Source organism: Streptomyces yerevanensis, assembly GCF_000716805.1.
In the GTDB taxonomy this organism is placed as follows: domain Bacteria; phylum Actinomycetota; class Actinomycetes; order Streptomycetales; family Streptomycetaceae; genus Streptomyces; species Streptomyces flaveus.
In genome coordinates this window covers 1-113,326 of record NZ_JNWJ01000039.1, presented here as the reverse complement: position 1 = coordinate 113,326, position 113,326 = coordinate 1, and the positions used below count along the sequence as shown (strand labels likewise).

General features: G+C 69.9%; 107 protein-coding genes, 2 pseudogenes and 1 riboswitch (1 of these 110 cut by a window edge). Of the genes and pseudogenes, 63 read left to right on the top strand and 46 right to left on the bottom strand.

Annotation, left to right across the window (positions count from 1 at the left end):
- A protein-coding gene (gene purH / locus OP79_RS32945; RefSeq protein WP_425428635.1) for a bifunctional phosphoribosylaminoimidazolecarboxamide formyltransferase/IMP cyclohydrolase crosses the window boundary here: on the top strand, nt 1-1,037 show its 3' portion. It extends 535 nt beyond the left edge of the window; 1,037 of the gene's 1,572 nt are visible here — the last part of the coding sequence; its start codon lies beyond the left edge, outside the window; its stop codon occupies nt 1,035-1,037.
- A gap of 81 nt (nt 1,038-1,118) precedes the next feature.
- Here the strand turns inward: purH and OP79_RS32940 are convergent, their stop codons facing one another.
- The 4 genes from OP79_RS32940 to OP79_RS32925 all read right to left on the bottom strand — a co-directional run bounded on the left by OP79_RS32940 (nt 1,119) and on the right by OP79_RS32925 (nt 6,080).
- Nucleotides 1,119-3,041: a serine/threonine-protein kinase gene (locus OP79_RS32940; protein WP_033325378.1), complete on the bottom strand. Its 1,923-nt coding sequence runs from the start codon at nt 3,039-3,041 to the stop codon at nt 1,119-1,121.
- A gap of 292 nt (nt 3,042-3,333) precedes the next feature.
- Nucleotides 3,334-3,771 carry a hypothetical protein gene (locus OP79_RS32935; protein ID WP_157857393.1) on the bottom strand — a complete coding sequence of 146 codons (438 nt, stop codon included), beginning with the start codon at nt 3,769-3,771 and terminating at the stop codon, nt 3,334-3,336.
- Nucleotides 3,772-3,891: 120 nt separating this feature from the next.
- Nucleotides 3,892-5,343 (bottom strand): serine/threonine-protein kinase, encoded by a 1,452-nt coding sequence (locus OP79_RS32930; protein WP_033325374.1) that lies wholly within the window; start codon nt 5,341-5,343, stop codon nt 3,892-3,894.
- On the bottom strand, nt 5,340-6,080 hold the full coding sequence (locus OP79_RS32925) for a hypothetical protein (protein WP_033325372.1): 741 nt from the start codon (nt 6,078-6,080) through the stop codon (nt 5,340-5,342). Before OP79_RS32925 ends, OP79_RS32930 begins: the two co-directional genes overlap by 4 nt.
- Before the next feature lie 304 nt (nt 6,081-6,384).
- Here OP79_RS32925 and OP79_RS52375 point away from each other — a divergent pair, with 304 nt between their 5' ends.
- The gene (locus OP79_RS52375) at nt 6,385-6,549 is read left to right on the top strand and encodes a DUF397 domain-containing protein (RefSeq protein WP_078492152.1); all 165 of its coding nucleotides are present in this window, start codon (nt 6,385-6,387) and stop codon (nt 6,547-6,549) included.
- Between the two features lie 101 nt (nt 6,550-6,650).
- Here the strand turns inward: OP79_RS52375 and OP79_RS32915 are convergent, their stop codons facing one another.
- Nucleotides 6,651-7,259, bottom strand: coding sequence for a hypothetical protein (locus tag OP79_RS32915; protein ID WP_033325368.1), 609 nt, complete (start codon nt 7,257-7,259; stop codon nt 6,651-6,653).
- A gap of 295 nt (nt 7,260-7,554) precedes the next feature.
- Nucleotides 7,555-8,160 (bottom strand): RDD family protein, encoded by a 606-nt coding sequence (locus OP79_RS32910; protein WP_033325366.1) that lies wholly within the window; start codon nt 8,158-8,160, stop codon nt 7,555-7,557.
- Nucleotides 8,161-8,454: 294 nt separating this feature from the next.
- Between OP79_RS32910 and OP79_RS32905 the strand changes: the two genes are divergently transcribed.
- The 7 genes from OP79_RS32905 to OP79_RS32875 all read left to right on the top strand — a co-directional run bounded on the left by OP79_RS32905 (nt 8,455) and on the right by OP79_RS32875 (nt 16,938).
- Complete coding sequence (locus OP79_RS32905; RefSeq protein WP_033325364.1) at nt 8,455-9,309, top strand: bifunctional methylenetetrahydrofolate dehydrogenase/methenyltetrahydrofolate cyclohydrolase; 855 nt, start codon at nt 8,455-8,457, stop codon at nt 9,307-9,309.
- A complete protein-coding gene (locus OP79_RS56500; RefSeq protein WP_211270910.1) occupies nt 9,299-9,976 on the top strand; it encodes a DUF3017 domain-containing protein in 678 nt (225 codons plus the stop codon). Before OP79_RS32905 ends, OP79_RS56500 begins: the two co-directional genes overlap by 11 nt.
- Before the next feature lie 614 nt (nt 9,977-10,590).
- Complete coding sequence (locus OP79_RS32895; RefSeq protein ID WP_033325362.1) at nt 10,591-11,853, top strand: XRE family transcriptional regulator; 1,263 nt, start codon at nt 10,591-10,593, stop codon at nt 11,851-11,853.
- 794 nt (nt 11,854-12,647) lie between these two features.
- Nucleotides 12,648-13,637, top strand: coding sequence for a malate dehydrogenase (locus tag OP79_RS32890; RefSeq protein ID WP_033325360.1), 990 nt, complete (start codon nt 12,648-12,650; stop codon nt 13,635-13,637).
- 292 nt (nt 13,638-13,929) lie between these two features.
- Nucleotides 13,930-15,696 (top strand): hypothetical protein, encoded by a 1,767-nt coding sequence (locus tag OP79_RS32885; RefSeq protein ID WP_051745102.1) that lies wholly within the window; start codon nt 13,930-13,932, stop codon nt 15,694-15,696.
- Complete coding sequence (locus OP79_RS32880) at nt 15,693-16,085, top strand: hypothetical protein (protein ID WP_033325358.1); 393 nt, start codon at nt 15,693-15,695, stop codon at nt 16,083-16,085. The genes OP79_RS32885 and OP79_RS32880 overlap by 4 nt, the downstream gene beginning before the upstream one ends.
- 49 nt (nt 16,086-16,134) lie before the next feature.
- Nucleotides 16,135-16,938, top strand: a complete 804-nt coding sequence (locus tag OP79_RS32875; protein WP_051745101.1) for a hypothetical protein — start codon at nt 16,135-16,137, stop codon at nt 16,936-16,938.
- 15 nt (nt 16,939-16,953) lie between these two features.
- Here OP79_RS32875 and OP79_RS32870 read toward each other — a convergent pair whose 3' ends face one another.
- A complete protein-coding gene (locus tag OP79_RS32870) occupies nt 16,954-17,889 on the bottom strand; it encodes a GNAT family N-acetyltransferase (RefSeq protein ID WP_051745100.1) in 936 nt (311 codons plus the stop codon).
- 103 nt (nt 17,890-17,992) lie between these two features.
- On the opposite strand from OP79_RS32870, the gene OP79_RS32865 reads away from it, so the two are divergent.
- The gene (locus OP79_RS32865; protein WP_033325354.1) at nt 17,993-19,066 is read left to right on the top strand and encodes a DUF5954 family protein; all 1,074 of its coding nucleotides are present in this window, start codon (nt 17,993-17,995) and stop codon (nt 19,064-19,066) included.
- A 524-nt stretch (nt 19,067-19,590) separates the two neighbouring features.
- Here OP79_RS32865 and OP79_RS32860 read toward each other — a convergent pair.
- Nucleotides 19,591-20,481 (bottom strand): RNA polymerase sigma factor SigF, encoded by an 891-nt coding sequence (locus tag OP79_RS32860; RefSeq protein ID WP_033325352.1) that lies wholly within the window; start codon nt 20,479-20,481, stop codon nt 19,591-19,593.
- A gap of 249 nt (nt 20,482-20,730) precedes the next feature.
- Here OP79_RS32860 and OP79_RS32855 point away from each other — a divergent pair, with 249 nt between their 5' ends.
- Nucleotides 20,731-20,967 (top strand): hypothetical protein, encoded by a 237-nt coding sequence (locus OP79_RS32855; protein WP_033325350.1) that lies wholly within the window; start codon nt 20,731-20,733, stop codon nt 20,965-20,967.
- Between the two features lie 200 nt (nt 20,968-21,167).
- Here the strand turns inward: OP79_RS32855 and OP79_RS32850 are convergent, their stop codons facing one another.
- Nucleotides 21,168-21,569, bottom strand: coding sequence for an ATP-binding protein (locus OP79_RS32850; protein ID WP_245685535.1), 402 nt, complete (start codon nt 21,567-21,569; stop codon nt 21,168-21,170).
- 218 nt (nt 21,570-21,787) lie between these two features.
- Here OP79_RS32850 and OP79_RS32845 point away from each other — a divergent pair, with 218 nt between their 5' ends.
- From OP79_RS32845 to OP79_RS32815, 7 genes are all read left to right on the top strand, one after another.
- Nucleotides 21,788-22,252 (top strand): FhaA domain-containing protein, encoded by a 465-nt coding sequence (locus OP79_RS32845; protein WP_051745098.1) that lies wholly within the window; start codon nt 21,788-21,790, stop codon nt 22,250-22,252.
- A 261-nt stretch (nt 22,253-22,513) separates the two neighbouring features.
- The gene (locus OP79_RS32840; RefSeq protein ID WP_245685534.1) at nt 22,514-22,933 is read left to right on the top strand and encodes an ATP-binding protein; all 420 of its coding nucleotides are present in this window, start codon (nt 22,514-22,516) and stop codon (nt 22,931-22,933) included.
- Nucleotides 22,934-23,275: 342 nt separating this feature from the next.
- Nucleotides 23,276-24,796: an aldehyde dehydrogenase family protein gene (locus OP79_RS32835; protein ID WP_033325348.1), complete on the top strand. Its 1,521-nt coding sequence runs from the start codon at nt 23,276-23,278 to the stop codon at nt 24,794-24,796.
- Nucleotides 24,797-24,860: 64 nt separating this feature from the next.
- Entirely contained in the window at nt 24,861-26,402 is a 1,542-nt protein-coding gene (locus tag OP79_RS32830; protein WP_033325346.1) for a GMC family oxidoreductase, read from the top strand.
- Complete coding sequence (locus OP79_RS32825) at nt 26,402-27,568, top strand: quaternary amine ABC transporter ATP-binding protein (protein ID WP_033325344.1); 1,167 nt, start codon at nt 26,402-26,404, stop codon at nt 27,566-27,568. The genes OP79_RS32830 and OP79_RS32825 overlap by 1 nt, the downstream gene beginning before the upstream one ends.
- The gene (locus OP79_RS32820) at nt 27,568-29,526 is read left to right on the top strand and encodes an ABC transporter permease (protein WP_033325342.1); all 1,959 of its coding nucleotides are present in this window, start codon (nt 27,568-27,570) and stop codon (nt 29,524-29,526) included. Before OP79_RS32825 ends, OP79_RS32820 begins: the two co-directional genes overlap by 1 nt.
- A 40-nt stretch (nt 29,527-29,566) precedes the next feature.
- A complete protein-coding gene (locus OP79_RS32815) occupies nt 29,567-30,529 on the top strand; it encodes an ABC transporter substrate-binding protein (protein ID WP_033325404.1) in 963 nt (320 codons plus the stop codon).
- Nucleotides 30,530-30,552: 23 nt separating this feature from the next.
- On the opposite strand, the gene OP79_RS32810 is transcribed toward OP79_RS32815, so the two are convergent.
- Together OP79_RS32810 and OP79_RS32805 are read right to left on the bottom strand one after the other, a co-directional pair.
- Complete coding sequence (locus OP79_RS32810) at nt 30,553-31,347, bottom strand: isocitrate lyase/PEP mutase family protein (RefSeq protein ID WP_211270908.1); 795 nt, start codon at nt 31,345-31,347, stop codon at nt 30,553-30,555.
- A 61-nt stretch (nt 31,348-31,408) separates the two neighbouring features.
- Nucleotides 31,409-31,927, bottom strand: a complete 519-nt coding sequence (locus OP79_RS32805) for a carboxymuconolactone decarboxylase family protein (protein ID WP_033325340.1) — start codon at nt 31,925-31,927, stop codon at nt 31,409-31,411.
- A 47-nt stretch (nt 31,928-31,974) separates the two neighbouring features.
- Here OP79_RS32805 and pdxR point away from each other — a divergent pair, with 47 nt between their 5' ends.
- The 4 genes from pdxR (at nt 31,975) to OP79_RS32785 (ending at nt 36,783) form a co-directional block, all read left to right on the top strand.
- Nucleotides 31,975-33,432 (top strand): MocR-like pyridoxine biosynthesis transcription factor PdxR, encoded by a 1,458-nt coding sequence (gene pdxR / locus OP79_RS32800; protein WP_051745097.1) that lies wholly within the window; start codon nt 31,975-31,977, stop codon nt 33,430-33,432.
- Nucleotides 33,433-33,497: 65 nt separating this feature from the next.
- Nucleotides 33,498-33,824 (top strand): hypothetical protein, encoded by a 327-nt coding sequence (locus OP79_RS32795; RefSeq protein ID WP_033325338.1) that lies wholly within the window; start codon nt 33,498-33,500, stop codon nt 33,822-33,824.
- A gap of 80 nt (nt 33,825-33,904) precedes the next feature.
- Nucleotides 33,905-35,098, top strand: coding sequence for a glutathionylspermidine synthase family protein (locus OP79_RS32790; protein WP_033325337.1), 1,194 nt, complete (start codon nt 33,905-33,907; stop codon nt 35,096-35,098).
- Nucleotides 35,099-35,207: 109 nt separating this feature from the next.
- Nucleotides 35,208-35,296, top strand: a riboswitch (ZMP/ZTP riboswitch).
- Nucleotides 35,297-35,328: 32 nt separating this feature from the next.
- Entirely contained in the window at nt 35,329-36,783 is a 1,455-nt protein-coding gene (locus tag OP79_RS32785) for a glycine hydroxymethyltransferase (protein ID WP_033325335.1), read from the top strand.
- Nucleotides 36,784-36,877: 94 nt separating this feature from the next.
- Here the strand turns inward: OP79_RS32785 and OP79_RS32780 are convergent, their stop codons facing one another.
- From OP79_RS32780 to OP79_RS32770, 3 genes are all read right to left on the bottom strand, one after another.
- Complete coding sequence (locus OP79_RS32780) at nt 36,878-37,624, bottom strand: hypothetical protein (protein WP_245685533.1); 747 nt, start codon at nt 37,622-37,624, stop codon at nt 36,878-36,880.
- A 165-nt stretch (nt 37,625-37,789) separates the two neighbouring features.
- A complete protein-coding gene (locus OP79_RS32775; RefSeq protein ID WP_033325329.1) occupies nt 37,790-38,647 on the bottom strand; it encodes a hypothetical protein in 858 nt (285 codons plus the stop codon).
- A complete protein-coding gene (locus OP79_RS32770; protein WP_033325328.1) occupies nt 38,640-39,200 on the bottom strand; it encodes an RNA polymerase sigma factor in 561 nt (186 codons plus the stop codon). Before OP79_RS32770 ends, OP79_RS32775 begins: the two co-directional genes overlap by 8 nt.
- 130 nt (nt 39,201-39,330) lie before the next feature.
- Between OP79_RS32770 and trpS the strand changes: the two genes are divergently transcribed.
- The 3 genes from trpS to OP79_RS32755 all read left to right on the top strand — a co-directional run bounded on the left by trpS (nt 39,331) and on the right by OP79_RS32755 (nt 42,148).
- On the top strand, nt 39,331-40,344 hold the full coding sequence (gene trpS, locus OP79_RS32765) for a tryptophan--tRNA ligase (RefSeq protein WP_033325326.1): 1,014 nt from the start codon (nt 39,331-39,333) through the stop codon (nt 40,342-40,344).
- Nucleotides 40,345-40,527: 183 nt separating this feature from the next.
- Nucleotides 40,528-41,112, top strand: a complete 585-nt coding sequence (locus tag OP79_RS32760; RefSeq protein ID WP_033325325.1) for a 2'-5' RNA ligase family protein — start codon at nt 40,528-40,530, stop codon at nt 41,110-41,112.
- A 58-nt stretch (nt 41,113-41,170) separates the two neighbouring features.
- Entirely contained in the window at nt 41,171-42,148 is a 978-nt protein-coding gene (locus OP79_RS32755) for a YihY/virulence factor BrkB family protein (RefSeq protein ID WP_033325324.1), read from the top strand.
- On the opposite strand, the gene OP79_RS32750 is transcribed toward OP79_RS32755, so the two are convergent.
- On the bottom strand, nt 42,096-43,406 hold the full coding sequence (locus OP79_RS32750; protein WP_033325323.1) for a D-alanyl-D-alanine carboxypeptidase family protein: 1,311 nt from the start codon (nt 43,404-43,406) through the stop codon (nt 42,096-42,098). The genes OP79_RS32755 and OP79_RS32750 overlap by 53 nt on opposite strands.
- A gap of 136 nt (nt 43,407-43,542) precedes the next feature.
- Here OP79_RS32750 and OP79_RS57295 point away from each other — a divergent pair, with 136 nt between their 5' ends.
- Nucleotides 43,543-43,785 carry an SCO4848 family membrane protein gene (locus OP79_RS57295; RefSeq protein ID WP_033325322.1) on the top strand — a complete coding sequence of 81 codons (243 nt, stop codon included), beginning with the start codon at nt 43,543-43,545 and terminating at the stop codon, nt 43,783-43,785.
- Nucleotides 43,786-43,798: 13 nt separating this feature from the next.
- On the top strand, nt 43,799-45,160 hold the full coding sequence (locus OP79_RS32740; RefSeq protein ID WP_033325321.1) for a metallophosphoesterase: 1,362 nt from the start codon (nt 43,799-43,801) through the stop codon (nt 45,158-45,160).
- A 60-nt stretch (nt 45,161-45,220) separates the two neighbouring features.
- Here OP79_RS32740 and OP79_RS32735 read toward each other — a convergent pair whose 3' ends face one another.
- Together OP79_RS32735 and OP79_RS32730 are read right to left on the bottom strand one after the other, a co-directional pair.
- On the bottom strand, nt 45,221-46,681 hold the full coding sequence (locus OP79_RS32735; RefSeq protein ID WP_033325320.1) for a sensor histidine kinase: 1,461 nt from the start codon (nt 46,679-46,681) through the stop codon (nt 45,221-45,223).
- Nucleotides 46,678-47,367 (bottom strand): response regulator transcription factor, encoded by a 690-nt coding sequence (locus OP79_RS32730; RefSeq protein WP_033325399.1) that lies wholly within the window; start codon nt 47,365-47,367, stop codon nt 46,678-46,680. Before OP79_RS32730 ends, OP79_RS32735 begins: the two co-directional genes overlap by 4 nt.
- Nucleotides 47,368-47,574: 207 nt before the next feature.
- On the opposite strand from OP79_RS32730, the gene OP79_RS32725 reads away from it, so the two are divergent.
- Nucleotides 47,575-50,016 (top strand): MMPL family transporter, encoded by a 2,442-nt coding sequence (locus OP79_RS32725; protein WP_033325318.1) that lies wholly within the window; start codon nt 47,575-47,577, stop codon nt 50,014-50,016.
- Nucleotides 50,017-50,069: 53 nt separating this feature from the next.
- On the opposite strand, the gene OP79_RS32720 is transcribed toward OP79_RS32725, so the two are convergent.
- The 4 genes from OP79_RS32720 to OP79_RS32705 form a co-directional block, all read right to left on the bottom strand.
- Nucleotides 50,070-50,840 carry a TetR/AcrR family transcriptional regulator gene (locus OP79_RS32720; RefSeq protein WP_051745095.1) on the bottom strand — a complete coding sequence of 257 codons (771 nt, stop codon included), beginning with the start codon at nt 50,838-50,840 and terminating at the stop codon, nt 50,070-50,072.
- A gap of 182 nt (nt 50,841-51,022) precedes the next feature.
- Entirely contained in the window at nt 51,023-51,340 is a 318-nt protein-coding gene (locus OP79_RS32715; RefSeq protein ID WP_033325316.1) for a helix-turn-helix domain-containing protein, read from the bottom strand.
- A complete protein-coding gene (locus OP79_RS32710) occupies nt 51,337-51,705 on the bottom strand; it encodes a type II toxin-antitoxin system RelE/ParE family toxin (RefSeq protein WP_033325398.1) in 369 nt (122 codons plus the stop codon). Before OP79_RS32710 ends, OP79_RS32715 begins: the two co-directional genes overlap by 4 nt.
- Nucleotides 51,706-51,888: 183 nt before the next feature.
- On the bottom strand, nt 51,889-52,677 hold the full coding sequence (locus tag OP79_RS32705) for a LamG domain-containing protein (RefSeq protein ID WP_033325315.1): 789 nt from the start codon (nt 52,675-52,677) through the stop codon (nt 51,889-51,891).
- A gap of 227 nt (nt 52,678-52,904) precedes the next feature.
- Between OP79_RS32705 and OP79_RS32700 the strand changes: the two genes are divergently transcribed.
- The 3 genes from OP79_RS32700 to OP79_RS32690 all read left to right on the top strand — a co-directional run bounded on the left by OP79_RS32700 (nt 52,905) and on the right by OP79_RS32690 (nt 54,367).
- Complete coding sequence (locus OP79_RS32700) at nt 52,905-53,384, top strand: TM2 domain-containing protein (protein ID WP_033325314.1); 480 nt, start codon at nt 52,905-52,907, stop codon at nt 53,382-53,384.
- 10 nt (nt 53,385-53,394) lie between these two features.
- Nucleotides 53,395-53,784: a DUF2752 domain-containing protein gene (locus OP79_RS32695; RefSeq protein ID WP_033325397.1), complete on the top strand. Its 390-nt coding sequence runs from the start codon at nt 53,395-53,397 to the stop codon at nt 53,782-53,784.
- A 316-nt stretch (nt 53,785-54,100) separates the two neighbouring features.
- A complete protein-coding gene (locus OP79_RS32690; protein WP_033325313.1) occupies nt 54,101-54,367 on the top strand; it encodes a TM2 domain-containing protein in 267 nt (88 codons plus the stop codon).
- Nucleotides 54,368-54,420: 53 nt separating this feature from the next.
- On the opposite strand, the gene OP79_RS32685 is transcribed toward OP79_RS32690, so the two are convergent.
- The 5 genes from OP79_RS32685 to OP79_RS32665 all read right to left on the bottom strand — a co-directional run bounded on the left by OP79_RS32685 (nt 54,421) and on the right by OP79_RS32665 (nt 58,597).
- Entirely contained in the window at nt 54,421-55,194 is a 774-nt protein-coding gene (locus OP79_RS32685; protein ID WP_033325312.1) for a succinate dehydrogenase iron-sulfur subunit, read from the bottom strand.
- Nucleotides 55,194-56,948, bottom strand: coding sequence for a succinate dehydrogenase flavoprotein subunit (gene sdhA / locus OP79_RS32680; protein ID WP_033325311.1), 1,755 nt, complete (start codon nt 56,946-56,948; stop codon nt 55,194-55,196). The genes OP79_RS32685 and sdhA overlap by 1 nt, the downstream gene beginning before the upstream one ends.
- Before the next feature lie 19 nt (nt 56,949-56,967).
- The gene (locus OP79_RS32675) at nt 56,968-57,459 is read right to left on the bottom strand and encodes a succinate dehydrogenase hydrophobic membrane anchor subunit (protein WP_033325310.1); all 492 of its coding nucleotides are present in this window, start codon (nt 57,457-57,459) and stop codon (nt 56,968-56,970) included.
- Nucleotides 57,460-57,464: 5 nt separating this feature from the next.
- Entirely contained in the window at nt 57,465-57,845 is a 381-nt protein-coding gene (sdhC, locus tag OP79_RS32670; RefSeq protein ID WP_078492145.1) for a succinate dehydrogenase, cytochrome b556 subunit, read from the bottom strand.
- Nucleotides 57,846-58,096: 251 nt separating this feature from the next.
- Complete coding sequence (locus tag OP79_RS32665) at nt 58,097-58,597, bottom strand: 2-oxo-4-hydroxy-4-carboxy-5-ureidoimidazoline decarboxylase (RefSeq protein ID WP_033325308.1); 501 nt, start codon at nt 58,595-58,597, stop codon at nt 58,097-58,099.
- A 408-nt stretch (nt 58,598-59,005) separates the two neighbouring features.
- Here OP79_RS32665 and OP79_RS32660 point away from each other — a divergent pair, with 408 nt between their 5' ends.
- The 7 genes from OP79_RS32660 to OP79_RS32630 all read left to right on the top strand — a co-directional run bounded on the left by OP79_RS32660 (nt 59,006) and on the right by OP79_RS32630 (nt 65,404).
- Nucleotides 59,006-60,511, top strand: coding sequence for a family 20 glycosylhydrolase (locus tag OP79_RS32660; protein WP_425428637.1), 1,506 nt, complete (start codon nt 59,006-59,008; stop codon nt 60,509-60,511).
- 107 nt (nt 60,512-60,618) lie between these two features.
- On the top strand, nt 60,619-61,128 hold the full coding sequence (locus OP79_RS32655; protein WP_033325395.1) for a hypothetical protein: 510 nt from the start codon (nt 60,619-60,621) through the stop codon (nt 61,126-61,128).
- Nucleotides 61,129-61,238: 110 nt separating this feature from the next.
- Nucleotides 61,239-61,814, top strand: coding sequence for a hypothetical protein (locus tag OP79_RS32650; RefSeq protein ID WP_033325307.1), 576 nt, complete (start codon nt 61,239-61,241; stop codon nt 61,812-61,814).
- 158 nt (nt 61,815-61,972) lie between these two features.
- Nucleotides 61,973-62,590, top strand: a complete 618-nt coding sequence (locus tag OP79_RS32645) for an RNA polymerase sigma factor (RefSeq protein WP_033325394.1) — start codon at nt 61,973-61,975, stop codon at nt 62,588-62,590.
- A 36-nt stretch (nt 62,591-62,626) separates the two neighbouring features.
- Nucleotides 62,627-63,202 carry a hypothetical protein gene (locus OP79_RS50650; protein WP_051745094.1) on the top strand — a complete coding sequence of 192 codons (576 nt, stop codon included), beginning with the start codon at nt 62,627-62,629 and terminating at the stop codon, nt 63,200-63,202.
- Between the two features lie 394 nt (nt 63,203-63,596).
- Entirely contained in the window at nt 63,597-64,259 is a 663-nt protein-coding gene (locus OP79_RS32635) for an RNA polymerase sigma factor (RefSeq protein WP_033325306.1), read from the top strand.
- Nucleotides 64,259-65,404: a hypothetical protein gene (locus OP79_RS32630; RefSeq protein ID WP_051745093.1), complete on the top strand. Its 1,146-nt coding sequence runs from the start codon at nt 64,259-64,261 to the stop codon at nt 65,402-65,404. Before OP79_RS32635 ends, OP79_RS32630 begins: the two co-directional genes overlap by 1 nt.
- 211 nt (nt 65,405-65,615) lie before the next feature.
- Here the strand turns inward: OP79_RS32630 and OP79_RS32625 are convergent, their stop codons facing one another.
- Nucleotides 65,616-66,488, bottom strand: a complete 873-nt coding sequence (locus OP79_RS32625) for a L,D-transpeptidase family protein (RefSeq protein WP_033325305.1) — start codon at nt 66,486-66,488, stop codon at nt 65,616-65,618.
- A gap of 254 nt (nt 66,489-66,742) precedes the next feature.
- Here OP79_RS32625 and OP79_RS32620 point away from each other — a divergent pair, with 254 nt between their 5' ends.
- Nucleotides 66,743-68,323, top strand: a complete 1,581-nt coding sequence (locus tag OP79_RS32620) for an acyl-CoA mutase large subunit family protein (protein ID WP_033325304.1) — start codon at nt 66,743-66,745, stop codon at nt 68,321-68,323.
- On the opposite strand, the gene OP79_RS32615 is transcribed toward OP79_RS32620, so the two are convergent.
- Nucleotides 68,299-69,783 (bottom strand): FAD-dependent oxidoreductase, encoded by a 1,485-nt coding sequence (locus tag OP79_RS32615; RefSeq protein WP_051745091.1) that lies wholly within the window; start codon nt 69,781-69,783, stop codon nt 68,299-68,301. The genes OP79_RS32620 and OP79_RS32615 overlap by 25 nt on opposite strands.
- Before the next feature lie 69 nt (nt 69,784-69,852).
- Here OP79_RS32615 and OP79_RS32610 point away from each other — a divergent pair, with 69 nt between their 5' ends.
- The gene (locus OP79_RS32610; protein WP_425428636.1) at nt 69,853-70,488 is read left to right on the top strand and encodes a TetR/AcrR family transcriptional regulator C-terminal domain-containing protein; all 636 of its coding nucleotides are present in this window, start codon (nt 69,853-69,855) and stop codon (nt 70,486-70,488) included.
- A 26-nt stretch (nt 70,489-70,514) separates the two neighbouring features.
- Here OP79_RS32610 and OP79_RS32605 read toward each other — a convergent pair whose 3' ends face one another.
- The 3 genes from OP79_RS32605 to OP79_RS32595 are packed head-to-tail and all read right to left on the bottom strand — an operon-like array spanning nt 70,515 to nt 73,998.
- On the bottom strand, nt 70,515-71,693 hold the full coding sequence (locus OP79_RS32605; RefSeq protein WP_033325302.1) for an acyltransferase family protein: 1,179 nt from the start codon (nt 71,691-71,693) through the stop codon (nt 70,515-70,517).
- On the bottom strand, nt 71,690-73,024 hold the full coding sequence (locus OP79_RS32600) for an alpha-2,8-polysialyltransferase family protein (protein WP_033325301.1): 1,335 nt from the start codon (nt 73,022-73,024) through the stop codon (nt 71,690-71,692). Before OP79_RS32600 ends, OP79_RS32605 begins: the two co-directional genes overlap by 4 nt.
- Complete coding sequence (locus OP79_RS32595; protein ID WP_033325300.1) at nt 73,021-73,998, bottom strand: glycosyltransferase family 2 protein; 978 nt, start codon at nt 73,996-73,998, stop codon at nt 73,021-73,023. The genes OP79_RS32600 and OP79_RS32595 overlap by 4 nt, the downstream gene beginning before the upstream one ends.
- 198 nt (nt 73,999-74,196) lie before the next feature.
- On the opposite strand from OP79_RS32595, the gene OP79_RS32590 reads away from it, so the two are divergent.
- The 5 genes from OP79_RS32590 (at nt 74,197) to OP79_RS32570 (ending at nt 79,844) form a co-directional block, all read left to right on the top strand.
- Nucleotides 74,197-75,522, top strand: a complete 1,326-nt coding sequence (locus OP79_RS32590) for a DUF6716 putative glycosyltransferase (protein WP_033325390.1) — start codon at nt 74,197-74,199, stop codon at nt 75,520-75,522.
- A 56-nt stretch (nt 75,523-75,578) separates the two neighbouring features.
- Nucleotides 75,579-76,877 carry an N-acylneuraminate cytidylyltransferase gene (locus tag OP79_RS32585; protein ID WP_033325299.1) on the top strand — a complete coding sequence of 433 codons (1,299 nt, stop codon included), beginning with the start codon at nt 75,579-75,581 and terminating at the stop codon, nt 76,875-76,877.
- Nucleotides 76,878-76,891: 14 nt separating this feature from the next.
- On the top strand, nt 76,892-77,830 hold the full coding sequence (locus OP79_RS32580) for an N-acetylneuraminate synthase family protein (RefSeq protein WP_033325298.1): 939 nt from the start codon (nt 76,892-76,894) through the stop codon (nt 77,828-77,830).
- Between the two features lie 70 nt (nt 77,831-77,900).
- Nucleotides 77,901-79,214 (top strand): hypothetical protein, encoded by a 1,314-nt coding sequence (locus OP79_RS32575; RefSeq protein WP_033325297.1) that lies wholly within the window; start codon nt 77,901-77,903, stop codon nt 79,212-79,214.
- A 72-nt stretch (nt 79,215-79,286) separates the two neighbouring features.
- The gene (locus OP79_RS32570; protein ID WP_033325296.1) at nt 79,287-79,844 is read left to right on the top strand and encodes a hypothetical protein; all 558 of its coding nucleotides are present in this window, start codon (nt 79,287-79,289) and stop codon (nt 79,842-79,844) included.
- Nucleotides 79,845-79,853: 9 nt separating this feature from the next.
- Here the strand turns inward: OP79_RS32570 and OP79_RS32565 are convergent, their stop codons facing one another.
- A complete protein-coding gene (locus OP79_RS32565; RefSeq protein WP_033325294.1) occupies nt 79,854-80,057 on the bottom strand; it encodes a DUF6183 family protein in 204 nt (67 codons plus the stop codon).
- 59 nt (nt 80,058-80,116) lie between these two features.
- On the opposite strand from OP79_RS32565, the gene OP79_RS32560 reads away from it, so the two are divergent.
- The 3 genes and pseudogenes from OP79_RS32560 to OP79_RS32550 form a co-directional block, all read left to right on the top strand.
- Entirely contained in the window at nt 80,117-80,632 is a 516-nt protein-coding gene (locus OP79_RS32560) for a hypothetical protein (protein WP_033325293.1), read from the top strand.
- A gap of 95 nt (nt 80,633-80,727) precedes the next feature.
- Complete coding sequence (locus OP79_RS32555; RefSeq protein ID WP_033325291.1) at nt 80,728-81,492, top strand: alpha/beta fold hydrolase; 765 nt, start codon at nt 80,728-80,730, stop codon at nt 81,490-81,492.
- Between the two features lie 36 nt (nt 81,493-81,528).
- Nucleotides 81,529-81,855, top strand: a pseudogene (locus tag OP79_RS32550) (contact-dependent growth inhibition system immunity protein); the annotation flags it as partial.
- A gap of 75 nt (nt 81,856-81,930) precedes the next feature.
- Here the strand turns inward: OP79_RS32550 and OP79_RS32545 are convergent.
- On the bottom strand, nt 81,931-82,578 hold the full coding sequence (locus tag OP79_RS32545) for a class I SAM-dependent DNA methyltransferase (protein WP_033325289.1): 648 nt from the start codon (nt 82,576-82,578) through the stop codon (nt 81,931-81,933).
- Between the two features lie 380 nt (nt 82,579-82,958).
- On the opposite strand from OP79_RS32545, the gene OP79_RS32540 reads away from it, so the two are divergent.
- The 9 genes and pseudogenes from OP79_RS32540 to OP79_RS52365 all read left to right on the top strand — a co-directional run bounded on the left by OP79_RS32540 (nt 82,959) and on the right by OP79_RS52365 (nt 92,925).
- A complete protein-coding gene (locus OP79_RS32540; protein ID WP_033325287.1) occupies nt 82,959-84,179 on the top strand; it encodes a M20 family metallopeptidase in 1,221 nt (406 codons plus the stop codon).
- Nucleotides 84,180-84,490: 311 nt separating this feature from the next.
- Nucleotides 84,491-85,366 carry a BMP family lipoprotein gene (locus OP79_RS32535; RefSeq protein WP_106972535.1) on the top strand — a complete coding sequence of 292 codons (876 nt, stop codon included), beginning with the start codon at nt 84,491-84,493 and terminating at the stop codon, nt 85,364-85,366.
- Nucleotides 85,367-85,710: 344 nt separating this feature from the next.
- Nucleotides 85,711-86,569: pseudogene (locus tag OP79_RS49935) on the top strand (BMP family lipoprotein).
- 225 nt (nt 86,570-86,794) lie between these two features.
- The gene (locus tag OP79_RS32525) at nt 86,795-88,363 is read left to right on the top strand and encodes an ABC transporter ATP-binding protein (protein WP_033325283.1); all 1,569 of its coding nucleotides are present in this window, start codon (nt 86,795-86,797) and stop codon (nt 88,361-88,363) included.
- Nucleotides 88,363-89,493, top strand: coding sequence for an ABC transporter permease (locus OP79_RS32520; RefSeq protein ID WP_033325281.1), 1,131 nt, complete (start codon nt 88,363-88,365; stop codon nt 89,491-89,493). The genes OP79_RS32525 and OP79_RS32520 overlap by 1 nt, the downstream gene beginning before the upstream one ends.
- A complete protein-coding gene (locus OP79_RS32515; protein WP_033325279.1) occupies nt 89,490-90,755 on the top strand; it encodes an ABC transporter permease in 1,266 nt (421 codons plus the stop codon). The genes OP79_RS32520 and OP79_RS32515 overlap by 4 nt, the downstream gene beginning before the upstream one ends.
- Nucleotides 90,752-91,147, top strand: a complete 396-nt coding sequence (locus OP79_RS32510; RefSeq protein WP_033325277.1) for a cytidine deaminase — start codon at nt 90,752-90,754, stop codon at nt 91,145-91,147. The genes OP79_RS32515 and OP79_RS32510 overlap by 4 nt, the downstream gene beginning before the upstream one ends.
- Before the next feature lie 44 nt (nt 91,148-91,191).
- Nucleotides 91,192-92,469, top strand: coding sequence for a thymidine phosphorylase (locus OP79_RS32505; RefSeq protein ID WP_211270905.1), 1,278 nt, complete (start codon nt 91,192-91,194; stop codon nt 92,467-92,469).
- Between the two features lie 69 nt (nt 92,470-92,538).
- Entirely contained in the window at nt 92,539-92,925 is a 387-nt protein-coding gene (locus OP79_RS52365; RefSeq protein ID WP_078492144.1) for an STAS domain-containing protein, read from the top strand.
- On the opposite strand, the gene OP79_RS32495 is transcribed toward OP79_RS52365, so the two are convergent.
- Nucleotides 92,818-93,825: a sigma-70 family RNA polymerase sigma factor gene (locus OP79_RS32495; protein WP_033325270.1), complete on the bottom strand. Its 1,008-nt coding sequence runs from the start codon at nt 93,823-93,825 to the stop codon at nt 92,818-92,820. The two genes, OP79_RS52365 and OP79_RS32495, sit on opposite strands and share 108 nt — an antisense overlap.
- A gap of 389 nt (nt 93,826-94,214) precedes the next feature.
- Entirely contained in the window at nt 94,215-95,510 is a 1,296-nt protein-coding gene (locus tag OP79_RS32490; protein ID WP_033325268.1) for an MFS transporter, read from the bottom strand.
- A gap of 62 nt (nt 95,511-95,572) precedes the next feature.
- Here OP79_RS32490 and OP79_RS32485 point away from each other — a divergent pair, with 62 nt between their 5' ends.
- Entirely contained in the window at nt 95,573-96,526 is a 954-nt protein-coding gene (locus OP79_RS32485; RefSeq protein ID WP_033325266.1) for a LysR family transcriptional regulator, read from the top strand.
- A 29-nt stretch (nt 96,527-96,555) separates the two neighbouring features.
- On the opposite strand, the gene OP79_RS32480 is transcribed toward OP79_RS32485, so the two are convergent.
- Nucleotides 96,556-97,317, bottom strand: coding sequence for an alpha/beta hydrolase (locus tag OP79_RS32480; RefSeq protein ID WP_033325264.1), 762 nt, complete (start codon nt 97,315-97,317; stop codon nt 96,556-96,558).
- Nucleotides 97,318-97,430: 113 nt separating this feature from the next.
- Between OP79_RS32480 and OP79_RS32475 the strand changes: the two genes are divergently transcribed.
- Together OP79_RS32475 and OP79_RS32470 are read left to right on the top strand one after the other, a co-directional pair.
- Entirely contained in the window at nt 97,431-98,585 is a 1,155-nt protein-coding gene (locus OP79_RS32475) for an adenosine deaminase (protein WP_033325262.1), read from the top strand.
- A gap of 129 nt (nt 98,586-98,714) precedes the next feature.
- On the top strand, nt 98,715-99,044 hold the full coding sequence (locus OP79_RS32470) for a hypothetical protein (RefSeq protein ID WP_033325260.1): 330 nt from the start codon (nt 98,715-98,717) through the stop codon (nt 99,042-99,044).
- A gap of 83 nt (nt 99,045-99,127) precedes the next feature.
- On the opposite strand, the gene OP79_RS32465 is transcribed toward OP79_RS32470, so the two are convergent.
- From OP79_RS32465 to afsQ1, 5 genes are all read right to left on the bottom strand, one after another.
- Complete coding sequence (locus OP79_RS32465; RefSeq protein WP_033325258.1) at nt 99,128-99,331, bottom strand: PspC domain-containing protein; 204 nt, start codon at nt 99,329-99,331, stop codon at nt 99,128-99,130.
- Nucleotides 99,332-99,421: 90 nt separating this feature from the next.
- The gene (locus OP79_RS32460; protein WP_033325256.1) at nt 99,422-99,970 is read right to left on the bottom strand and encodes a VanZ family protein; all 549 of its coding nucleotides are present in this window, start codon (nt 99,968-99,970) and stop codon (nt 99,422-99,424) included.
- Nucleotides 99,971-100,061: 91 nt separating this feature from the next.
- A complete protein-coding gene (locus tag OP79_RS32455) occupies nt 100,062-100,709 on the bottom strand; it encodes a hypothetical protein (protein ID WP_051745089.1) in 648 nt (215 codons plus the stop codon).
- The gene (locus OP79_RS32450; RefSeq protein ID WP_033325252.1) at nt 100,706-102,319 is read right to left on the bottom strand and encodes a sensor histidine kinase; all 1,614 of its coding nucleotides are present in this window, start codon (nt 102,317-102,319) and stop codon (nt 100,706-100,708) included. Before OP79_RS32450 ends, OP79_RS32455 begins: the two co-directional genes overlap by 4 nt.
- Nucleotides 102,316-102,993 (bottom strand): two-component system response regulator AfsQ1, encoded by a 678-nt coding sequence (gene afsQ1 / locus OP79_RS32445; RefSeq protein WP_128380879.1) that lies wholly within the window; start codon nt 102,991-102,993, stop codon nt 102,316-102,318. The genes OP79_RS32450 and afsQ1 overlap by 4 nt, the downstream gene beginning before the upstream one ends.
- A gap of 276 nt (nt 102,994-103,269) precedes the next feature.
- Here afsQ1 and OP79_RS32440 point away from each other — a divergent pair, with 276 nt between their 5' ends.
- Entirely contained in the window at nt 103,270-104,028 is a 759-nt protein-coding gene (locus tag OP79_RS32440) for a SigE family RNA polymerase sigma factor (protein ID WP_078492143.1), read from the top strand.
- 240 nt (nt 104,029-104,268) lie between these two features.
- On the opposite strand, the gene OP79_RS32435 is transcribed toward OP79_RS32440, so the two are convergent.
- The 4 genes from OP79_RS32435 to deoC form a co-directional block, all read right to left on the bottom strand.
- Nucleotides 104,269-104,904, bottom strand: a complete 636-nt coding sequence (locus OP79_RS32435) for a uridine kinase family protein (protein WP_033325248.1) — start codon at nt 104,902-104,904, stop codon at nt 104,269-104,271.
- Between the two features lie 153 nt (nt 104,905-105,057).
- The gene (locus OP79_RS32430) at nt 105,058-105,945 is read right to left on the bottom strand and encodes an aldehyde dehydrogenase family protein (protein WP_033325247.1); all 888 of its coding nucleotides are present in this window, start codon (nt 105,943-105,945) and stop codon (nt 105,058-105,060) included.
- Nucleotides 105,938-107,401 carry an aldehyde dehydrogenase family protein gene (locus OP79_RS32425; protein WP_033325386.1) on the bottom strand — a complete coding sequence of 488 codons (1,464 nt, stop codon included), beginning with the start codon at nt 107,399-107,401 and terminating at the stop codon, nt 105,938-105,940. The genes OP79_RS32430 and OP79_RS32425 overlap by 8 nt, the downstream gene beginning before the upstream one ends.
- A 5-nt stretch (nt 107,402-107,406) precedes the next feature.
- On the bottom strand, nt 107,407-108,366 hold the full coding sequence (deoC, locus tag OP79_RS32420) for a deoxyribose-phosphate aldolase (protein WP_033325384.1): 960 nt from the start codon (nt 108,364-108,366) through the stop codon (nt 107,407-107,409).
- 169 nt (nt 108,367-108,535) lie between these two features.
- Here deoC and OP79_RS32415 point away from each other — a divergent pair, with 169 nt between their 5' ends.
- Both OP79_RS32415 and OP79_RS32410 read left to right on the top strand, forming a co-directional pair.
- Nucleotides 108,536-109,291 carry a PH domain-containing protein gene (locus OP79_RS32415; protein WP_078492142.1) on the top strand — a complete coding sequence of 252 codons (756 nt, stop codon included), beginning with the start codon at nt 108,536-108,538 and terminating at the stop codon, nt 109,289-109,291.
- Between the two features lie 271 nt (nt 109,292-109,562).
- Nucleotides 109,563-111,230 (top strand): hypothetical protein, encoded by a 1,668-nt coding sequence (locus tag OP79_RS32410; RefSeq protein WP_033325246.1) that lies wholly within the window; start codon nt 109,563-109,565, stop codon nt 111,228-111,230.
- Nucleotides 111,231-111,293: 63 nt separating this feature from the next.
- Here the strand turns inward: OP79_RS32410 and OP79_RS32405 are convergent, their stop codons facing one another.
- Nucleotides 111,294-112,937 (bottom strand): phospho-sugar mutase, encoded by a 1,644-nt coding sequence (locus OP79_RS32405; RefSeq protein WP_033325245.1) that lies wholly within the window; start codon nt 112,935-112,937, stop codon nt 111,294-111,296.
- Nucleotides 112,938-113,326: the final 389 nt, after the last annotated feature.

The window sequence follows — 113,326 nt, the reverse complement described above, 5'->3', positions numbered from 1 at the left end:
AGCGGCTCGCGGCGGAGGCGTTCCGGCACACCGCCGAGTACGACGTGGCGGTCGCGGGCTGGTTCGCAGGTGACTACGCGGGTGACGGCGGGGAGTTCCCGGGCTTCATCGGCGTCACGTACGAGCGCAAGAACGTGCTGCGCTACGGCGAGAACCCCCACCAGCCCGCCGCCCTCTACACGGGCGGCTGCGGCGGTCTCGCCGAGGCTGAGCAGTTGCACGGCAAGGAGATGTCGTACAACAACTTCACCGACACCGACGCCGCGCGCCGGGCCGCGTACGACCACACCGAGCCCTGCGTCGCGATCATCAAGCACGCCAACCCGTGCGGCATCGCGATCGGCGCGGACGTCGCCGAGGCGCACCGCAAGGCGCACGCCTGTGACCCGGCCTCCGCGTACGGCGGTGTCATCGCCGTCAACCGTCCGGTGTCCGTGGCGATGGCCGAGCAGGTCGCCGAGATCTTCACCGAGGTCATCGTCGCCCCGGACTACGAGGACGGCGCGGTCGAGATCCTCGCCCGCAAGAAGAACATCCGCGTCCTTCGCTGCCCCGAAGTCCCGCAGCCCCCGGCCGAGTTCAAGCCGATCGACGGTGGCGGTCTCGCCCAGGTCAAGGACGTACTCCAGGCCGAGGGCGACGACCCGGCGAACTGGACCCTGGCCACCGGCGAGGCCCTGCCCGCCGACGAGCTGGCGGACCTGGCCTTCGCCTGGCGGGCCTGCCGGGCCGTGAAGTCCAACGCCATCCTGCTCGCGAAGGACGGGGCTTCGGTGGGTGTCGGCATGGGGCAGGTGAACCGGGTCGACTCCTGCAAGCTGGCCGTTGAGCGCGCCGGGGCCGAGCGGGCCCGTGGTTCGTTCGTCGCGTCGGACGCGTTCTTCCCGTTCCCCGACAACATCGATGTCCTGGGCGCCGCCGGCGTCAAGGCGATCGTCCAGCCCGGCGGTTCGATCCGTGACGAGCAGGTCGTGGAGGCCGCACAGAAGGCGGGCATCACGATGTACTTCACGGGGACGCGGCACTTCTTCCACTGACACCGACGCTGATACCGACTGGAAGCGCGAACGGCCCGCCGGTCACCACCGGCGGGCCGTCGTCATCTGCCGTTACGTCTTCTACGTCCTACTGCGCAGCGCCGCCCAGGTGTTGGGCCCCACGTCGCCGTCGACGTCCAGCCCCTTGTCGCCCTGGAACTGCTTGACCGCGGTCAAGGTGTCCTGGCCGAACTGGCCGTCCACCCCCGCGTTCCCGACGCTGTATCCGCGTTTGGTGAGCATGCACTGCACCTGCGTCACCCGCTGGTTCTTGTCGCCGAACTGCGTGAGCTGGGTGCCGGAGTAGTGCGTGCACTGGGAGATCCACGGCGGTGTGGGCGGCGGCTGGGCCGTGCTCTTCGTCGGAGAGGGGCGCGGGCTGGTGCCACCACCGTCCCCGCCGCCGCTCCCACCGCTTCCGCCGGGCGTGGCCGTCGGCGTCACCGTGGGCGTGGTGTCCTCAGCACCGCCCGTGCCGCCTCCGGCTTCGGCGTCGCCTGCGGAGGAATCGTCCTCCTTGCGCTTCTCCTTCTCCTCACCACTCCCGTCATCCTTCTCCTTGCCGGGAGACGGAGAAGCGGAGGAACTGGGCAGCGGCGCCCTCGCCTTGTCATCGGGAGTGCCGGTCTCGGAGGCCGTCGGCCTCGAAGAGGCCGCCGTGTCCTCGGTGTTCGGCCGGGTGAGCAGGAAGGTGCTCACGAGGACGGCACACACCGCGAGCCCCGCGACGACGGCGAAGTACACCTTCTTGCGACCGCGCCCGGCAGCCGGAGGATGACCGGGCGTGGGTCCGGGGTGCGGTACGCCGACCGAGGGCGGACCGAACTGCCCCGGCGGTGTCGGCGCACCGTATGCACCCGGTGGCGTCTGCGATCCCGGCCCGTACGCACCAGGCGGTGTCTGCGGCCCCGGCCCGTACGCCCCCGGCGGTGTGGGTGTAGCCGGCCCGAAACCCGGCCCCGGAGCAGGGGCGGCCACCCGCTGCGTGGGCGTGCGTAAATGACCGGTCTGCTGGACGGAGGCGTGCCGCAGCACCTCGCAGGCCTGGCGGCGTTCGAGGAGCCGTGAGTCGAGTGGCGCCTGCCAAGGGGGCGCCACGGAGCTGCTGTCGCCGTACGCCTCGGCCGCTTCGATCAGCTCCTGCGGGCTCGGCCGTCCGGCGGGATCCTTGGTCAGGCAGGTGTCGAGCAGGTCGGCCAACGAGGCGTCCATGGCCTCGAGTTCACGCATGACCTCCGCGTCGGGCTCCTCGTACGCCACGCGGTGCAGTACGTCCACACCGGTGCCGTCACCGAACGGGGCGTGCCCGGTGGTGGCGTACACGAGTGTGCCCGCGAGCGAGAACACGTCCGAGGCGGTGTCGCAGCGGCCCTCCCTGAGGTACTCGGGCGACATGAAGGAGGGGGTGCCGACCCTGTTGCCGGTGCCGGTGATCGCGCTGGCGTCCACGGCCTGCGAGATGCCGAAGTCGATGACGTGCGCGCCCTGTTCGGACAGGATCACGTTGGACGGCTTGAGGTCCCGGTGTACGACCCCTTCGGCGGACAGTGCCGACAGGGCCCGGCCGAGTTCCGCCACGAGGCGCCAGGCGCCGGCCGGTTCCAGTACGCCGCATTCCTTGACGGCGTCCGAGAGGCTGAGGCCGGGCACATACCGCGTGGCCATCCACAGCAGCTCGTTCTGGAATCCGGTACCCAGCAACTCCGGCGCGTGCGGCGGCCCGACCCGGGCGTGCACGGCCGCCTCACGCTCGAACCGCCGCCGGAAGTCGGCGTCCTCGGCGTACTCGGGCCTGATCACCTTGACCGCGGCGAGCCCCGGCCCGTCGTCGACGGGCCGCGCCAGATAGACCCGGCCCATCCCACCGCTGCCGAGCCGCCCCAGTGGTACGTACGGGCCGATCTGCCCCGGATCCGAAGGCTGCAGCGGGGTCGCGCCGGCCTGCTCCAGCGTGGCGTTCCCGGTCGCCGGAGAGTACGGCGACTCGGGCCGCTGGTCTGACATGGGTCCCCCCCCGTGCGCTGTTCATCCGCAGTGTGCTGGTGCTGTTCGTCCGTGATGGGCCGGTCTGCTGCCACCCCGGGTCGTGAGAGGCTATCGCGGCCCCATGCGCCCTCGTACCACAATCACCGCCAATCACTGGCGACACACGGGGAGTTGGATCGGGCTCAGTAGCTATCCGGGTTCTGGGGCGGCGCGGCCGGGGCCACGCCGGGAGGCGCGGGGTGCCTGTTCCACACCCCAGCGCGCCACGACCGCGTCGCAGCGCCCGCGAGGGCGTTGCCGCGTCTGTGAGTCATTCGTAGGCGGCGACGCAGCCCGCGGTGACGAGGAAGTAGCCGGACACTATCGCCAGCACGATGACGTCACCGTGGCCGTACGAGAGCTTGCTCAGGACGTCCAGGTTCTCCGCCCGGCGGGGCTCTTCGGGGTCGTAGACAACCCTGAGTTCCTCGCCGACCTGGGGAATACGCTCGCGTGTCTGCACGATGGCGCGGACCTCTCCCTTCTCCGGGTCCGGCCGGTAGCCGCAGCGGACACGGATCGGGCCGTCTTCCCTGTCGGCGTTGAGGTGCTCCCGGCAGACCGCCTTGATGACGCGCCCGTGTTTGCGCAGTCGGCGTTGACGGCGGCTCTCGGGATAGGAGACGAGTACCGCGATGCCGCCGACCACGACCCAGAAGATGGCCACAACCCCCAAAGCCCCCACGGTGCCCCCGTCCTGATGTGTCATGCGTATGGAACGGATGTGTCCCGATTCATCCCTAGCGGTTCCCGGAGACAAGGGGAAGGGCCGGGCCCGATCGGCCCTCCACGCAGCCGCTCAGCTCTTGGTGCGCAGCGCGCGACGGTGTCAGTCCGAGGCCCCGTCCCCGCAGTGCTCGATCCACTTGTGGGACAGCGGAGCGTAGGTGCCCGCCAGGTTCCCTTGGGTACGTTGGGCGGTGCAGCCGGTCCGGTTGCGTGAGTTCTTGCGGGTGATGTCCACGCCGACGGGTGTGAAGTCGCGGCCCCGGTAGTAGGCCACGCCCCCGAGTCCCGTCGACTCGTCACCATTGTTGAAGATCGACTTCACCGGGCGGTCACGGGTCCACATGCACGTCTCCTCGCCCGACAGCCAGTCGGCGTCGTCGCCCTTCCAGCTGCACATCTCGCCCATGCCGAACTCCTCGCTGAAGAAGCAGACGGACCCGAAGGAGCAGCGGTGATAGCCGTACGTCGGCCCGTCGTCCCGCATCGCGTACGTCACCGTCGCGGCCAACGCCAGCACAGCCGCCGCGAGGCCGGTCGCCAGGGCCGGGCGGAGCCACCTGCGGGGACGGAGCCGGGGCAGGCGGGGCGAGCGGACGGTACCCGCCGCCTGTTCCACCCGGCGCAGCAGCGAGGCGGTGTCGGCGTAGCGGGCGGCGCGCTCCTCGTGCGTAGGGGCCAGGCAGTCCGTGATGATCTCCCGCCAGTTCGGGGGGAGTTCGGAGGACAGACGTAGCTCCTCGGCGCCGCGCGCGTAGCGCACGGCCGCGTCGCTGCGGGCTTCCGTGGTGCCGCCGGGCAGGGGGAAGGCGCCGGTCAGGACCAGGTGAGCCAGTACGCCGAAGGCCCAGATGTCGGCGGTCGGGCGGATCTGCTGGCCGCGTTCGCTGATCTCGGACCAGAGAAGTTCGGGTGGGGTGTAGTCGGGGGTGGCGAAGGCGGGCGCGTACGCGTGGGTGCCCTCCATCTCCGCGGCCAGGTTGAAGTCGGCGAGCCGGGCGGAACCGTCCTTCATCAGCAGGACGTTGGCGGGCTTGAGATCGCCGTGTACCCAGCCCGCGTGGTGCAGCTGGTGCAGGCCTTCGCAGACCTGGGCGAGAAGGGCGGGCCCGGATTCCGGGGTCGCGGACCGGTCCAGCAGCGCGGCCAGAGAGCCCTCGGCCCGTTCCAGTACGAGGACGGTGGCGCCGTCGAGTTCGGGGTGCTGAGGGTCGTCGACCGTCAGCGCCTCGTACATCCGGATCAGCCGTGGTGAGCGCAGCCGCTTCAACAACTCCTGTTCGCGGTGGGCCAGTTCGCGCAGGTGGTGGAGTTGGCGCGGGGTACGGGTGCCGGTCGGCAGGAACTTCAGCGCCGCGTGCCGGGGCAGCGGACCGGCTCCCTGGCCGGCGACGGTCTCCCCGGCGGCGGCCCCATCCTCGGCCTCGCCCCCGTCACCGGTGCGCCGGGCCGCGTACACGCTGCCGAACGCGCCGGACGCGAGGGGCTCGCGCACCTCCCACTGCCCCACCCGGTAGCCCTTCGGAACGGGGACGGCGTAGGAGCGTCCGTTCACCGCGCCACCCCGCTCGGGACCGCCGCGAGCACGACGAGATCATCCTCCCGTACGAGGTCGAAACGGAGCGCGAGCGAGACCAGCGATTCCTTCTTGCCGTAGAGGCGCGGGCCGGGTTCCGCCGTCTCCGGGGCGGGTCTCAGGCGGAGCTTGACCGCCAGGTAGTCGATGTTCCAGTAGACGGAGGAGCGGTTGGCCGCGGGCCAGGTGTGCCGCAGGCGCTCCACGAGCTGGTCGACGGTGGGCAGCGGGGCGTGCGGTGCGCCGCGCAGCCGGGGCTCGCACAGGGCGGCCAGCACCGCGAAGTACCGCTTGGTGCGGTCGAGGGAGAACGCCTGGGCCGTGGTGGCGCCGGAGAGCCCGGGGCGGGTTGCGCTGCGGTAGGTGTGGCGCGGCGCCCACACGTCGAAGCTGAGCAGCTCGCCCGCCGCGGGCAGTACCACGCGCGAGAACTCGAACGACACGGGCGCGTCCAGACGGCCTGGCGCGACCTTGATGTGCTCGCCCGCGCCCTCCGGATTCTCCACCACGTACGTCTGGCCCTGACTGAGGTTGCTCAGGATCCAGAAGGCACGGTGCGCGGTGATCTCACCGGCGATCCGGGAGACCCCTTCGTGTGCGATCGCAAGCCCGTTGCCGGTCTCGGACCGGCCGAAGGCGAGCCGTTCGCCCGCCGAGAGCCTGATCTGGTCGTCTGATCCTGTGCCGCGCGGCGGCACCACGATGACGCTGTACATGGAGTCGTCCCCCTCCTCCTAGCCCAACGGAGGTCAGGTTAAGGGGTGTTACTGGGGACATGTCACCGCGGCGCGACGAGGACACGTCCGTTGAGCGAGCAACATCGCGAAGCCACCCTCCCTGCTCCACGCCCCAGCACAGCGCGACCGCGTCGAGCAGCAGGAGTCCGCGGCCCGTCTCGTCGTCCGGGCCCGGACGACGTTGGATGAGCCAGGCATACGCCTCCGGGTCGCTGACCTCCAGGCGCGTACGGCCACCGTCCGTACGGGTCAGACGGACGGTCACGGGCGTGCCCTCGCCCAGGTGGTTGATCATGTTCGTCGGCAAGTCGAGGTTCGCGACGACCTCCCCGGCGTCGTCCCCGTCCCTGACTCCAAGAACACCCAGGGCCCCGCCCTCCTGTTCCCCGCGAACGCCTGGGCTCCCTTCATCACCGCACTCAAGGGCAGCGACGTACCGACGAGTTGATCGCCGACGCGTAACGAGCCAAGGGCCGTGTCCCACCCTTACGGGGTGGGACACGGCCCTTGGCATGGAACGGCGCGAACTGTTCGGTTGCGACCGCGTATTCAGTAACGCGGGCGGTTGAACCAGGCGGCGCCGTCCGACCTGCCCACGAAGACCGCGATGAGGATCGCGAGCACGGTGTGTGCCAGGCCGATGATGATGAACGGGTAGATGCCGAGGACCGCGGTGATGATGCCGAACACCAGGGCGGCGATCCGGATGCCGTTGCCGCCACTGCCCATCTTCGCGCCGAGGAAGATCGCGAAGACACCCCAGGCCAGGACCGCGACGGTCGCGAACCACAGGACGCCGGACGAGTAGTCGGCGAGCTGCTGGAATTCGACCTCGTTCTCGAGCGACGGGTCGTCCTTGGCTGCCTGGACTGCCACGGCGGAGATCGCCATCAGGATGGCGCCGATCACCTGGAGACCGGCGATGACGAACAGCATCACGCGCGCGGACTTCACGCCGCCCGGCATCTGCATCGGACCGCCGGGGTAGCCGCCGTACTGCTGCTGTACCGGCGGCGCCTGCGGGTAGCCGTAACCGGGCTGCCCCTGGGGGGCCTGCGGGGCGCCGTAGCCAGGCTGAGCCGGGGGCTGCTGAGGCGGGTAGCCGGGCTGCTGTCCCTGCGGCGGACCGTAGGGGTTGTTCGGGTCGCCGAAGCTCATGGCGTACTTCCTCCGTTGTGGCGTGAGTGCGGGGACGACGCGGCACATTTCGGAGGAAGGTTCAACAGTTGCGGTTCGTCCCCCCGGTACTGCCCGCGGCACTGTGCCGTTCATCGTCCTTAACGGGCCGCTTATTTGTCCAGCCGGATTCCGTATGCGTTGTGCAAGTGCAACATCACCGATCTTGGATGGAGGTAACGCCGCTTCCTCAAAGGCGAGCCGTGTGCCGCGACGCGCCAAGGGCCGTGTCCCACCCTTGCGGGGTGGGACACGGCCCTTGGCGTGAGCGCGCCCGTCAGGCCTTGACGACCACCGTGCTGCAGACCTTGTCGGCGAAGGTCTGCTTCTTGTCGTCCCACAGCGGCCACAGATAGCCGATGTAGCAGGCGGCGCCGTCGAGGAAGTGGGCGAGGCGGCGGACGAACGCCATGCCGACGCCGAGCGGCTGGCCGTCGCTCTCCCGCAGCAGTCGGATGCCCATGGTCCTCTTGCCGATGGTCTGGCCGGTCTTGCCCTCCTGGACCACCAGCCAGACCGCCGCGCCGATTATGGCAACGAAGGTGATGAGGCTGCCGATAACCGCCGCTGTTTCACCCATGAATGCCGTGATCAGCAAGGGGAGGTAGGCGACGAGGAGGATGAGCGAGTCCACCAGTGTCGCGAGCACCCGCGAACCCCAGGCGGCATAGGGGGGCGTACCGCCGTACATCTGCTGCTGTGGGTACTGCCCGCCGGGCTGCTGGGGGTAGCCGTAGCCCTGCTGGGGCGGGACCCCCTGCGGGGCCTGCTGCGGGTAGCCGTAACCGGGCTGGCCCTGCGGCTGCTGGGGGTAGCCGTACGGCTGCTGTCCGCCCTGCGGGGGCTGCTGTCCGTAGGGGTTGTTCGGGTCGCCAAAGCTCATGGCGGTTATTCCTCCGTTGAAGAGTGCGGGGACTGCGTGGCTTGTACGGAGGAAAGGCTTGAGCTGATCGCGGTCTGTCCCCCCGTGTACTGCCCGCGGCACTGCGCCGCTCATCGTCCTTAACGGGCCGCTTATTTGTCCAGCCAGATCCCGCAGGAGTTGTGCAAGTGCAACATTGCTGATCATGGACGGATACGGGGGGGACAGGGCGCCGAGCGGCTCCGGGGATGCCTTGGGGGGGCCTTGGGGCGCCCTGATTGGAACCGGGGCCCGGTCATCCGCGAGGATGGGTGCATGACCGCCCAGATTCTCGATGGCAAGGCCACCGCAGCCGCGATCAAGTCCGACCTGACCGTCCGCGTGGCGGCCCTGAAGGAGAAGGGCGTCACGCCCGGCCTCGGAACCGTCCTGGTGGGCGACGACCCCGGCAGCCAGAAGTACGTCGCAGGGAAGCATCGCGACTGCGCACAGGTCGGTATCGCCTCCATCCAGCGGGAGCTGCCCGCGACCGCCACGCAGGAGGAGATCGAGGCGGTCGTCCGCGAACTCAACGAGGACCCGGCCTGCACGGGTTACATCGTCCAACTGCCGCTTCCCAGAGGCATCGACGAGAACCGTGTCCTGGAGCTGATGGACCCGGACAAGGACGCGGACGGTCTGCACCCGATGAACCTCGGCCGTCTCGTACTGAACGAGCCGGCGCCCCTGCCCTGCACGCCGAACGGCATCCTCACCCTCCTGCGCCGGCACGGCGTGGAGATCAAGGGCGCCGAGGTCGTGGTGGTCGGCCGGGGCGTGACGATCGGCCGCCCGATGCCGCTGCTGCTCACCCGGCGCAGCGAGAACGCGACGGTGACGCAGTGCCACACCGGTACGCGCGATCTGTCCTCCCACCTGAAGCGGGCGGACATCATCATCGCCGCGGCCGGTTCCGCCCACCTGGTCCGGCCCGAGGACGTCAAGCCGGGCGTCGCGGTTCTCGACGTCGGGGTCTCCCGCAGCGCCGAGGGCAAGATCGTCGGCGACGTCCACCCGGGAGTCGCCGAGGTCGCCGCCTGGATCTCCCCGAACCCCGGCGGAGTCGGCCCCATGACCCGGGCCCAGCTCCTCGTCAACGTGGTCGAGGCGGCGGAACGCAGTGTCGGCTGAGGACACGACCGAGAACCGGGCCGCGACCGGGTCGCCGGAGGCGACGCGGGCAGGTGACGGCGAGGCGGGTTCCGGGTCCGTAGAGGCTGCGAAGGCGTCTGCCGACCGGCCGCAGGGCGAAGAGCCGGATGTCGAGCCCTCGCAGGCTGCGGAACCGGACGCCGAACCCTCGCAGCCCGGTGCGCCGGGTTCCGCCGAGGCACCCGGCGCTGTGCCGAGGGAGGGCGAGATCGTGACCCGGGACGCCGTCAGCACCGTAGGCCCGGACGGGCAGCCGCAGCGGACCACCCGGCGGTTTCCGCGGGTCACACGGGACACCGCCCGGCCCGAGGGCGGGGGACGGGCCGCGCCCGTCGACGCGCCCGCGCCCGCGCGGCAGTGGCCGATGCTCACCGTCGCGGGGACCGTCGGGCTCGGGCTGCTGCTCACCGCGTTCGACGTCTTCCGTTACGGCACGTTGCTGATCGGAGTGGCACTGCTCGCGGCCGGCGTACTGCGCTGGGCGCTGCCCGGCGTGGGCATGCTCGCCGTCCGCTCCCGCTTCACGGACCTCGTCACGTACGGCGTCCTGGGCGTGACCATCGTGCTGCTCGCGCTGATGATCCAGCCCAAACCGAAGCTGGAGATCCCGTTCCTGGAAGACATCCTGCACTTCACGGTCCGTTGAGCCCGCGCCGAGGGTGACCGTCTGTATCGGTTCCGGGCCCGGTGGGTTACGGCGGCGCCCGTCCACTCCCCCGAGCGAGGACGGGCGCCGCCTGTGCTCAAGAGTCATGGACGTGCCAACAGGCCTTCAATACCTGTCAGTTCCCTGTGGCACGGAGGTGACGGTTCCGGTACCTCGTGTCGGTCGTGCCACGCGTCCCGTAACGATCTGTACTTCACCCGTCAGTAGGTATGCGATTCAACTGATGCTTCGGGTGACACTAGTGACAGACGATGTCGTGTATGTGTTCCGGTTGTGTCGATGTATTGACAAGTTCGGGGATTTGATCTGATCACGTCCAACGTCAGAGATAACGTGGGCAATCAGGACGGTCCGGGACTTCCGGTGCACTGACCAGGGGGTCCGGCAGGTCGTACGGAATCTCGATGGGACACTGGACCCCATACCAGCGGGCGTGCAACGGTGCATGCCCACGGCTCAAAATGCTCCTGTGCGCCCGCGCCCGGGGAACTGAGATCCTGGCTCCACGCATCCCTGTGGGTAGCCGGTACGGGGACTCGGCAGAGGGCGTCACGCACGAGGAAAGCACGCACACGGGGGGAAGAGGGGGAGCAATGCCTCGTTGGAGGGCCTTGCCGGATGAACTCGATCCGCAGGTCAGGGAGTTCGCCAGCCAGCTGCGTCGACTTGTCGACCGCAGTGGGCTGAGCGTCGCTGCCGTGGCCGACCGCACCGGTTACAGCAAGACGTCCTGGGAGCGGTATCTCAACGGCCGGCTGCTCGCGCCCAAGGGCGCGATTGTGGCGCTGGCCGAGGTGACCCAGACGAATCCGGTCCACCTGACCACGATGTGGGAGCTGGCCGAGCGGGCATGGAGCCGCTCGGAGATGCGCCACGACATGACCATGGAGGCCATACGGATCTCCCAGGCGCGCGCTGCGCTGGGGGAGCTGGGGTCCGCGACCCCCAAGGCCAAGGGCGGCACCCGCGGTAAGACGGCGAGCAAGTCCGCCGCCGCGGCCCCGCCCAAGCCGGCGGGTGCCGGGGCCTCGGCACCGCCGCGGAGCCCCTCGTCGGGTGGGGATGCGTCGACGTCGTTCCTGGGGCGGATTCCGCAGCCGGAGTCGTCGGGTTCCTCGGGTTCGTCGGGTAGGTCCGGTACGGCCACTCCTGGGGGGGGCTCGTCTCCCCGTACGGGTAGCTGGGGTGTGGCACCTCCGTCGGATCTCGCTGGTTCGGCGGGAAGGGGTGGCAGGCATGGCCAGTACGGGCAGTCTTCGCAGTCCGGGTACTCCGAGCCGAGCAGGCCGTCCGGTCCGTCCGGAGGGCCGCCCGAGGACGCCCGGCCGCCGCGCTCCGGTGGTTCGCCGGACGCTCCGCGGCGGAAGCGGCGGGTCACGATGTTCCTCGCGGGTGTCGTCGGCGCGCTCGTGATGATCGCGGCCGTCCTCTACTTCACCGACTCCGGCGGAGACGGCGGGAGCGGGGACGAGGCGAAGCCGACCCCGACCCCGTCCGTCAGCAAGAACCTGCCGGCCGGTGTCCAGTGCAGCGGCAAGGACTGCACGGGCCAGGACCCGGAGAACATGGGCTGCGGCGGCGAGTTGGCGACGACCGCCGACAGCGTCACGGTCGGCACGGCCCTCGTCGAGATCCGCTACAGCGAGACCTGCGGCGCCGCCTGGGCCCGCATCACGCAGGCCGCGGTCGGCGACGAGGTCCAGATCAGCACGGCGGGCGCGGCGGAGCAGACCGGCACGGTGAAGGTGGACACCGACACGTACACGCCGATGGTGGCCGTGAAGGACGCGGGCGACGCGAAGGCTTGCGCGACGGTGGGGTCGGGCGAGGAAGGGTGCACGGGTTCCGCCGGTTGAGCGGGGTGCCTCCGGCGGTTGGGCGGGTGCGGGTGAGTTGTGGCTGGTCGCGCAGTTCCCCGCGCCCCTGGGTTCGTTGGGGGTGCGGGGCCGTGGGCCGGTGCGTCAGCCCGTCGCAGGGCGGGCATACGGCTCTGGCCTGGTACAGGGTGCGGGTTCTCCGAGACAGAACCTACGCGACGGGCATACGACGCACCGGCCCACGACCCCTCCCGCCGGAGAGCAAGCGCGGGTCGTTGGGGGTGCGGGCTTCCCCGGGCCCGGGTCCTCGGGGCGCCGGGATCTTCGGGCCGCGGGCAGCCGCAGGCTTTTGCTTTTAGGGGCGCGGGGAACTGCGCGACCAGCCATACACAACCCGCAGCCGCCCAACCGCCGGAGGCACCCCGCGGGGAACTGCGCGACCAGCCACGACGGACCCGCAGTCGCCAACGAACCGAACCCACCCTCCCGGTAGGCGCCCCGGAGGCAACCGCGAACAACAGGAATGACCCGCCGACTCCGGGGCAGGCGAACCCCAACCCCCACGGGAATCCGGCCCCGGCCGGGAGGGTGGCACCCACCTCCCGGCCCCGGCACCGGTACCCCCACCCGGCGGCCGTCGTCACTCCTCTCCCGACCGGCGGCCGCCACTTCGTGGGGCTTGTGGGGTGGGCCACACGGACCCGGACGTCCGGGATCCTGGATGCGCGATAGCCTGATCGCTGGATCTCTCTTGACGCCAAGAGATCGATCATCTGTAGGTCCGCACCCCGGGGCAAGGACGCCCCACCGCCAGCTGTCATACGGAGAACGCCATGACCCGCACTCCCGTGAACGTCACCGTCACCGGCGCGGCCGGCCAGATCGGTTACGCCCTGCTCTTCCGCATCGCCTCCGGCCAGCTGCTCGGCGCGGACGTGCCGGTCAAGCTGCGCCTCCTGGAGATCACCCCGGCGCTGAAGGCCGCCGAGGGCACGGCGATGGAGCTCGACGACTGCGCCTTCCCGCTCCTTCAGGGCATCGACATCTCGGACGACCCGAACGTCGCCTTCGACGGCGCGAACGTAGCCCTCCTGGTCGGCGCCCGCCCCCGTACGAAGGGCATGGAGCGCGGCGACCTGCTCGAGGCCAACGGCGGCATCTTCAAGCCGCAGGGCAAGGCCATCAACGACCATGCCGCGGACGACATCAAGGTCCTCGTCGTCGGCAACCCGGCCAACACCAACGCGCTCATCGCCCAGGCCGCCGCCCCGGACGTACCGGCCGAGCGCTTCACCGCGATGACGCGCCTGGACCACAACCGCGCGCTGAGCCAGCTCGCGAAGAAGACGGGCGCCTCGGTCGCCGACATCAAGCGCCTGACCATCTGGGGCAACCACTCGGCCACCCAGTACCCCGACATCTTCCACGCCACGATCGCCGGCAAGAACGCCGCCGAGACCGTGAACGACGAGAAGTGGCTGTCCGAGGACTTCATCCCGACCGTCGCCAAGCGCGGCGCCGCGATCATCGAGGCCCGTGGCGCCTCGTCAGCGGCCTCCGCCGCCAACGCCGCCATCGACCACATCCACACGTGGGTCAACGGCACGGCGGACGGCGACTGGGCCTCCATGGGCATCCCGTCGGACGGCTCGTACGGCGTCCCCGAGGGCCTCATCTCCTCCTTCCCGGTCACCACGAAGGACGGCAGGTACGAGATCGTCCAGGGCCTCGACATCAACGACTTCTCCCGCGCCCGCATCGACGCGTCGGTGAAGGAGCTGGAGGAGGAGCGCGAGGCGGTCCGCGGTCTCGGCCTCATCTGAGGGCCTGATCCGAGCGGCTGATCCGGGACGATCCCCGGCATCCGGCCGCGCCGCCCCGACATCCGCAACATCCCGCGAGCCCGCACGGCCACACCCCGGCCGTGCGGGCTCGCGCTTTCCCCACGTACGGCGCTGCCCATGCGCCGCTCCGGGAAGATTCACCTGTTCGAGCGGGATTTCCGTCCGTCCCTCCCGTCTCAGTGGTCGCATCCGATAGCGTCAACTCCCTTGTCCATCAATGGAATTCGTCCGCAGTCGGCATGCGCCTGCGGCAATCGGGAGTGTCGGGAGCATGGGAAGCGAACCGTCCAGGCGGCGCTGGGGCCACACCGAGGCCACCAGGCTGTTGTGCGCGGGTGCCCATCTGGACGCGGGGTTCCGCAGGCGCGTCATCGACGAACTCGTCGGACACGCGGAGCGCCCGGTGGCGCCGCCGCTCGGCGCGGACGTCCGGCCCGTCCTCGCGCACGCGCTGCGTGCCCGCCGCGACGAGGCGCGCACCGCCCTGCTGCTGCTCGCGGTGTGGGTCGGGTTCCTGGTCAGCGATGTGGTGATGATCAGGGACACCATGGAGGACAGTGTCGGTGGCGAGACCGGGCTGTCCTTCGGCGACTACGTCCGGCTCGTCTTCGAGTCGGACGGCTCGGACGAGTTGGGGGCGCCGGGCCTGTTCGGCGGGCTGCTGCCGGGCACCTGGACGATGTCGTACGCCTCGGTCGTCCTGCTGCTGTGGTTCGCGCGGGTCATCTCCGGCCGGGGCACGGTCACCGCCGGGGTGCAGCGGCTGAAGCTGCCGCCCGCGTGGGCGGGGGCGCAGCGGCGCCTTGGCTGGTTGATGACCGCGGTCGCATGGTTTCTCTGCCTCGGGTACTGGGTGCAGGCCTGGGACGGGATCAAGGACAACCCGTACCCCGCGATCTTCCCGCTGCTGATCGGCGTCGTCGTCTGGCGTCACCAGTGGCTGCGGAAGCAGACGCTGCGCACGGCGCTGGCCCGCCAGACGTTCGCCGAGACGCCCGGCCCCGGCCTGCCCGGCCGCTATGAGGCCCTCGCCGAGCGCATTCGCAGGGAGCAGGACGCCTCGCTCGCCCTTTACGACGTAAACCGTCCCTTCGTCGGCGCCGGAGTGGCCCGTAAGCCCTGGTCGGTCGTACTGGAACTGCGGCGCCGGGAGGCGGGGGAGAGCGGGAACGGCGTACCGGCGCCCCGGCCGGATACCGCGCAGCTCACCGCGCGCCAGATCATCGACATGATCACCCCCCGGCTGCGGGCGCTGAAGACGTCGGCCGGGGAAGGGAGTCGGGACCGGCTGCGGGAGCTGGAGATCGAGGAGTTCGTCTACCTTCCGTCCGGTGCGGGCCGCGACGAACCGCTCGTCATCGGTCCGGACGACAGTCGTACGGCGGGCGTGTACGAGTCCGCGCAGGTCGACCGGCACCTGGCCGAGTCCGTCGGGGAGGGCGGGGAGGCCCGGCGGCACTTCCTGCGGATCAGGGTGGGGGCCTGGAACGAGCAGGTCGTCGTCTCGCTGTTGGTCCGGGTGCACACCCAGGGCGGCATGCTGGTGCTGGAAGTGGTGCCGCATGTGCTGGGGCCGATCGTGCCGGAGTTCCGGCAGATCGACGCCATCGCGGGGAGTGCCCCGGAGGGCCCGGTGCGGGACGCGGTCCGCGCTCTCGTCGAGGCTCCCTCGGTCGGCCTGGCGACGGGGATCGAGGCCTTGCGCACCCTGGGCTCCGTACTGCGACAGTCGTCGGCCCCGCCCGAACAGGCCGTGCCCGACGCGCCGTTGGTCTCGCTGCGCGAGCTGGCCAGCACCGACGAGCTGTCTCTCTTCCAGAAGATGGATGTCGCCCGCTACATCCGGACCCTCCAGGACCGGATCGGCGAAGGCGTACGGGACGCCCTCCAAACCCACGGCTACCGCACCGACCGCCTGGAGCAGAACATCACCAACATCCACAACAGTGGGCTCTACATCAACGAGATGTCCGGCGGCGCCCTCGCCACCGGCTCGCACGGCCAGGCCACGCACACGGACGAGAGGAGCACGGTATGAGCACCGACGGGGGAGCGAGCGGGCAGACGGGCGGCGGGCCGCAGATCCACATCGGTTCGATCAGCGGGGGCTCCCAGGCCTTCGGCGACCACGGCAAGGCCCAGTCCGTCAACTACACGGCTGTGCCCGCGGAACCGGGGTACGGGGAGCTGCTCACCGCCGTACGGGCCCTGCGCACCGAACTCGGGCAGCGGGAAGAACGTACGGCCGAGAGCGAGGCTCTCGGTGCCGAACTGGCCGAGGTGGAGGGCGAGATCGCCCGCACCGGGCGCAGCGCGCAAGGACCGCTCACCCGGCTCCGTGACCGTCTCGCGGCCTACGGTCCCGCCGCGGCGACCGCCGCGTCCGTGACCGCCGTCACCCAGGCAATCACCCAGCTGCTCGGCTGAGCCGGAGGGACAACGATGGCGCAGGGACAACGATGGTGAGGGTCCAACGATGGTGAGGGTCTTCGACGCCGACCGCCAGGACTGGGCGGGACCCGAAGAGGAACAGCGGATCGTCGTGGACCAGCAGCGCGACGAAGTACGCCAGCGCCAGGCGCTGCGCGGCACCGTCGTGGTCCTCGCGGTCTGCTCACTGGCCTTCGGCACATGGGCGCTGGGCTGGAAGGACGAGCCGGGACCGAGGGGGTACTTCACAGCCCGCGAGACCCCGCCGCCCGGACAGAGCGGGGAAACGAACGGCGACCCGGGCGGCGGTACGGGCACCGAAGACCCGGCGTCCCCGGGCGCGACGGCCACACTGCCCGCCGGATACGAGCCCGTGCAGGACGAAGAGGGCTTCCGTGTGGCCGTCAAGGAGGGCTGGGTCGCAAACCGGCAGACGGCCGACTCCATCCACGGCTTCGACATCGTCAACTACCGCAGCACCGACGGTTCCCGCCGCCTCCAGATCTACGAGGTGCTGGAGGCCAGTCCGGAGGAGTCGCTCCAGGAGTTCGTGTCCGCCGACACCGCCAAGCCCGACGGCTTCGAGCAGCTCTCCATGGAACCCCTCGAAGACGACGGCCGCCCTGCCGCCCGCCTCGAATACCTCGCCGACTCCCTCAGGGGCGAGGAGGAGATCGGCACCTGGCACGTCGTCGACCACCGCTTCGAATCCGTCGACGGCAAGCTGTACGCGTTCACCTCCTACGGCCCGGAGTCGGACGGCTTCGACGACGAACGGGAGGTCCTGGACACGGCGTTGGCGTGGTTCTGCCCACCGGCCAGGGAGTGCCCGGAACCGGTCACGGAGTGATGCCCGGGTGGAGGCTCAGGGCGACTTCTCCAGGGACCTCTTCAGGGATTTCTCGAACCAGTACGCCGCGTACACATTGTCGTCGTAGCGGGGGATCTCGGTGTATCCGCACGCCCGGTACATCGCCTGTGCCTCGCTGAGCGAGGCGTGCGTGTCGAGGCGTACGACTCCGTAGCCGCGCTCTACGGCCTGCCGCTCCAGCTCGGTGAGCAGTCGGCGGGCGAGGCCGAGGCGGCGGGCGTCCGGGTGCACCCAGACATGCCGGATCTCGCCGACGCCGGGTTCGAGCCGCCGCAGGGCCGCGCATCCCACCGGGCGGCCTTCCTCGTACGCGACGAGGAAGGCGCCGGTGTTCCCGGACACCTCGTGCGGCTTGACGAGGGCCGCCCGGTCGAAGCCCTCGGGGAAACGGGCGTCGAGGTCGGCGGCGTAGGCCTCGAGGCAGGCGCGGGCGTCCGGGGCGGCTCCGTCGACGAGCCCGACCGTGATCGCGGCGAGCCTGAGCAGCCGCTGGGCGGCGGAGAGGGACTCGGTCAACTGCCCGCGCTGGGCCGGTGTCAGCCCGCCGAGCAGCCCCTCGGCGAGGCGGTTGGCCCGCCGGTTCTGCTCCTTCACCTCGATGCGCCCGGCTGGCGTCAGCTCCGCGACCCGCAGCCGGGTGTCCTGCGGATGCACGGTGATCCGTACCAGCCCCTGCGCCTCCAGCGCCTTCGCCATCCGGCTCAAGTACCCGGCGTCCAGGCCGAGTCGGCTGCGCAGCTCGCGCAGCGAGACCCCGTCCCCGATCTCGTACAGCAGCCGGGCCTCACCGAGTGGCCGGTCCTGGCCGAGGTAGTGGTCGTCGAGTGCGCCGATGCGGCGGGTGAAGTAGCGGTTGAAGCGGCGAAGGGTGGTCACCTGCTCTGTGGACACTGGCTTTGGCGGCTTTGACTGCTTTGGTACTGGCTCCATATTTCTTTGACTGTAGTCAAAGGTAAGGAGGAAGGTAAGGGGAAATCCGCGAGTTGTCCGAAGTGGGCGGCGGGGGCAGGGGCCGACCGGGCACAGTCCGTACATGAGCGGTTACGCAGACGAGGTGCCCGGCTATCTGACGTTCCGGGTGACCCCGCAGGAAGGGCCGATCGCGGCCTTCGCCGAGCAGGAGGCCTGGCAGGCACGGGAGCGGTACCCCGAGCTGCTGGGGGTGGGGATTCCCGAGTTCTTCCATGCGCGGGAGCGCGAAGAGGGCGGCTGGCAACTGTCCGACTACAGCAGCGATACGCCGCAGGGCGCGCGGGACATGCTGGGTTCGCACTTCCGGCGCAGCGCCAAGGAGGCCGAGGACGCCAGGGACGAGGGCGCTCAGGGCAGGTGGATGGCGGCGGCCAGACGCATGGACCGCGAAGTCGTCGACGAACTGACTGTGCTGGGCGGCCGGTTCAGGATCGTCCGCGCCTCGCGCTTCATCCGGATGGGCGGCAACGGTCCCGAGCCGCCCCGCCCCTCCGATCCCGATCCACTCGATGGCGATCAGGTACGCCGCCGGGGCCAGGTGATCGACCCGTACACCGGTACGGGTCTGGCCGACGGCATCCTCAAGCTGGACCTGGTGCGCTTCGTCGGCGTCGTCCCGGGTGCGCCGCCGGAGGTCGCGGACGAGGCGCGCCGGGCGCTGGTGACGCATCCCGGCGGTGTCCTCCTCCCCGCCGTGTTCATGATCTCCGAGCGCGTGGATGGCAGTTGGAAGCCGCACAACCCCGGTGCCTCGCACGTCTCGCCCCAGGCCGCGCGGGACGTTCTGGCCTCGTACCTGCGCGTCATGGGCCCCTTCGAACTCCGCCTCGACGACGCCGCTCGCGAGGAGTACGCCCGTGCCGCCGACCGGCTCGACGAGAAGCGCAGCAACGTGGCGAGTGTCGCGGGGCGCCGCTTTCGCGTCACCCGCGTCGAACGCCTGGTCCGCATCGGGCCCGACGGTCCTGAGGGGCCCCGCCCCTCCGACTTCGACCCCGAGCCTCCTGTCGAAGTCCATGTCCGTCAGCTCAAGGAGCAGGGGCTGTGGAAGGAGGAGGACGAGCCGATCGAGCTCGATGAGCGGACGCAGGAGCTCAAGCGGCTGTGGGAGGCGGAGGAGGAGCGTCGGCGCTGAGCGCTGGCTTGAACGGTTTTCGGGTGCGGGCCGTCTGTGGCTGGTCGCGCCGTTCCCCGCGCCCCTTAGGTGGGTGGTGGGTGCGGGGTCGTGGGCCGGTGCGTCAGCCCGTCGCAGGGCGGGCATACGGCCCTGGCCTGGTACAGGGTGCAGGTTCTCCGAGACCGGAGCTAAGCGACGGGCATAGGACGCACCGGCCCACGCCCCCTCCCGCCGGAGGGCAAGTGCGGGTCGTCGGGGGTGCGGGCTTTCCCGGGGCCCGGGCTTGTTCGGGGCGCCGGGATCTTCGGGGTGCGGACTTGCTCAGGGTGCGGGCAGCCGCAGGCTTTTGCTTTTAGGGGCGCGGGGCTGTATCGATTTGCGGCTCCGCCGCGTGGGCGCGACCAGCCACGACGCACCCGCAGCCGCGACACGCAGTGTTACCCCCCACCCCCTGGCGGGGGTCTGGGGCGGCAGCCCCCCACGCGGCGGAGCCGCAAATTGATACAGCCGGGAAGGGGCGGGGCTGGGGAAGAGAACCCCCCTCAGCCCCCACCCACCCGCAGCCGGTTCAAGGTGCGGGCCAGGATGCGGGAGACGTGCATCTGAGAGATGCCGAGTTCCTCGCCGATGGCCCTCTGGGTCATGTCGGCGGTGTACCGGAGGGCGAGGATCTGGCGTTCGCGGTCCGGGAGTTCGGCGAGGAGGGGCTTGAGCGCATGCAGGTCGTCGACCTTTTCCAGGTCCGGGTCCGCGTAGCCGATGTGGTCGGCGAGGGTGTCCTCGGAGTTCTCGGCGTCGTTCGGAAAGTCGAGGGAGGACGCGGTGTAGCCGTTGCCGGCGATCAGCCCTTCGGTGATCTGGTCCTCGTCGAGGTTCAGCTCCGCGGCGAGCTCCGGCACGGTCGGCGGGCGGCCGTGGGTCTGCTCGAGCCGGGCGGTGGCCTTGGTCAGGTCGAGGTGGAGTTCCTGCAGGCGGCGCGGGACGCGCACGGACCAGCTGGTGTCGCGGAAGAACCGCTTGATCTCGCCGATGATGGTCGGCATCGCGAAGGTGGGGAACTCCACGCCACGGCTGAGCTCGAACCGGTTGATGGCCTTGATGAGGCCGATGGTGCCGACCTGGACGACGTCCTCGTACGACTCGCCCCGCACTCCCATGCGGCCGGCGGCGTAACGGACCAGGGCGAGGTTGAGTTCGACCAGGGAGTTGCGCACGTAGGAGTACTCCGGCGTGCCCTCTTCCAGCGTGTCGAGCCGTGCGAACAGCGTCTTGGACAGGGCTCGGGCGTCGACCGAGTCGACCTGCTTGGGGTCGGGCAGGGGTGGCAGGTCCTCCAGGCCCGGCACGCTCGCAGCGGCGGCGCCCGGGCCGGTGGTATGTCGGTCCGCGTACGGGGTCGTCTGGACGGGATTGCTGGTGGTCGCGGTCGCCATTGTCGCTCCCGAAATGAAGAAGGGCGCCCTCGGGCTGAGAGCGCGTCGTGGAGTGGTTGATACCCACTGACGGCCGTTACATTCCTGTGACTTGACTCTCCGTATAAGAATGCCGGACACCATGCCGCCTGTGACGCTGCGGTCGGGCCGCCTGCGGTCCGCAGGGGGCAACGGCCGGTCGGCCGTTCCTCAGAGTCACTCGTGCAGGTGAGGGCGGCTAAGTCGGCTGGTTCGGGGCAGGCGGAAGAAATGGCCGACCTTTCACAGCTGTTGCAACAGACCATGCGGCGCCGGCACCTGAACGCGCAGGCCCTCGCCGCCCGTACGGGCATTCGTACCCCGCGGATCCGCGTCTTCGCCGAGGACGGTGCGCACGGTCCCGTGCGGCCCACCGAGGAGGAACTGGTGGAACTCGCCGAGGCTTTGGCGCTGCCCCTGCTCGATGTCCAGGAAGCCGCCCGCACCGCTGCACCGGCGCCGGCTTGACGGCTCCGCGGGACTCCCCACGTCGAAGCCGGAGGCCCCACACCTCGGGATGCCGTTGGCATTCGGCGCCTGATCACTTCGCCCCGCCGGGTTGGCCGGCGGGGCGAAGTGCTGCCGAGGCGGGAGGCGAGGGCCGGGGTCCGCAGGTCGTACGCCGCGGCCGCCGGACACCGGCCGCCGGATTCTGACTTCCCCCGGACTCAGTGGGACAACGGCAGGACCGCGGACACCGTCTTCCCTCCCGGCCGGGTGCTGACCTCCACATCCTCGGCCAGCTCCCGCACCAGCTGCCAGCCGAACCCGCCCGGTTCGCGTGCGTTGCTCCGTTGTGGCTGCGGGACGGTGGCACTGGCGTCCTCCACCGTCACGGTCACCGTTCCCGGACCGGCCACCAGGCGGAACCGGGTCACTCCGCCGGCGTGCCGGACCGCGTTGGTGACCAGCTCGGACACCACGAGCAGCACCGCATCCGTCTCGGCTCCGACCCGTGCGGCCACTGCGGACAGAAAACCGCGGGTCATGTCCCTCGCCCGCTCCGCGGTCTGCGGGCTGATCCCGCGCACGGATCCGTGGTCTTCGTCTTCTTCCTCGGGTGAGTGCACGATCACAATCCTCCAATGGGTCGGACGTGCGATGCCTTTTCGCTTGCCCAGAGAAACTCCAGGCATCCCCCGACACTCGAACGACGGCAATCCCCGCCGCCGTCGATCCAGCCTGCGCACGTCTCCGGGCCGAGCGAGGGGCTGAAGCTGCCGCCGGCAGACCACCCGCACTCGCTGCGGCTGCCGGTGCTCCCGGCACTGTCCGGATCAACACCCGTATGGAGGAGTGTGCCCGGCACTCCGGCGGGCAGCGGCAGAAGATGAAACCCCTCGCCGCTCTGGAACACACCATGGAGCGATGGAGCAATGCGCTGTGGACATTGCTCATCCGGTCCGCCTGCAGGCAACACGACCAATCCGAGCTGGTGAGGACGCTTCACCAGGAATGCGACGACCGTGCCTTGATCCTGGACCGGCGACGCATCCTGGTGCCCAATGCCTTCGTCATCGAACTGCCACCGGAATCACACGAGCAACTGACCAATAGCAGTCGACAGTTGGACAGTTACCTGTCGAACCACGTGCGGAAGCACGCCGCGGAACAGGGCTACACATTCGCTGGACCGGTGGCCGTCCGGCTCACCCCGGTGGAGAGGAACAAGGTCGACCGTTTTCGTGTCCGCAGCTACATCGCCCCCACCCCGGACACCACAAAGGAAGAACCGGATCCGCAATACGGGTGAGGGCCCTCTGGGCGTCGCTCATATACGGCGGCCGAAGCAAGAATGTCGACGGTGCCTTTCTGTGCCGAACGTGCAAGTGAGCGCGGGTACGCGGCCATCCGGCGGATGAGCACCGCCAAGGTCGCCCACCCGCCTGCCGGTTGGCGATCACCGCCCCGGGGCATCAGGAGTGGGGGACCGGCTGCCCAAGACCTGGCGCGGCCCCGGTGAGCGGCCAGGCCGCAGGTATGCCGGATGTCCTAGGAGGGGGAGTGATCTGCCATGCGTACGCACCGGCGTACCCATCGGCGTTCCGTACGAGTGGAGTATCTGCTGCCCGACGAGGCCGCATCGGCCGGACGGGCGCGGAGGCTGACCTCAGCGTTCCTCTCCCGCTCTCGCCACCGCATGGCACGGGTGGATGCCGAGCAGATCGACGACGCGACGCTCATCGTGTCCGAGCTGGTCACCAATGCCACCCGGCATGGCCGCAGCCCTTGCCGCCTGCGCCTGGAGGTGTCCGACGAGCGGGTGACCGTCGAGGTCTTCGACGACAGCCCGGACCAACTCCGCCTGCGGCAGCCCGCGGTCGAGGACGAGAGCGGGCGGGGCCTGGCCATGGTGCGGTGCCTGGCGCAGCGCTTCGACGTCACTCCGGTCATCGGGGGCGGCAAGAGGGTACGAGCGATCCTGGCCATCTGAAGCTGAAGGCGTACCGGGCCAGTAAAGTCGCAGGCTTTTGCTTTCAGGGGCGCGGGTCTGTGTCAATTTGCGGCTCCGCCACGTGGGCGCGCTCAGCCACAACGCACCCGCAGCCGCGACACGACCTGTCACCCCCACCCCCTGGCGGGGGGCCTGGGGGGCGCAGCCCTCAGCGCCGGGCAAGGGCCCGCGCAAGCGGGGCCCTTGCCCGAAGTGACCCGGCGCACTTCGGCCACGGATCGTGCATGCATCGCCCCGGCCGGGGCAGGGGCACCCAGCTCCTTGAAAGTGGCACGAGTGTGCCCCAGGGGCCTGGAACAGGAACGGAAGGCAGCACCGGCCATGGCGGGACCAGCGGAACGACAGGCGCAGAAGACGATTCACGTGGGCGGGGAATGGCGTGAAGCCGTCTCCGGGGAGACACGTGAGGTGCTCGACCCGGCGGACGCCAAGCCGTTCGCCGTGGTCGCGGAGGGCGACGGACGGGATGTGGACGCGGCCGTCGACGCCGCCCGCCGCGCCTTCGACGAAGGGCCCTGGCCCCGCACCCCCGTCGCCGAGCGGAGCGCCCTGCTGCGTCGCGTCGCCGATCTCCTCGTACGCGACCGGGAGCGGCTCGGACTGCTGGAGAGCCGGGACGCGGGCAAGACGCTCGAGGAGGGGCGCGTCGACATCGACTGTGTCGTCGACGCCTTCCGGTACTTCGCCGATCTCGTCGTGGGAGAGGGCGGGGGGCGGGTCGTCGACGCCGGCTCCGACGACATCCACAGCGTTGTCGTGCACGAACCCATCGGCGTGTGTTCCATGATCACGCCCTGGAACTATCCGCTGCTGCAAGCGAGTTGGAAGATCGCGCCCGCACTCGCCGCGGGGAACACCTTCGTCGTCAAGCCCAGCGAGATCACTCCGCTCACCACGATCGCCGTGGTGGAACTGCTCCAGGAGGCCGGGCTGCCCGACGGGGTCGCGAACATCGTCACCGGCCCCGGGCACACCGTGGGCGCCCGCCTCGCCGAGCACCCCGGTGTCGACCTCGTCTCCTTCACCGGTGGTCTCGTCAGCGGAATCAAGGTCGCCCAGGCCGCCGCCGTCACCGTCAAGAAGGTCGCCCTCGAACTCGGCGGCAAGAACCCCAACGTCGTCTTCGCCGACGCCTGCGCCACGGAGGAGGGCTTCGACACCGCTGTCGACCAGGCCCTGAACGCCGCGTTCATCCACAGCGGCCAGGTCTGCTCCGCCGGCGGACGCCTCATCGTCGAGGAGTCCGTACGCGAACGCTTCGTCGCCGAACTCGCCCGCCGGGCCGGGAAGATCCGGCTCGGCCGCGGCACCGAGGACGGCGTCGAGTGCGGTCCGCTCGTCTCCGAGCAGCAGCGGGAGAAGACCGAGGCGTACGTCGCTTCCGCCCTCGCGGAGGGCGCGGTGCTGCGGACCGGCGGCAAGCGGCCCGAGCCGTCGGAGGAAAGGCCCGCCACCGGCTACTTCTACGAGCCGACCGTCCTCGACCAGTGCCACCGCGAGATGAAGGTCGTACGCGAGGAGGTCTTCGGGCCCGTCCTGACCGTCGAGACGTTCCGTACGGAGGACGAGGCCGTCGCGCTCGCCAACGACACCGAGTACGGGCTCGCGGGCGGCGTCTGGACCGCCGACGCGGGCCGCGCCCGGCGCGTCGCCGGACGGCTGCGGCACGGCACCGTCTGGATCAACGACTTCCACCCCTACCTCCCGCAGGCGGAGTGGGGCGGCTTCGGCAAGAGCGGCGTCGGGCGGGAGCTCGGGCCCGCCGGTCTCGCCGAGTACCGCGAGACCAAGCACGTGTACCAGAACCTCGCGCCGCAGCCGGTGCGTTGGTTCGCGGGCTGACGCCCACGCCCGCCAAGGATCCGCCGAGCGCAGCACCTTGTACGACTCCGAGGAGTACCCCCCTATGCCCGAACAAGCCACGCCCGGACACGAGCACACGTACGACTACGTCGTCATCGGCGGCGGTACCGCCGGCTCCGTCATCGCCTCCCGCCTGACCGAGAACCCGGACGTCACCGTCGCCGTCATCGAGGGCGGCCCCAGCGACGTCGACCGCGAGGACGTCCTCACCCTGCGCCGCTGGATGGGGCTGCTCGGCGGGGAGCTGGACTACGACTACCCGACGACCCGCCAGCCGCGCGGCAACTCGTTCATCCGGCACAGCCGCGCCCGGGTGCTCGGCGGCTGCTCCTCCCACAACACGCTCATCGCGTTCAAGCCGCTGCCGTCCGACTGGGACGAGTGGGAGGCGGCCGGTGCCAAGGGCTGGGGCGCGGTGCCGATGGAGGCGTACTACGCCAGGCTGCGCAACAACATCGTCGCCGTCGACGAGAAGGACCGGAACGCCATCGCCCGCGACTTCGTCGACGCCGCCCAGGCCACGCTCGAAGTGCCGCGCGTCGAGGGCTTCAACAAGAAGCCGTTCACCGAGGGCGTCGGCTTCTTCGACCTCGCGTACCACCCGGAGAACAACAAGCGCTCGAGTGCCTCGGTCGCCTACCTCCACCCATTCCTGGACCGCCCGAACCTGACGATCCTGCTGGAGACCTGGGCGTACAAGCTGGAGCTGGACGGGACGCGGGCGCGCGGCGTGCACGTACGGACGAAGGACGGCGAGGAGATCCTCGTACGCGCGGAGAACGAAGTCCTGTTGTGTGCGGGCGCCGTGGACTCGCCGCGGCTGCTTCTGCACTCCGGTATCGGGCCCGCCCGCGACCTGGAGGCGCTCGGAATTCCCGTCGCGCACGACCTGCCCGGCGTCGGCGAGAACCTGCTCGACCACCCGGAGTCGGTGATCGTCTGGGAGACGAACGGGCCGATCCCCGAGAACTCCGCGATGGACTCCGACGCGGGCCTTTTCGTGCGCCGGGATCCCGAACACCCGGGCCCGGACCTGATGTTCCACTTCTACCAGGTCCCGTTCACGGACAATCCGGAGCGGCTGGGGTACGAACGCCCCGCCCATGGCGTCTCCATGACTCCGAACATCCCCAAGCCGCGCAGTCGCGGCAGGCTGTATCTGACGAGCGCCGACCCGGCCGAGAAGCCCGCCCTGGACTTCCGTTACTTCACGGACGAGGACGACTACGACGGCCGCACCCTCGTCGACGGGATCAGGATCGCCCGCGAGATCGCCAAGTCCGAGCCGCTGGCGAGCTGGCTGAAGCGCGAGGTGGCCCCCGGCCCGGACGTCACGGGGGACGAGGAGCTCAGCGTGTACGCGCGGTCGGTGGCCCACACGGTGTACCACCCGGCGGGAACCTGTCGGATGGGCGACTCGGACGACCAACTCGCCGTTGTCGACCCGGAGTTGAGAATCCGAGGCCTCGACGGCATCCGTATCGCGGACGCCTCCGTCTTCCCGGCGATGCCCGCCGTGAACCCGATGATCGGAGTGCTCATGGTCGGAGAGAAGTGCGTCGACCTGATCGGGGGTGGCGAGTGATGACCACGTCAACTGCCGGAAAGACCAACGCTGTTGAACCCGTCTTCTCCGTCGAGGGCCTGTGGAAGGTCTTCGGGCCGAAGGCCGAGCGGATACCCGGCGACCCGGAACTCGGCGCGCTGAACGCCGCCGAACTCCGCGCCCGCACCGGCTGCACCGCCGCCGTCCGCGATGTGAGCTTCGAGGTCGGCAAGGGCGAGGTCTTCGTCGTGATGGGCCTGTCCGGCTCGGGCAAGTCCACCCTCGTACGCTGCCTCACGCGCCTCATCGAGCCGACCGCCGGAACGATCGCGATCGACGGCGAGGACGTCCGCGCCATGGACACGACGCGCCTGCGTGAACTGCGCCGCCACCGCGCCTCGATGGTCTTCCAGCACTTCGGCCTGCTGCCGCACCGCTCCGTGCTCGACAACGTCGCGTACGGCCTGGAGATCCAGGGCGTCGCGAAGGACGAGCGCAGGAAGAGGGCTCAGGAAGTCGTCGCCAAGGTCGGTCTGGAGGGCATGGAGCAGCGGCGGCCCGGGCAGTTGTCGGGCGGCCAGCAGCAGCGGGTCGGGCTCGCGCGGGCACTGGCCGTCGACCCCGAAGTCCTGCTGTTCGACGAGCCGTTCAGCGCCCTGGACCCGCTGATCCGCCGCGACATGCAGGAGGAGGTCATCCGGCTCCACCGCGAGGAGGGCCGCACGATGGTCTTCATCACCCACGACCTGAACGAAGCCCTGCGCCTGGGTGACCGCATCGCCCTCATGCGCGACGGCCGTGTCGTCCAGCTCGGCACACCCGAGGAGATCGTCGGCTCGCCCGCCGACGACTACGTACGCGAGTTCGTCCGGGACGTGCCGCGCGAGCAGGTCATGACGGTCCGTACGGCCATGCGGCCCGCGGACGCCGCCGAGGCGGAACGAGGCCCGGCGATCGCCCCGGAGGCCACCGTGTCCGAGGCCATCGAGGCCGTCGCCCGCAGCGGTTTCCCCGTGCGGGTCATGGACGACGGCCGTTGTGTCGGGGTCGTCGACCACGAGCGGCTGCTGGGGGTCGTGGCGGGTACGTACACCAAGACCGTGGCGGGGACGGAATCCAAGACCGCGGCCGGTACGGAATCCAAGACTGCGGCAGGGACGGCACCCGAGACCCCGGCAGGGACGGGCTCCAAGGAGGTGGTCTGATGGCCACCGCCACCGCAGCCGTCCCCCAGACCGGCGTCACCGCACTGCTGAAGCACCGTGTCGTCGGCAAGCTCCTCCTGCTGGCTCTCGCGGCAGCGATCCTCATACCGATCGCCAACGCCCGCTGGGCAAGCGGCACTTGGCCCGACGCTCTGACCGTCGACCTCTCCGAACCACTCGGCAAGGCGAGCGACTGGATCATCGACAACCGCGACAGCCACCCGCTGTTCCTGTACTTCTTCGGACACATCAGCAACGCCGTCGTCCTGTCCGTACGCACCGTCTACCTCGTCTTGCTCGCCGCAGGCTGGGCAGGCGTCACGGCCGCGGCGGCGCTGGTCGCGTGGCGGGTCGCCGGTGTGCGGCTCGCGATCGGTACGGGCGTCGCGTTCCTGGCCTGCGGGCTGCTCGGGATGTGGGTGCCCACCATGCAGACGCTGGCGTTGATGGTGGTCGCCGTGCTCGCGTCGGTCGTACTCGGCATGCTGCTCGGCCTCGCCGCCGGGCTCTCCGACCGTACGTTCCGCGCGCTGCGCCCCGTACTCGACACCATGCAGGTGCTCCCGGCCTTCGCGTACCTCCTGCCGGTCGTGCTGGTCTTCGGCATCGGCGTCCCGGCCGCCGTACTGGCCACCGTCGTGTACGCGGCCCCGCCGATGGCCCGGCTCACCGCGCTCGGCCTGCGCGGCGCCGACGCCGGCGTGATGGAGGCCGTCGAGTCCATGGGCACGACCGCGCGGCAGCGGCTGCTGACCGCCCGTCTTCCGCTCGCCCGCAAGGAACTCCTCCTCGGTCTCAACCAGACGATCATGATGGCCCTGTCGATGGCCGTCATCGCGTCCGTCATCGGCGCGGGCGGCCTCGGCGACCGCGTCTACCAGGCGCTCGCCTCGGTCGACGTCGGCGCCGCACTCGCCGCCGGCATCCCGATCGTGCTGCTCGCGGTCGTCCTGGACCGGGTGACGGGAGCGGCGGGGGAGCGAATGGGTTCGGGGTCCTCCCAGTCCGGCCGGTCCGGCTGGAAGCCCTGGGGTTACGCGGCTGTCGTCGCCGTAGCCGTAGCCCTCGTCGGACGCTTCACGGGCCGGCTCGACTGGCCCGAGGCCTGGCTCGTGAACATCGCCGAGCCCGTGAACCGCGCCGTCGACTGGATGACCGACCACCTCTACTCCGGCGTCCCCTACATCGGCGGCACCGCCGACTGGGCGGGCCACTTCACCACCTGGGTCCTGGACCCGGTGCGGGACGGCCTGCAGTGGCTGCCCTGGTGGTCGGTCCTGCTGATCGTCGCCACGCTCGCCTGGCTCATCGGCACGTGGCGTACGGCCCTGACCGCCGTCCTCGCGATGGCCGCGATCGGCGTGCTGGGAGTCTGGAAACCGTCCCTCGACACGCTCTCGCAGGTGCTCGCGGCCGTGGCGGTCACGCTGGTCGTGGGCTTCGCGATCGCCGTCGCGGCCGCCCGCAGCGAACGCGTCGAACGGCTGCTGCGTCCCGTCCTCGACGTCTTCCAGACGATGCCGCAGTTCGTGTACCTGATCCCGGTGGTAGCCCTCTTCGGAGTGGGCCGCGCACCCGCCGTGGCAGCGGCGGTCGTCTACGCCCTGCCCGCCGTCGTACGCATCACCACGCAGGGCCTGCGCCAGGTGAACCCGGCGGCGATGGAGTCGTCGCGCTCGCTGGGCGCCACGAGCTGGCAGCAACTGCGGCAGGTGCAGCTGCCGTTGGCCCGCCCGGCGCTGCTCCTCGCCATCAACCAGGGCGTCGTCCTGGTCCTCGCCGTCGTCATCATCGGCGGCCTGGTCGGCGGCGGCGCGCTCGGCTACGACGTCGTGTTCGGGCTCGCCCAGGGCGACCTGGCCACCGGTCTCGTCGCGGGCGGGGCGATCGTCTGCCTCGGCCTGATGCTCGACCGGGTGACACAGCCGACGGAACGCCGTACGAGGAAGGGGGCCTGAGATGCGTACGAATACGAATACGAAGACGACGGCGAAGCCGATGCCGCGTACGAGGATGCTCTCGGCCGTTGCCGGTGTGTCCGCCCTGCTGGTGCTGACCGGCTGCGGAGCCGCCGACATGACCAAACAGGCCTCGCCCTTCGCGGGCGTTCAGGGCGCGAAGACGGTCACCCTGTCCGTGCAGTCCTGGGTCGGCGCGCAGGCCAACGTGGCCGTCGCGCAGTACCTGTTGGAGCACGAGCTCGGCTATCGCGTCGACACCGTGCAGGTCGACGAGGTCCCGGCGTGGGACGCGCTCAGCCAGGGGCGGATCGACGCGATCCTGGAGGACTGGGGCCATCCCGACGAGGAGCAGCGGTACGTCAAGGACAAGAAGACGATCGCGCCCGGCGGCGACCTCGGGGTCACCGGGCACATCGGCTGGTTCGTCCCGACGTACTTCGCCAAACAGCACTCCGACGTCACGAACTGGAAGAACCTCAACAAGTACGCCGACCAGCTCCGCACCGCGGAGAGCGGGAGCAAGGGGCAGCTGCTGGACGGCTCGCCCTCGTACGTGACGAACGACAAGGCTCTGGTGGCGAACCTGGACCTCGACTACCAGGTGGTGTTCGCCGGCTCGGAGGCGGCACAGATCACGCAGATCAGGCAGTTCGCCAAGGAGAAGAAGCCCTTCCTCACGTACTGGTACACCCCGCAGTGGCTCTTCGAGAAGGTCCCGATGACGGAGGTGAAGCTGCCCGCGTACAAGGAGGGCTGCGACGCCGACCCGAAGAAGGTCGCCTGCGCCTACCCGCACACCCCGCTGCAGAAGTACCTGAACGCGGATTTCGCGCGGGGCGGCGGTGAGGCGGCGGCCTTCCTGAAGAACTTCAAGTGGACGACCGAGGACCAGAACGAGGTCTCCCTGATGATCGCCGACCAGAAACTGACTCCTGAGGAGGCGGCGAAGAAGTGGGTGGCCGGCAACGAGCCGACTTGGAAGGCGTGGCTGCCCAAGTGACCGTCAGCTGGTGTCCGTGACGGTCACCAGGTGTCCGGCTCCGCCGAGAGGTCCTCGTCGGCCAGGCGTTGCGCTGCGGCGCGCGCCTGGCCGGGCCAGTCGTCGTGCAGGGCGCGGGCGATGCCGGCCAGCGCCTCGGCTGCCTGTCGCTGCAGTCCCGGGCCGAACGTCACCCGTGTCGCCCCGAGTTCACCCAGCTCCTTGGGCAGGGGGTCCTCGGGCCGCGCATACACGTTGATCGGGCCCTGGATCCCGGCCCGCAGCAGCGGCAGTACGTCGAGCGGCGCCTCGATCGGATACACGCAGTCGGCGCCCGCCGCCACGTACAACGCGGCCCGCTCGACGGCCCGTTCGGGATCGGCGACCCCGCACGAGAACGTGTCGACGCGGGCGTTGACGAACAGCCGGTCGCCCGCGACGGCCCGTACCTGGGCCAGCCAGTCGGCGTGCCGCGCCGGGTGCTTGAGGACGCCCTCGTGCGAGTCCTCGAGGTTGCAGCCGACGGCGCCCGTCTCAAGAATCCGGTCCACCAACTCCTTGGGCGCGAGCCCGTATCCGTCCTCGACGTCCGCCGACACGGGCACGTCGACGGACCGTACGATCCGCGCGACCGCCGCGAACATCTCGTCCGCCGGGGTCTGCCCGTCCTCGTACCCGAGCGAGGCGGCGACCCCGGCGCTGGGTGTCGCGAGCGCCGGGAAACCGGCGTCCGCGAACACACGTGCGCTGGCCGCGTCCCACGGTCCGGGAAGGATCAGGGGATCGCCCGGTGCGCGGCCCTGATGCAGCGCGCGGAACGTCTCGACCTTGTTCACCATGCGCGGCCCCCCGGCGGGATGCGGCAGCCGACCTCGGGATCGAGGAACTGCGTGCGAGTCGTCACCTGTGCTCGCCCGTCTGGTAGTGCCCGGCGACCATACGGCAGGTCACGCCGAACCGGTTCCACGCGTTGATCACCGTGATCGCGGCGATCAGCTGCGCCAGCTCGGCCTCGTCGAAGTGCTTGGCTGCCGCGTCGTACACGTCGTCCGGCACGAAGCCTTCCGTCAGGACCGTGACCGCCTCGGTCAGCGCGAGTGCCGCGACTTCCTTCGCCGTGTAGAAGTGCTGCGACTCCTCCCACGCGCTGAGCTGGATGATCCGCTCGACACTCTCGCCGGCCGCGAGCGCGTCCTTGGAGTGCATGTCGACGCAGAAGGCGCAGTGGTTGATCTGCGACGCGCGGATCTTCACCAGCTCCAGGAGCACGGGGTCGACGCCCTGCCGGGCCGCCCTGTCGAGGCTGATCATGGCCTTGTAGACGTCGGGCGCGAGCTTGGCCCACGCGAGCCGGGGGGTGTGTTCGGGGACGTACGAGGTGTTGGTGGTCGTGTTGTCGGTCGTCTCGTTCGTCGTCATGACTGTGACCCTACGGTTCGAGTAGCCCAGGAGTATGGTCCATTTCCATGGGGGAATCCTGGGCCACTTTGGGTGTTGATCTGCATCTCGAGCTGGGCGGTTCCCGTCTGCGGCGAGGGCTCACGGACGCCTTGCGGGAGGCGGTGCGGAGCGGGCGGCTCGCACCGGGGACGCGGCTGCCGTCGTCGCGGTCGCTCGCCGCCGACCTCGGTATCGCGCGCAACACCGTCGCCGACGCGTACGCCGATCTCGTCGCCGAGGGCTGGCTCACCGCACGCCAGGGTTCGGGCACGCGGGTCGCGGAACGGGCCGCGGTGGCGCCGGACTCGGCAACGGCGCCCCGGCCTCGCTCGCCCCGCGGACCGACGCACAACCTTGAACCCGGCAACCCCGACCTCGCCTCCTTCCCCCGCGCCGAGTGGCTCAAGTCGGCCCGACGCGCGCTGTCCGCGGCACCTCACGACGCCCTCGGCTACGGCGACCCACGGGGTCGCGTCGAACTCCGCACCGCCCTTGCCGCCTACCTCGCCCGCGCCCGCGGCGTACGTACCGACCCCGACCGCATCGTCATCTGCTCCGGCTTCGTACACGGCTTGCGGCTGCTCGCCGCTGTGCTGCGGCGACGGGGGCTGCGCTCGCTCGCCGTGGAGTCGTACGGGCTTGACGTGCACTGGGGAGTGGCGGAGGCGGCGGGGTTGCGGACAGTGCCGCTTCCGTTCGATGAACTGGGAACGTGTACCGGCGGCTTGGCGGGAACGGGGGCGGGGGCGGTCCTGTTCACCCCCTCGCACCAGTTCCCGATGGGCGTGCCGCTGCGGCCCGACCGGCGGGCCGCCGTCGTGGACTGGGCGCGGCGGACCGGCGGGCTGATCCTGGAGGACGACTACGACGGGGAGTTCCGCTACGACCGTCAGCCGGTGGGCGCGCTCCAGGGCCTCGACCCGGACCGCGTCGTGTACGTGGGCACCGCGAGCAAGTCCCTGGCGCCGGGGCTGCGGCTCGGCTGGCTGGTCCTGCCGCCGTCGCTGACGTCGGAGGTCGTGTCGGCGAAGGGCGGCACGGACTGGTCGTGCGGGGTCCTGGACCAGCTGACCCTGGCGGAGTTCATCACCTCGGGCGCGTACGACCGTCACGTCCGCGCGTCCCGTCTGCGCTATCGCCGCCGCCGCGACCAACTCGTCGCGGCGCTCGCGTCCCACGCCCCCTCGGTGCGGGCCACCGGTATCGCGGCCGGCCTCCACGCCGTCCTCCAACTCCCGCCCGGCACCGAGCAGTCGGTGGTCCGGGCGGCGGCCTGGCAGGGCCTGTTGCTCCACGGCCTGACCCGCTACCGCCACGCGGACGCTGCCGCCGCCGAACCGTACGACGCCCTTGTCGTGGGCTACGGCACACCTCCGGACCACGCCTGGACGGGTGCGCTGGACGCATTGTGCAGAGTGCTCCCTCAGGACCCGATTGCGGCCAGGACCCGATTACGGCGGCCGGGATCGCGATCTATAAACTGACGGCGGATTACTTGACGGCGAACGGTCACGATCGGTTACGAACGAACGGTCACGGGGGAGCGGACATGGCGGACTCACGACAGCAACTGCGCTCGGGCACGGTCGTACTCGGCGGTATGGGACTCCTGGCTGCGGCACTCACCGCCTGCTCCTCGGACCCCGACAAGCGCTGCGTCGACCGCGACAGTTACAACGCGGCCAAGGGCTACAAGGTCGTCTCCGACAAGAACTGCAAGTCGACCGGCAGCGGCAAGAGCCGCAAGAGTCGCAAGGGCTCCTCCGACGACGCTTGGTACCACGGCGGCGAGGAGAGCAACGGCTGGGTCGACGGCGGCTCCTTCAGCGTGGACCGCGACGGCTTCGGCGACGGCGACGGCAGCTCCGGCGGCTGAGCGGCGGCAAAGGGACGAGCCCAAAGCCCAGAGCCCGAACCTCAAAGCCCGAAGCCCAGAGCCCGAAGGCAGCAACCGTCATGGAACGCCGCGTCATCGACCCTCGCCCCGGCTGGCAGCAGACCGTCGAGGAGCAGGGGCTGATCTATCCGCTCACCCGCTACCCCGACGACACCCTGCGCCCGTACTGGGACGAGAGTGCGTACTACGTCTTCTCCCTCCCCGAGGTCGAGGCCCTGGAAGAGGTCGTCGAGGAACTGCACCGCATGTGCCTGGCCGCCGCCGCGCACATCGTCGAGCGGGACCGCTTCGCCGACCTCGGTATCACCGATCCCCGAGTGGCCGAGGCGGTCGCCGAGGCCTGGCACCGGCGGTCCGAACTCCCTTCCCTCTACGGCCGGTTCGACCTCCGCTACGACGGCACCGGCCCCGCGAAGCTCCTGGAGTACAACGCCGATACGCCGACCTCGCTGGTCGAGGCCGCCAGCCCTCAGTGGTTCTGGATGGAGGAACGCTTCCCGGGCGCCGACCAGTGGAACTCCCTCCACGAACGCCTCGTCGACGCCTGGAAGAAACAGTCCGCCCTCCTCCCGCCGGGCAGCCCCCTCTACTTCGCGCACTCCGCCGCCGACGAACTCGGCGAGGACCTGATGACCGTCGCGTATCTGAAGGAGACCGCGGAACAGGCCGGCCTGGAGACCGACTGGATCGCCATGGAGGAGATCGGCTGGGATCGCCTCTCCGGCCGCTTCGTCGACAAGCAACTCCGCTTCATCCGCAGCTGCTTCAAGCTCTACCCCTGGGAGTGGCTGACCACCGACCGCTTCGGCGGGCACGTCCTGGACACCCTCGACAACGGCGGCGGCACGGGTTCCACCATGTGGATCGAACCAGCCTGGAAGATGCTCCTCTCCAACAAGGCACTCCTCGCCATCCTCTGGGAGCTCTATCCGCACCACCCGAACCTCCTCCCCGCCTACCTCGACGGCCCTCGCGAACTCGCCAACACCACCGGTTACGTCGCCAAGCCCCTCCTCGGCCGCGAGGGCGCAGGCGTCACCGTCCACGAACCCCACGAACCCGAAAACACCCCCGTGGTCCGTGAAGAGCCCTGCTGCTATCAGGAGTTGGCACCTCTCCCTTCCTTCGACGGCAGCCGTGTCGTCCTCGGCGCCTGGGTCGTCGAGCACGAGTCGGCCGGCCTTGGCATCCGCGAGTCCTCCGGCCTGATCACGGACGAGTACGCCCGCTTCCTGCCGCATGTGATCCTCTGAGCGCCGGCGCCTCTCCGAGCTCAGGGATCCGGGTGGTCTGTAGCCCCTTCCCGCCGTCGCTCGCATGGTGGACTCAGGGATCTGTGACCGGGGAGGGCCGGTAGGCTGATCGGCGGGCCGTGACTGGCGCGCTGGGATGGGACCGACCATCGGGGAGCGGCCCGTGACGAACAAGTGCCGTGCGCCTGGGCCGAACCGTGAACGCTGAACGCCACGTCCGGAGGTCCCTCATGTCCGACCACTCTGCGCCCCTCTCCACCGAATCCACCGCCTTCCGCAGCGCCCTCGAAGTGATCCGCGCCGTCGAGCCCCGGGTCGCCGACGCCATCGGCCAGGAGGTCGCCGACCAGCGCGAGATGCTCAAGCTGATCGCCTCCGAGAACTACGCCTCCCCGGCCACCCTGCTGGCCATGGGCAACTGGTTCAGCGACAAGTACGCCGAGGGCACCGTCGGCCGCCGCTTCTACGCCGGCTGCCGCAACGTCGACACCGTCGAGGCCCTCGCCGCCGAGCACGCCCGCGAACTCTTCGGCGCCGAGCACGCCTACGCCCAGCCGCACTCGGGCATCGACGCCAACCTCGTCGCCTTCTGGGCCGTCCTCGCCGACCGCGTGGAAGCTCCGGCGCTCGTGAAGGCCGGTGTCCGCAACGTCAACGACCTCTCCGAGGCCGACTGGGCCGAGCTCCGCCAGGCCTTCGGCAACCAGCGCATGCTCGGCATGTCCCTGGACGCCGGCGGCCACCTCACCCACGGCTTCCGCCCGAACATCTCCGGCAAGATGTTCGACCAGCGCTCCTACGGCACCGACCCCGCCACCGGCCTCATCGACTACGAGGCCCTGCGCACCTCCGCCCGTGAGTTCAAGCCCTTGATCATCGTCGCCGGCTACTCCGCGTACCCCCGTCTCGTGAACTTCCGCATCATGCGCGAGATCGCCGACGAGGTCGGTGCGACGCTGATGGTCGACATGGCGCACTTCGCCGGCCTCGTCGCCGGCAAGGTCCTCACCGGCGATTTCGACCCCGTCCCGCACGCCCAGATCGTCACGACCACCACCCACAAGTCGCTGCGCGGCCCGCGTGGCGGCATGGTCCTGTGCGACGACTCCCTCAAGGACCAGGTCGACCGCGGCTGCCCGATGGTGCTCGGCGGCCCCCTTCCGCATGTCATGGCCGCCAAGGCCGTCGCGCTCGCCGAGGCCCGCCGCCCCGAGTTCCGCGACTACGCCCAGGCCGTCGTCGACAACTCCCGCGCCCTCGCCGAAGGCCTGATGCGGCGCGGTGCCACGCTGGTCACCGGCGGCTCCGACAACCACATCAACCTGATCGACGTCGCCACCTCCTACGGCCTCACCGGCCGCCAGGCCGAGTCCGCACTGCTCGACTCGGGCATCGTCACCAACCGCAATTCCATCCCCGCCGACCCCAACGGCGCCTGGTACACCTCCGGCATCCGCATCGGCACCCCCGCCCTCACCACGCGTGGCCTGGGAACCGCCGAGATGGACGAGGTGGCCGGCCTGATCGACCGTGTCCTCACGACCACGGAGCCCGGCACGACCGCGAAGGGCGCCCCCTCCAAGGCCCAGCACGTGCTCGACCCGAAGGTCGCGGACGAGATCTCCCGCCGGGCCACCGATCTCGTGGCCGGCTTCCCGCTGTACCCGGAGATCGACCTGGGCTGAGGCGGACGGGTTCTGCCGCACCGAGTTGCCTCAGCCGAGGCAACTCGGTGCAGTCGGGGCGAGGGCGCGTGCGGCCGGTTGAGCCGTGTGCCGGTCAAACGTCCCGCAGCTCCTGCCGAGGCCCGACATCCCGTCCTCGCCCCCGGCCCAGAGGCACTGCCCCCGGCAACCGCGCCGCGAACGATCGGAGCACCAGCGCCAATACGGCTCCGGCTGCCAGCCCAGGTATCGCCCACCACCAGTCGGTTCCGTCGTCTGCCCCTGTGGCGGCCGTGACCGTAGTCGCAGGGGTCTCGCCGGCGCCCGGCGGCACCGCGGCCGATGCGTCGTCCGACGAGTCCTGCGGCCCCGAAGCCGGGTTCGTCCCCTCTGGGTGTTCGCTCATGACGCCGAGACCGGTGAGCAAGGACCGGAGCTCGTCGGGCTTCTCCGCCCGGTGCCAGACCTCCTTCGGCGGCTTCAACGCATCATGCGTCAGTGTGAGCTGCGTGAGGATCCAGACGCTCCGGGAGCCGGGCACGTCAGGGTGCACCATGTCCACCCGCCAGGGAGTGACGTCATGGATCATCCATGTGATGTTGATCCGGCGGCCTATGGAGTCGAGGTCCGGCGGCTTCTCCTGCAACCTCTCGAGGTCGCCGCCCCGCTGAGGCAGCAGGTCGCTCAGGCGTACGTATTCCTCGTCGCTGTTGTACAGCGACGCCGTCTCCCCGCTGTAGGGCGATACGAGCAGCACACTCGTCGGCCCGCCCGCCACCGCGGTCGGCGCCCCGGTCAGTACCAGAGCGAGCGCCACCGTCAACGCCCCGGCTGCCGCTGCCAGTTCACGAACCCTGCGCATCGGATGCATCGGACCCCCAGTCGACCCCGGATGCAGCCTGTCCGCACCCTGTCACTTCTGGTACACCGCTCGACCCGCCGGGGTTCCCACTCGGCCCGCACGACTTCCGACCACTTCGCGGCGCCCGCCCCAAATGGGCCAGCTCCGCGGCTCTACTCCGCGGCACTACTCCACGGACTCCGCAACAGCCACCGCCCGCTCCCGCGACTCCACACCCTCGAGCCGCAGCGTCCGCTGCTCTCCCGAGTCCTGCCACAGCAGCGTCGGCCCCGCCGTGCGGACAGTCCGGGCGTACTCCTGACCCTGCTCGTCGAGCAAGGCGAGCTCGAGGCGGTGGGGCTCGGAGAACCACAGGCCCGAGTCGCCGTTCACCGTGGCCGGTTCGTACGGCACCGTCGTCGACTTCCAGAACAGCGGAGAGAGCGTCGCCCGGAACTGGTCGAGCCGTATCACCTCGCCGTCCCCGGTATGCCAGCACAGCGACAGGACCCGGCGGTCGGCCGACACCTGCGCGGCCGACGGGCGCCCCAACTCCCTTGGCAGCAACGGCTCGAACCCCGCCCGTCGCGCCGCTCCGGCCACGGTCAGTGCCTGCTCGCAGCCTGGCACAGGAGAAGGAGAAGCGTGCGGCCCCGGCTTGTACCGCACATCGACCCCGCCGAAGCCGAACCAGTCGACGACCGCCGCCCGCACCGGAGGGGTGAGCACCAGCACCGTCAGCAGTCCGCACAGCGCGGCGGTCAGCGAACGCCAGCGCTGCCGCGCCCACCGCCGAGCCGACCGGATCCGCGTGGCCGGTCCCGTCGGCTCGGCCACCGGCACCGGCACCCCCTCGGCCAGTATCTGCTCCAGCACCCGCTCGACCATCGACTCGGTCCCGCTCGCACCCGGCGGATCCAGCGACCGCCCGAGCGCGCGCAGTTCCTCGGGCAGCCCGGCCGGGCCCCCGCGCGCACGCCCCGGCTCCCCGGGGGCACGACCGCCCGAGGAGTCCGCGCCCCCGTGCTCGTACGACTCACTCATGCTCATCACCTCCTTCCCGAGGCTGGAAATCCGGCAGCAGCCGCTTCAGCTTGCGCAACGCACGATTGAGCCGGGACTTGACCGTCCCGCGTGGCCAGCCCAGGGCCTGGGCCGTCTCCGGCTCGTCCATCTCCAGCAGATAGCGGTAGGTGACGACCAGCCGGTGCTCCTCGCTCAGCCGGTCCAGGGCGGCCAGCAGCGCCGCCCTGCGCTCGACCTCCAGCGCCGCGACCGCCGGGTCCGCCGACTCCGGTATCACCGGCTCCGCCTCCGTCAGCGCGGCCTCACGCCCCACGACCGTGCGCTGACGCACCGCCGTCCGCACTGTGTTCCTCGTCTCATTGGCGACGATCGAGAGCAGCCACGGCTTGAATGCCGCGCCGTCCCGAAAGCGCCCCAAGGCGCAGTACGCCTTGAAGAAGGCCTGCTGCACCACGTCCTCCGCGTCCGCACCCGCGCCCAGTGCCGCGGCCGCTCTGAGTGCGATGCCCGTATGGGCACGTACCAGCTCCGCATACGCCTCCGGCTCTCCGGCGCGTACGCGTGCGATCACCGCGGCCTCATCGACGATGCGGCCCCCCTCCCGCGTCCTCACACTCTTGTTACACCGCCGGAGACGGATCGGTTCCCACCTGTTTCCGGCCAGTTCCGGAGCGACCCCTGACACCTGAGAGAATGAGGCCATGGCTTCTGACAGTCCCCGCGTGCTTTCTGGAATCCAGCCCACCGCAGGCTCGTTCCACCTCGGCAATTACCTCGGCGCCGTCCGTCAGTGGGTGGCCCTGCAGGAGACCCACGACGCGTTCTACATGGTCGTCGACCTGCATGCGATCACCCTTCCCCAGGACCCCGCCGAGCTGCGCTCCAACACCCGGCTCGCCGCCGCCCAGCTGCTGGCCGCCGGGCTCGACCCGGAGCGCTGCACGCTCTTCGTCCAGAGCCATGTCCCCGAGCACGCGCAGCTCGCCTGGATCATGAACTGCCTCACCGGGTTCGGCGAGGCGTCCCGTATGACGCAGTTCAAGGACAAGTCCGCGCGGCAGGGCGCCGACCGGGCCTCCGTGGGCCTGTTCACGTACCCGATCCTTCAGGTCGCGGACATCCTGCTGTACCAGGCCAACGAAGTGCCGGTCGGCGAGGACCAGCGGCAGCACATCGAGCTGACGCGCGATCTCGCCGAGCGCTTCAACGGCCGCTTCGGGCAGACGTTCACGGTCCCGGCGCCGTACATCCTCAAGGAGACGGCGAAGATCTACGACCTCCAGGACCCGTCGATCAAGATGAGCAAGTCGGCGTCGACTCCGAAGGGCCTCATCAACCTCCTCGACGAGCCCAAGGCGACCGCCAAGAAGGTCAAGAGCGCGGTCACCGACATCGGCACGGACATTCGCTACGACGCCGAGAACAAGCCGGGCATCAGCAACCTGCTGAGCATCTACTCCACTCTCACCGGCGCCGGTATCGAGGAACTGGAGCAGAGGTACGACGGCAAGGGCTACGGTGCGCTCAAGACGGACCTGGCCGAGGTCATGACCGACTTCGCGACGCCGTTCCGGGAGCGTACGCAGCAGTATCTGGACGACCCGGAGACGCTCGACTCGATCCTGGCCAAGGGTGCGGAGAAGGCGCGTGCCGTCGCCGCGGAGACGCTCTCCCAGGCGTACGAGAAGGTGGGCTTCCTGCCCGCCAAGCACTGACCGAGGCACTGACACCCGGGATCGGGCCCGACGGCCGTACAGTCGTAAGCCGTACGGAAACAGGGGACACACAGGACCAGGGGCCGTCCCTGTCCGCCAGAGTCCGCCAGAAGCGTCCGGAACACCAGCGCAAGCACCACCACAACGGCAAGCACAACAGCGAGCACAACGACAGGAGACGACGTGGGGACCGTAACGATCGGTGTGTCGATCGCGGTCCCGGAGCCACACGGCAGCCTGCTCCAGGAGCGGCGCACGGGCTTCGGCGACGCCGCCGCTTCCGGCATCCCCACCCATGTCACGCTGCTGCCACCGACGGAGGTCGACGACTCGGCGCTGCCCGCGATCGAGGCGCATCTCGTCGAGGTCGCGGCGGCCGGGCGCCCCTTCCCGATGCGGCTGAGCGGCACAGGAACCTTCCGCCCGCTGTCGCCCGTCGTGTACGTGCAGGTCGTCGAGGGTGCCGAGGCCTGCACGTGGCTGCAGAAGCAGGTCCGGGACGCGTCCGGGCCCGTGGCACGCGAACTGCAGTTCCCGTACCACCCCCATGTCACGGTGGCGCACGGCATCGACGACGAAGCGATGGACCGGGCGTACGAGGAGCTGTCCGAGTACGAGGCCGAGTGGCCGTGCACTGGTTTCGCGCTCTACGAGCAGGGCGCCGACGGCGTGTGGCGCAGGCTCCGCGACTTCGTCTTCGGGGGAGCGGTGCTGCCCGAGCAGACGAGTGCACCCACGCCGGGCGACACCACGTTGCCCACGCACTGATCTGCCCTTTCGGGGTATCCCGGACATGGGGCCTCGGCGAAGAGGGCAGGTTCTGATCATGGACTGGCTGAAAAAGCTCCCTGGCATCGGCCCGGTTGTCACGCGTCTGATGACCACGCACGCCTGGCACTCGTACGCACGCCTGGATCGCGTGAAGTGGACGCGGCTCGCCGCCGCGATGACCTTCATCAGCTTCGTCTCGCTCTTCCCGCTGATCACCGTCGCCGCCGCGGTGGCCGCCGCGACCCTCGACCAGAAGGGGCAACGAGAGCTCGAGGACAAGATCGCCGAGCAGATCCCGGGTATCTCCGACCAGTTGGACATCGGCGGACTGGTGGACAACGCCGGTACCGTCGGCGTCATCGCGGGCGCCGTCCTGCTGTTCACCGGCATCGGCTGGGTCGGCTCCATGCGCGAGTGCCTGCGGGCGGTGTGGGAGCTGCCCGAGCCCGACGAGAACCCCGTGCTGAGCAAGGCCAAGGACGCCGGGGTCCTCGTCGGCCTCGGCGGCGCCGTGCTCGTCACGATCGTCGTGTCCGCCGTCGCGGCGACGATGGTCGGCTGGACCTCCCGGCAGCTCGGCATCGACGAGGGGGGCTGGGGCGGCGCGCTGCTGCAGCTCGCCGCGTTCGCCATCGCCGTCCTCGCCGACTTCCTGCTCCTGCTGTACGTCCTGACGCTGCTGCCCGGTGTCGAGCCGACCCGCCGCCGGTTGTTCACCGCGGCGTTGATCGGCGCCGTCGGGTTCGAGCTGCTGAAGCTGCTGCTCAGCGGCTATATCAGCGGTGTCGCCTCGAAGAGCATGTACGGCGCCTTCGGGGTGCCCGTCGCGTTGCTGCTGTGGATCAACTTCACCGCGAAACTGGTGCTCTTCTGCGCCGCCTGGACGGCGGCGCAGAAGAACGACTCCCCGGACGCCCCCGCAGAAGGCTCCTCCGGCGACGCCTCGGGCGACTCCTCCGAGGGCACCGAAGGGGCGGACGTCAGGGGCGTGGTCGGCGGCGCACCAGGTCGGGCAGCGGCCAGCGGCGGTTGACGAGGAACACTCCGCCGGCGAGGAGCACGAGCACGCCCCCGGTGATCCCCAGCGCGACACCGATGCCGCCCGAACCCGCCTCCTGCGCCGAGGCGGCGACAGGGCTGCCGTCACCGGACCCGCCCGCCTCACCGGAGGCCTCCGTACCCGGCTGCGTACCCGTGTCCGCGCCCTTCGGCGGCACCAGCTCACCCACCGGCTCGACCTTGTCCGCCGCCTGGAAACCCCAGTCGAGAAGGCGGGCGGTCTCCTTGTAGACCTCGTTGCTCTCCTCCTTCTCGGGGTTCATGATCGTGACGAGAAGCACCTTGCCGTCGCGTTCGGCGACCCCGGTGAAGGTGGAGCCCGCGTTCGAGGTGTTGCCGTTCTTCACACCCGCGATGCCCCTGTAGACGTCGAGGCCGTAGTCGCCGGTCAGGAGCCGGTTGGTGTTCTGGATCTCGAAGGACTTACGGGTCGTCTTGCCCTTCTTGTTCTTCTTCGTCTCGCCCGGGAACTTGGCGCGCACGGTCGAGGCGTACTCCCGGAAGTCCTTCTTCTGCAGGCCGGAACGGGCGATGAGGGTCAGGTCGTACGCCGATGACACCTGCCCCACCTCGTCGTAGCCGTCCGGGCTGACCACATGCGTGTCGAGGGCCTGGAGCTCCTCGGCGTGCGCGTTCATGTCCTCGACGGTCTGCTCGACGCCGCCGTTCATCGCGGACAGCACGCGTACGGCGTCGTTGCCGGAGCGAAGGAAGACACCGAGCCACAGATCGTGGACCGTGTACGTCTCGTCCTCCTTGATGCCGACCATGCTGGAGCCCGGGCCGATGCCCGCCAGATCGGAGGGCACCACCTTGTGCTTCTCGTCCTTGCCGAACTTCGGCAGCAGCGTGTCCGCGAACAGCATCTTCAAGGTGCTCGCCGGGGCCAGCCGCCAGTGCGCGTTGTGCGCGGCCAGGACATCGCCGGACTCGGCGTCCGCGACGATCCAGGAGCGCGCGCTCAGGTCCTTCGGGAGCACCGGGGCACCGGTGCCGAGGTTCACCTGGGTGCCCGCCTTGCCGAGTTGGGCGCCGCCCACGGTCGACATGTCCGCCGGGGGCGTGGCGGTGGGCGATGTGCTGGCCTTCGGGGACGTTTTCTGACTCGGTGTCGGCGTTCCGTCCGCGACAGCGGGCCCGCCGGCGATCGCGGTCGCGGTGAGCGACAAGGTCAGCAAGGTGGCGGAAGTGACCAGCAAGGAGGACTTGGCGGTCTTTTTCATGGCGGACACGGACGAGAACGTACCTGGCCCTGGGCGGGAAGCCGCACCGCCCTCCTCGCTGCCGCCCTCTCCACTGTGGCCCACTTCGCTGTGGGTCTCCTCACCCCGGACGCGGTCACCACTCGACGGCAGCGATACTGAACGTATGAAGCTCAGCCGTCCCGTCTCCTGGTTCCTGCTCGCCTTCGGGGTGTGGAGCTGGGTCATCTGGATCACTTTCGTCAAGAACTTGTGGGCGGACGGGAGCGGGCTCGCCTTCGACGACGCGGGCGATCCGACTGGGTACTTCTGGGTGCACCTGACGCTCGCCGTTGTCTCCTTTGTCCTTGGGACGGTCGTCGGGTTCATCGGGTTGCGCGGAGTTCGCGCCATTCACCGCACGTCATAACGGGAGCCTCCGCGTGACCATCGTCTTTGTGCTCATCATCTTGCTGGTTCTGGCCCTTTTCGGCGGGCTGCATTGGTACATGTGGCGTCGTCTGGTGCGCGACACGACCACCGGGCCGGGGCTCGCCCGGCGAGTGGGCACGGCCGTGTTCATCGCCGGGCCGCTGCTCTTCGTCGCGGCGATGGCCGCCGAGCGGAGCGGGGCGCCGTTCTGGCTCCAACAGGTGCTCGGGTGGCCGGGGTTCCTTTGGCTGGCCATCATGCTCTACCTCACGCTCGCGTTGCTCGTGGGAGAGGTCGTACGGCCCCTCGTACGGCGGGTTGTCGAGCGACGTTCAGCGTCTGACGTACCTGACGCACCTGAAGCAGTGGGCGAGCGCGAGCCGGTGGCCGTTGCCGCGCCTGATGCCGTCGTGGGGGCGGGGGCGGGGAAGCCCGGTTCCGGCGCAGCGAAGCCCGTTTCCGAGGGCGAGGGCCAGGGTGATGGTGGCGAGGACACTCCTGACGACGGTTCGCAGGCCGCGGCCACGTCCGGTCCTGCCGCCAGTGGTCCCTCCCGGCGTCTGTTCGTGTCGCGTGTCGTCGGTGGTGCCGCTGCCGCCGCCGCGTTGGGGACGGTCGGATACGGGACGTACGGCGTGCTGCGCGGGCCGAAGGTGAAGCGGGTGACCGTGCCGCTCGCCAAGCTGCCGCGGAGCGCGCACGGGTTCCGGATCGCCGTGGTCAGCGATATCCACCTGAGCCCCGTGCTCGGGCGTGGGTTCGCCCAGAAGGTCGTCGACACCATCAACTCGACTCAGCCCGACCTCATCGCGGTCGTGGGAGATCTCGTCGACGGCTCCGTGAAGGACCTCGGGCCCGCCGCCGCGCCGCTCGCCCAGCTGAGGGCGCGGCACGGCTCGTACTTCGTCACCGGCAACCACGAGTACATCTCCGGTGCCGAACAATGGGTCGAGCACGTACGCGAACTGGGAATGACGCCGATGGAGAACGTGCGCACGGAGCTGCCCGGCTTCGACCTCGCCGGTGTCAACGACGTATCGGGTGAGGACGAGGGGCAGGGACCCGACTTCGAGAAGGCGCTGGGCGACCGCGACCGGGCACGCGCGTGTGTGCTGCTCGCCCATCAGCCGGTGCAGATCCACGACGCCGTGGACCACGGCGTGGACCTCCAGCTCTCCGGCCACTCGCACGGCGGCCAGCTCTGGCCCGGCAACTTCGTCGCGGCCCTCGCCAACCCGACCGTCGCGGGCCTGGAGCGCTACGGCGACACACAGTTGTACGTCTCCAGGGGCGCCGGCGCGTGGGGGCCGCCGACGCGGGTGGGCGCGCCGTCCGACGTCACGATCGTGGAACTGGCCTCCAGGCAGGCCTGACGGCCCCGGGAGTCGGACTCCCAGAGGCCTGACCGCCTCCGGGATCCGGCCTCCCAGCCGTCAGCCCCCCGTCCGGCCCGGCAGTGTCACCGTCACCGCCAGCCCCTTGCCCGGAGCCGTCCGGACCGTGACCTCGCCCCCGTGCGCGGTCACCACGCCCTGCACGATCGCCATCCCCAGGCCGCTGCCCGCACCGCCGCCCGCCCGGAAGAACCGGTCGAAGATCCGCGCCGCGTCCTCCTGAGCAAGCCCCGGCCCCTCGTCCGCGACACACAGCCGTACGACCCCGTCCTGGCGCTCCAGCGCGAGGGTGGCCGGTACGTCGGCGGGCGTGTGCGTGCGTATGTTGCCGACGAGGTTGCCGAGGACCTGGCGCAGTCCCGACTCGTCGGCCTGTACGAGCAGGGCACCGGCGGCGTCCACCGTCACCGGGCGGTCCGGCTGCTGGGCCCGCAGGTCCTCGGCGGCGTCGCGCACGAGACGGCTCAAGTCGACGTTCTTGAAGCGCAGTTCGGGCTGCTGGTCGAGGCGCGCCAGGGTGAGCAGCTCGTCGACGAGGCGGCCCATGCGGTCGGCCTCGCAGTTCATCCGGTCCCAGGCCCGCTTGCGCTCGCCCGGTTCGCGCAGCATCCCCTTGTCGTACAGCTGGAGATAGCCGCGGATCGCCGACAGCGGCGTACGCAGCTCGTGCGAGGCGTCCGCGACGAAACGGCGCAGCTGGGCCGCGCTGTGCTCGCGTGTGCGGTACGCCGACTCGACCTGGTGCAGCATCGAGTTGAGGGCGAGCCGCAACTGCTCGACCTCCTCGGTGGGATGCCGGCTGGAGGGCACCCGGCGGGTCAGATCCCCTTCGGCTATCGCCGACGAGGTCTCCACCATGTCCTCCAGGGGGCGCATCCGGCGCCGCACGCTGAGCATCGTCAGTACGCCGAGCAGCGCGAGCAGCAGGGCGCCGACGGTGAAGTCGAGTACGGCAGCCTTGCGGATCACCTCGTGCACGGACCCGGTCGACCTGGCCATCAGCACCGTGGTGCCGTCGGCCAGGGGCGCGGCGGAGACCCGGTAGGGGGTGCCGTCCAGTCTGAGGTCGTGCGGTTCCTCGTCGCCGGTGAGGGCGGCCGGATCGTCCACCGCCGCGGCGAGCGCGCGCTGGGTTTCGGTGGGCGCGAAGGGGCCGATGGCCGCGGGACGCCCCTGATCGTCCACCGCCACGAAGATGCCGTCCTGCACCCACGAGTCGGCGTCCGCCTCCTTGTCGGAGGGAGTGGGCGAGACCCGGGCGCGTACGGCGGCCAGGGCGCTCAGCGAGTCGACCTGCTCGAGGGTGAGCTTGGAGTTCCCGATCGAGTCGCGGCTCGCCATCAGTTGGGTGTCGACGCTGTCCAGCAGGTAGGTCCGCATGCCCATCAGGCTCCCCGCGGTCGCCACGACGATGCCCAGCGCCAGCATCGCCACGTTCGCCAGCGTCAGCCGGCCGCGCAGTGAATGGCTACCTTTGCGGCACAGGCCCCTGATGGTCATGCGAGCCCGTAACCCACGCCTCGGCGGGTCGTGATCACGGGCGCGCCGAGGGAGTCGAGCTTGCGCCGCAGATAGCTGATGTACGTCTCCACGACCGTCGACTCGGCCGAGTGCTCGTACTGCCAGACATGGCGCAGGAGTTGCTCCTTGGGCACGATCCGTCCGTCGTTGCGCACCAGGAAGCGCAGCAGCGCGTACTCCGTCGGGGTGAGCTCCACCGAGCGGCCGGCGCGGTGCACGGAGTACGTCGTCTCGTCCAGCTCCAGGTCGCCGTAGCGCAGGGGCGGGCGCTGGGGGAGGACGTCGGCCGGGCGGGTGCGGCGCAGGACCGCGGTGATCCGGGCGACGACCTCGTCGATGTTGAACGGCTTGGTGATGTAGTCGTCGCCGAAGCCGAGCGCACCGACGATCTCCGCGGGCGCGTCCCGCGCGGTCAGGAACACCAGCGCCAGGTCCGGCCGGCGCTCGCGCAGTTCGCGGCCAAGCGCCCGGCCGTCGCCGTCCGGCAGCATCACGTCGAGGAGCGCGGCGTCGGGGCGCGTGCGCTCGGCGAGAGTCAGCGCCTGGCGGACGGTGCCCGCCGTCATCACCTCGAAGCGGTGGTAGCGCAGGGCGATGGCCAGGACGTCGGCGATGCTCGGCTCGTCCTCGACGACCAGGACGGTGGCCCCCTCGTGCGCGCCCATGTCCCCGGCCTCCCCCTCGTGCCCCATGTGAGCGGTCATGTCCCCAGTATCGGCCGGGGCACTGACAGCGGGGCCGCCGCGCTCTTTGGAGTTCCTTGAGAGTCATGGCCCTGCCGTGTCCACGCCCGCGCCGTGCAGTCGATGCTGAGCCGCAGGACCTGGGGGACCAACCGACCGACAACTAAGGAGCGTTGAGGCGTGGCGACATTGGCACGGTGGTGCTATCGGCACCGGCTGGTGGTCCTGTTGCTGTGGGTGGGGGCCTTGTTCGGCGTGGGCTTCGCGGGTTCCGCCGCGGGCACGGACTACGCGGACAGCTTCTCCCTCCCGAACACGGACTCCACACGCGCGTACGACCTGATGGAGAAGGCCTTCCCGCAGAGGGCGGGCGACACCGACACCGTGGTGTGGAAGGTCGACGACGGAACGGTACGGGACGAGTCCGTACGCTCCCGGATCGAGCCCGCGCTCGAAGAGATCGGGCGGATGGAGGGCGTCGGCGAGGTCAGCAGCCCGTACGCCGCCCAGGGGGCCGCACAGATCAGTGAGAACGGGCGGATCGCCTACGCCCAGGTGACCTTCACCGAGCAGGCGAACGGTGTGCCCAAGGAGCTGGTGGAGGACGTCGTCGACACGGCGCAGGACGCCGAACGCGCCGGTCTCCAGGTGGAGCTGGGCGGTCAGGCGATCACCCGCGTCCAGGAGCCGCCCACGGGCATCGCCGAGTTGGTCGGCATCGTGGCCGCGGCCGTCGTCCTCTTCATCGCCTTCGGCTCGCTCTACGCGATGCTCCTGCCGCTCGTCGTCGCGATCGCGGCGCTCGGCACAGGCCTCATGGCGACCTCGCTGCTCAGCCATGTCACCGACGTACCCGAAGTCGCCCCGCTGCTCGGCTCGTTGATCGGCCTCGGCGTCGGTATCGACTACGCGCTGTTCATCGTGACGCGGCACCGGAAGGGCATCCTGCGCGGGATGAAACCCGAGGAGGCGGCCGTCACGGCCCTCAACACCTCGGGCCGGGCGGTGCTGTTCGCGGGCGGCACGGTGTGCATCGCGCTCGCCGGAATGCTGGTGATGAACATGCGCTTCCTGGACGGCGTGGTCATCGCGACCTCGCTGACGGTCGTCCTGAGCGTCCTGGCCGCGACGACCCTGCTGCCCGCGCTCCTGGGACTGCTCGGCATGCGCGTCCTCAGCCGCAGGCAGCGGCGCCGGCTCGCCGCCGCGGGACCGGAGTCCGAGGAGGCGAGCGGGCTTGCGGCACGCTGGTCCGCGTTCGTCGAGAGGCGCCCGCGCTCGGTCGCCGTCACGGCACTGGTCGCGATGGTGATCCTGGCGCTGCCCGTCCTGTCGCTCCGGCTCGGCGCCACCGACCAGGGCAACCACCAGGAGTCGACGACCACACGACAGGCGTACGACCTGCTCGCCGAGGGCTTCGGGCCCGGCTTCAACGGCCCGCTCCAGGTGGTCGCGGAACGCGGCGACACGGACGCGCTCGTCTCCGCCATCCGCTCGACGGAGGGTGTCGCGCAGGTCGCCGCCGCGCCGCCCTCCCAGGGCATCACGGTGATCCAGGTCGTGCCGACCACATCACCGCAGTCCGAGCAGACGGACCAGCTGATCGACCGGCTGCGGGACGACGTGATCCCGGAGTCCGGGACCGAGGCCCATGTGGGCGGAGTGACCGCCGTCTTCAAGAACTTCGCGTCCGTGACCGGCGACCGGCTGCCGTACTTCATCGCGGCGATCATCACGCTCGGCTTCCTGCTCCTCCTGGTGGCCTTCCGCTCCCTGGTGGTTCCGTTGACGGCCGCCCTGATGAACCTGATCGCGGCAGCCGCGTCGTTCGGTGTACTGGTGGCGATCTTCCAGTGGGGCTGGGGTACCGAACTCCTCGGCATCGGCAAGGAGGGGCCGATCACAGCCTTCCTGCCGGTCATCATGCTGTCGCTGCTCTTCGGGCTCTCGATGGACTACCAGGTGTTCCTGGTGAGCCGAATGCACGAGGAGTGGGTGCACACCAAGGACAACGCGCGGGCGGTCCGGGTCGGCCTCGCCGAGACCAGCCGGGTCATCAACTGCGCCGCTCTGATCATGATCTGCGTCTTCTCCGCCTTCGTGCTCAGCGGCGACATGGAAGGTGCGATGGCGGGCATCGGGCTGGCCGCGGCCGTCGCGCTCGACGCGTTCATCCTGCGTACGGCACTGGTGCCGGCCGCGATGCATCTGCTCGGGAACTCCAACTGGTGGCTGCCGGACTGGCTGGAGAAGCGGCTGCCGCATCTCGCGGTGGAGCCCCGGGAGGAGGCCGTCGGGTCCGTCGGGGCTGTCGAAAACGTGCCCCACGCGCGCGTGCCCGACGATGAGGGGCACTCCACCGTGGTCCACGGCTTCGTGCGCGGTGCGGACGGGGAGCCGGTCGAGGGGGCCGTACTGACCCTGCACTCCCAGGGCGGCGGCCTCCGGCTCGACCAGGTGACCTCCCTGGCCGACGGCTCGTACATCGTCTCGGTGCCCGCGCCGGGCTCCTACCTCCTGTCGGCCACGGCTCCCGGGCATGCTACCCGCGCCCGTTCTGTGACGGTCGGCGAGGGGCCGCTGGTGTACGACGTGGAACTCGCGGAAGACGAGGTGGATGCGGTGAACTGACGAGCTGTTCGCCTGCTCGCTGTTTGCTTGCTCGATGAGGAGGCCCAAGGTGCTCAGGCCTTGGGCCTCCTCATCGGGTCGGGCAGCGCGTTCGTCATCCCCGGCAGGAAGTCCGTGAACAGTTCGTGCACCTCGCGGACCAGTGGGCGCAGCGCGCGGAAGCGGGCCAGGGAGATGCCCAGGGCGATGAGGCGGGCGCCGCGTTCGGCGAGCCGGTAGCTGCGTTCGCGGCCTTCGGTGCGGTCGAAGACCCAGTACAGGACGAGCCCCATCTGGGAGAGCCACAGCAACTCCGGGAGGATGTCCCGCAGTTCGGCCGGGACCTTGGCCTTGGAGCCGGTGAGCACCTCCCGGCAGACGCTGATGGCCTCCACGCGCGCGTGCTCCGACTCCGGGGAGAAGGGGCTGAGCGGGCTGTCGGGGTCGGCCGCGTTCTTGAAGAACTGCACCGCGAACTCGTGGTAGGGCTCGGCGACGTCCAGCCACGCCTTGAGGATCCCGGCGAACCGGGCCTCCAGATCCGTCTCACCCTCCAGCACGGCCCGGACCGCCACCTGGTGTTCGACGCCGATCCGGTCGTAGAAGCCCTGGATCAGATGTTCCTTGCCGGCGAAGTAGTAGTACGCGTTGCCGACGGAGACCCCGGCCTCCTTGGCGATGGCCCGCATCGTCGTCTTGTCGTAACCCCGCTCCTGGAACAGCCGCATCGCCGTCTCCAGGATCAGGGCCCGCGTCTGCTCGCTCTTCGCGGGCGTACGGGATGCCTGCGGTTCCTGTGACTCCGCGGACCCGTCTTCACCCGTACTGTCTTTCGCTACTGGCACGGCACCAGAGCCTAGGCGCTCCGCTGGGTCAGGCAGTTTTAAGCTGCGGGTTCGTTGTGGCCGGTCGCGCCCGCGCGGCGGAGCCGCACATTGATACAGCCCCGCGCCCCTTGAGGGCCTGCGGCCCCCTGGGGGCGCGGTGGCTGGGTGGACTTCGGCAAGTCCGCCCAGCCAGTGGCGCCCTACGCCACGACCACGCGCGTGCCGTTGAAGTTGGCGACGATCTCCAACTCCCCGCCCAGCGCCGCGACATAGGCGGCGACCGTTCCCACCTCCGCGGAGGTTGTCCTGCCGCGCTCGATGGCGGAGACCCGTTCCTGCCTCACGTGCATGCGGTTGGCCACTTCGCGCTGAGTGAGTCCGAGCTGCCTGCGCATCTCGGCGAGTCTGTGTGCGCGTGCCTCGGCCACCATGCGTCGGGCGCCCACGGCGATGTCTTCAAGGTCATCGGCGTCGAAGACCTCGCGCTTGACCTCGTCCCAGGAGTGGAAGCTGGTCACTTCGATTCCTCCTTCTTCCGGCGCCGGGCCAGGTGGTCCAGCCACTCTGTATAGCGTTCCTCGGCGAGCGGAATCGTGCGGCGATACCACTCCGCCCATTGCCCGGCCTTGTCGCCGGCGACGAGGAGGACCGCACTGCGTTCCGGGTCGAAGGCGAACAGGATCCGGATCTCAGTGCTCCCGCACGAACCAGGGCGTAGCTCCTTGAGGAGGCGCAGGGCCGAACCCTTGATCCGGTCCACCAACGGACGTCCGAGGTCGGGCCCTTCCTCAACGAGAGCCTGGATCGCCTGGCCCACGAGCCGTGCCGTGGTGCAGTCGTCCTTGCGCAGCTCGTGCAGCCCATCGCGAACTTCCGCAGCCATTTCAAGATGCCAGGTCATGGGCTTTCCCCATGCAGTACGTACATATACTAGTACCCTGGTGTGCTGAGGGCTATGTGTGCGGCGGAGTGGCGACAGCTCACCCGATCGAGTGGTCGACGCCGACGGAGCGGGCCGCGGGGAGGTCGGCCCGCGGCCCGCTCCATCGGGAAGTCGACGCCAGGGTCAGGACCCGCAGCCGCCCACGCGTTGCGTGCTCACGGCGATGTCGTCCAGGCGGACGTCGTACGAGGACGGGGTGGGGTCGGACTGGTAGAGCTGCCAGCCCAGCTTCAGCTTGTCGAAGGTCGGGAAGACGAAGTCGTCCGCGGTGCCGCCGTGGTTGTTGGTGGAGACCGTCAGGTCGGGTTGTTCGACGCCGTTCAGATAGACGGTGACTCGGTTGTCGGTGGCGTCCAGGTGGAACTCGGCGCACTGCCACTTTCCGGCGACCGCGGGGGATGAGGTCTTCCAGGAGGTCCAGTCGCCGGTGGGGCCCAGGTCCGAGCCGACGCCGAAGAAGTTGCCCTTCTCGGTGGGGGCGTACTGGCCGCCGAGGGGACGGACCAGCGTGGGGGAGTCGGAGCCGGAGGCCTCCGCGATGGTCCAGTGGGCCCAGTCGGGGGCGGTGGGGAAGTCGGCCACGCGCAGGCGCATGCGGGCCCAGAAGCTGTTGCCGGGCGGGGCGAGGTCGTCGAAGACGACGAAGGCGCGGCCGTTGCCTTCGGTGCGGATACGGAGTTCGCGGCCGTGACCGGTGGCGCTGGGCGCGACGGTCAGCGTGCCTCCCTCCGTGTCGGTGGTCCAGCCGTGGCCCGCGGTGACCGGGCCGAGGGGAACGCGGTCGAAGTTCTCCCGTACGAGCGTGCCGTGCGTGTCGTGCGGGGCAGGGCCTGCCGAGGCCGTGGGGGGTATCGCGAACAGCACCGCGGTGGCGGCTGCCAGCGCGGCGGCGGTCTTCCTCAGGGATGGCATGGGTCCAGTCTGTAACAAGAGTCCCGTCAGTCACAGCAACTGGACCCGTGAGAACGGAAGTTGAGGGGCCGGCACGGCAGTCCGTACAGGCAGGACGTAGTCATTTGTACGGGCAAGTCGCAACCCAGGCTGGCCCTCGTCCGGCCCAGCCTGACAACATGACGAGCGGTCGTGTCTATTTTCTCGCGTGCCGGATCACCGAGCACCGGAACACAGGAGTCGTTGCCTTGAGTGAGCAGCCCCCGCAGCCCCCGAACCAGCCGCCGGGGTACGGGTATCCGAACGCCAACCCCAATCCTGGTCAGGGGCAGAACCCCTATGGCGGCGGGCAGCAGCAGGGCCCGTACTCGCAGCAGGGCCCGTACCAGCAGCAGCCCGGCTACGGATACCCGCAGGGCGGCGGCTACCCGCCGCCGGGTGCTGTGCCGCAGCAGCCCGGCATGTACACGGGTGACCCGAACGCCCCGTACGGCTACGACCCCTACGGGCGGCCGTACTCCGACAAGTCGAAGGTCGTCGCCGGAGTGCTCCAGCTGACGCTGGGCTCGCTGGGCATCGGCCGGTTCTACATCGGCCACGTGGGTATCGGTCTCGCCCAGCTCTTCACCTGCGGCGGCCTCGGCATCTGGGCGCTGATCGACGGCATCATCCTGCTGACCGGCAGCAACAACACGGACGCCCAGGGGCGGGTCCTGCGTGGCGGCTGAGCCCGGATCCGTGCCCGGATCCGTTCTGCGGCACCCGGCGACGGCACCGCTTGCCGTGTTCGTCGCCGGTGCCGCCGGTGCCTGCTATCTCTACGGCACCGATCCGCACGAGCCAGGGCATCTGCTGCCCCAGTGCCCCTTTCGCCTCGTCACCGGGCTGCTCTGCCCGGCCTGCGGCGGCACCCGCATGGTGTACGACCTGATGCACGGCCACTTCAGTGCCGCGTGGCACGACAACCGGGTCCTGCTGCTGGCCTCGCCGTTTGCGCTGGCCCTGCTGGGCCGGTGGGCCGTCGAGGGCCTGCGCGGCCGACGTTGGCGGCCTGAACTCGGCCGCGCTGCCCAGACGTTGGTGCTTGTCGTGGCGGTTGCGTGGACCGTGGTCCGCAACCTTCACTGAGCGCTCCGCGGGTTGGGCGGTTTGACGCTGCGGGTCCGTCGTGGCTGGTCGCGCAGTTCTCCGCGCCCCTTGGGGCCTGCGGTCCCCTCGGCGCGCCATATCGCACCGGACTTCGACAAGTGTCAAGTGACCTTTCGGTCAACGGATCACAGAATCAATACGATCACCTCACCACTCTCCTCCCGCCCCCTCCGCACCCCTAGGCTTCATGATCCGCAGGGGGGACAAGCGCAGGCGTGCAGTTTGTCGCGGGTTTCCTCCTGCGACCGCTCGGAACATTCCGTTCCACATCCTCTGTATGCCAGGAGCAACACGCATGTCTGTCCCCAAGGCCCCTGACGCCCCGTTCGGCTACGACCCGCAGGGCCGCCCGTACTCCGACAAGTCCAAGGTCATCGCGGGCGTCCTCCAGCTCTTCCTGGGCGGTCTGGGCATCGGCCGCTTCTACGTCGGTTCCGTCGGCGTGGGCGTCGCCCAGCTCCTCACCTGCGGTGGCCTCGGCATCTGGGCCCTGATCGACGCGATCCTGTTCTTCACGAGCAACGACCGCACCGACAAGCAGGGCCGCGTCCTGCGAGGCTGACACCCACTCACAGCCGAACACGCGAGGGCCGAGCAGGCGAACTCAGCAGGAACTCAGTAGCGGCGCGTGATCAGCGCCCGCTTCACTTCCTGGATCGCCTTCGTGACCTCGATACCGCGCGGACAGGCGTCCGTGCAGTTGAACGTCGTACGGCAACGCCACACGCCGTCCTTGTCGTTGAGGATCTCCAGCCGCTGCTCACCGGCCTCGTCGCGCGAGTCGAAGATGAAGCGGTGGGCGTTGACGATGGCGGCCGGGCCGAAGTACTGGCCGTCGTTCCAGAACACCGGGCACGAGGATGTGCAGGCCGCGCACAGGATGCACTTCGTCGTGTCGTCGAAGCGTTCCCGGTCCTCCGCCGACTGCAGACGCTCACGCGTCGGCTCGTTCGTGTCCTTCGTGATCAGGAAGGGCATCACATCGCGGTACGCCTGGAAGAACGGATCCATGTCGACCACGAGATCCTTCAGGACCGTCAGGCCCTTGATGGGCTCCACCGTGATCGGCTTCTCGGGGTTGATGTCCTTGATCAGCGTCTTGCAGGCGAGGCGGTTCTTGCCGTTGATCCGCATGGCGTCCGAGCCGCAGATGCCGTGCGCGCAGGAGCGGCGGAACGTCAGCGTCCCGTCCATGTCCCACTTGATCTTGTGCAGAGCGTCGAGGACGCGCTCCTTCGGGTCGATCTCGACCTGGAAGTCCTCCCAGGTCGCCTCCGCGGAGACCTCCGAGTTGAAGCGGCGGATCCGGAAGGTGACCGTGATGTACGGGGAGTCGGCGAAGCCCGGCTCGGGCTTGGCGTCTTCCTTGTCGAGGGTCGGGGTTGCCATCAGTACTTACGCTCCATCGGCTGGTAGCGGGTCTGGACGACCGGCTTGTAGTCGAGACGGACGGTCTCGGTGCCGTCGTCGCCCACCTCGCGGTACGCCATGGTGTGGCGCATGAAGTTGACGTCGTCGCGGTTCGGGTAGTCCTCGCGGTAGTGACCGCCGCGGGACTCCTTGCGGGCGAGCGCGGAGACGGCCATGACCTCGGCGAGGTCGAGCAGGTTGCCCAGCTCGATGGCCTCCAGGAGGTCGGTGTTGAACCGCTTGCCCTTGTCCTGGACCGAGACGTTCAGGTAGCGCTCGCGCAGCTCGGCGATCTTCTCGACCGCCGTCTTGATCGTCTGCTCGGTGCGGAACACCATCACGTTGGCGTCCATGCAGTCCTGCAGCTCGCGGCGGATGTCCGAGACCCGCTCGTTGCCCGTGGCGTCGCGCAGCATCTCGACCCGCTCCTGCACGAACGCCGCCGGGTCCTCGGGAAGCTCGACGTAGTCGCTCTTCGCGGAGTACTCGGCGGCGGCGATGCCGGCCCGCTTGCCGAAGACGTTGATGTCGAGCAGCGAGTTGGTGCCGAGCCGGTTGGCGCCGTGCACGGACACGCAGGCGACCTCGCCGGCCGCGTACAGACCGGGCACGACCGTGGTGTTGTCGGCCAGCACCTCGCCCTGGACGTTCGTCGGGATGCCGCCCATCGCGTAGTGCGCGGTGGGCTGGATCGGGATCGGGTCCGTGTACGGCTCGATGCCGAGGTACGTACGGGCGAACTCGGTGATGTCCGGGAGCTTGGCGTCGAGCTGCTCCGGCGGCAGGTGGGTCAGGTCCAGGTAGACGTGGTCGCCCTCGGGACCGCAGCCGCGGCCCTCCCGGATCTCGGTGTAGATGGACCGGGAGACGACGTCACGCGAGGCGAGGTCCTTCATGACCGGCGCGTACTTCTCCATGAAGCGCTCGCCGTCCTTGTTGCGCAGGATGCCGCCCTCACCGCGGGCGCCCTCCGTCAGCAGGATGCCCATGCGCCAGATGCCGGTCGGGTGGAACTGGAAGAACTCCATGTCCTCCAGCGGCAGCCCGCGCCGGTAGCAGGCCGCCTGGCCGTCACCGGTGAGGGTGTGCGCGTTCGACGTCACCTTGAAGAACTTGCCGGTGCCGCCGGAGGCGTAGATCACGGCCTTCGCCTGGAAGACGTGGATCTCGCCGGTGGCCAGCTCGTACGCGACCACGCCCGCCGACCGCTTGACGCCGTCGACCTCGGTGATCAGCTGGTCCAGGACGTAGAACTCGTTGAAGAACTCCACGCCCTCTTTCACGCAGTTCTGGTACAGCGTCTGGAGGATCATGTGGCCGGTGCGGTCCGCCGCGTAGCAGGACCGGCGGACCGGGGCCTCGCCGTGGTTGCGGGAGTGGCCGCCGAAGCGGCGCTGGTCGATGGTGCCGCCCGGGGTCCGGTTGAACGGCAGGCCCATCTTCTCCAGGTCGAGGACGGCGTCGATGGCCTCCTTCGCCAGGATCTCGGCGGCGTCCTGGTCGACCAGGTAGTCACCGCCCTTGACCGTGTCGAAGGTGTGCCACTCCCAGTTGTCCTCCTCCACGTTGGCCAGCGCGGCGGCCATGCCGCCCTGCGCGGCGCCCGTGTGGGAGCGGGTCGGGTAGAGCTTCGTGAGCACCGCGGTCCGGCTGCGCTTCGTCGACTCGATGGCCGCGCGCATGCCGGCGCCGCCCGCGCCGACGATGACGGTGTCGTACTTATGGATCTTCATGAGTCTCGTAGCCCCGGATCTAGCGGATGTTCGGGTCGAAGGTGAAGATCACCAGCGTGCCCAGCAGGATGGTGAACACCGTGGCGGTGTAGAGCAGGCCCTTGAGCCACAGCCGGGTGTTCGGCCGCTCCGCGTAGTCGTTGATGACCGTACGCAGGCCGTTGGCGCCGTGCAGCATCGCCAGCCAGAGCATGGCGAGGTCCCAGGTCTGCCAGAACGGGGACGCCCAGCGGCCCGCCACGAAGGCGAAGCCGATCTTGGAGACGCCGCCGTCGAGGACGAGCTGGATCAGCAGGTGGCCGATGACCAGGACGACCAGGACGATGCCGGACAGCCGCATGAACAGCCACGCGGCCATCTCGAAGTTGCCACGGGTCGACTTCGGGGTCTTCTTGGTGCGCTGGCGTGGGGCCTCGATGTACGGCGCCGGGTTGTCGACGCTGTACGCCAGTTCGCCATCGCCCTCGATGGGGCCGATGCCGGAGGCGGCGGTCTTCTCAGTAGTGGACATCAGGCTCAGCTCCCGAGGACTTCGCGGACGGCGTGGCCGAGAATCGGGTACAGCGCCCCGACCATCAGCACGACCCAGACACCGACGACCGTCCAGAGCATCTGCTTCTGGTAGCGCGGGCCCTTGGACCAGAAGTCGACGGCGATGACCCGCAGACCGTTGAGCGCGTGGAAGAGGATGGCGGCGACGAGGCCGTACTCCAGCAGCGCGACGATGGGCGTCTTGTAGGTGGCTACTACCTCGTCGTAGGCCTCGGGGGAGACACGGACGAGAGCGGTGTCCAGCACGTGTACGAACAGGAAGAAGAAGATGAGGACGCCGGTGACTCGATGAGCCACCCAGGACCACATTCCTTCCCGGCCGCGGTACAGCGTTCCAGCCGGCACGGAAGTTCCTCCGGGAGCGGGGATTGGGGCCGCGCCGGCTTGTGCTGTCGGTCGGGCCCGGCCGGGTACGGTCCACCGGCCCTGGCCATCGTAGCGACGTGCTGTCGGGATGCTTACAGCGGGCCTACCGGATGTGATCAAAAAGGCAGCGGACGGCTACCCGCCGGGGGAGGGCGGCTTACGGGGCTGGGCGACTGGTTCGTTGCCGGGTGCGGGTTGGTTGTGGGTTGCTCGCGCAGTTCCCCGCGCCCTTAAAGGGGCGCTCCTGTGCGGGCCATGCGTGTCAAGCGGCCCTTTGCCAGGCAACGCAGCTCCTCGGCCGTGAGGCAACGTTCCTCCTCGGGATCGTTTGCCAAACGTGACCGGATGGCGGCGAGCACCTGGTCGAGGGTCTCCTCGGGGGACGTGTCGTCCAAGCAGATGACGAACACATGGCCGAAGCGGCTCTCGTACGCCGCGTGGGCCGCGCTCAGTGCCGTGTGCGCCGCGGCGTACGCGTCGTCGGGGAGGTGGGGAAGGGGCTCGCGGGCCAAGGCCTCGGAGAGGTCGGCGGGGGTCAGGTCGTATGCCGCCTCGTCGGCCGCTGCGAGCAGGGCGGCCAGGTCCGGGTAGGGGCGGTGGGCGGCGAGTCGGCGGGCCCAGCGGTGGCTGCCGCAGCAGGCGAGCAGGGCCCGTTCGGCGTCGTCCGCGGGTGCGGCGTTGAACCGCTCCAGGCCTGTGGGGCTCGGTCTGGAGCGGGTCTGGCCGGGCAGAGTGACGACCTGCCCCGAGTGGCGAGAAGGACGGTGCGCAGGCAGCGTGGGTTCCTCAGCGGTATCGGTGAAGCTCCTGTGGGGGCCTCACGCATGATTCGGGAGTGGATCAAGTGTGAGATGTGACATTCACGCTATCGAGGCTGACGGAAGCTGTCCGTCGGATGCCCGAATTTCACCCGGACGGCAGAGTTTCGGATCGTGTGGTGGACGGTGGCGTGGTGAGCTGAGGGCCTAGGTTCGTAGGTTCGCGGGGGACAAGCAGGGCAAGTGATTGGGTGATCTGTGGTGAACGGGCGTAGGCGCCGGGCGAAGACGGGTCAAAGGCCCCGGTCGGTCTGGAGTCGGAGGCCTCTGTTGGCCGGGACCGGAGCGGTCGTGGCGGGAGCCGCGGCTGTGACGGTCGCTCTGTGGCCGAGCGGGGGCAATGGAGCCCCGGTGGCACAGCAGCCCACGGACCCGCCGACGGCCTCGCCCTCGCCCAGTCGTACGTACCCGATGTCGAAGACGCCTCGTACGATCCCGGCCGTACGCGAGCACACCCCCGCCCGCGGACCCGGCTGGCGTCCGGCCGACGGGAGCCGGGTGGTCGTGAACGACACCGACCTCGCGGACGAGGGGCGGCTGCTCGCCGGGGAGCTGAAGCTCAGGTACGCGGGGACGGCGGACGCCCGCGCCGGAGACGTACAGCTGGCCCTCACCGACGAGGACGCCGGAGCCGAGTCGTACACGATGGCCGTCAAGGACGGGCGGGTACGGATCAGCGGTCCTGCCGACGCGGGCGTGTTCTACGGGACGCGCACCCTGAAGCAGGCGGTGCGGGCGGACGGTACGGCGCCCGAGGGAGTCGTACGCGACAGCCCGGCGAAGCCTCAGCGCGGGTTCATGCTGGACATCGCGCGCAAGCACTTCACGGCCGGGTGGATCGAGGACCGGATCCGTGAGCTGGGCGATCTGAAGTACAACCAGCTCGGACTGCACTTCTCCGACGATCAGGGCTTCCGGATCGAGTCCGACAAGCATCCCGAGGTCGTGTCGGAGCAGCACCTGACCAAGGCCGAGGTGCGCCGCATCCTCGACCTCGCCGCGAGCCGGCACATCACCGTCGTCCCCGAGATCGACTCGCCGGGCCACCTCGGCGCGGTGCTCGACGCGCACCCCGATCTCCAGCTGCGCAACGTGAACGGCGTGGCCGCGCAAGGGGCCGTCGACATCTCCAAGCCCGCGGCGGCGGACCTCGTGGACGAGCTGCTGAACGAGTACGCGGAGCTGTTTCCCGGGCGTTACTGGCACCTCGGCGCCGACGAGTACCGGGCGCTGATGGTCTCGAACCCCGAGGCGTCGTATCCGCAGCTGGCCGCCGCCGCGAAGAAGGAGTACGGGGCGAACGCGGGCGTCGCGGACCTGGCGACCGGCTGGCTCAACGACCGCGCCAAGCTGATGCGCGGGCACGACCGGACGATGCGGGCCTGGAACGACGGCTTCTTCCCCGGGGGTGCCGTCCAGGCCGCCGACGACATCCAGGTCGCGTACTGGACGGGCAAGGAGATCGGTGCCCGCCAGCCCACCGAGTACCTGCGGGACGGCCGCAAGGTGATCAACTACAACGACGAGTTCCTCTACTACGTCCTCGGTCAGCCCAACCAGTTCGTCTACCCGACCGGTCAGCGCATCTACGAGCAGTGGACCCCGCTCGTCCTGCGCGGCACGACCCCGGTCTCCAAGGAGTACGACGACCAGATCCTCGGCGGCTCCTTCGCGGTCTGGTGCGATCTCGCGAACTCCCAGACCCAGGACCAGGTGGCCTCGGGGATCCGTATGCCGGTGCGGGCGCTGGGGCAGAAGCTGTGGGATCCGCGGACGCCGGGAGCGTCATGGGGGGAGTTCACCGAACTGGCTCAGAAGCTGGGCTGATGTCGAGTCGGTGCGGTTGGGATGAGTTGACCGTTTAGGTAGCGAACGGTCGTGCGACTGTGATGGATTTGAGCCTGAGAAGATCCGCGATGCCGGGGGAGCCGGAAATGGGTTACTGGGGGTACTACGTCGTCGGCAGGAGCGAGTCGCCGCTCGCCGAGCTGGACGCGTTGTCGGAGGCCAAGGGGCTGACGCTGCACGAGAGGGCCGACGACGGCTGGCAGGTGTGGGAGTACCCGATCGGGGACGGCACCGGTGATGTAGGGAACATGAGCCACCTTGCCGAGGAGACGGGCGCGCCCGCGCTCTTCGGCTACGTCATGGACAGTGACTGCGTGGTCGTCGAGGCCGCCGCGCCCGAGAGCGGGCCGTGGACGAGCTGCCTGGCGCGGGACGCGATGGCCGGATACCTGGGGGGCGCCGATAATGGGCTGACGGTCGACGACTACTTCCTGGAGCCGCGCGACGCCGCCGAGCGGGCCGTGGCCTGGGCTGCCGAGTCGGGCCGTACGGCGGAGGAGGAGCAGCTTCTCGAGGTGTTCACCGCGGACGCGGACCCCTCGGCCGAGATGCTCTTCTTCCAGTTCCTGGACCGGCTCGGGGTGATGCGCGGCTGAGAGGCGTCGAGATCCGGCCACTCCGTACTGTGACGTTCCGGCCACGGAGGACGCAGTAAGGGGAAGTGCGGGTTCCGTAACAAGAGGCGCCCCACCGTAGGGAGGCGTGGATGAGCCTGGTGGAACTGATCGCTCAGGCCGACGAGCGCGGTCTTGCCGCCAGTGGTCTGGCATGCCTGGACCGCTGTATGCCCTTGCTGGGCGGTGACGACGAGGTGCTGCGCCCGCTGTGGGCGAGCCTCGCCGAGGGTGCGGAAGCCGAGGACTGGGGCGAGCGCGTGGAACAGGTCCGGGCGGAGTTCGATGCCCTGGACGTACCTGAGCGCGACGTCTCCGCCGAGGGCGAGGCAGCCGCGCTCGCCCATCGCATGCTCGACGCCGCGCCCCTGGAGCGCTCCGCCGAGAACCTGCGCGCATGGGCCGACGCCTGCTCGGTCGCCGCCCTCCAGGTGCACCGGCTGCTGGACGCGTCGGACGACGGCACGGCCTCGGTGTCGGCCCGCCGCGAGGGCCGTACGCAGGACATGTCGCCCCTCGTCGCCGCCGAACTGCGCCGCCAGGTCGCCATCCTGGAGTTGCTGTCGGGCGGCGGCGCCGCGAGTCTGCGGCAGGCTCTGGACCTGTCGACCGAGGGGCGGCGCGTACTGCGCGCGGTCGTGTCGCGGCGGGCCCGCGGGCGGGTCTGAGAGGGGACCTGAGGAGGCTGCCCCCGCCCGTGCAGCTGTGACATTTCTGGACGTCCCGGCGCTGATCGCCTTGAGGGCACGCCCAGCGCACGCCCTCAGGACGATCCATGACGCACGGCGCGGATCTCGGTACGAACTCGGTGCGAACGAGGACAGTGTTGGGCCAGGGAGGGGAACCCCACCGCGGGCAGGCGGCCGACGGGGAACTGGGTATGGCCGTCGCGCGGGCGCAGGAGGGGGACGAGGACGCCTTCTCGGTCGCGTACCGGTTGGTTCAGCCCGGACTGCTCGGCTATCTGCGCGGTCTTGTCGGCGACGACGCGGAGGACGTGGCCTCGGACGCCTGGCTGGAGATCGCCCGGGATCTGGGCCGGTTCCGCGGGGACGGGGCCGGGTTCCGCGGCTGGACCGCGACCATCGCCCGGCACCGGGCGCTCGACCATCTGCGGCGCCAGAAGGTCCGGCCGCGACCTTCGGTGCTGGAACAGGACGTCCTGGAACTCCCGGGCGTACACAACACGCACGACCAGGCGCTGGAGTCCATCTCCACGGAGTACGCCCTGGAGCTGGTCTCGCGACTGCCGCTGGACCAGGCGGAGGCCGTACTGCTGCGGGTCGTGGTCGGCCTCGACGGCCCCGCCGCGGCGCGTGTGCTGGGCAAACGTCCTGGAGCGGTGCGTACCGCCGCATACCGGGGCTTGAAGACCCTGGCTCGTCAGTTGGGCGCCGAAGGTGTGACGGATGACGGTCCGAGCACGCTGGGGGAGTCGGGATGAACGGCAACAGATCTTCGGGCAAGGGCGGACTCGGGCATGGGTGAACGACACGACGACCCCACCCTTGAAGCCCTCCTCGCCGCCGCCGTACGCGTCGACTCCCTCGACCCCGGCGCCCAGGACCGGGCCCTCGCCGCCTTCCGTGCCGCACGGCAGACGGGAGCCCACGGGGCGCGCACCCGGCGACGGGACGACTGGCGGCCACGGGCCCACCGGAGGCTCGGGCGTTCGCTGCGGGCGACGCTGGCCGCGCTGGTGACGAGCGTGGCCCTCGGCGGGGTGGCCATCGCGTCGATCGGATCGGTCGGCACCTCGGGCGACGACAGCGACGTACCGCGGCCCTCGAAGAGCACGCCAGACCGGCCTGCGGAGGGTTCCGCCACCACGCCTGAGAGGCCCGGGCAGCGCGACGGCTTCTCCGCCGCCCCCTCCGACCGGGACCACGAGGCCGGGCACTCCGGTGGGCCGGTCAAGAAGCCGGGCCCTCCCGTCCCCCGTAAGGACGACAGGCCGACCACTCCGAACAAGCCAGGCATGCCGGGCAAGTCCGGCGAGGCGGTGGGACCCTCGAAGAACCCCGGCAACGGCCCCACCAGGGGCCCGAAGAACTGATCCGATGCGGCGATATGCCCGAAGAACAACGGCGATGCGCCCAGAGATGCCCGGAGAAAGAACATGGCCCGGCGTCCGAGACAGCGACGTGACCATGGCCGATGGCAACGGCCGGGGCCGCCACCCCCCACAGGAGAGGCCCCGACCGTCGCGCGGCACGGGCCGCGCGGCGACCCGTACTCTCTACAGCGCCGAGGGTGCGTTTTCTGTCACACCCCGGCACGGGGACGAGTTGCTTGTACGTTGTACGCACATGGACGCCAGATGCTTTCTGGCCGTACCGTGCATTTCGCGCCGGATGCGGGGCAGGACCGCATCCATCGACTGAGGAACCACGACGGCGAGAACCCGGTCCGCGAGAGCGGCGCCGGCTTAGGCGCAAAAGGGGCGCGCGGTGCTGGGGGACGACGCGGAGCTGACCGCCGCGGTGCTTGCGGCACAGGACGGGGACGAGACCGCTTTCCGGACTGTGTACCGAGCTGTGCATCCACGGCTGCTGGGATACGTACGGACGCTGGTCGGAGACCCGGACGCCGAGGACGTCACATCCGAGGCCTGGCTGCAGATCGCCCGCGACCTCGAACGGTTCAGCGGAGACGCCGACCGCTTCCGCGGCTGGGCGGCCCGGATCGCCCGCAACCGCGCCCTGGACCACATACGGATGCGCGGCCGTCGCCCGGCGATCGGCGGTGACGAGACCGAGCTGACCGGGCGGGCGGCCGAGTCCGACACCGCCGGTGAGGCCATCGAGGCGCTCGCCACGGGCCACACGCTCTCCCTCATAGCCCAGCTTCCGCAGGACCAGGCGGAGGCCGTCGTACTGCGCGTCGTCGTCGGTCTTGACGCGAAGACCGCCGCCGAGACGCTGGGCAAGCGCCCGGGAGCCGTCCGCACGGCGGCGCACCGCGGTCTGAAGCGGCTCGCGGAGCTGCTCGGCGCGGATCCGGAATCCACCGGCGCACTGACCGCCGTACCCCCACAAAGAGAGCCGCACAACGACGCGGTGTCGTCCGCAGGTGTGACGCATATGCGTTCGCGGACGCAGAAGGACATGTGATGGCCGACGAGCAGTACAAGTGGTTGGACCGCAGTACCGCGGAACGACTCCTGCGCGGAGAGCCACTCGAAACCGTCGACGCCGACAAGCGCGACCAGGCCGACCGGCTCGCCCGCGCGCTGGGCGCGCTGACCGCCGAACCCCCGCTGAGCAGCGATGAACTCCCGGGCGAGGCCAATGCGATGGCCGCCTTCCGCAAGGCGCGCACCGGCCGGGACGAGGAGTACTCGACTCTCGGGCACCGCGACCGTCCGTACACAGCCACGCCCGCCGACGCGGGAGTCGTCCGTCTCGGCCGTGCCACGGCGAGCCGTCGCCGTCCGTCCCGCGTGGGCCGTCCGGTGCGTTTCGGACTTGCCGCCACGCTGGCCGCCGGGATGCTCGGCGGGGCCGCGATGGTCGCCACGGCCGGAGTGCTGCCGTTCACCGACGACCAACCGGAACCCCCCGGGGCCACGGTGTCCGCGCCTCCCACCCCGAAGCATCCGCTGATCACTCCGCCCCCCGACGGGACGCGGGGCGGCGCCCCCGACGTACCGGCTCCGGACGGCGACACGGGCGGCCCGACCGGCGACGGCTCCCCCTCGGCGCCGGACACCGGGGACGACAAGCGCGACAAGACGCCGGGGAGCACGCCCCCGCGGCCCGGAGCGGGCAACGCCGGCAACGAGGCGCGCTCCGCGGAGTGGTGGAAGAAGGTCACCGCCGCGTGCCGTGACGTCCGTGACGGCAAGAAACTCGGCCCCGACCGCAGGCGCAGTCTGGAGGAGGCGGCGAGCGGGCCCGAGCGCGTACGGCAGTACTGCACGAATGTCCTCGCGCAGTCCGAGAACCGGGACGACGCGGCGCCCGAGGGGAACGGCCAGGGCTCCGATGACGACTCCGACGACTCCGACGAAGGTGACCACAAGGGCGGCGGGAAGAACGGGAAGGGAGGGAAGGGCGGCAAGGACGGGAAGGGCAAGGACGAAGAGCCGGGCGACATAACCCCGACCGGCGACGCCCCGACCAGCGACGTCCAGCGCCGCGCCACCTCGGCCCTCGCCCCCGCCTCCGGCGAGGGAACCACCTCCGGCGAGGAGACGCCGACCTCGGCCTCCCAGGACGGCACGGCCCCGCTGTCCCCGCCCGCATTCCGGCTCTGACCTGCGGTTTCGTACGCTTTCAAAGGTCTGGCCCGCAGGGTGTGACACTTTCGGCCGGGGTAACGCAGTATTAAGTGAGCCGACTGGTCATCGGCTGGCGCACGAGCCGGGGTTCCCCCCGTACCCATGGCTCAGTGCACATTGGCGCGGGCGGGACACGTTCCCCCGGTCCCGCCCGCGCCCCACACCTCTCTCGGCCGCCTCCCGGCCCTCACCAGTGGACGACGACCTTGTCGCCGCTCCGCACCTGCCCGAACAGCGCCGCGATCTTCGCCTCGTCCCGTACGTTCACGCAGCCGTGCGAGGCGCCGTTGTAGCCGGTCGCCGCGAAGTCCGACGAGTAGTGGACCGCCTGGCCGCCGCTGAAGAACATCGCGTACGGCATGGGGGTGTCATACAGCGTCGACACATGGTGACGTGACTTGAAGGTGACGCTGAACTCGCCTTCCCGGGTGGGCGTGTACTGCGAGCCGAAGCGCACGTCCACCGTCGACAGGGTCCTGCCGTCGACCATCCAGCGCAGCGTGCGGCTCGTCTTGCTGATGCACATCACGCGGCCCGTCATGCAGCGCGGGTCCGGCTTCGCGGCCGGCTGGTCGCCCGCCGCGTACAGCTCCCACTTGCCCGGCTCGTGCGTCATGTTCAGCAGCCGCTGCCAGGTCACGGAGTCCGTCCTCCCGGTCTGCGGCAGCCCCCGCTTGCCCTGGAAGCCCTTGACGGCGGCGGCTGTCGCCGGGCCGTACGTCCCCGTCGGGGCCTCGAAGAACCAGGCGATCTGACGCAGCCGGGCCTGCACCTCGCGTACGTCCCTGCCCTGGTCGCCGCGCGACCAGAGCACCTCGGGAGGCGGCGGCGGGGAGGGCTTCGGAGGCTTCGTCGGTGGCTGCGAGGGCTTGGCGGCATCCCTGGCGGGCTCGGCAGGCTCGGCGGGCTGGGCCGGCTGCTTGGGCTTGGGGTCGTTGGGGCTCTCGGCCGGCGCCGTCGCGATATGTACCGGGTCCTTCTTGCCGGACGTACCGGCGGCCTGGACCGTGCAACCGCTCACCGCGGCCAGTACCACGACAGCCGTGACTGATCTCCACATGCCTGGAGTACGCATTTGGGTCCCCCGTTGCTCACTGTGCACCCTTTGATGTTTCCCGGGGGTGCTTGGTTGTGAACTACGGGGCATTGTGGTGACCGGGCGCGTGGTTGTGAGCGGGTTGTGACCGGGGTCTCGTCCGGGCTGTGAGCAAGCTCCCAGCCTGGGCCTCTCCACCGGCCGCACGGCCACCACTACAGTCCGTGGCGAGGGTCGTCTGTACTGGCGAGTATGTGAAGCAACACGGAGGCACACCCATGGCGCGCGAGTCGGAGTCCGGACTGCCCATCGAGCCGGTGTACGGGCCGGACGCCCTGGAAGGCTGGGATCCGGCCGAGAAGCTGGGGGAGCCAGGCCGCTACCCGTTCACACGCGGCGTCTACCCCTCGATGTACACGGGCCGCCCCTGGACGATGCGCCAGTACGCCGGTTTCGGCACCGCCACCGAGTCCAACGCCCGCTACAAGCAGCTCATCGCCAACGGCACGATGGGTCTGTCCGTCGCCTTCGACCTGCCCACCCAGATGGGCCACGACTCGGACGCCCCGATCGCGAGCGGCGAGGTCGGCAAGGTGGGCGTGGCGATCGACTCGATCGAGGACATGCGGATCCTGTTCGGCGGCATCCCGCTGGACAAGGTGTCCACGTCGATGACGATCAACGCGCCTGCCTCCCTGCTCCTGCTGCTGTACCAACTGGTCGCGGAGGAGCAGGGTGTATCGGCCGACCAGCTGACGGGCACGATCCAGAACGACGTGCTCAAGGAGTACATCGCGCGCGGCACGTACATTTTCCCGCCCAAGCCATCCCTGCGCCTGATCGCGGACATCTTCAAGTACTGCAAGACCGAGATCCCGAAGTGGAACACCATCTCGATCTCCGGCTACCACATGGCCGAGGCGGGCGCCTCACCCGTGCAGGAGATCGCCTTCACGCTGGCGGACGGCATCGAGTACGTACGCACGGCGGTCGCGGCCGGGATGGACGTGGACGACTTCGCCCCCCGCCTCTCCTTCTTCTTCGTGTCGCGTACGACGATCCTGGAGGAGGTCGCCAAGTTCCGTGCGGCGCGGCGTATCTGGGCACGGGTGATGCGGGACGAGTTCGGAGCGAAGAACCCGAAGTCGCTGATGCTGCGCTTCCACACGCAGACGGCGGGCGTGCAGCTGACGGCCCAGCAGCCGGAGGTGAACCTGGTCCGCGTCGCCGTCCAGGGCCTGGCCGCCGTGCTGGGCGGCACCCAGTCCCTGCACACCAACTCCTTCGACGAGGCCATCGCCCTGCCCACCGACAAGTCCGCCCGCCTCGCGCTCCGTACGCAGCAGGTGCTGGCGTACGAGACGGATGTGACGGCGACGGTCGACCCGTTCGCGGGCTCGTACGTGATCGAGAAGATGACGGACGAGGTGGAGGCCGCGGCCGTCGAACTGATGGCGAAGGTCGAGGAGTTGGGCGGCGCCGTCAACGCCATCGAGCACGGCTTCCAGAAGGGCGAGATCGAGCGCTCCGCCTACCGCATCGCCCAGGAGACGGACGCCGCCGAGCGGGTCGTCGTCGGCGTCAACCGCTTCCAGCTCGACGAGGAAGAGCCGTACGAGCCCCTCCGGGTGGACCCGGCGATCGAGGCCCAGCAGGCGGAGCGGCTCGCGAAGCTGCGGGCCGAGCGGGACCAGGGGGCGGTGGACGCGGCGCTTACGGAGCTGAAGAAGGCTGCCGAGGGCACGGACAACGTCCTCTACCCGATGAAGGACGCGCTGAGGGCTCGCGCGACGGTGGGCGAGGTGTGCAACGCGTTGCGGGAGGTTTGGGGGAATTACGTGCCGAGCGACGCGTTCTGAGCCCGGTGACTCGCTGACCGGCGGGCGCCGAACCGGGCCCAGTACTCGGCCAGCCCCTCCGCCGTCTCGCCTGCCCAGCCGACGTACCCGTCCGGGCGGATCAGGAACACGCCGGTGCCGTACGGCTCGTACGGTGGGATGTGGATCGTGTGCACCAAGTCGCTGTCCAGGTGCGGAAGTTCGGGGCTCCTGCCCACCGTGAGCAACGTCCAGTGCGGCCCCCGGAACACGTCGAAGAGCCGTACGCCGTCCCGCGCGCCGTCCGGAGCGCGGTCGCCCGCCTGCAGGGCGTCCGCGGGAAGGGCGGTGCGGGTCTCCACCGCCAGGGAGCAGCCCCGGTAACCCAGCCCGAGCTGCTGCGTGGCCTCACCGCGCCGGACCTTACCCCGGTGGACGCCGGTCGACAGGCCCAGCATCTCCGCCGCGATCGGCAGCCGTTCCTCCTCGTACGAGTCGAGGAGGGCGTCCGGTGCATCGCCCCGCAGGACCGCGCCCAGCTTCCAGCCCAGGTTGTACGCGTCCTGGACGCTGGTGTTGAGGCCCTGGCCGCCGGCCGGTGAGTGGATGTGGGCCGCGTCTCCCGCGAGGAACACCCTGCCCTCCCGGAAGCGGTCCGCCAGCGCGGCTCGTGGGCGGAAGTCCGAGGCCCAGCGCACCTCGGTCACGGCGTCGGGCGCGAGATGCGTCCGGGTGGCGATGAGCTTGCGGATGCCGTCGAGGGAGAGGTCCGGGGTGGCGGCCGGATCCTCGAAGCCGGCCGCCAGCTGGAAGTCCTCGACGCCCGGGAGCGGCCAGAGGACCAGGAAGCCCTCGCCGTCGGCGGGCGGGAAGACGTGCAGGTTGTCGCGGTCGAGTCCGGTGATGCGGACGTCCGCCACCAGCGCCGGATTCGGGTCGACCGTCTCGCCCGTCATGCCGATGCCGAGCAGTCGGCGCACGGTGGAACGTCCGCCGTCGGCGGCCACCGCGTACCGGGCCCGCACGGGGGCGCCGGTCGTGAACGTCGCCGTCACCCCGTCCGCGTCCTGCGTGAGCCCGGTCAGCTCGCGCCCGAACGCGACGCCTCCGCCCAGCTCGCGCAGCCGCGCGAAGAGGATCTCCTGCGTACGCCACTGCGGGACCATCCACGACCCGGCGTACGGAACCGCCTCGGTGGGAGCCACCTCGTCGAACATCCGGTGCTCGCCCCGCCGCTTACCGTCCTGCCAGATCATGCCGACGGGGTACGGGCCACCGTGCGCGCGGATCGCGTCCAGTACGCCGAGGTCGTCGAAGACCTCCATCGTGCGCGGCTGGATGCCCTTGCCGCGCGAGCCGGGGAAGAGCCCGTCGGCCCGCTCGACGACGAGGGCGTGTACTCCGCGCCGGGCCAGGTCGCAGGCGAGGGCGAGACCGGTGGGGCCTGCGCCGACCACCAGTACGTCGGTCACGTCGGATTCCTTAACGTCGTTAAGTTGCATGTCATGAGAGTCTCCTTAACGTTGTTAAGTTGTCAAGGGGGTGCCGCCGGATAGGGTGCGGACGTGGCTGTGGCGAAGAAGATCGACCGGGCGCTGGTGGCCGACACCGCGCTGCGGCTGCTGAACGAGGTCGGCCTCGAAGGTCTCACCCTGCGCGCCATCGCCAAGGAACTGGACGTCAAGGCCCCCGCCCTCTACTGGCACTTCAAGGACAAGAAGGCGCTGCTCGACGAGATGGCGACGGAGATGCTCCGACGGATGAACGCCGACCTCGGCGAGCTCCCGGCGCGGTGGCAGGACGCTGTCACCGCCGCGATGCGCGGCCTGCGCGCGCACCTGCTGCGCTATCGCGACGGCGCCAAGGTCTACAGCGGTACGCACTTCACTGACACCTCGTACGCGGACCCGATGGAGCGCTACCTCCGGGTGCTCACGGCCGAGGGCTTCACTCCGGCCCGCGCCGCCCGCGCCTGGTTCACCGCGACCAGCTACACCATCGGCTACGTCATCGAGGAGCAGGCGATGGGGCCCGACCCGGCCGGGGGCGAGGAGGGGTACGACCTCGCGGCCCGCGCCGAACGGCTCGCCGCGTACCCGCTCGCCGTGGCCGCGGGTGAGGCGATGTTCCGCGACCACGACCGTGGCTTCGAGGAGGGCCTCGCGGCGGTCATCGCCGGAATCGACGTGACGCTGCGGGGATCTTGACGGCGTTCAGCGACCCTTGAAGGCGTTCAGCCGCGGCGAGGCCTCGACAGCGCCGAGCGCAGCTTTGGTGCCCAGCGGTCCTCGACGAAGCGGTTCAGCAGCCACGCCAGCAGCAGCATCGTCGCGATCGTCAGCAGGAAGGTCGCGTACGACGGGATGCCGAGGCTCTGGTGGTAGGCCTTGATGGCGACCCAGCCGAGGTGTTCGTGCACCAGGTAGAAGGGGTACGTCAGCGCGCCCGCGACCGTCAGCCAGCGCCAGTGGGCCCAGTTCAGCCAGCCCAGGGCGATCGCGCCGACCGCGACGAAGCCGAAGGTGACGACCAGGATGATGCCGGACGAGGTGCGGTAGGAGAAGAAGTCCGGGTTGGGCGCGTGCCACAGCGAGGAGACGGCGTAGTGCTGGCCGATCAGCCAGCTGACGATCACGATGCCCCAGGCGTACGCGTCGTGCCGGTCGCGGTGGATGAGGTAGAGGCCGATGCCGCCGATGAAGAACGGTGCGTACTCGGGCATCAGGATCAGGTCGAGCAGCGGCTCGTTCGCCGCCTCGGCGATCGCCGCGGCCATGGTCCAGCCCGCGCAGAACAGGATGATGCCCTGGCGGTTCGCGCCCGGCATGACGACGCACAGCGCGAACAGCGCGTAGAAGCGGACCTCCGCCCACAGGGTCCAGCAGACGCCCAACACCCGGTCCACGCCCAGGGGTTGCTGCATCATCGTCAGGTTCAGCAGCGCGTCGCTCGGCGAGACGGCCTTGTACGCCACCACCGGCAGCGCGAAGACCACCGTCACGAGGATCACCGCCGCCCAGTACGACGGCAGCAGCCGTGACGCGCGCGAGGCGAAGAACGAGCGCAGCGGACGTCCCCAGCCGCTCATGCAGATCACGAAGCCGCTGATGACGAAGAAGATGTGCACGCCGAGGCAGCCGTACGCGAACCACTCGCTCATCGTGGGGAACTGCAGCTTCGCGGAGGAGCCCCACGCCTTCGCGACCTCGCCGTCCCGGCCGCCGTAGTGGTACGCGGCCACCATCAGCGCGGCGATCAGCCTCAATCCGTCGAGCGCGCGAAGACGCGACGTGCGCGGCCTGGCGATGATCCGGGGCGGTGGTGTGCCGTCGGAACCGGTGCCGGTACTGACGGCGGTGGTGCCCGCCTCCGGAAAGACCGTCGGGGCGGGCTTTGAGTCGACCGAAGTCATCCGAGAGTGGCCCTCTTGAGCGATCGGGCGCGACGGGCCACACGGCGTACGGTGGCGTTGCGCGGAATGAAGGCCAGTTGGGTCGGCACGGCGCCGGGCAGGCCCAGCGAGGTGAGCCTTCGGCGCTTGAAGTAGCGCCAGGTATGGCCGTTGAGGTGGCGCGACAGATACCGCTCGGCGGTCGGCCGCAGATCCGGGTAGATCTTGGACTGCATGGCGTAGCCCACCGCCCGCAGCAGTTCGGTCAGTTGGTCCGTGCCGAGCCCCTTGCGCTGCTCGGTGACCGCCTTGCGGTCCGTCAGCTCGGGCAGCGTGGCGTCCACGATCGTCACGGGGACGCGATTGCTGTTCTCGTACGGCTTGAGGCGTTCCAGGAGCGTCTCCGTGCCGATCCGGGCGACGGGCAGGCCGTACAGCGCCGAGGCGGTGAGCAGTGCCGTGGAGAAGCAGCCGGCGACCAGCGCGGGCCGCATCCGCTGGTAGAGCACCTCGGCGAGGACCGGAGTGTCCAGCACCGTGAGTTCGGCGCCGATCTTCTCGGCCTCCTTCTCCAGGGCGCGCGACCAGCGGGCCGGGGCGCTGGGGTGCGGCTTGAACACCACGCGCTGGTGGCCGAGTTGGACGGCTCCCCTCAACATCCGTACATGCAGGTCCTCTTCCTGCTCGGCGGTGAGGATGCCGAGCGCGGAGAGGTACTGGCCGAGCAGCAGGGCCGGCTCTTCGATGACGGGCAACTCGTCACCCGTGTCGATGAGTTCGGCGAGCACCTTGGTGAACGCGTCCGTCGGCACGATCTCCGGCTCGACGCCGAACTCGGTGAGCAGCAGCGGCTTGAGGTCCGGAACCAGGTCGAGGTGGAGAAGCCGGTCGATGCGCGTGCCGACCAGCGGGTCGATCTTGCTGCGGGTGGGCCCGTAGCTCATCAGGCCGTCCGCGTAGACGGTGATGGGCGCGCCCGTGAAGATCTGCGCGACGCCGAGCGCCGGGTTCACCTGGATCGACTCGACGGCCAGCTCGATGTCGTCGTCACCGAGGTTCCAGGCGAGCCGCAGATGACGCTCCCACAGCGGTACGTCGTTCAGGCGTGGGGACCAGCCGCCCGGGTGGAAAGGGGAGATGGTCTCGTTCCACGAGACGACGTCGTCGAACCGGCCGCGCAGCTGCTCGAAGCCGGGCATCTCGTCGATGCCCGGCGAGGTCTCGGGTGTCGCCGAGTTGTTGGAGACCAGCAGGATGCGCCGGTCGGCCGGGCGGAAGCAGTCGGCGTCGACGGCCGCCGCCAGCGTCGCCGTGCCGTACAGCGTCGACGCCATGAAGATCTGGGTGGTCACGCGGCCACCCCCGCGGACACGGGACGGCGGCGCAGCCGGCGCAGTCGCGTCGCGCGCTGTACGTCCATGGAGTCGAGGGCGTCGTCGAGGACGTCCTGCGGCATACGCCGCAATGCGACGGCACTCATCGACTTCAGTTTCCGTGCCACGGGAGGCTCGAACCTTTCGATGGAACCCAGGTGATGAGAAATAATCGCACAGTAGGTCCGTACGGCCTTCGGCAGGAGTTTGTCCGCCTCACGGTCCTCGGCCGTTTCCCGTACGACCTGGTCGAAGGCGCGAATGAAATCCAGCTGCCGTACGTCCCCGATCTGCGTCAGCGAGGACGAAACTCCGCGCCGGTAGAACACGCCGAGCAGCCCCACCACGCCGAACGACTCGGCCTCGCGGTGCAGTTTCCAGATCCACGGCCGGTCCTCGGCCGTGCGCAGCCCGTCGGTGAAGTGCAGTACACCCTTGTCGACCAGACGGCGGTGGTAGATGCCCGCCCAGGCGTACGCGTAGTCCACGGAGGTGGAGCGGTCGGCGGGCAGAATCGCCTCGCGCGGGTTCAGCAAGACACCGCGCCGGCCGTGCGGAACGCGGTGGATCGAGCGGGCCCGAGCGGTCGTCTGGACATGGTCGGTACGGACGAAGTCGACGCCCAACTCCTCGATGGATGCGAGGAGTTGCTCGTAGTAGCCGGGCGCGAGCCAGTCATCGCCGTCGAGGAACGTCAGGTACTCGCCGCGCGCCGCGTCGATGCCCGTGTTGCGCGCGGTCGCCAGACCTCCGTTCTGCTCGTGTCTGACGTACACGGCACCCTGGAGCTCGCGCTCCGCGCGCGCGAGAATGTCCGGTGTCTCGTCGCGCGAGCAGTCGTCGACGAGAATGAATTCGAAGTCCTGGCGCGCGTTGGCACGCAGACTCCTCAGGGTGTCGGGTGCGTATTGCTGCACGTTGTAAAACGGCACGATGACGGAGAGCTTGACCACCCACGTGACGTTAGGCGGCGGCCCGGCATTCGTCTTGACCGATGGTGAGATGCCAGGTGAACGGCGCGTGGCGGAATGGTGAACCCAGCCTTTTCCTGCGCGGATCCGGGCCCGATTCGCCATTCGGCGATGTGCTGTTAACCCTTTGTTGCATTCCGGTTGGGCCGCGCATCGGAATCGCTTCCTAGCGTCTTGGACGTGCCAGCAAGTACTTCGAAGTCCCTGCGAGTCGCCGTTCTCGCGGATTCCGATACCCGGTGGAAATGGGGCGCGCTCACCGCGAACCGTATTGCACCGGCCGAATCGGACATCCGCCTCGACGGTTATCTCCTGCGCGGCCGTGCGACCCCCACCGCCCGCCAGCTCCAAGAGGTCGGCGTCCGCGCGGACTCGCTCCGCGAGGTCACCGGTGTCGAATTCCTGCGGACCCTGCGGGAAGCGGAGTACGACATCGTCGTGCTCGCCCTCGTCGGCGGCGCCGTCCAGGCGATGCTGCACGGACTCGGGCACGCCTGGCAGGAGCGCGCCGCCTCAAAGGGGAGCGCGAAGCGGCCCGTGGTCGTCACCGGCTATGTCGGCGTCGTATACGAGAAGCTCGCCGACGGGCTGCTGCTGCGGCACGGCGCGGACCTCGTCCTCGCCAACTCCCGCCAGGACGCGGAGCGTTTCACCGCCGTGTACGAGGGAGTGGGCGCCGACGCCTCCTCCGTGACGGAGGTCGCGCTGCCGTTCCTCGGCGGCGACTCGTACGAGAAGCACGACCCGTACACGGTCGTCTTCGCCGCGCAGCCCTCCGTGCCGGAGAGCCGCAAGGACCGTATGTACCTGCTGGAGCGGCTCGTCAAGCACGCACGGCTGCACCCGGACCGCGAGGTCCTGCTGAAGCTGCGCTCCAAGCCCGGCGAGCACACCACGCACATCGAGGAGCAGCCCTACCAGAAGCTGGCGCAGCGCCTCGACCTGCCCGCCAACTTCCGCCTCGTGTACGGGCACATGGGCGAGGTCCTCGACCGCACCGACCTGCTCGTCACCGTCAGCTCGACGGCCGCCCTCGAGTCCCTGCACCGGCGCATTCCCACGGTCCTGCTCACGGACCTGGGCGTGCGCGAGTCGCTGGGCAACCACCACTTCGTCGGCTCCGGCTGCCTCGCCTCCTGGGACCAGCTCGACGCCGGGCACCGGCCGACGCCCGACGAGGAGTGGGTGGCCCGGCAGGGCGTCGCCGCCGACGGAGCGTACGAAACGGCCTTCGACGCGGCCCGTACGCGTATCGCCGAGCTGCTCGACAAGGGCGAACTCCCTTCCCTCGCCCCCTACTACACGCCCGTCACCGCCTCCGGCTATCTGCCCGGCATCCTCGCCCGCCACCACCTCGCCCCGGACGGCAGCCCGCTGCCCGGCGCGCCCGCCGCCGACACCGAGCCGGGACCCGTACGGCAGATCGTGCGCCGGGCGGCGCGCGGCGCCTACCGGCACGGCGTGCAGCGTGTGGCGCCCGTCATCCGGCGGATGGGCGAGCTGTGAGCGCCCCCGAGCCGACGGGCGCGGGCGCCCCGAACCCCTCGCAAGGAGTACATCGCATGTCCAACTCGGAAGCGGGCCCAGCGACTTCGGTACGTCGCGTGCTCGCGGTGATACCCGCCAGGGGCGGCTCCAAGGGCGTCCCCGCCAAGAACCTCCTCCCGGTCGGCGGTGTGCCGCTGGTGGCCCGCGCGGTGCGCGAGTGCCGCGCGGCCCGGCTGGTGACGGACGTCGTGGTCTCCACCGACGACCAGGCGATCGCCGCCGCCGCCCGCGAGGCCGGCGCGGAAGTCGTACTGCGCCCCGCCGCCATCGCCGGCGACACCGCCACCTCCGAGGCGGCCGTCCTGCACGCCATGGACGCCCACGAGGCGCTGCACGGCTCCGCGGTCGACGTGGTGCTCCTCGTCCAGTGCACCAGCCCGTTCATCGTCCGCGAGGACCTCGACGGGGTCGCGGGCGCGGTCGTGGAGAACGGCGCGGACACCGCGCTGACCGTGGCACCCTTCCACGGCTTCATCTGGCGGGACGCCGACGACGACCCGGCCGTGGTCGACACCCGGGCCACCCAGGCCGTCGGCGGTGGCACGGCCGTCGCCAACACCACGGCCACGGACGGCGGTTACGGCGTCAACCACGACAAGTCCTTCCGCCCGCGCCGCCAGGACCGCCCGCAGGACCTGCTGGAGACCGGCGCCGCGTACGCCATGAACGCCGCGGGCCTGCGCGAGCACAAGCACCGCTTCTTCGGCCGTACGGAGCTCGTCCGCACCGACCCCGCCCGGGTCCTGGAGATCGACGACCCGCACGACCTCGCCCGGGCCCGCGCGCTCGCGCCCCTTTTCGACGCGAACCGCCCCGGCGCCCTCCCGACCGCCGCCGACATCGACGCGGTCGTCCTCGACTTCGACGGCACCCAGACCGACGACAGGGTGCTGATCGACTCCGACGGACGGGAGTTCGTCTCCGTGCACCGCGGGGACGGACTCGGTATCGCGGCCCTCCGCAAGAGCGGCCTGACGATGCTGATCCTGTCCACGGAGCAGAACCCGGTCGTCGCCGCCAGAGCCCGGAAGCTGCAGATTCCGGTCCTCCACGGCATCGACCGGAAAGACCTCGCACTGAAGCAGTGGTGCGAGGAGCAGGGCATCGCGCCTGAGCGCGTGCTCTACGTCGGCAACGACGTCAACGACCTCCCGTGCTTCGCCCTCGTGGGCTGGCCCGTGGCGGTCGCGAGCGCCCACGACGTCGTGCGCGGCGCCGCACGCGCGGTCACCACCGTCTCCGGTGGCGACGGCGCGATCCGAGAGATCGCCAGCTGGATCCTCGGTCCTTCTCTCGACTCCCTCGACAAGTAAGGAACTTCTCCACCATGAGCACCAACTCCCGTCTGCGCACCTTCGGTTCGAAGACCGCCGGCCCGGGCCACCCCGTCTACGTCGTCGGCGAGATCGGCATCAACCACAACGGCGAGCTCGAGAACGCGTTCAAGCTCATCGACGCGGCCGCCGAGGCCGGCTGCGACGCCGTGAAGTTCCAGAAGCGCACCCCGGAGATCTGCACCCCGCGCGACCAGTGGGACATCGAGCGCGACACCCCCTGGGGCCGCATGACCTACATCGACTACCGCCACCGCGTGGAGTTCGGTGAGGACGAGTACCGCCAGATCGACGAGTACTCCAAGTCGAAGAACATCGCCTGGTTCGCCTCCCCGTGGGACACCGAGGCCGTCGCCTTCCTCGAGAAGTTCGACGTCCCGGCCCACAAGGTCGCGTCCGCGTCCCTGACCGACGACGAGCTGCTGCGCTCGCTGCGCGCCACCGGCCGCACGGTCATCCTCTCCACCGGTATGTCGACGCCGAAGCAGATCCGCCACGCGGTCGAGGTCCTGGGCAGCGACAACATCCTTCTCTGCCACGCCACTTCGACGTACCCGGCGAAGGCCGAGGAGCTCAACCTGCGCGTCATCAACACCCTCCAGGCCGAGTACCCGAACGTCCCGATCGGCTACTCCGGCCACGAGACGGGCCTGCAGACCACGCTGGCCGCGGTCGCCCTCGGCGCCACCTTCGTCGAGCGCCACATCACTCTCGACCGCGCCATGTGGGGCTCCGACCAGGCCGCGTCGGTGGAGCCGCAGGGCCTGACCCGCCTCGTCCGCGACATCCGCACCATCGAGGCCTCGCTCGGCGACGGCGTCAAGAAGGTGTACGAGTCCGAGCTCGGCCCGATGAAGAAGCTGCGCCGCGTCTCCGGTGTCGTCGCCGAGGCGGAGATCGCCGCGGCGGCGGGCGAGCCGGTCTCGGTCTGATCCCGGCCACCACCAGTCCGTATCCACGGATCCCCCAGTCCGTACTCACGGAAGCGACGGTCATACGTCGATGAGCCCCCGCGCCGGATCCGCCGGCCCCTGCCCGGCCTCCACACACACGCTCGCGTTCGTGGAGAGCCCGGTCCAGCTCCTCAACGTCCTGGAGTGGGCGCATGCCGATGCCCTCCGGGCTGCGGGGGAGTCGACCGGACCCGCGTCCGGCGCGGGGGCGGGGCCGGCACCCGCGGCGGGCCCGGGGGCCGACACATCGACGGCTGACGCGGCGCCGGATGCCGCCGAGGCGGCGTCCGGTCCCACGCCCGGGACCGCGGGGCCGAGTCCTGCGCCGGGACCGGCGCCCATACCGGAGGCCACCGGTCCGGCGGGTGGGCCCGTGCCCGGCACCGCCGGTGCGGTGGCCCACACGGGGCTCACCCTCGTCGTTCTCTCCCCGAACGACCCCATGACCCGAGGCCAGTTGCGCCGCATGGCGGAACTCGCCCGCGGCGAGGGGCACGAGGTGCGCTGGGAGGAGGCGCGCGGTGGGGCGACGGCGCCCTTCCACACCGTGGGCGGTCTGGCGCCGCTGCTGCGCCGGGCGAAACGGATCGTCATGGGCGACCCGTTCTCCCGCTACGTACAACTCCTTCTCACCATCACCCGCGCCCGCGACCTCGTCGTCGTGGACGACGGCACCGCGACGATGGAGTTCGTCTCCCAACTCGCCCGCGGTGAACGCCTGGTGCGCTGGCACCGGCGCGGCGGCCGGCCCGGCCCGCGCGACCTGGTGTTCGCACCGATCTCGGCCTCGGCCCGACGCCGCCTCACGCCCGGCTCCGGGCGCCGCGTGGAGGTCTTCTCCTCCATGCCGATCACCGAGACGCCCGACGGCGTCCACGTCACGGCCAACGACTTCTCCTGGACCCGCGCCCGCTTCGGCCCGCCGCGCCTCACCAAGGGCGCCGACCTCGTGGGAACCTCCCTCGTGGAGACGGGCGTCGTGGACCCCGACCGCTATCTCGAAGCGGTGAAGAACCTCACCAAGACCTACGGCGCGACCCGTTACTTCGCCCACCGCCGCGAAAGCACCGACAAACTCCACCGGCTGGCCGTCGAAACCGGCCTGGAGATCGTCCGCCCCGACCTCCCCCTCGAACTGATCGCCCGCCGCGGCCCCATCGGCCGCACGATCCTCAGCTTCCCCTCGACGGTCGTCCACACCCTCCCGCTGGCACTCGTCGGCACCGAAGTCCGCGTCGCCGTCTGCGACATCGACCCGGCGTGGCTCACGGCGACCGCCTCCCCGCGCGCCCAGGGCTTCCTGTCGGGGGTCACGGGGACGGCGCGGGACGTACACCGGCTGTCGTCGGTGGTGCCGATATGACATGACGGGCGGAACAGCTCGCTGCGATGATCACCTCATTGATCCCGCACAAGCGTGAAGAGGTGAGTCCGGGTGCAGATCGACGCCGAGTCCTGGAGCGCAGCCGTCACCGATCTCTTCGGTGCCTGGACCTTCGCCGCGGTCGGCCCTCGCACTCACGAGGACTGGCGCCGCGACCTCTCCACAGCGCTCATCCTCGACACCCGGGACCCCCGCGGCTGGCTGAACGTGAACTACGCCCCCATCTGCACCGGTGACTCAAGCGCAATGACCGACCCGTTCCACAAGTGGAACAGCGAGGACCTCGACGGCAGCCTCTTCAAGATCACCGAGAAATCCGCAACCGAGATCCTCGTCGCACTCCAAGGGACCATGTTCAAGGCGAAGACCATCCCCGACTTCAGCCACCGTAGGGAGCGCCTCTTCCACAGCGCGACCACGATCCTCGCCAGATTCGGCCCTACTGCCCACTACTACGTCAACTGCTCCCTGGCCGAGGACGACCCGAACCTGGACCTTCTGAACGACGCGAACGAGTTCGCGTGTCTCTCCAAGTACATCGTCGACTGCGGTGCGGTGGTGGTGTCGGAGACCGAGGTCGGGGCCTTCTGGGGCTTCTTCGACGACTGACTGAACGGTTCAGCCGGTGTGCGTCGCGGCGAGTACGGCGATACGGCGGCCATCGGGAGAGAGCGCGACGATGCCGTAGTCGTCCAGGTCGTTGTTGAACCACTCGGTGTCCACCCCGATCCGCTCGGCCTCTCCACCCCTGGCCCACGCCTCGAAGGTCCTCCAGGAGTACCGCTCACCGGCGTCCCCTCCGACCGTGCCTACGCTCGCCATGTGCCGCCTTCCCCAGTGGGCCGTACTCCGATCCCGATCACCTGTGAGCGTAGAAGACGGTGAACACTCACGAACTGCCCGAGTGCGCCAAGCAGTTCGTCGACGAGCGCCACGTCTTCCTCTACCTGGCACAGCGCGTTCACGAGCACTGGACAGAGGACGTGTCCGCGATACTCCACGACTCAAACGGCCTCGGCCGAGCGGGAGCCGACCCGTCCGGGATGTTCAGCGACCTCACCCCTGCCGCCCTCCGGCGCAGCCTGCTGCCCGTCTCCCGCCGCGGCGCCGAGGACCTGATGGGGCTCCTGGCGGTCGGCTCCTTCTGCTACGGCCCCGACCCGACCCTCCGACAACCGAACGAGCAGCGTGACGCCGCCATCCGAGCCATCCTCGAAGCCGCCGGCGACCACACCGAGTTCTTCACCAACCACGGTCACGCGGAAGACGGCGACTCGGCTGATTTCCTCACCCGCAGCTTCCACTTCAACTCCTTGGCGAACGTCCTCTACGACGTCTGCCTGATCGGAGTCTCGCCGGAGCGTCTCCTCATCGCGTGGCGATTCGAGGACGCCTAGTGCTGTGACCGGCATGGTTCGCCGGGCTGATGGGCGGGGCAGTGGCGGTGCTAATCGAGAGGCGTTTTGAGTAGCCGCTGCGTAGGGTCTGCCGGATGACGCTCTCTCATGATGTGGCCGGAGACGGTCCTGTGCTGGTGCTGTTGCATTCCGGGGTGTGTGACCGGCGGATGTGGGATGCCCAGTGGCCGGCCTTGATCGACGCCGGTTACCGGCTGGTGCGCTGTGATCTTCGGGGCTTCGGTGAGACTCCAGCGCCGGACCGGCCTCACAGTGACGCCGAGGATGTGCTGGCCCTCCTGAACAGTCTGGGCATCGCGCAGACGACACTGGTGGGCTCCTCGTACGGCGGGCACGTCGCTTTGGAGATCGCCGCGCGCTGGCCGGACCGGGTGAACGCCCTTGCGTTGCTCTGCTCCGCCCTTCCCGGGCATGAACCTTCTGCCGAACTGCGTGTGCTCGGCGGGCGCGAGAAAGCGCTGCTCGAGGCGGGCGACATCGCCGGCGCGACGGAACTGATGGTCGACACCTGGCTGGGCCCGGACGCCGACGAGACCGCCCGCGAGGCGGTACGCCAGATGCAACGGCACGCCTTCGAGCTGCAGATGTCCGCCGCTGAGGAGTTCGAGCCGATAGAAGCCAAGATTGATCTGGCAGCCATTCAGGCTCCCTGCCTTGCCACGTCGGGGGCGCATGACCTGGCGGACTTCCGACAGATCGCAGCCCGGCTGCCGGATCTGCTCGCGAACGCCGAGCATGTCGAACTGCCTTGGGCAGGTCATCTGCCCAGCCTGGAGCGGCCATCGGCTGTCACCGATCTGCTGATCGGCTTTCTCAAGGAGAGAGTCCCTGTCGGTTGAGCCTGCTCGCGGCCTGTCCTGTCATGCTGAGGGGACGCCCGCTTCCCCGAACTCGGACAGTTCCTCGGCGGGTGGTTCTCCCAGGACATGCCCGACGAGTTCGACGATCACGACGCGGCCGTCGACGACTACCGGACCTCCACCGACCCACAGGTCGTGGCCCGCCTCGTCGGCGAACTGCACGAGCTGCTCGCCCTCGAACTGGACGAGTCCGACTACGCCCTCGCCGCCGCCGAGTTGGGCATGGAGGTCGACCCGCCGGCCCCGTACGCGCCGAGCGGCTGGCTCGCCCTCATTGCCGGCCGGCTCGCACGTCCCCGTGCCGAGTACCGGTCGCCGCAGCACGAGGAGAGCGGAGACTGACCTTCCCCGGTGACAAGCTCCCTGGGCTGCTGGAGCGGCTCCCGCCCGAGGTGCGCGCGCACGTGGGCACCGGCCTCAGTGAGGCTTGCGGGCCAGCAGAAAGGCCCGTGGGAGCTTCTCGTTCTCGTTGGGCTCGCGGATGACCTGGGCGTGCATGACCAGTCCGGCCTTGTCGATGAGTTCGGTGACGTTCTCGGGGCGCCGCCAGTGGCAGGGCAGGGAGATGGCGTGACCGAAGCGTTCCGTCAGTTCGAAGTGCTCGTCACCGGCCTGGAAGGCGAGCAAGAGGTGGCCGCCGGGGGCCAGGACGCGGTGGAACTCCGTGAAGACGTCCGGGAGTTGGTCGTCCGGGACGTGGATGGTGGAGTACAGGGCCGTGATTCCGCCGAGCACGTCGTCGGGGAGGTCGATGGCCGTCATCGAGCCCACGTGGAAGCGGAGGTCGGGGTACGTCTGCCGGGCCGTCGCGACCATCTTCGGTGACAGGTCGATGCCGAACACGGGCGTGTCCAGGCTGCTGAGGTACGCCGCCACATGCCCCGTACCGCATCCGACATCGGCCACGGGTCCGGCACCGGCGCTCCGCACGAGCTCGGCGAACGCGTTGATCAGCGCCTTGTCCAGAGGCCTACGTTCCAGGTCGTCGGGAAAGCGGTCCGCGTACTCGGTGGCTATCGAGTCGTAGGACGCGCGGGTGTTACGTATGAAGTCCGGTTCGCTCACGGTCGGGGACGATACTGCGCGGCATGGGGTCGGTGGCCGCGGTTCACTCGTTCTTCGGTGGAACGTCTGCTTCGGGGAGGGCCGTGCGATGCGTTGTCGGCGGGCGCCCCGGCCGGCGGACTGGAACGGCCCGCGACCGGGATGCGTGGTATGCGTAGAAGTCCGGGCATCGAGATCCGGCCTCCAGCGGCAGCACCGGAAGTCTCCGGGGCTCCGGAAACGGAGGCCCGGGTCGGCCCGAAAGCCGGGCGAGTGTACCCATCGTGGCTGATATGTATGCGCGAGGTAGTCGGGTTTTCTCGGCCGGCGGGCTGAATTTTTGTTGATCGTGGGGCAGCCGGGCCCCATGTCGCCCTACCCTTCAAAGGGTGAACCAGCTGATGTCCTCAGAGTCCGAGGCCGAAACGACCGGCGGAGCCGTGCTCCCCGGCACGCTCCCGGAGGGCCTGCGCGTTGAGCTCGTAGCGTTCCGCCGGGACCTCCACATGCACCCGGAGCTCGGCAACCAGGAGTTCCGTACCACCGCGGCGATCAAGGCGCGGCTGGAGCGAGCCGGGCTTCAGCCCCGTGTGCTCGCCATCGGAACCGGGCTCATCTGTGACATCGGCGAACCGGACCCCGCCCAGCCCATGCTCGCCCTGCGCGCGGACATCGACGCGCTGCCGATCCCGGACATGAAGGCCGACTGCGCGTATCGCTCGACCGTGCCCGACCGCGCGCATGCCTGTGGGCACGACGTCCATACGACGGTGGTGCTGGGCGCGGGGCTCGTGCTCGCCGAGCTGCACAAGAAGGGCCTGCTGAGGCGTGCCGTGCGGCTGATCTTCCAGCCCGCCGAGGAGGTGCTGCCCGGCGGTGCGCCCGACGCCATCGAGTCCGGGGCCCTGGAGGGTGTCGGACGCATCGTCGCCGTGCACTGCGATCCGCGGGTCGACGCGGGGCGCATCGGGCTGCGGCACGGCCCCATCACCTCGGCGTGCGACCGGCTCGAGGTCGCGCTGGACGGCGCCGGCGGACATACCGCGCGCCCGCACCTCACCACCGACCTCGTGACCGCCGCCGCCCGCGTCGTCACGGACGTGCCCGCCCTGGTCGCGCGCCGCGTCGACGCCCGCAGCGGGCTCGCCGTCACCTGGGGCCGTATCGAGTCGGGGCACGCCTGCAACGTCATCCCGCAGCACGCCGAGCTGTCCGGAACCGTGCGCTGCCTGGACCTCGACTCCTGGCGGGCCGCCCCCGACCTCGTGCACGCCGCGATCGACGAGATCGCGAACCTCTACAAGGCCAAGTCGGAGATCAACTACATCCGCGGCGTCCCGCCCGTCGTCAACGACCCGATGACGACCGAACTGCTCCGCGAGGCGATGGCCGCCCGCTTCGGCGCCCAGTCCATCGAGGACACCGAGCAGAGCCTGGGCGGCGAGGACTTCTCCTGGTATCTGGAGCAGGTGCCCGGCGCGATGGCCCGCCTCGGTGTGCGTACGCCCGGCGAGCGCGGCGTACGGGATCTGCATCAGGGTGACTTCGACGCGGACGAGCACGCCATCACCGTCGGCGTCGAGCTCTTCACGGCGACCGCCCTCCTCGACGCGACCCAGTAAGCGATCGGGGTGGGCCGGGACGGCGTCACTCCGGTTGCGTCCCGGCCACCCCAGGAGCAGCCCGGTGCGCGCGTCCCCACGGCACGCGCACCGTCACGTAGAGGCCGCCCAGGGCATACGGAGTGTGAGGTCCGCGCGAGGTGTTATGTGCCGTTCACGCCTTTCGGGACCGTGGTTCACAAGGACTTAACCGGCCATTGGCACGAATGGATAACGGCCAAGCGGTCCCCATTCCCCGGAGGGTCTACGCGCGTTACTGTGCGCCGAACTGAGCACCCACTGCGGGGCTTTGGAGAATGGGGAACTTCGAGATGCGTCGGATATCCAAACTGACCCGGGTCGCGGTGGGGGTCGCGTCGCTCGCGCTCGCTGCCACGGCCTGTGGCGGCACCAGCAGCGAAGCTGGAAGCGGAAGCGAGGGCGAGGGCGAGAGCAAGAAGGGTCTCGCCATCGCCTACGACATCGGCGGCAAGGGCGACCAGTCCTTCAACGACGCCGCCTTCTCGGGCCTGGACAAGGCCAAGAAGGAGTTCAAGTACGACACGGCCGACATCGAGCCCACTGATGGTGAGACCGACGCCGACAAGGTGCAGCGCCTGACCTCGGCCGCCGCCAAGGCGACCAAGACCAACACGGTCGGCTTCGTGGGCGGTGTGGACATCCCGCTGATCCACAAGTTCGAGGCGGGCTACAAGCAGGGCGTCACGGACACCAACCCCAAGGTCAAGGTGCTCTCTCAGTACCTGACGCAGACCGCGGAAGAGGGCGGCTTCGCCAGCCCCGACAAGGGCAAGGCTGCCGCCGAGTCCCAGCTGGAGAACAACGCGGACGTCGTCTACCAGGCGGCCGGTCTCTCCGGCCAGGGCGTGATCGAGGCCGCTGCCACCCAGAAGAAGTGGGCGATCGGCGTCGACTCCGACCAGTACGAGCAGGAAGCCCTCGCCAAGTTCAAGGACTACATCCTGACCTCCGCACTCAAGGATGTCGGCGGTGCGGTGTACGCGCTCGCCAAGTCCGTCGAGGACGGCAAGCCGCTGACGGGCGTGCAGACCTTCGATCTGAAGGTGGACGGCGTCGGCCTTGCCGAGACCAACCCGGAGTACGCGAAGATCGCGGGCCTCAAGGACGCGGTGGACAAGGCCAAGGCGGGCATCATCGACGGCTCCATCAAGGTCAAGACCGAGTAACGATTGCTCGGCACGGCTGGGGGAGGCAGGCGGGCGTCCATGGCGCCCGCCTGCTCGTCTTTCGTCGGGGCTCGCGGTGTTGTTCACGGCCGGATAACAAGGTGAACCGGAGGGGTTTTCTCTGCGGGTCTACGCGCGTTACTCTGCGGCGAAGCCAGCGCCAGGCCCGTATCGCAAGGCGCTTGGCGCTCCGCTGGAAGAACCGTGATGTACCTGCGGGCCGGCGGGGGCTGGTCGCGCCCACGCGGCGGAGCCGCATATAGATACAGCCCCGCGCCCCTTACGGGGCGCGGTACCGCACCGGACTTCACCAAGGCCGCTTTGTACGACAGGAGCAACAACTCATGCGCCGGGTTTCCCGCCTCGCTCTCGCAGGCGCCGCGACCACCTCTCTCGCCCTCGCCCTGACCGCCTGCGGCGGCACCTCGACCTCCGCCTCCTCGGAGGCGGACGGCAACCAGGGTCTCGCCATCGCGTACGACGTCGGTGGCAAGGGAGACCAGTCCTTCAACGACGCGGCGTACGCGGGCCTGGAGCAGGCGGAGAAGGAGTTCGGCTACGAGACCACGGACGTCGAGCCCACCGAGGGCGAGACGGACGCGGACAAGACCCAGCGTCTGGGCCGCCGCCAAGGCGACCAAGACCAACACGGTCGGCTTCGTGGGCGGTGTGGACATCCCGCTGATCCACAAGTTCGAGGCGGGCTACAAGCAGGGCGTCGCGGACACCAACCCCAAGGTCAAGGTGCTCTCGCAGTACCTGACGCAGACCGCCGAGGAGGGTGGCTTCTCCAGCCCCGACAAGGGCAAGACGGCCGCCGAGAGCCAGATCGAGAAGAAGGCCGACGTCGTCTACCAGGCGGCGGGTCTTTCGGGCCAGGGTGTGATCGAGGCCGCCGCCGCCAACAAGGTGTGGGCGATCGGCGTCGACTCCGACCAGTACAAGCAGGAAGCCCTCGCCAAGTACAAGAACCACATCCTGACCTCGGCGACGAAGGACGTCGCCAAGGCGGTGTACAACCTTGCGAAGTCGGTCGAGGACGGCAAACCCGAGACCGGTATCGTCAGGGGCGATCTCAAGGCAGGTCAGGTCGGTCTCGCGGACTCCAACCCGGAGTTCAAGAACAACACCGAGCTCCAGGAAGCCATCACGACGGCCAAGGAGAAGATCATCAGCGGCGAGATCAAGGTCAAGACCAGCTGATCCGGCAGGACCACGAGCAGTGCGGCGAACCCGAGGGGTCGCCGGTAACCGTGGGGTTACATCCGCTCAATGGGGTACCGGGAGTCTGGCTCCCCGTACCCCGTTCCCGGCGGTATGTCGCCCCTCTTCCGATGCCGTAGGGGCGCGCGTAGACGACCCCCTTCCCCAGGAGAGTGCGCCATCAACGCGTCCAGCAGCCCTCCGGCCGAGGCGGCGGGCGGTCAGGTGACCGCAGTCGAGCTCGCCGGGATCACCAAGCGATTCCCCGGGGTCGTGGCCAACCACGACATTCACCTCAGCGTCCACAAGGGCACCGTCCACGCCCTCGTCGGCGAGAACGGTGCCGGCAAGTCGACCCTGATGAAGATCCTCTACGGCATGCAGAAGCCGGACGAGGGCACCATCGCGGTCGACGGCCAACAGGTCACCTTCTCGTCGCCCGCCGACGCCATCGCCCGCGGCATCGGCATGGTGCACCAGCACTTCATGCTCGCGGACAACCTGACCGTCCTCGAGAACGTCGTGCTGGGCAGCGAGAAGCTGTACGGCATCGGCGGCAAGGCCCGCCGCAAGATCCAGGAGATCTCCGAGCGGTACGGCCTCGAGGTGCGCCCCGACCTCCTGGTCGAGGAACTCGGTGTGGCCGCCCGCCAGCGTGTGGAGATCCTCAAGGTCCTCTACCGTGGCGCCCGCACACTGATCCTGGACGAGCCCACCGCCGTCCTCGTACCGCAGGAGGTGGACGCACTCTTCGCCAACCTGCGCGAGCTGAGGGCCGAGGGCCTGTCGGTCATCTTCATCTCCCACAAGCTGGGCGAGGTGCTCTCGGTCGCCGACGAGATCACGGTCATCCGGCGCGGGACGACGGTCGGTACGGCCGTGCCCGCGGAGACGACCTCGCGCCAGCTCGCCGAGATGATGGTGGGCAGCGAGCTGCCGACACCGGAGACGGCGGAGTCCACGGTCACCGACCGCCCCGTACTGACCGTCAAGGACCTGCGCCTGGAGATGGCAGGCGGCAAGGCCCTGCTCGACGACATCAGCTTCACCATCCACGCGGGCGAGGTCCTGGGCCTGGCCGGAGTGGAGGGCAACGGCCAGACCGAGCTGGTCGACGCGCTCATCGGCCTCAAGCACGCCGACTCCGGCACCATCAAGCTGGCCGAGGAGGAGATCACCGCCTGGCCCACCCGTAAGCGCCGTGAGCAGGGCGTCGGTTACATCCCCGAGGACCGCCACCGCCACGGGCTGCTCCTGGAAGCCCCGCTCTGGGAGAACCGCATCCTCGGTCACGTCACCGAGCGGCCCAACGCGAAGGGCATCTGGCTCGACCCGAAGGCCGCACAGGAGGACACACGGCGCATCGTCGAGGCGTACGACGTCCGCACTCCCGGCATCGACGTCACGGCCGCCTCCCTCTCCGGCGGCAACCAGCAGAAGCTGATCGTCGGCCGCGAGATGAGCCACAAGCCGCGCTTCCTGCTCGCCGCCCACCCCACCCGCGGTGTGGACGTCGGCGCGCAGGCCGCGATCTGGGACCAGATACGCGAGGCACGCCGCGAGGGCCTGGCCGTGCTGCTGATCTCCGCCGACCTGGACGAGCTGATCGGTCTCTCCGACACCCTCCGGGTGATCTACAACGGCAGGCTGGTCGCGGACGCCGACCCGGCCACCGTCACCCCGGAGGAACTCGGCTCGGCCATGACCGGCGCCGCCTCCGGACACCTCGAGAACGAAGAGCTCGTAGAGCAGCTCGAAGAGCAGGCAGAAGCCCCGGAAGACGAGGCCCGCTGATGAAGAAGTTCGACAGGGAGCGTGTGCTCCTCGCCGTGGCCGGGCCGGTCATCGCGCTCGTCGTGGCCATGACCCTGACCTCGATCGTGCTGGTCGCCTCCGGCAAGAACCCGGTCGAGCCGTACACGCTGATGTTCGAGCAGGCCACGTTCTCCGACATCCAGGTCCTGATCATCAACCAGGCCTCGATGTACTACATCGCGGCGCTCGCGGTGGCCATCGGCTTCCGGATGAACCTGTTCAACATCGGCGTGGACGGGCAGTACCAGCTCGCCGCCATGATGGCCGCGATCGTCGGCGCCCATGTCGCGCTGCCGGCGGCCCTGCAGATCCCGCTGCTGATCCTCACCGCGGTCTTCACCGGCATGTTCTGGTCGGGCATCGCAGGCGTCCTCAAGGTCACCCGAGGCGTCAGCGAGGTCGTCGCGACGATCATGCTCAACGCGATCGCGACCTCCGTCATCGGCTACCTGTGGCTGCCCAACGTCTTCGGCGTCAAGGTCGGCAACAACAACACGACCGGCGAGATGCACGAGTCCGGCTGGATGCCCGGCATCGACATGGGCGCCTCCGGCGAGATCTACGGTTTCGTCGTCATCGCGGTGCTGCTCGGCATCGGCTACTGGGTCGTTCTCAACCGCACCCGCTTCGGCTTCGACCTGCGCTCCTCCGGCGCCTCGGAGACCGCCGCCGCGGCCAGCGGAGTCGACCCCAAGCGCATGGTGCTCACCGCCATGCTGCTCTCCGGCGGTCTCGCGGGAATGGCGGGCCTGCCGATCCTGCTCGGCGACACGCACACGTACAGCCTCAACTTCCCCACCGGCATCGGCTTCCTGGGCATCGGCATCGCCCTGCTCGGCCGTAACAACCCGACCGGCATCGCCTTCGCGGCCCTGCTGTGGGCCTGGCTCGACAAGGCCTCGCCCGAGCTGGACTTCCACGACTACGACAAGGAGATCGCGGTCATCATGCAGGGCCTGATCGTGCTCTCGGTCGTCGTCTCCTACGAGGCCGTACGCGAATGGGGTCTGCGCCGCCAGCAGCGCCGCGTCGGCGCGGAACTCGCCGCGGGCCACGTCCTCGGCGCCCCCTCTGACAACTCGATCGAGAAGGAGGTGGCGGGCCGGTGACCACCGCAACCGACCTCAACCAGCCCAAGCTGCAGCCCGCGGCACCCGTCGGCCGTCGCCTGACGCTCCCCGTCCTCCTGCTGATCATCGCGGGCGCCCTGGCGCTGACCTCGATCGTCCGCATCATCACCGGCGCCGACGGCATCACCAACGTCAGCCAGATGTCCACCGCCCTCGAACTGGCCGTCCCGATCGGCCTCGCCGGTCTCGGCGGTCTGTGGGCGGAGCGCGCGGGCGTCGTCAACATCGGCCTCGAGGGCATGATGATCCTCGGCACCTGGTTCGGCGCCTGGGCCGGCTACCAGTGGGGTCCGTGGACCGGCATCCTCGTCGGCATCATCGGCGGCTGCGTCGGCGGACTGCTGCACGCGATCGTCACCATCACCTTCAACGTCAACCACATCGTCTCCGGCGTGGCCATCAACATCCTCGCCCTCGGCGCCACCCGCTACCTCGCCCCCCTCGCCTTCGAGGGCACCCAGGGCGGCTCGGCCAAGCAGTCCCCGCCGGTGGAATCCCTCGGTGACTTCACGGTGCCAGGCCTCTCCGACGTGCTCATCGACCTCAACCGCGAGGGCTGGTTCCTGGTCTCCGACATCGCGGGCCTGCTCGGCGGACTGGTCACCAACGTCTCCTGGCTGACCCTGATCGCCATCGCTCTGATCCCCGCCACCTGGTGGATCCTGTGGCGTACGCCCTTCGGTCTGCGCCTGCGCTCCTGCGGTGAGAACCCCGTCGCCGCCGAGTCGCTCGGCGTGAACGTCTACAAGTACAAGTACCTGGCCGTGATCATCTCCGGCGGACTGGCCGGCCTCGGCGGCGTCTTCCTCTCCATCGTGGCCAACCCCTTCTACCTGGAGGGCCAGGTCAGCGGCCGCGGCTATATCGGCCTCGCCGCGATGATCTTCGGCAACTGGATGCCGGGCGGACTCGCCATCGGTGCCGGCCTGTTCGGCTACACCGACAGCCTCAACCTGCGCGGCGGCGCCGAGAACGTCCACGCCCTGCTGCTGCTCGCCGCCATCCTGCTGGTCATCGGCGCGATCTGGCTGGTGGTCAAGAAGAAGTACGTGGCCGCCGTGCTCACCCTGGCCGTCGGCGCGCTGATGTTCACCTGGTACGCCGTCACCGATCAGGTCCCGAACCAGGTCGTCTCCGCCACGCCGTACGTCATCACGCTGCTCGTTCTCGCACTCTCCGCGCAGCGCCTGCGGATGCCGAGGGCGAACGGCATGCCGTATCGCAAGGGCCAGGGCAAGTGACACCCCCCGTCGACTGGGAGGCCCTCCGGGAAACGGCGCGTACGGCCATGTCCCGTGCGTACGCCCCGTATTCGGGCTTCCCGGTCGGCGCGGCGGCCCTCGTCGAGGACGGCCGCACGGTCTCGGGCTGCAATGTCGAGAATGCGTCGTACGGGATCGGGCTGTGCGCCGAGTGCGGGCTGGTCTCCCAGCTCCAGCTCACCGGCGGCGGCCGGCTGACGCACTTCACATGCGTGGACGGCCGCGGCGAGATCCTGGTCCCGTGCGGGCGCTGCCGCCAGCTGCTGTACGAGTTCGGGGGCCCCGATCTGCTCCTGGAGACCCCGGCGGGGATCGTGCCGTTGTCGGAGATGCTGCCGCAGGCTTTCGGGCCGGGCCATCTCACCAAGTGACCGGGTCATCTCACCGAGTGAACTCTGGAAGGAAAACCATGGCCATGGACGCCATCTCCGTCATCCGCACCAAGCGGGACCGCGGTGAACTCAGCGACGAGCAGATCGACTGGGTCATCGACGCGTACACACGCGGTGAGGTCGCCGACGAGCAGATGTCCGCCCTGGCGATGGCCATCCTGCTCAACGGCATGAACCGCGGTGAGATCGCCCGCTGGACGGCGGCGATGATCGCCTCCGGCGAGCGCATGGACTTCTCGGCGCTGTCCCGGCCGACGGCCGACAAACACTCCACGGGCGGGGTGGGCGACAAGATCACGCTTCCGCTGGCGCCGTTGGTGGCAGCCTGCGGGGCCGCCGTACCCCAGCTGTCGGGCCGTGGCCTCGGCCACACCGGCGGCACCCTCGACAAGCTGGAGTCGATCCCGGGCTGGCGGGCGCTGCTCTCGAACGAGGAGATGCTGAACGTCCTGGACGGCGTCGGCGCGGTCATCTGCGCGGCGGGCGACGGTCTGGCCCCGGCGGACAAGAAGCTGTACGCGCTGCGGGACGTGACGGGGACGGTCGAGTCGATCCCCCTGATCGCTTCCTCGATCATGTCGAAGAAGATCGCGGAGGGTACGGGATCGCTGGTCCTGGACGTGAAGGTGGGCACGGGCGCCTTCATGAAGACGATCGAGGACGCGCGTGAACTGGCCTCCACCATGGTCGGGTTGGGCACGGACCACGGCGTGAGGACGGTCGCCCTGCTGACGGACATGTCGACCCCGCTGGGCCTGACGGCGGGCAACGCCCTGGAGGTCCGCGAGTCGGTGGAGGTCCTGGCGGGCGGCGGCCCGTCGGACGTGGTGGAACTGACCCTCGCCCTGGCCCGCGAGATGCTCGACGCGGCGGGTGTGAAGGACGCGGACCCGGCCAAGGCACTGGCGGACGGCTCGGCGATGGACGTATGGCGCCGCATGATCACGGCCCAGGGCGGCGACCCGAACGCTCCGCTGCCCACGTCGCGTGAGCAACACGTGATCAAGGCTCCCTCGTCGGGCGTCCTGACCCGCCTGGACGCCTACGCCATCGGCATCGCCGCCTGGCGCCTCGGCGCCGGCCGCGCCCGCAAGGAGGACCCGGTCCAGGCCGCCGCAGGCGTGGAGATGCACGCCAAGCCGGGCGACACGGTGACGGAAGGCCAGCCATTGCTGACCCTCCACACGGACACTCCGGAGCGCTTCGCGTACGCGCTGGAGGCGGTCGAGGGTTCGTACGACGTCGCGGCGCCGGGCACGGACTTCACGGCTGCGCCGGTGGTCCTGGAACGTATTGCCTGACCCGGACCGGGGGTACGACCTCCCAAGGTCGATGTGACCTTGGAGACGCGACCTCACGCCGGCTCGGCGATGAGTTCCGCGCCGCCGCCCGGTCTACCGTTCGTGAACTCCATGACACCCGCCGTACTCGTGCTGCCCGGCTCCCTCACCCGTGATGACGTGCCCCGACTGTGCGAGGACGTGCGCGTGAGACTGGAGGCCACCGGCGCCGATGTCGTGGTCTGCGATGTCGCGGGCCTCGGTCCGCCCGGACTGACCACCGTCGACGTACTGGCCAGACTCCAGCTCGCCGCCCGCCGGGCCGGAGGCCGGATACGCCTGCGCGACCCCGATCCGGCCCTGCACGCGCTACTCGGTCTCGTCGGCCTCCGCTTCGAGGTGGAGGGGCAGCCCGAAGAGCGGGAACCACCGCTTCGTGTCGAGGAAGCAGTGGAACCCCGTGATCCGGCCCCCTGATATCTCCAGGACCTGCACCGCCCACGGCATGTAGCCGCCCTCGTCCGGATCCGGCTTGTACTGCGCGAAGCCCGGCAGGCCATTGACCTCGACCGGCACCAGGCGTGAGTTCGCACAGGGGGCGCCCAGCGTCGTCATGAAGCCCGTGATGTCCTCGTGGCCGCTCAGCCACAGGTCGAACGGAGGCATCGTCATCACCGCGTCCTCGTGCAGCAGCGCCGTCAATGCCGTCATGTCGTACCCCTCGAACGCCGCCACATAGCGCTCCAGGAGCTTCTGCTGCTCCTCGTCCAGCGGGTCGGAGACGGCGCCCTCCTCGGCCGTGCCGTCGCGCTCAGCGAGGGTCGCGCGGGCCCGCTGGAGCGCGCTGTTGACCGAGGCGACCGTGGTGTCGAGCAGCTCGGCGACCTCGCTCGCCTTCCAGGCCAGGACCTCGCGCAGGATCAGCACGGCCCGCTGCTTGGGCGGCAGTTGCTGCAGGGCGGCCATGAAGGCGAGGCGCACCGACTCCTTGGCCACCGCCGCCTCGGCCGGGTCGCTGGGTGTGGGCAGTACGCGGTTGTCCGGCATGGGTTCCAGCCAGGTGTTGTCCGGGCGCGGGGTCAGTGCCGCCTGCGCCAGTGGTGTCGAGTCCGTCAGGTCCATGGGGCGGGCCCGTTTGTTGCCCGCCGTCAGCATGTCCAGGCATACGTTCGTCGCGATCCGGTACAGCCACGAACGCATCGAGGAACGGCCCTCGAACTTGTCGTAGCTGCGCCAGGCGCGCACCAGTGTGTCCTGCACGGCGTCCTCCGCCTCGAAGGACGAGCCGAGCATGCGGTAGCAGTACCCCGTCAGCTCGACCCGGTGCTTCTCAAGCCGGACATCGAGATCCGCCGTCGTCACCGTTCCGTCGCTCATAGCCAACCCACCCCTGTGGCTCAGTCCCTCGCACGCACCTTTGCGCGCCACCACTTCGGAAGCTACCGCAGGCCACTGACAATGGCCCCCGAACCACACGAAGGCCCAGGTCAGGGGCTCCGCCCCTGGACCCCGCTGGGGGCTGCGCCCCCAGACCCCCGTATCGGCCTGAACGGCCTCGTCCTCAAACGCCGGACGGGCTGGTTGTGCCTGGGGCCAGCTGCGAAGTTCCGCCTGGGGGGTCCGGGGCGGAGCCCCGAAGGGGGTCTGGGGGCGCAGCCCTCAGCGGGGTCCGGGGCCGGCCCCGGGATGGGACGGGTAGGGGCGGCGGGGGCGAAGAACCGTGGCGCCGGCCCCCGGCGCTCAAGGGCCCGCGTCAGTGACCGGCGTCAGTGCGCCGCCACAAGACCCCGCCGCGCCTGAACCCGAGCCGCACGCGACCCCAGCACCGTGATCCCCACGACCCCGATCACCGCCAGCAGCCCAAGCGCAACCGTCCCGCCCCAGCCCCCCGCGTGGAACGCGACCGCACCGAGCGTGCTGCCCGCACTGGACCCCACGTAGTACGCGGACTGGTACAGGGCGGAAGCCTGGGCGCGGCCCTCCTTGGCCGTGTGGCTCACGGACGACGAGGCCACCGCGTGGCCCGCGAAGAAGCCCGCCGTGATCAGGACCAGGCCGAGCAGCACCAGCACCAGCGAGTCCGCCAGCGACAGGAGCAGGCCCGCTGTCGTCGTGCCGCCCGCCAGGTAGAGGGAGCCGCGGCGCCCAAGCCGGCCCACCAGCTTGCCCGCCGTCGACGCCGAGACCGTACCGACCAGGTAGACCAGGAAGATCGAGCCGATGATCCCCTGGGGAAGGGAGAACGGGGCGTCGGTCAGCCGGTAACCGATCACCGTGTAGACGGCGCCGAAGACCGTCATGAACAGCGCGCCGATCGCGTACAGCCGCCGCAGCAGCGGATTCGAGAGGTGGGCGCGAACCGTGCGGGCCAGCACCCGCGGCCGCAGCGACCCCGCCTTGAAGTGCTTCGGCGCCGGGAGCAGCAGCCGGAACGCGACCGCGCACGCCACCGCGACGATCCCGATCGTGCCGACGGCGACCCGCCAGCCCCACTCCTGCGCGACCCAGCCGGTGATGACCCGGCCGCTCATACCGCCGACGCTGTTGCCCGCGACAAACAGACCGATCGCGGTGATCAGTGCCTTCGGCCGTACTTCCTCCGCCAGATACGCCGTCGCCGAGGCCGGCAGCCCGGCCAGCGCCGCACCCTGCACCGCCCGCAGCGCGATCAGCGTGCCGACCGACGGGGCGAAGGGAACCAGCAGCCCGACGGTCACGGCGATGCCCAGGGAGGCCGTCATGACCGTACGCCGACCGAACCGCTCCGACAGCGCGCTCATCGGCAGGACGAACAGCGCCAGCGCACCGGTCGCCGCCGACACCGTCCAGCTCGCCGCGCTCGCCGTCACCCCGAAGTCACTGGAGATCAACGGAAGAAGGGCCTGCGTGGAGTAGAGCAGCGCGAAGGTCGCGACACCCGCGAGGAACAGGGCGAGGCTCATCCGGCGGTAGCCGGGCCCGCCCGGAGTCATGCGGGAGTCGGTGGTGGAAGCGGCGGAAGGTACGGAAACGGTCGAGGCGGCGCCCATGGTGGTGGACGCCTGGGTACTGACGGAAGGCATGCTTCGAACCTAAAGAACGGCCTCTCATCCGTCCAATGCATGGAATCGTCATAATCGTTCCTATGAAGCATCAGCAGAGTTCAGAGCCTCACCTGTCACCATCCAGTGACACAGAAGACATCGTCGCGCTGCTCGCCCCACGCCTGGCGTACTTCGCGGGAGTCGCCCGCACCGAGCACGTCACCCGCGCCGCGCAGGAGATGCAGGTCCCGCAGTCGACCCTGTCCCGCGCCATGGTCCGCCTCGAACAGGACCTGGGCGTCGACCTGTTCGCCCGCCGGGGCCGTACGGTCTCGCTCACCTCCGCCGGGCGTACGTTCCTGGGCTCCGTGGAGCGGGCGCTTGCCGAGATCGAGCGGGCGGCCGACGCGGTACGGGCCGACGCCGACGCCACCTCCGGCAAAGTCGCCTTCGGCTTTCTGCACACCATGGGCTCCGAGACGGTGCCCGGTCTCATCCGTGCCTTCCGGGCCGATCATCCACGGGTCCGCTTCAGCCTCGTACAGAACTACGGCGAGGCGATGATCGAGCGGCTGCGTTCGGGCGAGCTGGATCTCTGCCTCACCTCACCGATGCCGGACGCCCCCGACCTCGTGGCCCGCCGCCTCGACGAGCAGAAGCTGCGCCTCGTGGTCCCCGCCGACCACCGCCTCGCCGGCCGCAAGCGCGTCCGTCTGGCCGAGGCCGCCGACGAAACCTTCGTCACCCTCGAACCCGGCTACGGCCTGCGCCGCATCACCGACGACCTCTGCAAGGAGGCCGGCTTCCGCCCCCGTGTCGCCTTCGAGGGCGAGGAGGCCGAAACACTACGGGGCCTGGTGGCGGCGGGGCTGGGAGTGGCTCTCCTGCCACCACCGGCCGTACCGCGCCCAGGAGTTGTCGAACTGACGGTCACCGCCCCACGAGCGGCCCGCGAGATCGGCGTCGCCTGGCTGGACGGCCACCCGGACACCCCACCGGTGGCAGCCTTCAAGAAGTTCCTGCTGTCGAGAAGGGGCAACTTGCTCCCGGACTGACACTGGCGTGTTCGCACCCTCCCCGGTGCTCACCGCCGCAACGACTTCCCGAACCCAGAAGCCAACGGCATCCGCAAGCCAAGCGGAGGCGGAGCCGCGAACGCGTCCTCCACAGGCCGGGAAAACCCCCGCTCGAACAACGCCCCCATCACAAAGTCCTCGGCGAGCGCGAGAACTTCCTCCCGATGCTGGGACAGCCCATGACCGTCGGAGTGCACCTCGAACCGGCAGATGTCCCGGTTCGCCTTCTTCGCCCGCGCCGCGAGCCGAAAGGACAGCTCCGGATCACTGCGCGCATCCATCGTCCCGTGCACGATCAGCACCTGCCGCCCGCCGAGCTGCTTGACGGGTTCCTCGGCGGCCGCCATATCGTCCTCCGGCAGCCAAGGGGACATCGACAGCACGGAGTTGACGGCGGTGTGCCCGGCCGCGTGCAGGGCGGCCCGACCGCCCATGTCAAGACCGGCGAGACACACGGGCACGTCTCCGTAGCGGCGTACGACCTCATCGGCGGCCCAGACGGCGTCGTGGGCGAGATGCGCCTCGCTGCCGTTCCAGCCGCGAAACCTGTAGTGCACGACGTGCGCGATCAGCCCGTCCGTATGCCCCGCGCGCGCGAGGCGGCGCCCCAGCGAGCGTACGGAGGCGGTCGCCAGCATCGGTGACGGCCTGCGGGCGGAGGTCTCCTCGCCGCCGGGCAGCAGCAGCACCACGCCGCTCACCGCCATCGGTTCCGTGCCGAGCGCCCGCCCCAGCCGGGCCCTGCGAACCGGCGTCGCTTGCTGTGCCATGACAGAACATTGTCAGAAGCAAGGGTGTACGTCAGTCGTCCGCAGGGTCACCGTTGGGTATCGACGAATTTCCCAAAGGAGGACTCTACGCGCGTAGGCGTTAGTATTCGGAAATGACGACCCAGCACCAGCACACTCCCGGTGCGGACCAGATCCGCCGGGCCCCCAAGGTCCTGCTGCACGACCACCTCGACGGGGGCCTGCGCCCCGGCACGATCGTCGACCTCGCGCGCGAGACCGGCTACAAGAACCTCCCCGAGACCGACCCCGAGAAGCTCGGCATCTGGTTCCGCGAGGCCGCCGACTCCGGTTCCCTGGAGCGGTATCTGGAGACCTTCGCGCACACCTGCGCCGTCATGCAGACCCGCGAAGCGCTGGTGCGGGTGGCCGCCGAGTGCGCCCAGGACCTCGCCGAGGACGGCGTCGTCTACGCCGAGGTGCGGTACGCGCCCGAGCAGCACCTGGAGAAGGGGCTCACCCTCGAAGAGGTCGTCGAAGCCGTCAACGAGGGCTTCCGGGAAGGTGAGCGGCGCGCCCGCGAGAGCGGCCACCGGATCCGCGTAGGTGCCCTGCTGACCGCCATGCGGCACGCGGCCCGCGCCCTGGAGATCGCCGAACTCGCCAACCGCTACCGCGACGTGGGCGTCGTCGGCTTCGACATCGCGGGCGCCGAGGCCGGCTACCCGCCCACCCGCCACCTGGACGCCTTCGAGTATCTGAAGCGGGAGAACAACCACTTCACGATCCACGCAGGCGAAGCCTTCGGGCTGCCCTCCATCTGGCAGGCCCTCCAGTGGTGCGGCGCCGACCGGCTCGGCCACGGTGTACGCATCATCGACGACATCCACGTCGCCGACGACGGCTCCGTGAAGCTCGGCCGCCTCGCCTCGTACGTCCGCGACAAGCGCATCCCGTTGGAGCTGTGCCCCAGCTCCAACCTCCAGACGGGCGCCGCCGACTCGTACGCCGAGCACCCCATCGGGCTGCTGCGACGGCTGCATTTCCGGGCGACCGTGAATACGGACAACAGGTTGATGTCGGGCACCAGCATGAGCCGGGAATTCGAGCATCTTGTCGAGGCCTTCGGTTATTCGCTCGATGACATGCAGTGGTTCACAGTCAATGCGATGAAATCAGCATTCATTCCTTTCGATGAACGGCTGGCGATGATCAATGACGTGATCAAGCCCGGCTATGCGGAGCTGAAGTCCCAGTGGCTGTTCCAGCAGACCGCCTCGACCAGCGGTTCTGTGGTCGAGGGGCGCTGATCGGGTCGTAGGAAAAGCGGCCGGGCGACTGTCGCCCCGGCCGCTTTTCGATGTTTGCGGGGCGTTCTCCCACGTGACTACGGTTTCGAACCGCTCGAGATCCGTCACAGCGCAAGGACGAAGTCGAAAATGAAGCAGTCTGCTGTCAAGACCCTCGGTGTCGCCGCTCTCGGTGCCGCCTTCGCCGCCGCCGGCGCGGGCGCCGCCAACGCGGCCCCGGCCGTGCCCGACCCCGCCAGGACCGTGGACACCGTCACCTCGGCGGTGCCGGGGGGCGACGTCGCCACGACGCTGCCCGCCGGTGGCGCGGAGGCGCTTCCCGCGGCCCCGGCCGCGTCGACCGCGGACCTGACCGCGCCGGTCGCGGGCCTGGCCGGCGGCGTGCCCGCTGCCGACCTGATCGGCGGCGTGCCCGCCGGGCAGCTGCCCGTCCAGGGCCCCGGGCTTCCCGCGGTCTGAGTCCGCACCTGTACGCGCCGATGGGGCGCCTCCCCGAATCCGGGAGGCGCCCCATCGGCGTATGTGGGTGTGGGGTGCGTGGATCACCAGGCCGTACGAGCCGCCTTGCCCTCCGAGGGGAACAGGATCCACAGCGCTATGTAGAGCAGGAACTGCGGACCCGGCAGCAGACAGGACACCAGGAAGATCACACGCATCGTGGTCGCGGAGGTACCGAAGCGCCGTGCCAGCGCAGCGCACACTCCGCCGATCATCCGGTCGTTCGTGGGGCGGGCAAGGCGGTTCATCTACGGCTCCTTCGTGAGCGTACGAGGCCTCCCTTCTGGCTGCCTCATCTGCCTTCCACGCTACGACCACGAAAGGGGCAAAGCGTCGCTCTACGGGGCGATGCCGACCCTGGGAATCGTCGGGGTCCGACCCTGAGCCGCATCCTCCCGGTGGAGGGCGGCCCGGCGCCGCGTCTCCGTCCGGCGGCGCAGTACGGCGCGCACGGCGGGGACGAACGCCATATGGGCCAGGGCCACTCCCACGGTGTTGAGCAGCAGCGAGTCGACGTCCACGACCTGGCCGGGGATCCCGGTCTGCAGCAGCTCGATGCCCATGGAGAGCAGGGCGCCGGCGGCGACCGTACGGAGCAGGGACAGCAGTGGGGAGGCGGACAGCCTGCCGCCGGCCATGGGCAGCAGTACGCCGAGCGGGGCGAGCAGCAACAGCCCCTTGCCGATGTTGCGGGCCGCCGCCTCCGGGCCCAGGGCCAGATCGGCTCTGATGCTCGCGAACGGACGCAGGTTCGCGGCGCTCACCCACGGCACGTCCAGGGGACGCAGCGTGAGCCAGGCGACGAGCGCGAGATGTGCGACGAGAAGAACACCTCCCGCCGCACGGATGCGGAACGCGGCGCTGCCGCCGTTTGAGCCTTGACGCACGCCCCCCAAGACGCGGCCTTCGGCAGGATCGGTTCCGTGTGTCGCAAGGGCTTGCCTCACACAGGTGAGGCGTCTGCCACAGACCCAGGCCTCAGGGCCGGCCGATCTCCGTCGACGGCGGGGACTGGGTACCCGGCCGGGAGAGGACCTCGGGCGTGCACTCGTAGCGGCGTACGGGGTCCGTGCCGGGGCCGCCGAGGATGACCGCGCCGCCGTCGGAGGCCGCGGCCGAGGCGCTGAAGGTGCAGATGAGCTGGGCCAGCGCGTACGAGGTGAGCGCGCCGGGCTCGGTGCTGAGCCGGAGCGCGCCGTCCGGGTCCTCGGGGCGCGGCTCGCCGACCGTCATGCCGTCCTGGACGTCCGTCGTGTAGCCCGCCTGCCGCTCGGCGTCCGTCGGTTCCGCGGCGAGCTGGTCGAGGAGCGCCTGTGCGGCCTGTACACGGTCCATCTCCGTGTTGCCGTCGGTGACGCGCACGATTCGGTCGACCCGCACCAGTTGCGAGGAGCACAGCATGAAGACCTGGACGAGGATCCCGCCCGAGGACTGCGTAGCGAGATCCGGTCCACTCGCCGTACAGGACAACCGGGACGGCGCGGGCCCGAACTCGGTAGGCACCTCAGTCGGCCGGATCCCGCATCCGGCGAGCGCCACGGCGAGCAACGGCACGGCGAGCAGGGCGGTACGCACCCGGCGTACGCCCCTTGAGCCTCGTACGTCCCATGGGCCGCGTACGGTCATTGCCCCTCCCCCTCGGAGCCGTCGCCCTCACGGGACTTGCCGTTCTTCTTCCGGTTTCCGCGGCCTGACCGCTCCTGCCGGTCCTCCTCTTCCATCAGGACCGAGGCGTCCTGCGGCAGCCTCAGGGTGAACACGGCGCCTGAATCGGGGGAGTTGGCGGCGGTGAGCTCGCCGCCGTGAATGTGCGCGTTCTCCAGGGCGATGGACAGGCCCAGGCCGCTGCCCTCCGAGCGCGGGCGGGAGGCGCTCGCCTTGTAGAAGCGGTCGAAGACGTGTGGGAGGACCTCCTCGGGGATGCCGGGGCCGTGGTCCTGCACCTCGATGAGCACGTCGTCCCCCTCCTCGCGCACGGACACGCGCACCGGGGAGCCGCCGTGCTTGAGGGCGTTGCCGATCAGGTTCGCCAGGATCACGTCGAGGCGGCGCGGGTCGAGACGCGCGGTGATGCCGCGCTCCGCGTCCAGCTCCACCGCGTCCAGCCAGGCGCGCGCGTCGATACAGGCGGTGATCTGGTCGGCTATGTCGACGTCGTCGAGGACGAGCCGGGCCGTGCCCGCGTCGAAGCGGGTGACCTCCATGAGGTTCTCCACGAGGTCGTTCAGGCGCCGCGTCTCGCTGACGACGAGGCGTACGGCGGGCTCGATCATCGGGTCCACGCTGCCGGTCTCCGCGTCGAGCTCCTCCTCCAGGACCTCGGTCACGGCGGTGATCGCGGTCAGCGGCGTCCGCAGTTCGTGCGACATGTCCGCCACGAAGCGGCGGGAGGCCTCATCGCGCGCACTCATGTCCGCGACCCGCTTCTCCAGAGCCTCCGCGGCACGGTTGAACGTCCGTGACAGATCCGCGAGTTCGTCCGTGCCCGACACCCGCAGCCGGGTGTCCAGCTTGCCCTCGCCGAGCCGCCGGGCCGCCGTGCCGAGTCGGTGCACCGGCCTGAGTACGGTCGTCGCGGCGGCCTGCGCGAGCAGCGCCGAACCGATCAGCGCGAGCCCGGTCGCGATACCCAGCGACCAGGCAAGGGAGTCGAGGTCCTCGGCCTCCGGCTCCAGGGACTTGAGCATGTAACCGGTCGGCCCGCCCCCGATCACCTTCGCGCCGCCCACCAGATACGGATGGTCGCCGTCGAGGATCCGCTGCCAGTACAGGTGGTACGGGTGCTTGTTGCCCGAGGTGAGCTCCTGCTCCCTGTTCACCGCCTTCTGAAGGGACTTGGGCACATCGTCCAGGGAGAAGTCGTCCAGGTCGGAGTTGCCGACAACGGTCTGCCCCGCCTCGTCCTCGGCGATCAGCAGCACACTGAACCCCTGCGGGCTGTTGGCCATCTGGCGTGCGGCGGCCTCCAGATCGTCCTGCGTCGGATGCACCGCCAGCGCGCTCGCGCGGTTCTGCATCTCCTGCTGGAAGTCGCGCAGCACCGCGTCCTGCGTACGGGTCAGCACGGCCTCGCGGTTGAGCCAGTACGCGATTCCCGACGCCGACACCGCCGCGGTGAGCGCGACGAGCCCGAACACGACGACCAGACGTAGTCGCAGGCTCGTGAAGCGCAGCCCCGCCAGTATCGTCCTGCGCGCCGCGGCCCAGCCACGGAGCTTGTCCTGCGATGGGGTCACTGAGGACTGTCCAGCCGGTATCCCACGCCGCGCACGGTACGGATCAGCGTCGGCGAGGACGGCACGTCCTCCACCTTCGCGCGCAGCCGCTGCACACAGGCGTCGACGAGCCGCGAGTCACCGAGGTAGTCGTGCTCCCACACCAGTCGCAGCAACTGCTGGCGGGACAGCGCCTGTCCGGGCCGGCGGCTGAGCTCCAGGAGCAACCGCAGCTCGGTGGGCGTCAGTTGGAGATCCTCGCCGTTCTTGGTGACGGTCATCGCCGCGCGGTCGATCACCAGGCTGCCGAACGTCGCCGAGTCGTTGGCCTCCCGCTCGCCACGCCGCAGCACGGCCCGGATACGGGCGTCCAGCACCCGCCCCTGCACCGGTTTGACGACATAGTCGTCGGCCCCCGACTCCAGCCCGACCACCACGTCGATGTCGTCGCTGCGGGCGGTGAGCAGGATGATCGGCAACTGGTCCGTGCGCCGGATGCGCCGGCACACCTCGAACCCGTCGATGCCGGGCAGCATCACATCCAGCACGATCAGGTCCGGCCGCTGCTCGCGCAGCAGTTTCAGACCGTCCTCTCCGGTGGCAGCGGTGGCCACACGGTGCCCCTGGCGCGTCAGCGACAGCTCCAGGGCCGTACGGATGGCGTCGTCGTCCTCGATCAGCAACAGGGAAGGCACGGACGTCATTCTGTCCCATGACACGGCGCTGTATCGACTCCTGGAGCGCTCCCACACATCTCGCCCATAGGAGTGACCGTCCGAGATACCGGATGAGTAGCCGTACGACGCTTCTCTGTGATCAACCTGTGCCGCGCCTGGGCCTCGCCCCTGTTGCACGCCTGTGACAGTCGGCTGACACCGTCATGAAGTCGCGTAGGCAAGCTTCTCGGCACAGGCAAGGAAGCACCACAGAGCAGTACCGAGAAACCGGAACTCCACGACGGGGGGCGCGAGATGAACACGCTGCACAGCACCAGCACTAGCGCGGTCGCAGTTGTCACGCGTCTTCACGACGTCACGCGCAACACCGAGAAGTCCGGTGCCGTGAGCGGGCGGGGGTGCGCTCGCGGCACCGGGCGTCAGCACACCGGGTCGTACATGACGGTGGTTGACGCACATCTGGTGGGGGGCAACGGGGGAACGCACGGGGGATCCACGTACGGGGAGGGCTCGGGGGAGCGTCGTTCGGTGTCGGAGGCGGAGTTCACCGCCTACGTCCAGGAGCGCCGCGCCTCCCTGTACGCAACCGCCTACCACCTGACCGGCGACCGCTTCGAGGCCGAGGACCTGCTCCAGAGCGCCCTCTTCTCGACGTACAAGGCGTGGGACCGGATCAGCGACAAGGCCGCGGTCGGGGGCTACCTCCGCCGCACCATGACCAATCTGCACATCAGCGCGTGGCGCCGCCGCAAGCTGAACGAGTACCCGACCGAGGAGCTGCCGGAGACGGCCGGCGACACGGACGCGATGCGCGGCACGGAGCTGCGCGCCGTCCTGTGGCAGGCGCTCGCCCGGCTGCCCGAACTCCAGCGCACCATGCTGGTCCTTCGTTACTACGAGGGCCGCACGGACCCGGAGATCGCGGAGATCCTCGACATCAGTGTCGGCACGGTGAAGTCCAGCATCTGGCGGTCGCTCCGCCGGCTGCGCGAGGACGAGGTCCTCAGCTTCGGCCGTGACGAGGAGGAGTCCTTCGGGGAGCTTGTCGCCTGACAAGCCCGCCCGGGGGCAACGGGGGAAAGAAAGTACGGGGGAAAGTAAGTACGGGGGGAAGCACGGGGGCTGTTCGTCACTCTGGGGGGAGGCGGCGGACAGGTAACGGGGGAGCACTGCAGGGGGGATCAACGGGGTCAACGGGGGACCACGGGGGTAACAAGAAGCGGGACTGGAGGGCCGGGGGGTCCATCCAGTCCCGCTTTTTTGTGCGTACGTGATTGAAGCGGGCGTACGTGACTACGCCGCCGTACGCGCCTTCACACACCGTCCCGCAGCGGCCGCCGCCAGCCTGCCCAGTGCCTCGTCCTTGTCGCAGGCGTGGGCGCCCAGGGACGTCTGGCGGGACACGATGGAGCGTTCGGCGCGCATCAGGCGCCAGCCGCGGCGGAGCAGGAACGGGACGGACTTGCGGCCCTCCTTGAGGTCCCGCAGAAAGCGGCGGCGGAATGTCCGCACCGGCCCGCGGCTCAGACACAGCGCGTCCGCCAGCACCCCGAGTTCCTGGCAGCGCCCGACGATCTCGGCGGCGAAGATGCCTTCCGCGATGAACAGCGGGGTCCGCCCGATGCCGACGGTCTCCTCGCCGGTACGGGCGCTGAGGGAGATGTCGTACACGGGAACCTTCGTGTGCCCCGTACGGCACAGCTCGACGATCGCCGCGACGGCGGTGTCCGCGTCCCAGGACAGCGGATGGTCCCAGTCGATGTCCGAACTGCCCGCCACCTGCGGCAGCGTCGGGTCGTCGCCCTCCTTGTAGAAGTCGTCGAGCCGCAGCACCGGGAGACCGGAACGGGCCGCGAGAAGGGACTTGCCGGAACCGGAGGGGCCGCACAGCAGCACGACCCGGGCGGGTATCTGGGGATGGGAACTCACGAGGCACCAGTGTGCGGCATCGAGGGCTCCTTGCCGACCCTGCGGGTCGCCTTTGGAGCACGCATCACATCGCAGCCCTGGCCCTCCTGGACGGAGGAGGGCCAGGGCTGCCGGCTTGTGCGGTTCGTGACGCGCCCAGCGGGCCCAGTACGGCTAGTACGAGGAGCCGGACGCGCCCAGAGAACCCGTCGGGTGCCAGACCGTCTTCGTCTCGAGGAACGCCGTCATGCGCTCGATGCCGGGCGTCTCCGCGTAATCCACAGACTGTGGACGCAGGACCCGCTTGAGGTTGTCCGCCGCCGCGATCTCCAGTTCCTTCGCCAGTACGTCGTCCGCGCCGGCCAGATCGATCGCGTTGACGTCCTGGTGGGCCGCGAGGGGCGTCGCGATCTCCGCCGTACGGCCGGAGAGGACGTTGACCACGCCGCCGGGGAGGTCGGAGGTGGCCAGGACCTCGCCGAGGGAGAGGGCCGGGAGGGGGGACTTCTCGGACGTCACCACGATCGCCGTGTTGCCGGTCGCGATCACCGGGGCGACCACCGAGACCAGGCCCAGGAACGATGACTCCTGCGGCGCGAGTACGACCACGACGCCCGTCGGCTCCGGCGTCGACAGGTTGAAGAACGGGCCCGCCACCGGGTTGCCGCCGCCCACCACCTGAGCGATCTTGTCGGTCCAGCCCGCGTACCAGACCCAGCGGTCGATCGCCGCGTCGACCTGGACGGCGGCCTTGGACTTCGACAGGCCCTCCGCTTCCGCGACCTCCCGTACGAACTGCTCCTTGCGGCCCTCCAGCATCTCGGCGACGCGGTAGAGGATCTGGCCGCGGTTGTACGCCGTGGCGCCGGACCAGGGGCCGAACGCCTTGCGCGCGGCGACCACCGCGTCACGGGCGTCCTTGCGGGAGGCGAGGGGCGCGTTCGCCAGCCACTTGCCCTTCGAGTCGGTCACCTCGTACACCCGGCCGCTCTCGGAACGCGGGAACTTTCCGCCCACGTACAGCTTGTAGGTCTTGAAGACACTGAGCCTTGCGTCAGACATCGAGGTACGCCTCCAGGCCGTGACGACCGCCCTCGCGGCCGAAGCCCGACTCCTTGTAGCCGCCGAACGGCGAGGTCGGGTCGAACTTGTTGAACGTGTTGGACCAGACGACGCCCGCGCGGAGCTTGTTCGCGACGGCCAGGATCCGGGAGCCCTTCTCCGTCCAGATGCCCGCCGAGAGGCCGTACTGGCTGTTGTTGGCCTTGGCGACCGCCTCGTCCGGTGTGCGGAAGGACAGTACGGACAGGACCGGGCCGAAGATCTCGTCGCGGGCGACGGTGTGCGCCTGAGTGACGTTCGTGAAGAGCGTCGGGGCGAACCAGTAGCCGGAGGACGGCAGTTCGCAGGCCGGGGACCAGCGCTCGGCGCCTTCCGCCTCGCCCTGCTCGGTGAGCGCGGTGATACGGGCCAGCTGTTCGGCGGAGTTGATCGCGCCGATGTCGGTGTTCTTGTCGAGCGGGTCGCCCAGGCGCAGGGTCGACAGGCGGCGCTTCAGGGAGTCCAGCAGCTCGTCCTGGATCGACTCCTGTACGAGGAGACGGGAGCCCGCGCAGCAGACCTGGCCCTGGTTGAAGAAGATGCCCGTGACGATGCCCTCGACGGCCTGGTCGATGGGTGCGTCGTCGAAGACGATGTTGGCGCCCTTGCCGCCGAGTTCGAGGGTGAGCTTCTTGCGCGTGCCCGCGACGGTCCGCGCGATCTCCTTGCCGACGGCTGTCGAGCCGGTGAAGGCGACCTTGTTCACGTCCTCGTGCGCGACCAAGGCGGCGCCCGTGTCGCCATATCCCGGAAGGATGTTGACGACGCCCTTGGGCAGGCCCGCCTGGCGGCAGATGTCCGCGAAGAACAGCGCCGAGAGGGGGGTCGTCTCGGCGGGCTTCAGGACGACCGTGTTGCCGGTCGCGAGGGCCGGGGCGATCTTCCACGCCAGCATGAGGAGGGGGAAGTTCCAGGGGATGACCTGGCCCGCGACGCCCAGGGGCCGCGGGTTCGCTCCGCTGTGTCCATTTGTCGTCCTCCGGCCGAACCCAGCGTGGTCGAGCTTGTCCGCCCAGCCCGCGTAGTAGAAGAAGTGCGCGGCGACCAGGGGAAGGTCGGTGTCGCGTGTCTCCTTGATGGGCTTTCCGTTGTCCAGCGTCTCCAGGACGGCCAGTTCGCGGCTGCGCTCCTGGATGATGCGGGCGATACGGAAGAGGTACTTGGCGCGCTCGGAGCCCGGCAGCGCGGACCACTTCTCGAAGGCCTTACGGGCGGCCTTCACCGCACGGTCGACGTCCTCGGCGCCCGCCTGGGCGACCTCGGAGAGAACCTCTTCGGTGGAGGGCGAGATCGACTTGAAGACCTTGCCGTCCGCCGCCTCGGTGAACTCACCGTCGATGAACAGGCCGTACGAAGGCGCGATGTCGACGACGGACCGGGACTCGGGGGCCGGCGCGTACTCGAATACGGAAGCCATGATGATCAATCCACCGTCACGTAGTCGGGGCCGGAGTAACGGCCGGTGGCCAGCTTCTGGCGCTGCATCAGCAGATCGTTCAGGAGCGAGGAGGCGCCGAAGCGGAACCAGTGGTTGTCCAGCCAGTCCTCACCCGCCGTCTCGTTCACCAGGACCAGGAACTTGATCGCGTCCTTGCTGGTGCGGATGCCGCCCGCGGGCTTCACCCCGACCTGTACCCCGGTCTGTGCACGGAAGTCGCGCACGGCCTCCAGCATGAGCAGGGTGTTCGCGGGCGTCGCGTTCACCGCCACCTTGCCCGTCGAGGTCTTGATGAAGTCGGCACCGGCCAACATGCCGAGCCAACTGGCGCGCCGGATGTTGTCGTACGTCGACAGCTCGCCCGTCTCGAAGATGACCTTCAGGCGGGCGCTCGTCCCGCAGGTCTCCTTCACGGCGACGATCTCGTCGTACACCTTCATGTAGTTCCCCGCGAGGAAGGCGCCGCGGTCGATGACCATGTCGACCTCGTCCGCCCCGGCCGCGACGGCGTCGCGTACGTCGGCCAGCTTCACGCCGAGCGCGGCGCGGCCTGCGGGGAAGGCGGTCGCGACGGAGGCGACCTTCACGCCGGAGCCCGCGACGGCTTCCTTGGCGGTGGCCACCATGTCGGGGTAGACGCAGACGGCTGCCGCCGTGGGGGTCGTACGGTCCGTAGGGTCGGGGTGGACGGCCTTGGCGCCGAGTGCCCGGACCTTGCCGGGGGTGTCCGCGCCTTCCAGCGTCGTCAGGTCGACCATCGAGATGGCGAGGTCGATGGCGTACGCCTTCGCCGTGGTCTTGATGGAACGGGTGCCGAGCGAGGCGGCGCGCGCCTCCAGGCCGACCGTGTCGACGCCGGGCAGCCCGTGGAGGAAGCGGCGCAGTGTGCTGTCGGACGCGGTTACGTCGCCGAGTGCGTGTGCGGCTGGTGCTGTGGTGGGCATGGTCACGAGGGGAGCATATCTACGCGCGTAGCGGCTGTACAACCCCTGGGGCTTTCCGACGCTCGTCGAAAGCTCGGGCCGACGCTCGTCGCGAGCTCGGTCTGGCGCTCGTCGAGTGCTCGGTGACCGCGGATGAGCGTTGTCAGAGGCGTCGGGCAGAATCGGGAGCATGACGAACCCGGATCATCAGCCACCGCCACCGGACTCCTCGGGATCTTCGGACTCCCCGGAGACTCCGGGCACTTCGGGTTCTCCTGGTACCCCGGATTCCCAGGGCGCTCCTGATTCCCCGGGCTCGTCGGAAGCGTCGAGGCCCTCGAGTCCGGAGTACAAGGACCGGATCTACCGGTCGCCCGCAAGTATCGCGGGCGGTGTGCTGCTGCTCGCCATCGCGGGCTGGCTCGGTATCGACGCGCTGATCGTGGGCGAGGGCCGGACACCGTGGCTGGCGCTCGCCGGGCTCATCTTCTTCGTCCCGCTGGTCGTCGCCTTCACCCTGCGCCCGGCCGTCTTCGCGAACGAGGAGCGGCTGCGCATCCGTAACCCCTTCCGCGTGATCGTGCTGCCCTGGGGCACGGTCGAGACCCTGCGCTCCGGCTACTCGAACGAGGTGCTCGACAAGTCCGGCACCAGGTACCAGCTGTGGGCGATACCCGTCTCGCTGCGCGCCCGCAAGAAGGCGGCGCGGCAGCAGGCCCGCGCTGACAAGGAGGTCGGCGCCGTCCGTCCGTCGCGGATACCGGAGCCGACCGGGCCCGTGCGCGCCCAGGCCGACCAGATCATGGACGAGCTGCGCGAGCTGGTGGCGGCGCGTGGGCCGGACAAGCGGGCGCAGGGTGAGCCGTCGGTGCGGTGGGCCTATGAGATCGTGGCGCCGGCACTGGCCGGTGCGGTGCTGCTGGCCATTCTGCTCGCGATGGGGTGACCGCTCGGGCCACGGGCCGACCGGGGCCGATGGGGCTACGGTGACCTCGCGCGTAGGTCTGCGAGCCCGATCTGCCGAGGCCGCGCGCTCAGGGGGCCGAGGTGGTCCGCACACCCGGTCAGGCGCCGAGGAGGCGGCCCACATACCCGGGATCTTGAGGAGATGGGCGATTTCGGCCGTACGAGAGGGTGGTGGCTGCCTTCGCCGTCCGGGTGTCCCGTCACCACCGGTTCAGGCATCACCGGCGTAGCCACGCACTGAGGGAGTAGATGTGTCGTACGACGAGCCTCTGCGGCTGCCCGCCACGGCGATACCGGACGGCTGCCGGGACTGGACGACCGGGCAGGCCGGGGTCTGGTCGGCGGCGCTGCCGCCGCGCTGGACGTTCCTGCGCGTACGCAGGTCGGTCGCGGCCGGAGTGACCACCTTCGCGCTGTGCGCGGGCGGCTGGGCCGTGCTGCTCGGCGGGACATGGCCGTTCCTCGCGGCGGCCTTCGCGGTGTACGTCCTGTGGGTGCTCGCCCGGCCCGAGCTCGTCTGGGCCGGGGCGCCCGCGCTGCTCCTCGCGCTCGCGTTCCAGGCACCGTCGCAGCCGTGGGGGGTGACCGCACTCTTCGTGCTCGTCGTCGGGGCCGCCTGGGCGGTCGTCGCCGTACGCCTGCGAGCCCGGAGCGCGCAGTACGAGCGGGCGCTGGAGGCATCCGAAGGCATCACGGCGTGGCTGCCGGACGCGGAGGAACCGGTGCGGCGCGGCAGCTTCCTGCGCAACCTCGGCCTCGTGGTCCTCGCCCTCGGCGTGCTGACCGGTGCCACCTCGGGCCTCTGGGGCTCGGCCGCCGACCGCCGGGGCGCCTGGGCCGCCGCCTTCTTCGTGGCCGGCCTCGGCGCGACCGCCCTGGCCTCGGCCTGGTTCGGCCGGCACCGGGCCGTCGGACTGCGCCGGGAGCCCGCACCGGTACTGCGCGTCCTGGTGCGCGACGACGTGGAAGGCAGCACGGAGGTGTACGCGGCGGACGACGTCCGGGCCATCCGCCCCCTGTTCACAGTCGACCTGACCTCGTTCGACGATGACGAGGACGACGATGACGACGACGATGCGGAAGCCGAAGGGACGCAGACCGAGGACGACGAGGAGGAGCTCGAGCGGCTCCTGGAGGTCGTGGATGCCGACACCCCGGGCCCGGTCCGCGAAGCCGTCCTCTACGGTGTGCCCTTCGACGGCGCCGAGGTCCTCGTCCTCAGCGCCGACGTGGACCCGGCCCAGCCTCCGCTGATCGAGTGGTCGACGGGACCCGTACGCCCGTTGTCGCTGAGCGCGGGCCGGCGGCGTATAGAGCGGGAGAAGGTGCGGGAGGCGCAGAGCCGCCAACTGGAGGAGCAGGCAAGGGAGTTGGCCGGGACCCAGCCGCCCGTCGCGGTGCGCCGCTGGCATGCCGGGTGGCTCGACTGGCTGGCGGCCGCGGTGCTGGTGGCCTGGGGCGTCTGGCTCTGCTGGCCTTGGTCCACCGAATCCGGCACCGCCGTGTGGAAGCTGGCCCTGGTCGTCGTACTCGGCGTCTACGGCGCGGTCCGCGTCCCCGTGAAGCTGGCCTGGCGCATCACCGCCGACCGTACGGGCCTGTGGGTCACCGGCCTGCGCGGACCCCAGCACGTTCCCTGGGAGGACCTCCGCTCCGTACGCCGCCGACGCTTCGAGCTGAAGCTGCGCTGGCGGGGCGACAACTGGGCTGTCGCCGCCCCCCACTGGGGCTGGCTGGAGCGCACCCGCGGCCTGGTCCACCCGTACGACGCACTGGCCGCCGAGCTCAGCGCGATGCGCACGGATCCCGCACTGCGGCCGACGGGCGAGAGCACGGCGCCCGAACGGGGGCGCCCGCTGTGGCCGCTGACCGTGGTGCTGGCGCTGGGGTGGGTGGTTGCGGTGATGGCGCTGAGGTGAGGGGGCGCGCTGCTCAGGGTGCGCTCGGCTTCGGGCACCGGAGCGCGCCCTGTCGCGTGCCGCTCAGAGGCCCGCCGCCGTGGAGAGGTCACGCTTGATGGCCGTCAGGAGGGCCGTCGCCTTCTCACGCGCCGTGGGCAGGTCGGTGTGCGAGGCGACCGGGATCACGACCTCCAGGTAGCACTTCAGCTTCGGCTCCGTGCCGCTGGGGCGGACGATGACGCGGGCGCCGTCGAGTGTGTAGCGCAGGCCGTCCGTGGGCGGCAACTTGTCCGTGCCCTTCGTCAGGTCCTCGGACTTGGTGATCGCCAGGCCGGCGAGGTGGGTGGGCGGCTGCTCGCGGAGGCGGCCCATCGCGTTCGCGATCAGGGAGAGATCGTTCACGCGGACGGAGAGCTGGTCGGTGGCGTGCAGACCGTGCTCGACGGCGAGGTCGTCGAGCAGGTCGAGGAGCGTGCGGTTGTCTTCCTTCAACTCCGAGGCGAGCTCCGTGATCAGCAGGGCCGCCGTGATGCCGTCCTTGTCCCGTACGCCCTCGGGGTCCACGCAGTAGCCAAGGGCCTCCTCGTACCCGTAACGCAGGCCCTCCACCCGGGCGATCCACTTGAAGCCCGTCAGGGTCTCCTCGTACGGGAGTTGCGCCTTCTCCGCGATACGGCCGAGGAGGGAGGACGAGACGATCGACTCCGCGAAGGTGCCGCGGGCGCCGCGCTTCACGAGGTGGGCGGCGAGGAGAGCGCCGACCTCGTCGCCGCGCAGCATGCGCCAGTCGCCGCCGTCCTTGACGGCCGCGGCGCAGCGGTCGGCGTCCGGATCGTTCGCGATGATCAGATCCGGGTTCGTCTCGCGGGCCTTCGCGAAGGCCAGGTCCATCGCGCCCGGTTCCTCCGGGTTCGGGAAGGCGACGGTCGGGAAGTCCGGGTCCGGATCCGCCTGTTCGGCGACGAGGACGGGTTCCGGGAAGCCCGCACGGGCGAAGGCGGCGAGGAGGGTGTCCTTGCCGACGCCGTGCATCGCCGTGTAGACGGTGCGGGCGGTGCGAGGGGAGCCCGCGGCGAGTACAGCGTCCGTACGGGCGAGATAGGCGCTCAGGACACTGCCGTCGCCGTCGTCGGCGAGGGTCTCCCACCCCTCGGCCGGACGCGGTACGTCACTCAGGCCGGCGATCGCTTCGATCTCCGCGGCGATCTCGGCGTCCGCCGGGGGCACGATCTGGGAGCCCTCGCCGAGGTAGACCTTGTAGCCGTTGTCGCGGGGCGGGTTGTGGCTGGCGGTCACCTCCACGCCGGCGACCGCGCCGAGGTGCCTTATGGCGAAGGCGAGGACGGGGGTGGGGAGGGGGCGGGGGAGTACGGCTGCCCTCAGACCCGCGCCCGTCATCACCGCGGCGGTGTCGCGGGCGAAGTCCTCCGACTTGTGACGGGCGTCGTAGCCGATGACGACCAGGCCGTTCTCCTGGCCCTTGCCCTTGAGGTACGCGGCGAGGCCCGCGGCGGCGCGGATGACCACCGCGCGGTTCATCCGCATGGGGCCGGCGCCGAGTTCGCCTCTCAGACCCGCGGTGCCGAACTGGAGGGTGCCGCCGAAACGCGCGGCGAGCTCCGCGGTGTCCTCGCCGTCGATGAGCTTGGCGAGTTCCTCACGGGTCTCCGCGTCGGGGTCCTCGGCCAGCCACGCCTTGGCCCGTGCGATGAGTTCGTCCTGCACGTCGGGTCAACCTCTCTCTTTGGTCCACACCTTGGCGGGCCTGGTACCGGTGGGTGGGGGAGGGGTTCTTTTCCCCAGCCCCGCCCCTTCCCGAAACTGGGGGTTGCGCCCCCAGGCCCCGCCAGGGGGTGGGGGGTGACAGTCGTGTCGCGGCTGCGGGTGCATTGTGGCTGGTCGCGCAGTTCCCCGCGCCCCTGAAAAGCAAAAGCCTGCGGCGCCCCGGGGAAGCCCGCACCCCCGACTACTCGCGGCTTCCCTCCGGCGGGAGGGGGCGTGGGCCGGTGCGTCGCATGCCCGTCGCGTAGCTTCGGTCTCGGAGAACCCGCACCCTGTACCAGCCCAGGGCCGTATGCCCGCCCTGCGACGGGCTGACGCACCGGCCCACGACC

Bases quoted from the DNA above. Each gene is read 5' to 3' on its own strand.
- OP79_RS32940 (WP_033325378.1), bottom strand. From the start codon at position 3,041: ATGTCAGACCAGCGGCCCGAGTCGCCGTACTCTCCGGCGACCGGGAAC.
- OP79_RS32935 (WP_157857393.1), bottom strand. From the start codon at position 3,771: ATGACACATCAGGACGGGGGCACCGTGGGGGCTTTGGGGGTTGTGGCC.
- OP79_RS32925 (WP_033325372.1), bottom strand. From the start codon at position 6,080: ATGTACAGCGTCATCGTGGTGCCGCCGCGCGGCACAGGATCAGACGAC.
- OP79_RS32915 (WP_033325368.1), bottom strand. From the start codon at position 7,259: ATGAGCTTCGGCGACCCGAACAACCCCTACGGTCCGCCGCAGGGACAG.
- OP79_RS32910 (WP_033325366.1), bottom strand. From the start codon at position 8,160: ATGAGCTTTGGCGACCCGAACAACCCCTACGGACAGCAGCCCCCGCAG.
- OP79_RS32905 (WP_033325364.1), top strand. From the start codon at position 8,455: ATGACCGCCCAGATTCTCGATGGCAAGGCCACCGCAGCCGCGATCAAG.
- OP79_RS32895 (WP_033325362.1), top strand. From the start codon at position 10,591: ATGCCTCGTTGGAGGGCCTTGCCGGATGAACTCGATCCGCAGGTCAGG.
- OP79_RS32890 (WP_033325360.1), top strand. From the start codon at position 12,648: ATGACCCGCACTCCCGTGAACGTCACCGTCACCGGCGCGGCCGGCCAG.
- OP79_RS32885 (WP_051745102.1), top strand. From the start codon at position 13,930: ATGGGAAGCGAACCGTCCAGGCGGCGCTGGGGCCACACCGAGGCCACC.
- OP79_RS32880 (WP_033325358.1), top strand. From the start codon at position 15,693: ATGAGCACCGACGGGGGAGCGAGCGGGCAGACGGGCGGCGGGCCGCAG.
- OP79_RS32875 (WP_051745101.1), top strand. From the start codon at position 16,135: ATGGTGAGGGTCTTCGACGCCGACCGCCAGGACTGGGCGGGACCCGAA.
- OP79_RS32870 (WP_051745100.1), bottom strand. From the start codon at position 17,889: ATGGAGCCAGTACCAAAGCAGTCAAAGCCGCCAAAGCCAGTGTCCACA.
- OP79_RS32865 (WP_033325354.1), top strand. From the start codon at position 17,993: ATGAGCGGTTACGCAGACGAGGTGCCCGGCTATCTGACGTTCCGGGTG.
- OP79_RS32860 (WP_033325352.1), bottom strand. From the start codon at position 20,481: ATGGCGACCGCGACCACCAGCAATCCCGTCCAGACGACCCCGTACGCG.
- OP79_RS32855 (WP_033325350.1), top strand. From the start codon at position 20,731: ATGGCCGACCTTTCACAGCTGTTGCAACAGACCATGCGGCGCCGGCAC.
- OP79_RS32845 (WP_051745098.1), top strand. From the start codon at position 21,788: ATGGAGGAGTGTGCCCGGCACTCCGGCGGGCAGCGGCAGAAGATGAAA.
- OP79_RS32840 (WP_245685534.1), top strand. From the start codon at position 22,514: ATGCGTACGCACCGGCGTACCCATCGGCGTTCCGTACGAGTGGAGTAT.
- OP79_RS32835 (WP_033325348.1), top strand. From the start codon at position 23,276: ATGGCGGGACCAGCGGAACGACAGGCGCAGAAGACGATTCACGTGGGC.
- OP79_RS32830 (WP_033325346.1), top strand. From the start codon at position 24,861: ATGCCCGAACAAGCCACGCCCGGACACGAGCACACGTACGACTACGTC.
- OP79_RS32825 (WP_033325344.1), top strand. From the start codon at position 26,402: ATGACCACGTCAACTGCCGGAAAGACCAACGCTGTTGAACCCGTCTTC.
- OP79_RS32820 (WP_033325342.1), top strand. From the start codon at position 27,568: ATGGCCACCGCCACCGCAGCCGTCCCCCAGACCGGCGTCACCGCACTG.
- OP79_RS32815 (WP_033325404.1), top strand. From the start codon at position 29,567: ATGCCGCGTACGAGGATGCTCTCGGCCGTTGCCGGTGTGTCCGCCCTG.
- OP79_RS32810 (WP_211270908.1), bottom strand. From the start codon at position 31,347: ATGGTGAACAAGGTCGAGACGTTCCGCGCGCTGCATCAGGGCCGCGCA.
- OP79_RS32805 (WP_033325340.1), bottom strand. From the start codon at position 31,927: ATGACGACGAACGAGACGACCGACAACACGACCACCAACACCTCGTAC.
- pdxR (WP_051745097.1), top strand. From the start codon at position 31,975: ATGGGGGAATCCTGGGCCACTTTGGGTGTTGATCTGCATCTCGAGCTG.
- OP79_RS32795 (WP_033325338.1), top strand. From the start codon at position 33,498: ATGGCGGACTCACGACAGCAACTGCGCTCGGGCACGGTCGTACTCGGC.
- OP79_RS32790 (WP_033325337.1), top strand. From the start codon at position 33,905: ATGGAACGCCGCGTCATCGACCCTCGCCCCGGCTGGCAGCAGACCGTC.
- OP79_RS32785 (WP_033325335.1), top strand. From the start codon at position 35,329: ATGTCCGACCACTCTGCGCCCCTCTCCACCGAATCCACCGCCTTCCGC.
- OP79_RS32780 (WP_245685533.1), bottom strand. From the start codon at position 37,624: ATGCGCAGGGTTCGTGAACTGGCAGCGGCAGCCGGGGCGTTGACGGTG.
- OP79_RS32775 (WP_033325329.1), bottom strand. From the start codon at position 38,647: ATGAGTGAGTCGTACGAGCACGGGGGCGCGGACTCCTCGGGCGGTCGT.
- trpS (WP_033325326.1), top strand. From the start codon at position 39,331: ATGGCTTCTGACAGTCCCCGCGTGCTTTCTGGAATCCAGCCCACCGCA.
- OP79_RS32755 (WP_033325324.1), top strand. From the start codon at position 41,171: ATGGACTGGCTGAAAAAGCTCCCTGGCATCGGCCCGGTTGTCACGCGT.
- OP79_RS57295 (WP_033325322.1), top strand. From the start codon at position 43,543: ATGAAGCTCAGCCGTCCCGTCTCCTGGTTCCTGCTCGCCTTCGGGGTG.
- OP79_RS32735 (WP_033325320.1), bottom strand. From the start codon at position 46,681: ATGACCATCAGGGGCCTGTGCCGCAAAGGTAGCCATTCACTGCGCGGC.
- OP79_RS32730 (WP_033325399.1), bottom strand. From the start codon at position 47,367: ATGGGCGCGCACGAGGGGGCCACCGTCCTGGTCGTCGAGGACGAGCCG.
- OP79_RS32710 (WP_033325398.1), bottom strand. From the start codon at position 51,705: ATGGCTGCGGAAGTTCGCGATGGGCTGCACGAGCTGCGCAAGGACGAC.
- OP79_RS32705 (WP_033325315.1), bottom strand. From the start codon at position 52,677: ATGCCATCCCTGAGGAAGACCGCCGCCGCGCTGGCAGCCGCCACCGCG.
- OP79_RS32690 (WP_033325313.1), top strand. From the start codon at position 54,101: ATGTCTGTCCCCAAGGCCCCTGACGCCCCGTTCGGCTACGACCCGCAG.
- OP79_RS32685 (WP_033325312.1), bottom strand. From the start codon at position 55,194: ATGGCAACCCCGACCCTCGACAAGGAAGACGCCAAGCCCGAGCCGGGC.
- sdhA (WP_033325311.1), bottom strand. From the start codon at position 56,948: ATGAAGATCCATAAGTACGACACCGTCATCGTCGGCGCGGGCGGCGCC.
- OP79_RS32675 (WP_033325310.1), bottom strand. From the start codon at position 57,459: ATGTCCACTACTGAGAAGACCGCCGCCTCCGGCATCGGCCCCATCGAG.
- OP79_RS32655 (WP_033325395.1), top strand. From the start codon at position 60,619: ATGGGTTACTGGGGGTACTACGTCGTCGGCAGGAGCGAGTCGCCGCTC.
- OP79_RS32650 (WP_033325307.1), top strand. From the start codon at position 61,239: ATGAGCCTGGTGGAACTGATCGCTCAGGCCGACGAGCGCGGTCTTGCC.
- OP79_RS50650 (WP_051745094.1), top strand. From the start codon at position 62,627: ATGGGTGAACGACACGACGACCCCACCCTTGAAGCCCTCCTCGCCGCC.
- OP79_RS32630 (WP_051745093.1), top strand. From the start codon at position 64,259: ATGGCCGACGAGCAGTACAAGTGGTTGGACCGCAGTACCGCGGAACGA.
- OP79_RS32625 (WP_033325305.1), bottom strand. From the start codon at position 66,488: ATGTGGAGATCAGTCACGGCTGTCGTGGTACTGGCCGCGGTGAGCGGT.
- OP79_RS32620 (WP_033325304.1), top strand. From the start codon at position 66,743: ATGGCGCGCGAGTCGGAGTCCGGACTGCCCATCGAGCCGGTGTACGGG.
- OP79_RS32615 (WP_051745091.1), bottom strand. From the start codon at position 69,783: ATGCAACTTAACGACGTTAAGGAATCCGACGTGACCGACGTACTGGTG.
- OP79_RS32605 (WP_033325302.1), bottom strand. From the start codon at position 71,693: ATGACTTCGGTCGACTCAAAGCCCGCCCCGACGGTCTTTCCGGAGGCG.
- OP79_RS32585 (WP_033325299.1), top strand. From the start codon at position 75,579: ATGTCCAACTCGGAAGCGGGCCCAGCGACTTCGGTACGTCGCGTGCTC.
- OP79_RS32580 (WP_033325298.1), top strand. From the start codon at position 76,892: ATGAGCACCAACTCCCGTCTGCGCACCTTCGGTTCGAAGACCGCCGGC.
- OP79_RS32575 (WP_033325297.1), top strand. From the start codon at position 77,901: ATGAGCCCCCGCGCCGGATCCGCCGGCCCCTGCCCGGCCTCCACACAC.
- OP79_RS32565 (WP_033325294.1), bottom strand. From the start codon at position 80,057: ATGGCGAGCGTAGGCACGGTCGGAGGGGACGCCGGTGAGCGGTACTCC.
- OP79_RS32555 (WP_033325291.1), top strand. From the start codon at position 80,728: ATGACGCTCTCTCATGATGTGGCCGGAGACGGTCCTGTGCTGGTGCTG.
- OP79_RS32540 (WP_033325287.1), top strand. From the start codon at position 82,959: ATGTCCTCAGAGTCCGAGGCCGAAACGACCGGCGGAGCCGTGCTCCCC.
- OP79_RS32535 (WP_106972535.1), top strand. From the start codon at position 84,491: ATGCGTCGGATATCCAAACTGACCCGGGTCGCGGTGGGGGTCGCGTCG.
- OP79_RS32520 (WP_033325281.1), top strand. From the start codon at position 88,363: ATGAAGAAGTTCGACAGGGAGCGTGTGCTCCTCGCCGTGGCCGGGCCG.
- OP79_RS32505 (WP_211270905.1), top strand. From the start codon at position 91,192: ATGGACGCCATCTCCGTCATCCGCACCAAGCGGGACCGCGGTGAACTC.
- OP79_RS52365 (WP_078492144.1), top strand. From the start codon at position 92,539: ATGAGTTCCGCGCCGCCGCCCGGTCTACCGTTCGTGAACTCCATGACA.
- OP79_RS32495 (WP_033325270.1), bottom strand. From the start codon at position 93,825: ATGAGCGACGGAACGGTGACGACGGCGGATCTCGATGTCCGGCTTGAG.
- OP79_RS32490 (WP_033325268.1), bottom strand. From the start codon at position 95,510: ATGCCTTCCGTCAGTACCCAGGCGTCCACCACCATGGGCGCCGCCTCG.
- OP79_RS32485 (WP_033325266.1), top strand. From the start codon at position 95,573: ATGAAGCATCAGCAGAGTTCAGAGCCTCACCTGTCACCATCCAGTGAC.
- OP79_RS32480 (WP_033325264.1), bottom strand. From the start codon at position 97,317: ATGGCACAGCAAGCGACGCCGGTTCGCAGGGCCCGGCTGGGGCGGGCG.
- OP79_RS32475 (WP_033325262.1), top strand. From the start codon at position 97,431: ATGACGACCCAGCACCAGCACACTCCCGGTGCGGACCAGATCCGCCGG.
- OP79_RS32470 (WP_033325260.1), top strand. From the start codon at position 98,715: ATGAAGCAGTCTGCTGTCAAGACCCTCGGTGTCGCCGCTCTCGGTGCC.
- OP79_RS32465 (WP_033325258.1), bottom strand. From the start codon at position 99,331: ATGAACCGCCTTGCCCGCCCCACGAACGACCGGATGATCGGCGGAGTG.
- OP79_RS32455 (WP_051745089.1), bottom strand. From the start codon at position 100,709: ATGACCGTACGCGGCCCATGGGACGTACGAGGCTCAAGGGGCGTACGC.
- OP79_RS32440 (WP_078492143.1), top strand. From the start codon at position 103,270: ATGAACACGCTGCACAGCACCAGCACTAGCGCGGTCGCAGTTGTCACG.
- OP79_RS32430 (WP_033325247.1), bottom strand. From the start codon at position 105,945: ATGTCTGACGCAAGGCTCAGTGTCTTCAAGACCTACAAGCTGTACGTG.
- OP79_RS32425 (WP_033325386.1), bottom strand. From the start codon at position 107,401: ATGGCTTCCGTATTCGAGTACGCGCCGGCCCCCGAGTCCCGGTCCGTC.
- deoC (WP_033325384.1), bottom strand. From the start codon at position 108,366: ATGCCCACCACAGCACCAGCCGCACACGCACTCGGCGACGTAACCGCG.
- OP79_RS32415 (WP_078492142.1), top strand. From the start codon at position 108,536: ATGACGAACCCGGATCATCAGCCACCGCCACCGGACTCCTCGGGATCT.